Origin of the sequence: Chryseobacterium lathyri (genome assembly GCF_003290185.1) — a bacterium.
Lineage (GTDB): Bacteria > Bacteroidota > Bacteroidia > Flavobacteriales > Weeksellaceae > Chryseobacterium > Chryseobacterium lathyri.
The window spans coordinates 57,672-152,511 of the sequence record NZ_QNFY01000014.1 but is presented as its reverse complement, the minus strand read 5'-3'; the positions used below and the strand labels follow the sequence as shown (position 1 = coordinate 152,511).

Annotated in this window: 81 protein-coding genes (1 of these 81 running past the window's edge); 13 read left to right on the top strand and 68 right to left on the bottom strand. The window is 35.6% G+C overall.

The annotated features are described in order from the left end of the window. Window positions 1-80: 80 nt before the first annotated feature. Complete coding sequence (locus DRF61_RS18835) at window positions 81-1,199, top strand: pectate lyase family protein (RefSeq protein WP_111959924.1); 1,119 nt, start codon at window positions 81-83, stop codon at window positions 1,197-1,199. Between the two features lie 199 nt (window positions 1,200-1,398). Here the strand turns inward: DRF61_RS18835 and pelA are convergent, their stop codons facing one another. The 14 genes from pelA to DRF61_RS18765 all read right to left on the bottom strand — a co-directional run bounded on the left by pelA (window position 1,399) and on the right by DRF61_RS18765 (window position 22,723). Next, the gene (gene pelA, locus DRF61_RS18830) at window positions 1,399-2,421 is read right to left on the bottom strand and encodes a pectate lyase (RefSeq protein WP_228452553.1); all 1,023 of its coding nucleotides are present in this window, start codon (window positions 2,419-2,421) and stop codon (window positions 1,399-1,401) included. Next, window positions 2,421-3,602 carry a DUF4861 domain-containing protein gene (locus tag DRF61_RS18825; RefSeq protein WP_111959922.1) on the bottom strand — a complete coding sequence of 394 codons (1,182 nt, stop codon included), beginning with the start codon at window positions 3,600-3,602 and terminating at the stop codon, window positions 2,421-2,423. Before DRF61_RS18825 ends, pelA begins: the two co-directional genes overlap by 1 nt. A gap of 221 nt (window positions 3,603-3,823) precedes the next feature. Beyond that, window positions 3,824-6,829, bottom strand: a complete 3,006-nt coding sequence (locus DRF61_RS18820) for a LamG-like jellyroll fold domain-containing protein (protein ID WP_111959920.1) — start codon at window positions 6,827-6,829, stop codon at window positions 3,824-3,826. 683 nt (window positions 6,830-7,512) lie between these two features. Beyond that, the gene (locus tag DRF61_RS18815) at window positions 7,513-8,079 is read right to left on the bottom strand and encodes a glycoside hydrolase family 15 (protein ID WP_111959918.1); all 567 of its coding nucleotides are present in this window, start codon (window positions 8,077-8,079) and stop codon (window positions 7,513-7,515) included. A gap of 2 nt (window positions 8,080-8,081) precedes the next feature. Further along, entirely contained in the window at window positions 8,082-10,220 is a 2,139-nt protein-coding gene (locus DRF61_RS18810) for an AAA family ATPase (protein WP_111959916.1), read from the bottom strand. Beyond that, window positions 10,217-10,432: a hypothetical protein gene (locus tag DRF61_RS18805; RefSeq protein WP_146896922.1), complete on the bottom strand. Its 216-nt coding sequence runs from the start codon at window positions 10,430-10,432 to the stop codon at window positions 10,217-10,219. Before DRF61_RS18805 ends, DRF61_RS18810 begins: the two co-directional genes overlap by 4 nt. A 10-nt stretch (window positions 10,433-10,442) precedes the next feature. After that, on the bottom strand, window positions 10,443-12,677 hold the full coding sequence (locus DRF61_RS18800; protein ID WP_111959908.1) for a DEAD/DEAH box helicase family protein: 2,235 nt from the start codon (window positions 12,675-12,677) through the stop codon (window positions 10,443-10,445). Then, window positions 12,670-13,818, bottom strand: a complete 1,149-nt coding sequence (locus tag DRF61_RS18795) for a cysteine desulfurase family protein (RefSeq protein ID WP_111959906.1) — start codon at window positions 13,816-13,818, stop codon at window positions 12,670-12,672. Before DRF61_RS18795 ends, DRF61_RS18800 begins: the two co-directional genes overlap by 8 nt. A 30-nt stretch (window positions 13,819-13,848) precedes the next feature. Further along, complete coding sequence (locus DRF61_RS18790) at window positions 13,849-14,760, bottom strand: hypothetical protein (RefSeq protein WP_111959904.1); 912 nt, start codon at window positions 14,758-14,760, stop codon at window positions 13,849-13,851. A 6-nt stretch (window positions 14,761-14,766) separates the two neighbouring features. Then, complete coding sequence (locus DRF61_RS18785) at window positions 14,767-15,867, bottom strand: hypothetical protein (protein WP_111959902.1); 1,101 nt, start codon at window positions 15,865-15,867, stop codon at window positions 14,767-14,769. Window position 15,868: 1 nt separating this feature from the next. Next, window positions 15,869-17,500, bottom strand: a complete 1,632-nt coding sequence (locus tag DRF61_RS18780) for a hypothetical protein (protein ID WP_111959900.1) — start codon at window positions 17,498-17,500, stop codon at window positions 15,869-15,871. Beyond that, window positions 17,501-18,607: a phosphoadenosine phosphosulfate reductase domain-containing protein gene (locus DRF61_RS18775; RefSeq protein ID WP_111959898.1), complete on the bottom strand. Its 1,107-nt coding sequence runs from the start codon at window positions 18,605-18,607 to the stop codon at window positions 17,501-17,503. Next, window positions 18,604-21,822 carry a hypothetical protein gene (locus DRF61_RS18770; protein ID WP_111959896.1) on the bottom strand — a complete coding sequence of 1,073 codons (3,219 nt, stop codon included), beginning with the start codon at window positions 21,820-21,822 and terminating at the stop codon, window positions 18,604-18,606. Before DRF61_RS18770 ends, DRF61_RS18775 begins: the two co-directional genes overlap by 4 nt. After that, window positions 21,812-22,723, bottom strand: a complete 912-nt coding sequence (locus DRF61_RS18765) for a DUF4007 family protein (protein WP_111959894.1) — start codon at window positions 22,721-22,723, stop codon at window positions 21,812-21,814. The genes DRF61_RS18770 and DRF61_RS18765 overlap by 11 nt, the downstream gene beginning before the upstream one ends. 128 nt (window positions 22,724-22,851) lie before the next feature. On the opposite strand from DRF61_RS18765, the gene DRF61_RS18760 reads away from it, so the two are divergent. Continuing rightward, window positions 22,852-23,136: an AAA domain-containing protein gene (locus DRF61_RS18760; RefSeq protein WP_111959892.1), complete on the top strand. Its 285-nt coding sequence runs from the start codon at window positions 22,852-22,854 to the stop codon at window positions 23,134-23,136. An 80-nt stretch (window positions 23,137-23,216) separates the two neighbouring features. On the opposite strand, the gene DRF61_RS18755 is transcribed toward DRF61_RS18760, so the two are convergent. The 26 genes from DRF61_RS18755 to DRF61_RS18625 form a co-directional block, all read right to left on the bottom strand. Beyond that, a complete protein-coding gene (locus DRF61_RS18755; RefSeq protein WP_111959890.1) occupies window positions 23,217-23,714 on the bottom strand; it encodes a hypothetical protein in 498 nt (165 codons plus the stop codon). A 4-nt stretch (window positions 23,715-23,718) separates the two neighbouring features. Continuing rightward, window positions 23,719-25,932 (bottom strand): cysteine peptidase family C39 domain-containing protein, encoded by a 2,214-nt coding sequence (locus DRF61_RS18750; RefSeq protein ID WP_111959888.1) that lies wholly within the window; start codon window positions 25,930-25,932, stop codon window positions 23,719-23,721. A gap of 216 nt (window positions 25,933-26,148) precedes the next feature. Beyond that, window positions 26,149-31,314, bottom strand: coding sequence for an Eco57I restriction-modification methylase domain-containing protein (locus DRF61_RS18745; protein ID WP_111959886.1), 5,166 nt, complete (start codon window positions 31,312-31,314; stop codon window positions 26,149-26,151). After that, a complete protein-coding gene (locus DRF61_RS18740) occupies window positions 31,307-31,987 on the bottom strand; it encodes a hypothetical protein (protein ID WP_111959884.1) in 681 nt (226 codons plus the stop codon). Before DRF61_RS18740 ends, DRF61_RS18745 begins: the two co-directional genes overlap by 8 nt. A 72-nt stretch (window positions 31,988-32,059) precedes the next feature. After that, window positions 32,060-34,039, bottom strand: coding sequence for a hypothetical protein (locus DRF61_RS22830; protein WP_174772304.1), 1,980 nt, complete (start codon window positions 34,037-34,039; stop codon window positions 32,060-32,062). 64 nt (window positions 34,040-34,103) lie between these two features. Beyond that, window positions 34,104-34,808 (bottom strand): hypothetical protein, encoded by a 705-nt coding sequence (locus DRF61_RS18730; protein WP_111959882.1) that lies wholly within the window; start codon window positions 34,806-34,808, stop codon window positions 34,104-34,106. A gap of 11 nt (window positions 34,809-34,819) precedes the next feature. Beyond that, window positions 34,820-35,701: a M23 family metallopeptidase gene (locus tag DRF61_RS18725; protein ID WP_111959880.1), complete on the bottom strand. Its 882-nt coding sequence runs from the start codon at window positions 35,699-35,701 to the stop codon at window positions 34,820-34,822. Between the two features lie 4 nt (window positions 35,702-35,705). Next, window positions 35,706-37,694 (bottom strand): type IV secretory system conjugative DNA transfer family protein, encoded by a 1,989-nt coding sequence (locus DRF61_RS18720; protein ID WP_111959878.1) that lies wholly within the window; start codon window positions 37,692-37,694, stop codon window positions 35,706-35,708. Then, on the bottom strand, window positions 37,694-38,050 hold the full coding sequence (locus tag DRF61_RS18715; RefSeq protein WP_146896925.1) for a hypothetical protein: 357 nt from the start codon (window positions 38,048-38,050) through the stop codon (window positions 37,694-37,696). The genes DRF61_RS18720 and DRF61_RS18715 overlap by 1 nt, the downstream gene beginning before the upstream one ends. Before the next feature lie 12 nt (window positions 38,051-38,062). Beyond that, the gene (locus tag DRF61_RS18710; protein WP_111959874.1) at window positions 38,063-38,935 is read right to left on the bottom strand and encodes a DUF4138 domain-containing protein; all 873 of its coding nucleotides are present in this window, start codon (window positions 38,933-38,935) and stop codon (window positions 38,063-38,065) included. Between the two features lie 4 nt (window positions 38,936-38,939). After that, the gene (gene traM, locus DRF61_RS18705) at window positions 38,940-40,154 is read right to left on the bottom strand and encodes a conjugative transposon protein TraM (protein WP_111959872.1); all 1,215 of its coding nucleotides are present in this window, start codon (window positions 40,152-40,154) and stop codon (window positions 38,940-38,942) included. After that, the gene (locus DRF61_RS18700) at window positions 40,151-40,501 is read right to left on the bottom strand and encodes a hypothetical protein (protein WP_111959870.1); all 351 of its coding nucleotides are present in this window, start codon (window positions 40,499-40,501) and stop codon (window positions 40,151-40,153) included. The genes traM and DRF61_RS18700 overlap by 4 nt, the downstream gene beginning before the upstream one ends. 2 nt (window positions 40,502-40,503) lie before the next feature. Further along, window positions 40,504-41,118, bottom strand: a complete 615-nt coding sequence (gene traK, locus DRF61_RS18695) for a conjugative transposon protein TraK (RefSeq protein ID WP_111959940.1) — start codon at window positions 41,116-41,118, stop codon at window positions 40,504-40,506. Between the two features lie 10 nt (window positions 41,119-41,128). Further along, a complete protein-coding gene (locus tag DRF61_RS18690) occupies window positions 41,129-42,463 on the bottom strand; it encodes a TraJ family protein (protein ID WP_228452555.1) in 1,335 nt (444 codons plus the stop codon). Window position 42,464: 1 nt separating this feature from the next. Beyond that, complete coding sequence (locus DRF61_RS18685) at window positions 42,465-43,295, bottom strand: hypothetical protein (protein WP_111959868.1); 831 nt, start codon at window positions 43,293-43,295, stop codon at window positions 42,465-42,467. Between the two features lie 4 nt (window positions 43,296-43,299). Further along, a complete protein-coding gene (locus DRF61_RS18680; protein WP_111959938.1) occupies window positions 43,300-43,968 on the bottom strand; it encodes a hypothetical protein in 669 nt (222 codons plus the stop codon). A 47-nt stretch (window positions 43,969-44,015) separates the two neighbouring features. Next, window positions 44,016-44,702, bottom strand: a complete 687-nt coding sequence (locus DRF61_RS22710; protein ID WP_157963409.1) for a hypothetical protein — start codon at window positions 44,700-44,702, stop codon at window positions 44,016-44,018. A gap of 10 nt (window positions 44,703-44,712) precedes the next feature. Then, window positions 44,713-45,366, bottom strand: a complete 654-nt coding sequence (locus tag DRF61_RS18665; protein ID WP_111959936.1) for a hypothetical protein — start codon at window positions 45,364-45,366, stop codon at window positions 44,713-44,715. Beyond that, window positions 45,353-48,442, bottom strand: a complete 3,090-nt coding sequence (locus tag DRF61_RS18660) for a TraG family conjugative transposon ATPase (protein WP_111959862.1) — start codon at window positions 48,440-48,442, stop codon at window positions 45,353-45,355. Before DRF61_RS18660 ends, DRF61_RS18665 begins: the two co-directional genes overlap by 14 nt. Further along, a complete protein-coding gene (locus DRF61_RS18655; protein WP_111959860.1) occupies window positions 48,414-48,728 on the bottom strand; it encodes a DUF4133 domain-containing protein in 315 nt (104 codons plus the stop codon). Before DRF61_RS18655 ends, DRF61_RS18660 begins: the two co-directional genes overlap by 29 nt. 3 nt (window positions 48,729-48,731) lie before the next feature. Then, complete coding sequence (locus tag DRF61_RS18650) at window positions 48,732-49,052, bottom strand: DUF4134 domain-containing protein (protein ID WP_111959858.1); 321 nt, start codon at window positions 49,050-49,052, stop codon at window positions 48,732-48,734. A gap of 117 nt (window positions 49,053-49,169) precedes the next feature. Beyond that, window positions 49,170-49,706 carry a hypothetical protein gene (locus DRF61_RS18645; RefSeq protein ID WP_111959856.1) on the bottom strand — a complete coding sequence of 179 codons (537 nt, stop codon included), beginning with the start codon at window positions 49,704-49,706 and terminating at the stop codon, window positions 49,170-49,172. A gap of 36 nt (window positions 49,707-49,742) precedes the next feature. After that, window positions 49,743-50,396 (bottom strand): ParA family protein, encoded by a 654-nt coding sequence (locus DRF61_RS18640; RefSeq protein WP_111959854.1) that lies wholly within the window; start codon window positions 50,394-50,396, stop codon window positions 49,743-49,745. 89 nt (window positions 50,397-50,485) lie between these two features. Next, complete coding sequence (locus tag DRF61_RS18635; RefSeq protein ID WP_307724875.1) at window positions 50,486-51,958, bottom strand: relaxase/mobilization nuclease domain-containing protein; 1,473 nt, start codon at window positions 51,956-51,958, stop codon at window positions 50,486-50,488. Window positions 51,959-52,034: 76 nt separating this feature from the next. After that, entirely contained in the window at window positions 52,035-53,288 is a 1,254-nt protein-coding gene (locus DRF61_RS18630; protein ID WP_146896928.1) for a hypothetical protein, read from the bottom strand. Between the two features lie 22 nt (window positions 53,289-53,310). Then, window positions 53,311-53,667: a hypothetical protein gene (locus DRF61_RS18625; RefSeq protein WP_111959848.1), complete on the bottom strand. Its 357-nt coding sequence runs from the start codon at window positions 53,665-53,667 to the stop codon at window positions 53,311-53,313. Window positions 53,668-54,693: 1,026 nt separating this feature from the next. Between DRF61_RS18625 and DRF61_RS18620 the strand changes: the two genes are divergently transcribed. Next, entirely contained in the window at window positions 54,694-55,056 is a 363-nt protein-coding gene (locus DRF61_RS18620) for a hypothetical protein (RefSeq protein WP_111959846.1), read from the top strand. A 187-nt stretch (window positions 55,057-55,243) separates the two neighbouring features. Further along, window positions 55,244-55,465 (top strand): hypothetical protein, encoded by a 222-nt coding sequence (locus DRF61_RS18615; protein WP_146896931.1) that lies wholly within the window; start codon window positions 55,244-55,246, stop codon window positions 55,463-55,465. A 388-nt stretch (window positions 55,466-55,853) separates the two neighbouring features. Here the strand turns inward: DRF61_RS18615 and DRF61_RS18610 are convergent, their stop codons facing one another. The 3 genes from DRF61_RS18610 to DRF61_RS18600 form a co-directional block, all read right to left on the bottom strand. Next, complete coding sequence (locus DRF61_RS18610; RefSeq protein WP_111959842.1) at window positions 55,854-56,894, bottom strand: PDDEXK nuclease domain-containing protein; 1,041 nt, start codon at window positions 56,892-56,894, stop codon at window positions 55,854-55,856. Between the two features lie 189 nt (window positions 56,895-57,083). Then, window positions 57,084-57,560 (bottom strand): thermonuclease family protein, encoded by a 477-nt coding sequence (locus tag DRF61_RS18605; RefSeq protein ID WP_228452557.1) that lies wholly within the window; start codon window positions 57,558-57,560, stop codon window positions 57,084-57,086. After that, complete coding sequence (locus tag DRF61_RS18600) at window positions 57,557-58,327, bottom strand: XRE family transcriptional regulator (protein WP_111959840.1); 771 nt, start codon at window positions 58,325-58,327, stop codon at window positions 57,557-57,559. The genes DRF61_RS18605 and DRF61_RS18600 overlap by 4 nt, the downstream gene beginning before the upstream one ends. A gap of 61 nt (window positions 58,328-58,388) precedes the next feature. Here DRF61_RS18600 and dinB point away from each other — a divergent pair, with 61 nt between their 5' ends. The 4 genes from dinB (at window position 58,389) to DRF61_RS18580 (ending at window position 64,251) form a co-directional block, all read left to right on the top strand. Then, window positions 58,389-59,534 carry a DNA polymerase IV gene (dinB, locus tag DRF61_RS18595; RefSeq protein WP_111959838.1) on the top strand — a complete coding sequence of 382 codons (1,146 nt, stop codon included), beginning with the start codon at window positions 58,389-58,391 and terminating at the stop codon, window positions 59,532-59,534. Between the two features lie 10 nt (window positions 59,535-59,544). After that, window positions 59,545-62,610, top strand: coding sequence for a DNA polymerase III subunit alpha (locus DRF61_RS18590; protein WP_111959836.1), 3,066 nt, complete (start codon window positions 59,545-59,547; stop codon window positions 62,608-62,610). Between the two features lie 42 nt (window positions 62,611-62,652). Continuing rightward, a complete protein-coding gene (locus DRF61_RS18585) occupies window positions 62,653-63,552 on the top strand; it encodes a hypothetical protein (RefSeq protein WP_111959834.1) in 900 nt (299 codons plus the stop codon). A gap of 225 nt (window positions 63,553-63,777) precedes the next feature. Further along, the gene (locus DRF61_RS18580; protein WP_111959832.1) at window positions 63,778-64,251 is read left to right on the top strand and encodes a PH domain-containing protein; all 474 of its coding nucleotides are present in this window, start codon (window positions 63,778-63,780) and stop codon (window positions 64,249-64,251) included. 187 nt (window positions 64,252-64,438) lie between these two features. Here the strand turns inward: DRF61_RS18580 and DRF61_RS18575 are convergent, their stop codons facing one another. From DRF61_RS18575 to DRF61_RS18490, 17 genes are all read right to left on the bottom strand, one after another. Further along, window positions 64,439-65,245, bottom strand: a complete 807-nt coding sequence (locus DRF61_RS18575) for a PRTRC system ThiF family protein (protein ID WP_111959830.1) — start codon at window positions 65,243-65,245, stop codon at window positions 64,439-64,441. Further along, complete coding sequence (locus tag DRF61_RS18570; RefSeq protein WP_111959828.1) at window positions 65,242-65,955, bottom strand: PRTRC system protein B; 714 nt, start codon at window positions 65,953-65,955, stop codon at window positions 65,242-65,244. Before DRF61_RS18570 ends, DRF61_RS18575 begins: the two co-directional genes overlap by 4 nt. Before the next feature lie 10 nt (window positions 65,956-65,965). Then, complete coding sequence (locus DRF61_RS18565; protein ID WP_111959826.1) at window positions 65,966-67,135, bottom strand: hypothetical protein; 1,170 nt, start codon at window positions 67,133-67,135, stop codon at window positions 65,966-65,968. A 76-nt stretch (window positions 67,136-67,211) separates the two neighbouring features. Further along, window positions 67,212-67,430, bottom strand: a complete 219-nt coding sequence (locus DRF61_RS18560; RefSeq protein WP_111959824.1) for a PRTRC system protein C — start codon at window positions 67,428-67,430, stop codon at window positions 67,212-67,214. Window positions 67,431-67,442: 12 nt separating this feature from the next. Continuing rightward, a complete protein-coding gene (locus DRF61_RS18555) occupies window positions 67,443-68,042 on the bottom strand; it encodes a PRTRC system protein E (RefSeq protein ID WP_111959822.1) in 600 nt (199 codons plus the stop codon). A gap of 184 nt (window positions 68,043-68,226) precedes the next feature. Continuing rightward, entirely contained in the window at window positions 68,227-68,517 is a 291-nt protein-coding gene (locus DRF61_RS18545) for a hypothetical protein (RefSeq protein ID WP_111959818.1), read from the bottom strand. 24 nt (window positions 68,518-68,541) lie between these two features. Further along, complete coding sequence (locus tag DRF61_RS18540; protein ID WP_111959816.1) at window positions 68,542-68,742, bottom strand: DNA-binding protein; 201 nt, start codon at window positions 68,740-68,742, stop codon at window positions 68,542-68,544. A 2-nt stretch (window positions 68,743-68,744) separates the two neighbouring features. Next, on the bottom strand, window positions 68,745-68,954 hold the full coding sequence (locus tag DRF61_RS18535; protein WP_111959814.1) for a hypothetical protein: 210 nt from the start codon (window positions 68,952-68,954) through the stop codon (window positions 68,745-68,747). A gap of 32 nt (window positions 68,955-68,986) precedes the next feature. Then, window positions 68,987-69,385: a single-stranded DNA-binding protein gene (locus tag DRF61_RS18530; protein WP_111959812.1), complete on the bottom strand. Its 399-nt coding sequence runs from the start codon at window positions 69,383-69,385 to the stop codon at window positions 68,987-68,989. Window positions 69,386-70,222: 837 nt separating this feature from the next. Beyond that, on the bottom strand, window positions 70,223-71,062 hold the full coding sequence (locus DRF61_RS18525) for a toprim domain-containing protein (protein ID WP_111959810.1): 840 nt from the start codon (window positions 71,060-71,062) through the stop codon (window positions 70,223-70,225). A gap of 421 nt (window positions 71,063-71,483) precedes the next feature. Then, window positions 71,484-72,581 (bottom strand): hypothetical protein, encoded by a 1,098-nt coding sequence (locus DRF61_RS18520; protein ID WP_111959808.1) that lies wholly within the window; start codon window positions 72,579-72,581, stop codon window positions 71,484-71,486. A gap of 12 nt (window positions 72,582-72,593) precedes the next feature. After that, window positions 72,594-73,301, bottom strand: a complete 708-nt coding sequence (locus tag DRF61_RS18515) for a hypothetical protein (RefSeq protein WP_111959806.1) — start codon at window positions 73,299-73,301, stop codon at window positions 72,594-72,596. A gap of 2 nt (window positions 73,302-73,303) precedes the next feature. After that, window positions 73,304-73,555, bottom strand: a complete 252-nt coding sequence (locus DRF61_RS18510) for a DUF3853 family protein (RefSeq protein ID WP_111959804.1) — start codon at window positions 73,553-73,555, stop codon at window positions 73,304-73,306. 17 nt (window positions 73,556-73,572) lie between these two features. After that, window positions 73,573-74,112: a hypothetical protein gene (locus DRF61_RS18505; protein WP_111959802.1), complete on the bottom strand. Its 540-nt coding sequence runs from the start codon at window positions 74,110-74,112 to the stop codon at window positions 73,573-73,575. A 19-nt stretch (window positions 74,113-74,131) separates the two neighbouring features. Beyond that, entirely contained in the window at window positions 74,132-74,392 is a 261-nt protein-coding gene (locus tag DRF61_RS18500; protein ID WP_111959800.1) for a helix-turn-helix domain-containing protein, read from the bottom strand. 164 nt (window positions 74,393-74,556) lie between these two features. Continuing rightward, window positions 74,557-75,288 (bottom strand): RteC domain-containing protein, encoded by a 732-nt coding sequence (locus tag DRF61_RS18495; RefSeq protein WP_228452559.1) that lies wholly within the window; start codon window positions 75,286-75,288, stop codon window positions 74,557-74,559. A gap of 187 nt (window positions 75,289-75,475) precedes the next feature. Continuing rightward, the gene (locus tag DRF61_RS18490; RefSeq protein ID WP_146896934.1) at window positions 75,476-77,119 is read right to left on the bottom strand and encodes a helix-turn-helix domain-containing protein; all 1,644 of its coding nucleotides are present in this window, start codon (window positions 77,117-77,119) and stop codon (window positions 75,476-75,478) included. Window positions 77,120-77,424: 305 nt separating this feature from the next. On the opposite strand from DRF61_RS18490, the gene DRF61_RS18485 reads away from it, so the two are divergent. The 4 genes from DRF61_RS18485 to DRF61_RS18475 are packed head-to-tail and all read left to right on the top strand — an operon-like array spanning window position 77,425 to window position 79,638. After that, window positions 77,425-77,652, top strand: coding sequence for a hypothetical protein (locus DRF61_RS18485; RefSeq protein ID WP_111959794.1), 228 nt, complete (start codon window positions 77,425-77,427; stop codon window positions 77,650-77,652). 17 nt (window positions 77,653-77,669) lie between these two features. Beyond that, entirely contained in the window at window positions 77,670-77,837 is a 168-nt protein-coding gene (locus tag DRF61_RS22705; protein WP_157963407.1) for a hypothetical protein, read from the top strand. Between the two features lie 9 nt (window positions 77,838-77,846). Further along, window positions 77,847-79,355 (top strand): MauE/DoxX family redox-associated membrane protein, encoded by a 1,509-nt coding sequence (locus DRF61_RS18480; RefSeq protein WP_111959792.1) that lies wholly within the window; start codon window positions 77,847-77,849, stop codon window positions 79,353-79,355. A 13-nt stretch (window positions 79,356-79,368) separates the two neighbouring features. Next, window positions 79,369-79,638 carry a DUF6520 family protein gene (locus DRF61_RS18475; protein ID WP_111959790.1) on the top strand — a complete coding sequence of 90 codons (270 nt, stop codon included), beginning with the start codon at window positions 79,369-79,371 and terminating at the stop codon, window positions 79,636-79,638. 31 nt (window positions 79,639-79,669) lie between these two features. Here the strand turns inward: DRF61_RS18475 and DRF61_RS18470 are convergent, their stop codons facing one another. From DRF61_RS18470 to DRF61_RS18460, 3 genes are all read right to left on the bottom strand, one after another. Then, window positions 79,670-82,162 carry an alpha/beta hydrolase family protein gene (locus tag DRF61_RS18470; protein ID WP_157963406.1) on the bottom strand — a complete coding sequence of 831 codons (2,493 nt, stop codon included), beginning with the start codon at window positions 82,160-82,162 and terminating at the stop codon, window positions 79,670-79,672. Window positions 82,163-82,196: 34 nt separating this feature from the next. Continuing rightward, on the bottom strand, window positions 82,197-83,582 hold the full coding sequence (locus tag DRF61_RS18465; RefSeq protein WP_238601923.1) for a RagB/SusD family nutrient uptake outer membrane protein: 1,386 nt from the start codon (window positions 83,580-83,582) through the stop codon (window positions 82,197-82,199). A gap of 81 nt (window positions 83,583-83,663) precedes the next feature. Beyond that, window positions 83,664-86,531, bottom strand: a complete 2,868-nt coding sequence (locus DRF61_RS18460; protein ID WP_157963405.1) for a SusC/RagA family TonB-linked outer membrane protein — start codon at window positions 86,529-86,531, stop codon at window positions 83,664-83,666. Window positions 86,532-87,185: 654 nt separating this feature from the next. Between DRF61_RS18460 and DRF61_RS18455 the strand changes: the two genes are divergently transcribed. Beyond that, entirely contained in the window at window positions 87,186-87,524 is a 339-nt protein-coding gene (locus DRF61_RS18455) for a hypothetical protein (protein ID WP_111959784.1), read from the top strand. Between the two features lie 144 nt (window positions 87,525-87,668). Here the strand turns inward: DRF61_RS18455 and DRF61_RS18450 are convergent, their stop codons facing one another. The 5 genes in view from DRF61_RS18450 to DRF61_RS18430 are tightly spaced (each overlapping or abutting the next) and all read right to left on the bottom strand, a layout consistent with a single transcriptional unit that may run on beyond the window. Continuing rightward, entirely contained in the window at window positions 87,669-88,925 is a 1,257-nt protein-coding gene (locus tag DRF61_RS18450) for an NUDIX domain-containing protein (protein WP_111959782.1), read from the bottom strand. Next, window positions 88,918-89,997 (bottom strand): hypothetical protein, encoded by a 1,080-nt coding sequence (locus DRF61_RS18445; RefSeq protein ID WP_111959780.1) that lies wholly within the window; start codon window positions 89,995-89,997, stop codon window positions 88,918-88,920. Before DRF61_RS18445 ends, DRF61_RS18450 begins: the two co-directional genes overlap by 8 nt. Continuing rightward, window positions 89,978-91,510 (bottom strand): hypothetical protein, encoded by a 1,533-nt coding sequence (locus DRF61_RS18440; protein ID WP_146897225.1) that lies wholly within the window; start codon window positions 91,508-91,510, stop codon window positions 89,978-89,980. Before DRF61_RS18440 ends, DRF61_RS18445 begins: the two co-directional genes overlap by 20 nt. Beyond that, window positions 91,494-92,834 carry a putative HlyD family type I secretion protein gene (locus DRF61_RS18435; RefSeq protein ID WP_111959776.1) on the bottom strand — a complete coding sequence of 447 codons (1,341 nt, stop codon included), beginning with the start codon at window positions 92,832-92,834 and terminating at the stop codon, window positions 91,494-91,496. The genes DRF61_RS18440 and DRF61_RS18435 overlap by 17 nt, the downstream gene beginning before the upstream one ends. After that, window positions 92,834-94,840: the 3' portion of a peptidase domain-containing ABC transporter gene (locus tag DRF61_RS18430; protein ID WP_111959774.1), read on the bottom strand. Its footprint extends 195 nt past the window's final position; only the last 2,007 of its 2,202 coding nucleotides appear in the window; the start codon falls outside the window, past its right edge; its stop codon occupies window positions 92,834-92,836. The genes DRF61_RS18435 and DRF61_RS18430 overlap by 1 nt, the downstream gene beginning before the upstream one ends.

Here is a 94,840-nt window from a genome sequence, read left to right as displayed (position 1 = left end):
AATATTAATATATTAAAATATAAAACATATTAACACTAAATATATAATTTTATAATTCAATCAAATAACAACAAATTACTATGAAAACAACATTTAAGGTTATCTTCCTGACAGCAGCCCTAAGTTCGGCTTTTATCCTGACGGGCTGCGGACAGGAAGACATCAAAACAGATTTAACGGAAAATCCAAACGACCTTGCTATGAAAAGCATTCTTGCAGCAAACGCGATTGTCCCTTTGGCTGATTGTCTCGCTCCGGGATGGGCTTCCCAAAACGGCGGAACAACCGGTGGCGGGACCGCAGCCGAAACTACGGTTACAACCTACGCCCAATTAAAAGCAGCTATCGAAAACACTGCCGTAAAAGTTATCAAAGTAACCGGAACAATCACGGTTACTGCCCGTTTATCATTTCAGGATCAAACCGGAAAAACAATCTACGGAACGAGCGACGCTAAATTGGTTTCAACAGATCAGACAAAAGACGGTTCGGGAATTATCAATATTAAAAGATGTAACAATATCGTCATCCGAAATCTGATTTTCGAAGGTCCGGGAGCTTACGATACAGACGGTTGGGATAATGCTATTTTAGACGATTGCCGGAATGTATGGATCGATCACTGTGAGTTTAGAGACGGCGTTGACGGAAATTTTGACATTAAAAACAAGTCCGATTTTATCACGGTTTCCTACACAAAATTTCACTATTTAAAGCCGCCAAAAGCCGGCGGTTCGGGTGGAACCGATGATCACAGATTTTCAAATCTTATTGGTTCAAGTGACACTTCAACAGCAGACGCCGGAAAACTGAATGTAACATTCGTTCGCTGCTGGTGGGCTCCGGGCTGCAGAGAGCGCATGCCGAGAGTGAGATTTGGAAAAATCCATATCGTTAACAGCTATTTCAACAGCTCTGTGAGCAATAAATGTATTGCTGCAGGCGTTCAGGCGAATATTCGTGTAGACGGAAACGTGTTTGAAAATGTAAAAGAGCCTATTAATTTAATGAGCGGATATACGGCCGTTACCGTTACTTCAAACAACACATTTACGAATGTTACCGGAAATACGGCAGGAAGCGGAACAGCTTTTATTCCTCCTTATACAATTCCAACTTTATCTCTATCTTCAGTAAAATCTGATGTGACAGCAAATGCCGGAGCAACTTTAAGTGGAAATATCTGCAACTCTTTATAGGATTAAATACTAATTGCGAAAACAAAAAAGACTGAGAAATTCTCAGTCTTTTTTGCTATTGTGAGGAACGTAATGACGCAACAATCTCTCCTTCTCAATTCTGTAAATATCAAAAATCTATCTTCTAATTTTCTTTCTTGTATCAGAAGCTTTTTCCTACTCTCTGAACTCGCTAGTTTTCAGGTTTCCGGAGTGCTGCCTACAGTGCCACCTTATTCTTCTCAGCCCACTTCGGAAACTCTTTATTGATCAGTTTATCTGCAGAATCTCCAAACCAGCTGTAGCCGTTTCTTCTTTCTTCAGAAACTTCGTTGTAGTTGTATTTTACGCTTCCGTCACGGTCGCCAAAAAGAGGCTTGTTATTATTGATATCATAAAATCTTGCCCAGATCACCGAATTTTTATCTTCAGCCAACGTTCTGATTGCTTTTCCGTTTACCTTTGAAACGTTGTAGCTGTATCCTTCAATTTTATTTTGTTTAAACCAGTTTACAGCAGATTTTATTGACTTTTCAATTTCGGGGGTGACAGGCTGCAGCATCAAAAATCTCACAATTCCTACAGATTCACCGGTTGCCAGAGAAATAGGCTCAAAAGCCCGCGCTTTATCTGGTTGAAGAGTAATTTCGTTGTATTGATCTGCCCAGATTGTGGGAATTCCTTTTTGCAAAACCTGAGTTTTTAAGATACATCCGATTCCTTTTTGGATGGCTATTTTTGATTTTTCTTTTAGTTTAGAATCAACAACCTCAAAATCATTTTTCCCTTCCGCCACATTATATAAGACCGTTAAAGCATTGATCATCGCATCGTCATTGTAAGTGACTTGCTTTCTGTAAATCGCCGAATTCGGGTAATATTGAGGAAAACCACCGTTTTTGTACTGCATTAAAAGAAGATATTGAATTCCTTTTTCGGCAGATTTCAAATATTCAGGATTTTTTGTGGTTTTGTAGGCTTTTATTAAGGTGTTAATTTCCTTTGAAGTGGCATTATTATCAATGGTAGCGTGATCATCCCCGGTTGATTTTATTTTTTTTAATAAATTTTTGTCAATGGGTGCGCTATAGCTCACTACAGATTTATCGCTGAGCTGTTTGCCCCAACCTCCAATTGGAAGTTGGTATACTAACATTTTTTCGGCTAAAGTATCTTTGACCTGGGCAGAAAAAATGGCTGTTGTTAAGGAAAAGACAGCTATTGAAAGTTTTAATTTCATCATTATTTAACTTTAACAATTAATGGGTTGGCAATAATCTGAGACTGTTTTTGCAATAAAATTTCCCAGTCTTTTTGTGTCTGAATCTGTCCGCTTTTCTGCCACGCAAATCCGGCGTAATAAGTCAGATTATTTTGAGGTTTTGTCACAACTAACAGGTTACTCTGATCCGCAGTTTCGGATTTAAAAGCAACAGATCTTTCAACAATTTTAGGATCTACAACCACTCCTTCCCCTACAAAAGCATCGTCAATTTTTTCCCAGTGGAGATAATATCCGTTTTCGTCGTTCAGTTTTGTTTCGCCTTCGTTTTTATGCAGGGTAATTCCGATTGTGTAATTTGGAACCTGCTTTTCAGCCTGAAAATTGGATTCAAACTTTGAAAAATTTGAGCCCAGATCAAGAGAAATCCGTTTTGTTTCTTTTACTCCGAAGTCACTCCACGAATTGTAAGTTAATTCAAAAACCGTTCTTAAAGGGCCATCCGCAATGGTTTTGGAACTCACGAAATTTTGTGATACCTGAAGCTTTTCATTCAGCCAAATTCCGATTCCACCCGTTCCGCGGCTATCTCCAACATGGTAAGGATCATAGCCCTCGCCTCTTGTGTCTTTGTGATAATACAAAGGATCAGTCAGGTAGCCTTTATACCATTTGTTGATCACGGGTTTATCGGTTCTTTTTAACCAGATATCAACACCGCTGGAAAGTGTACTTCCTTTTATCCCTGCCAGGGCTTCTTTCTGACCTTTCGGGCCATAGACACGGAATGCTATTTTATCATTTTCCCAGGCATAATCGTCTACTCTTTCGGGAACCAATCTTGAATACGCTGAAATTTTGCTTTCAGGAATTGGAATTTTAGCATCTGCAATAAGGGTATAAATATTTGTTTTTTTTGCTTCAATATTTGCCTGAAAAAGGAGTTCGTCACTTTTTCCGTCCCCGTTATAATCTATCCATTGAATGGGTAAAATCTTTTTACTGCTATCCTTTATTCTGAGATCAGATTCGCTGTTCGTGCTTAAAAAAGAAGTTAATTGAGAAATGGGTACCGAAACCACTTCATTTCTTGAAAAATTCAATGTATTTTTTACATGAATAGAATTTTGTGCCTTCAGAAAAGGATTAATGCAAACGATTGCACAAATGCATCCGGAAATTAAAAATTTTGTTCTAAACATAATTATTCAATTGAATTGTAAAAATCAAAAATAATGATAACTTTCTTATGAATGTAAAAAAATCTAATTTTTAAATATAAAAGGTTGATTTAGAAAATATCCGAAATAATTTCTTTAACGATAATTGTATGGTTAAAAAAAATATTTACAATATAAAAGTCCTTTCAAATGGTTTGAAAGGACTTCTTTTTAAAATGTATGAAATTAAACTTTGGTAATTTTTATTTAATAATAATTTTAAAATTACTATTCAGATTTTCGCCTGAAACATTGAGTATATAATTCCCTGAGGTTGTTTTGTTTACAATATTTAATTTAAATATTCCGTTTCCATCAGCATTAATTTTTTCTTTGACAACAATCTTCCCTGTCAGATCAATAACTGTCATTGTTAAACTGTTTTTTTTATATTCGGGAAGCTTAATAGAAATCTGGTCTTTTGCAGGATTTGGATATACTGTTCCAACATTTTTGCTGATACTGAATTCATCATTCCCCAATACTGCCTGATTGTACAAAGCATATACCTCCGCTGAAGATAATGCATAGTTGAACATCTTAAGCTCATCAAATGCGCCTTTATAAGGAGCCGGAGCGTTGGCGGTTGATAAAAACTCAAGCTCACCAATATTCCCGATGATCAAATCACTTGCTTCACCGATACCTGTCACCGTACCTTCGTCTCCTTCAGTGCTTAAAGTACCATTGGTGTAAATTCTCATTTTATGTGCAGCAATATCTCTCTGAATCACAACATGCACCCAGTTATCAGTAAAATAATTGACAATAGGTGATGTGATTTCCTTTTTTGTAACGTCATCATCAATAGCATATCGCAGCAGACCTCCTTTGATTTCTACATTAAAACGTTTCCCTGTAGCTCCTGTTGCTGTATTTTTAGTGAAAGAACCTTTGCACAATACATAAAGGCTTGTAGACGAAGACGTTGGGACCATGCTTGTTGGAGCTTTCATCCAAAAAGAAACAGTAAAAGAATGATTATCAAATAAAATATGATTCTGATGAGGAATACTGGCTATGTAGATATTACCAGATGAAGTTGCCAGATCAAGGGCGTTGTTTTCTTTTCCTGGAACTCTTACATTGGCATTATCATAGGCTGTATCTAATATTCCATGATTGGCAAAAGATGTTACGTCTGCAATTTGAGCACCTGCGAAAGGAGCCTCAGCGAATGGCCAGTTTCCGACAAGACCGGGTGCCAATGCACGGAAAGTCCATACATCTCCTGCAGTAATACCAAGGGCATTAGCAGCATCAATTCTCCAATAGTAATTTGTTGCCGGATTTAAATTAGTAAGCTGATATGATGGTGTAGCAGAATAAGGTACAGTAGCAACATTACTTAAATTTAAAGGATCTGTTCCAAAATAAACTGAATATGTTGTTGTATTTGAACTACCATTCCATTTTAAAAGCAGATTTCCACTGTTCAACTCAACGTTATTATTACCAGTTGCGGGAATCGGGTTAATTGCTTTTGTGGGAGCCGATGGGACTGGCGGCGTGGTTACTGACGTATTTGATGTGTAAACTGAAGATTCTGACGCATTCGTTGCTTTAACTCTATAATAGTACTGAGTATCAGGCGTTAAACCGACTTCATTATAACTTGTTGCATTCGCTCCCAATGTTGCAATGACTGTAAAATTAGTACCATTGGTAGAACGTTCTACAACATAATTAGTTTCATTCGTAGCATTATCATTCCAATTAACTGTTAAAGAACTTGAAGGTGAAGCTCCTGTAGTTGTGACTGAATTGGTGAAATTCACATTTGTTGGCGGAATAATGAAATCCGGAGGAGTTGTATTGGGTAAACTGTTAATATAAACCTCAATATTCAGATACGGAGCATGTGTTGTGCTTACAGTCAAAGCATCGAATACATTTGGATTCAGCCCATTAGCTGTTTCCCATGCGTCCGGCATACCGTCATTATCCGTATCTAAAGGCGCCGGAGCACCATAAACGTGTCCTGCGCCGCCATTAGTGAAACCAAATTGAGTTGCTAAATCAGTTTGTACATAAACATAAGTAGCTGTTGTTCCTTTCGACATTAAATCTGAAATCATTAAGCCATCTACCTGATCACGTCTTGGATAGGATGCTCCTACACCTGTAACAATTTTATCGTATGCCTCCTGAGCGGTTAATGCAGGGGTTTTCATCGGATAATCATATGGGTTAGCCATTATTGCTGCCGGATCACCGACAGGATATCCCGTTAAGTTTTGAGGAACTCCAACCCCATCCAATACTCCGTTTTTATTGTTGTCGAAATAATTTCCGGAACCGTATAAATTGAAATTCGCATTTCCTACGCTGAAAGGTGTAGTAACCGTATTGCTTGTATTTGGGCCTCCGATAAAATAATTGTTGATGATATTGGCAAAAGAGCTTCCCGCCGAATCACCTCCCATGATGTATGCCTCCCCAGATTGGGTGTGCCCATAAATATTTCCATAATTACCCCAGTTGTAAACCACATTATTGACAAACTCGTTGATTCCTTTTATTTTATTATTACGGGTTTTATTACAGATATATAAATTTCCGATTAAACTGATCTTCCCTCCCGGCGGGGGTTGCATTAATCCTCCCGCCGAATGATTATGGCGGTGCATTCCTTGTCCTATAATAGAATTCTGAATCGTTATATTATCGGGGCTTGTGCCGTTATTATCCCAGTTAACTGAAAATACTTCGTCTGTACCCCAAGTAAAAGTCATATGATCTAAGATGATATTTGCTCCGTTGGCTATTCCTGATGCGTCCTGGTTTTGAGATGTTCCGCCATAACGAATACGAAGATATCGGGCAATCGTGTTATTGGCTCCCGTGAATGATACCCTGGGTCCCAAAAATAAGATCCCTTCTCCAGGAGCAGTTTGCCCGGCAATTGTGGTATTAGCTGCCACAGCAACAACCGATTGCAAATTAACAATACCTCCCACTTTAAATATAACAAACCGACCCGGCTGACTCACCGCATCACGGAATGAGCCCGGGCCGCTGTCATTTAAATTGGTAACCAGATAAATCTGAGGATTTGCGGCACCTCTTGCTCCCACAGTATATCTGCCAAAACCAGTAGCTTCCGGAAATGCCAATGTTTGGGCACTTAAATCTATAGCAGATAATGCTAATCCACAAAATAATAAAGATTTAAGAGTTCGTTTAAATAGTAAAGGTTTATTTTTCATAAATATCAATTTTGTGTTAACTAATCTATTCACAAAACTAATATCAAGTATCCTGCTCCGTCCTGTCGATCTCTATATCAAATAATTACAAAAAAATCCGGTTAAAAAAATAACTGATCTATACTATTGCAATAAGACAGACCTGCTAAAATTATTTGAAGGTGAAACCTTATAGCACAATAAAATGTTTTTTTCTGGAAACTGCAATAAAGGAACCTTGTTTTACTGCTTAGGATTTCACAGGAGAGCTTCAATACAACCATAAGTTCTGATATCATGAAGTGGAGCCTGAGAAACAATATATATTTCGAATTATGTGTAAAAATTACTCACTTTCGATTGGTGTTTCTTTGATATATTTTAATCACTCAAAACAACAAAAAAACCTTTAAATACTAAGATTTAAAGGTTTTTGATTTTATTTGGTTCCCCAACTTGCGGAGAGAGACGGACTTGTATCTTTTTAAGAAAAGCCCTCTCTATCGGCTTTATGCTGTTCTCTTATTTTATAGGTCACCGAATAGGTCACTTTTTCAAGATTAAGAGCGTTTGTTTTTAATTAGGGCAAAGATATAATTTTTTCTTTTCCTTTCAAAAAAAACGTAAACATCAGTATATCAAATCTTAAAATTCAGTAATCATACACGCTTTTCAATTTCAATATAAATTTATAAGATAGTCATTTACAGATCTTCAATAATTTGTGACTCATTTTTTTCATTAGTATTACGGATAAGATCTAAAACCATATCTAAAAATCCTGTATTTTTATAAAAATAATTAGGATTTTCATTTAACTTTTCTTCTATTTTGTAAAAACCATAATTAGCATATTGTTCCATCGTATCAATTAGATAATCAATAGCTTTCCGCTCTGTTATTTCTCCTTTTTCAAGAGCAATTAAATCTAAATCATTGGTTTTTGCAAGTAAAGCTGAAAAGATATATTCCCTTAATTTTGGATACGCTTTTCTAAGTTTCTTAGAATCTAAATTTCCCCAAAACTGAATAGGCTGCCCAAGACCTTTTGTTTCTCCAGATAATTCTTTTCGTTTATTTGCATACAACCCAATAAAAAAAGCATAAATATAAAGCTCATATCCGGCACCAAAAATTTTCCCTTTACTTGACATTGACTCAACAGATCCTCCTCCATATTCAGTAAATTGTCGTAAAAGTGTTTCTTCGAAATGGGTTTCAAATTGCGGATTCCGTCTTCCCCATACATCATATAAAGTATCTTTTGCCATAATTACTCTTTTATTAAAGTTAATTTAGTTTGAATTGTTGACAAATCTAAATTGCTGAAAGGACGTTGTTTTTCCATTCGATAAATTGTACAATTTTGAACATCAATTTTATTATTGTCTAACATCCCACTTTCTGTTAAAAAGCTTTTTGTAAATATTATGCATTGTTTATTAATATCAGAAATAACCTTGAAAAAATCACTTTCTTTTTGTGGAGAAAACGAGCTGGTAGGAGCGTCAAAAATAAGTGGATAGTCATTATCTCGTTTCAACGCCGTCAGGTCAGATACAGCAAATAATACAGACATATACATTGTTGTTTTAAGAGCTTGATTTGGACTTGATATAAATGTGTCATTTCTATCTTGCAAAGCAATTCTGGCAGCACCATCTGCTGATTTAATTATTTTAATTATTCCATAAAATCCATCTATATTAAGTCTTTCAAGATATTGATTAGCCTTATCTTCTAATTGAAAAAGAAAATCTTGTGTGTTTTTTTCTTTTGCATTTTTGAAAGCATTTTTGATTTTATCCAATGCACTGTGAATTTTTCGATAGGTATCAGCCACAGACCCCTTAGCCAAATTATTATATTCTTCTTGATATTTTTCTAATTCTTTTTGCTTTTCACTTTCTTCCTTTTCAAGGATTACAACTTGTTTCTCTGCTTGACCTTTATAATCCCACCAATTTTTGATATTTTCATAAGCGTTTTGTAGTTGTTCTTCTGTTAACCCATCATTTTGAGCTAATAATTTCTTTTTATTTTCTTCCTCTATATCAATACTTTCCTGAATTTTATTAGCATCAGTCTTTCTTGCTTCATTAAATTCAATAGTATCTCTAATTATGTTAATTAAATTGTTTATTTCTGCTTGATTATATTCTAAATTACTACTTTTTTGCTCTAATTCTCGTAAAAAACTATTTGGAAAAAGTTGTTTTTCAGTTTCCTTTTCAATTGGTTGTTGACTCTTAATTAAGTCATTAAGTTTATTAACCATAAAATCGTAAGCATCCGTTCCTTCTTTCGCTTCACGACCACACACCTTGCAAAACTCATCTTTAATCATCTCTTGCATAGAGATTTTATCAGGAATATTAGGCGATAAAGGAATAATACCCTCAGCTATTTCTTTGGCTAATTCTTGTTTACCTTTCAGTTTATCTTCCTCACGTTCAAGCTTCCTTTTCTCTCTACTGAATAGAGACACTTTTTGTTGAAATTCTTCAAAAATAGAAGAAAATCCTCCGAGAATCCACATATCATCAAGAAGTTTTATAGAATATTCTTCATTGATATGCTTTTCTGTTTGAGCCTTTTTATCTCGTAATGATTTTAGTCGTTCATTAATAGCTTTTAGTAACTCACTCGCTTCTTTACTATTTTCAATTTCATTGAGCTTCGTTGAGTAATTGGTTGCATTTTCTCTATTACTTTTTAACCTTTGGCGTATATCACTTAAGTCTTTTCTTAACAAATCTAGCTTTGAACTTAGATCCTTTTCTTGTTGAGAGTTTTGTTTATCTGATTTCATCGCTTTTTCAAACGCTTTTCGAGATTGATATTCAGCATAATCAGTAAAACCAGACGTGTCATCCTCTCCATTATAATAAGGCTCAAATTGTCTGATATTTGAAAAAGTTTCAATTAGATAATTTAAAGCATCAGGATTATTGAAGACATTAAGATTTTCTTCTCCTTTAAAAAGACAGTATTTGCGTATAGCTGCTTCAAAACAACGGTCCAATAATCTTCCTCCTTGAATTGGAATTCTTTCAGCGCCCTCATTTTCAAAACCTTTGAATTGAAAATCACCTGTCTTTATTTCGTTGTTAGCATCTTTAGAAAACGAAAATGATTTTTCTACAATTTTCTCTCCATCATGCTCGAAAGTCATTGATACACGCAGAACATCACTTTCAAATTCCGGTAACTCAGATATCTTTTTTTCAGAGATAAGACGTAAATCCAGATTTTGTTTTGAAGTATCAAACAACCATTCTAATGCCTCGAAAAAAGTAGTTTTACCATCCCCATTATCTCCAATGAAAATCATTAATCCATCATTAAATTTAATTGTATTAACTCCATAATAGCTCCGAAAGTTTTCTATTGTGATTTCTTTTATAATCATAGGATATTTTGATTAAGATAGTTAATTACCTCATTGTAAGTTTCCTTAAAAATACTTCTATCAGAGCTTCCTGCAACTCCTTCAATAATTTTTGCTACAGCTACAACGATCGGGTTCTCAGAATTTAAAGCATCGTCTACTGTAGGGTAATCCTCAGCATTAAATTCATAAAATGAACTTAGTTTATCATCAGAAAGTACTAATTGTAACATTTTATCTTTATTATTCATTATTGTAGAGATTTAAATTATAGTAATTCATAATATCTAAAAGTGTATTAATCGTATAAGAGCTATTTTCTGAAAGCAAAGCAAAATTGTTAACACGCTCTAACTCCTTTTTCAACATACTTCTTTCCATCTTGTAACTTTCACTATTAGGGTTGATTTCAGGAATTACAACTAAATCATGAATATATGCAAATTGTTTATCCGGATGTTTCCTAAGAATCCGACCACGACGTTGTACAAATTGTCGAGGATTTCCAGTACTCGCACAAAAAATAGCTAATTCAGAACGTGGTACATCAACTCCCTCATCCAAGCATTTCATTGAAGTAAGCACGTCAATTTCTCCATTTGCAAATTGTTCTAAAATATATTCTTTATCACTTGTCCCTGAAACAAATTGCTTAATTGTTGTTCGTTTATCAATATCCCTTACTGCTTCAGTAAAGACATCAATTAAGTGGGTTGCATCATAGTCGTTTTCAATTTCATCATTTTCTGAAAAATAATCTGTTTCAAAATATTCGTTCGGGTCATTACCTTCGGGAACATAAACCAATGTATATTTTAAGTTGCCTTTCTTTTCGTACTGTTCCTTTAGAATATCATTAAAAATAGATATTTTATTAAATGCTTTATGTATAATTCGCTTTCTCGCTAATAATAATGCTGTTAAAATAGAATTTTTGCTGAAACTATCAGATTCACTTTTATAGAATTTTGATATTTTATGTGATAACTCCATATAATCTTTCATTTCAGATTCTGTAAGGGTAACTATATGAGGATAATAATAGTAACGGCATAATACTCCTTTATTTATGGCCTCCTCCATGGAATACTCATACGTATATTCATTTTCACTATTAAAAAACAAAAATAGTCTTTTGTTCCCTTCATCATCAAATTGACGTTCAGGTGTTGCCGAAAGACCAATTCTCCGTTTGCAATTTACTTTGGGTAAAAGCTTCAAAATTGTACCCGAACCCATATTGTGGCATTCGTCTGCAATTAATAAAGTTTTTGCAGGTAATTGGTTTAATTCAGTAAAAATATTATCTCTTGCAAAAGAAGCATACGTTGAAATTACAATATATGAAACCTGTTCCGTTGGAGAAAGTCGTTCCCTCGTTAAAATAGCTGAAAAATCATTTCTCCAACGACTTTTTGAACAAACTTTTACAATATTTATAAAATTGAACTTTTTACATTCATTTTCCCATTGGTTAACCAATGTAATTGTAGGTACAAGAATTAAGGCTTTATAATAACCTGTTTTTTTATAAATCTCAAGTAAACAATTCAAAGAAGTGATTGTTTTTCCTGTACCTGTTGCCATTGCAAACAATCCTTGTTGATTATTATTTTTCCAATTATTAAAAGCAATTTTTTGATACTCTCTTGGACCTTCAGAATATGGAAATTTCGGATTTCTTGAGTTTTTATCAATATCATCATAAAGCTTAACAATAGTTTGTTTTAGCTTATGGTTTTTAATGAGACTTCTTTTCTTTTCAAATAGTTGTTCCTCCTGAACAATTAACTCATCAACACTTTTATTACCAAACTTATCTTTAATTGCAACTTCTATTTCATTTGCTGACAAATACTCAACATCTTCATCCTTTTCGGAAAAATAGTCATCAATAACTCTTAATTGTTTTTTTATTAGTTTATTTGACCTCTCATCTTCCCAACCTAAGAATGCTTCTAACTCCTCCAAATTTTCTGATAAACCAAATAAGGTAAAGTTACAAGAAGCCTTATATCCTACAGAGTTTTCTCCATCATTGAAAACACCTGATTTATAATGTGCAATTCCTCTATTGTGTTTGGGTTTGATTACCTTAATTTCAATTCGCTTTTCAGCAATCATATATGCCAAGCATTCGAAGAAATGTGTGTCATATTCATCAAGCACTTTGCCAAGAGAAACTACATCTGACAAATCAAACATTTTGTTCAGATTATCAGAACTTTGTCCATTTTCTAAAGCTTCTTTGTCTTTTTCGGAAAGCAAATGATTGATGACCATTCGCATTTTTCCTCCTTTACTAATAAATGTTGCAAAACCAACAGAAAGTAAATTGATAGCTGCTGAGCTGAAATAACCTAGCAATAAATGAAATTCGGAACTATTAGCTAAGCCTTCCAAATAAAATTGCAAAGGCTCATTTTCTGTTCCTGTCTTATAATCCCTATCTACAGACCAATCACAATCTTTAAGCATCTCCTAACGTCGTTTTAGTTAATTCAGAAATCGTTTTAACCACTGTTTTTATTTCTTCTTCTGTATTAAATTTTCCTAATGAAAACCTAAGTGAAGCAAAAGCATCATTATTGTCCAACCCCATTGCTGTAAGAACATGTGAAGGTTCAATCACCGCAGAAGTACAGGCTGAACCATTGGAAACAGCTACATTTTTCATCCTACCTATCATAACAGTGGCATCACGTCCCTTGAAACAAATATTACTTACATTATAAATTCTCCTTTCTGTACTTCCATTCACGAATGTACCAGGAATTTTGAGCAATTCATTTTCTAAATCTTTTCGTAACAATACAATTCTTTCAGCATCTTGCTCCATTTCTTCTTCTGCAACCTCACAAGCTTTGCCGAGAGCTACAATACTTGGAACGTTTAATGTTCCACTTCGTAAACCATTTTCATGTCCGCCTCCGTGTGTATACGCGGGAAGGTTAATTCCTTTTCTTATATACAGAGCCCCAATTCCTTTAGGTGCGTACATTTTATGCCCGCTTAAACATAGTATATCTATTCCTAAATTATCCACATCAATCTTAATTTTCCCAACTGCTTGTGTTGCATCTGTCATAAATAAGGCCCCACTATCATGAACAAGAGAAGCAATTTCTTTTATCGGTTGAATTATTCCAGTTTCATTATTTACATACATTACAGAAACCAAAATAGTATCTGAACGCAGAGATTTTTTCAGCTCGTCCAAATCAATTAATCCACTTTTTTGAACAGGCAAATAAGTAATTTCATAGCCTTTAGTTTCAAGGTATTTACAAGTATCAAGTACTGCTTTATGTTCTGTTGAAACAGTTACAATATGTTTTCCTCTATTGAAGTAGCTTTCTGAAACACCCTTTATTGCTATATTTATTGCTTCAGTGGAACCACTCGTGAAAATAATTTCTTTTTCATCTGCACTAATTAGATCGGCAATTTGTGTTCTTGCCAATTTTATTCTCTCATTTATAATTATTCCAAAATGATGGGTACTACTTGGATTGGCAAAGTTTTCTTTTAGAAATGGGAGCATCACATCCAATACTCTCGGATCTATTGGAGTGGTGGCATTGTAATCAAGGTATGATATGTTATTCGTATTTAACATTATTCTGATATTTCATTGTGAACGATATTCTTAATTGCTTAATAGGTCGTTCCATTTGTAAATTTTATTTTCCTTTATAGCCTTTCGTGTGTTTGAAATTTTATCAAGCAGCGTTTCTGTATTTGATTTTTTCTCCAATTCAAAGACAGAACTATAATTTTTCAGAATGTTATAAATATCTTTAGTAGCTTTATTCGTTTCAAAAAATGAATATAATATCCCTACTCCTTCAAATTCAAGTTTGTCAAGACATTCTATTAATGTATTTAGTCTTTCAACAATTTCCCTTCTAGTTTTTCTAAAAGTTGCATTAACTTTATTCGTGAAGAAAACTTGGAGTTCTTTTTTTAATGTGACAACTTCTGTTGCATATTGTGAATACAAACTACTTAAAGCTTCATCTAATTGCTTTTCATTAAAACTATCATCCAACCAATAGAGTAAAATGAGCAAATCAACAGAATCCTTTATTTGACCAATTTGTTGATAATCAAAAAAAGGGGAAAATTGTTCTTTAGCAGGATAATCATCTGTATAAAAGAAAATCTTTTCAGAATTTATTCTACTTAAATACAGAGCATAAGCTGAGGAATATAGCTCACCATTTAGTTTTTTAGTATGTTTAGTCGCATTTTTAATCCTTTCAAAATAATCTACACCTAAATCTTTTAGTAAACCTTCATTGTTATTTTTCTTACCCTGAAAGACAGTTAATACTTGATTAATAGATTTTCTCTTTTCTTCTATCGTGTTTTTATCAGAATATTTTTGTAGCCTCCCTTTTTCTAAAGGTAAAAATACATTCTTTTTCACTTCATCAAATACAACTGAATTCAATGTATAATTTACTTTTTCCAATTTTTTTAATAGAAAATCTTCCTCATCAATATGAATAAGGTTAATTATAGTACAAGCATCTAACAAACAACAAATATTACTCATTCTATGTCAGTCTTTATGCCAAATAATATCTTGTTTGTAGTCCTCAAACACATCTTTATTTATAGGACACTTGTTGTCCATATCTGAAAATTCAAGCAATAGAGATAAAGATTCGTTGAATTGTCGAAGTGAAACACTTCCTTGCTCTTGAATTAAACTATCTATAACATTTTCTTCAAATGGGAAATACGGATTATCATCAGTTCCTTCTCTAAAAGCACTTATTAACTCTCGTAAATATTCCTTAAATATATCAGCATTAGGGAAATCAAAACTAATTCTCTCTTTTATTCTTGACCTAACACTTTCATACACGTACTGACCTAAATCTTCTACGGATATTAATGCCGATTGTGTTAAATTCAAAAACAACAATAAATTGTTTGGTACATTATCTAAAATTTCCCTAATAAAATTATTTGTTTTATCAATATTTGAATTGTTCAATACTGCAATATCTTCAAATTCATCAATCCAAATTATTACACAGGAATACTTTAACTTGTTATATGTCAAACACGAAAACAATCCTGCTAAAATTGAGCTGTAATCTGTATCGTCTTTTAATGAACGTAAAATCCCATACGAGTTTAGTGATTTTAAATCTGTGGCATTCATATTTCCATACAGATACTTTTTTATATCTAAATGATTTATGTCTGAATTGAAAACAGCTTTTAAAACACTTTGAATGTGAAGATTTGAACCGATTGAATTAATATATATATCTACATCTCCTGTAATATCTGAAAAAGTAGTTCTTAATTCTTCAATGTTGAGTTTGTCAATTATAGAGATGTAAATACTATAAATTGGCTCTCTCCCTTTTGGTAATGATATAATAGTTGAATAAGGAATGGGTTTTCCTGCCTTATCTGCAAGTGCCTGTAAAACATTTTTCTTATTGAAAAATCTTGCAGCGTGTGTTTTACCACTTCCATATTCTCCCCAATTCAAAACTAAAGTAGAGTTAGGAATACGAATGCTTCGTTCAATTCGCTTTTCAAATTTTTCTTTTACGTCTTTAAAACCTGCCCACACCAATTCATCAGGATTAGTTGCAGGGGTTAAGCGAAATGGATTCGTCTTTAATTTAAATTTTTCCATTTTAGTTCTTATTTTGAATATAACCGTCTTGATATTGCTCTTGATATTTAAAGATGAACTTATCTTGTTCTTTTTCAGACAATTTACTTAAAATATACTGATACCCGACTTTTATACTGTCATTAAAGTATAATTGATATTTTGTATAATTTGATGCTTGAGATGCCGTTACTCTATTTGGAGCTAAAGTCTTAAACAAATCAAAGCTATTTTTAATGTGCTTATACATTTTTTCCAAAATTAAGTTCTCATTTTTGGGATTTATCACCTCACTTTTATTATAACAGTCATCATATAAATGAACCATAAATAGGTCAAGAAAAGCATCTGCTGAAATAATTTCATCAGTATTTATATCATTCCAAATACATAGATGTTGAAATAATTTCAATCCAATTTCTGTAATTTTAAATTCATTATTTGTCCCTGTAATAATCCCCAAATCCAACATCCAGTTTAATCGAGGCATTATTATATGTTCTAAGTACACCTCTGGTTTTTCCCATTTTCTTATTCTATTTAATACGGTTTCTATACCATTTAAAATCTTTCTATCTGCATGAGAGTTCTCTTTTTTATAGTTTTCTAAACGAGCTATCAGTTGATTTTTAAACACTTGAACCAAATGAGAATATATTGTATTTTCTTCGATATAGATTAATTCTAAAAGATTGCTAAAATAGAAGTAATCATTTCTTAAAATACATTCTAAAAAAAATATTCTGTCGAAGTTGCTTAACTCAAAAACATTACTGGAATCTGAAAATTCATTTTGTAGAGTTTGATAGACTTTAAATGACTTCCCAGAATAATAAATATTATGTATCTTATTTAAAAACTCTAAATCATTAGCTGTGTCAATATAAGGCTTTGCAGATATTCCTGTTTTTGTTTCGTTAATCAACCCCTTTTTAAATATATTTTCTTCTAATAGCTCTCTATATTTTAAACAATAATTCTCAAATTTTTTATTGATAGAAGTCGCAGGAGCCTTCTTATTCTCATTAAAGAATAGCGATAAGATTTTAAAATAACCCAAACGTCTAACTTTAGTATTAGTAGATATTATCGGAACTATTTTATCATCTTTTATTTGCTGATTCTTACGAAAGAAAATTGTATAAAAATTTGGAACAGAAACGGTCCTTACACTATTCTCAATAAGATGTTTTGCAAATTCAATATTCCACCAGAGTTCCTCAATAAATCTAATGTTAAATGAGTAACTTCCATATTTATCACACATTTCATCTCCAAAATCTATACTCGTATAATACTTATGTACAGCATCTTGCTGATACTTCCTTATTATTTTAATCAACGAAAACATTTCGTTGGTAATAGACCTGCCTTCTGTCAAATCTTCTCTCCAGCCTAAATATTCATACCCTTTTATAGTAAAAGATGTAAAATCGTCTATCTTCCCTAACAACTCGTCAATATCAGAAAAGTCATTTATGGTGTTGTAAGAATAATATTCATATTCATCATCAAAAGATTCATTATATATGTCGTCATTTATGTCAAAAGAATATGCAATGATATAGTCAGCACCAAATTCGAATGATAATTCGTTTTGGTGAATCATTGCTTGTTGGCAATTATTTAAGTAATATTCAAGTACTTCTCTCATTTATATAAAACAGCTCGCACAACCAATTCCTTCTTCCTCTCCTAAAATATCAATGAGATAAGGGGATTGATTTTTAGATGCTTTTCGCTCCATTCTTTTAATATATTCTGTTTTAATTCTTTCCATTCTTTCGGGTTGTATCAAGTCCTCTAAACTTTCGCCTTGAATCCACGTATAACCGTCTTTTTCATATTCCATGGCTTTTTTATAAAGCTCTGGGTGTTGCTCGTACAACCAAACCCATTCTATTTTTTGTTGGTAAAAACAGAAATAACATCCGGAACGGCTCCTGGCATATTGCCCTGTTTTTCCGTTTATTTCAAAATCAATTTTATTATAATAAGCAGGAACACCAACACCACTTTCTTTTAAAATTTTAAAAATATCATCTCGTACTAAAACATCTTCATTATCTAGCAATGGAAATGATTTTTCTCTCGCCAAAGGATAGTCAGTTGTTTTTAAAAATTCAAACACTAAATGATTGAAGCCCTTTATATCAGTTTCCAATAAAGCATTTAACTTTTGTGCCTGAGTAAAAGAAGTATCAATTTTTTTGGAAACAATTTGTAATGCTTTTTCCTGAAATCGGCCAAAATCAATATTCTTAGCATAACTCTCTATCATTTCGATATTTAGATTAGACAGTAATTTAGCTACTACATCTTCACTCCAAATATTCTTTCGGAATGGAAAAATAGACTGTATATTTTTCTTAGTAGATATATATCCTTCTCTCTCTTCATCTCCTCTAATCCCTACATAAGAAACAACAGGGTCTGTACCAACATATTTTTCAAAAGGGTCGAGCTTTAATTTTTTGGTGCACCAACGGGAATTTGAAGAAGGTAAGAAGCCTCCATACATTTTCAGAAAATGGTCAAAAGGATCTTCTGAACTGTTTTCCGCAGCTTTTAGAATATTTATTTTTATCCCTAGATAAACTTCAAGATTTTGGATTAGCTGATAGGTTTCATCAAGCTCTTTTCCTGTATCACTTGAGTAAAAATCTAACTCTAACTCTGGATATTTGGTTTTCACATAAATAGCCAAAGCCGCACTATCCTTGCCTCCTGAAATTCCTAAAACGTGTCTTGTTTTCCTCATTGCATTAATTCTTTTAATAAATTTAACACCGCAGCAATATTTGAAGTCTTGTCATTTCCAAGTTGAGTTTTTAATATATTTTTCAAATCTTCAATCTCTTTGCTCTTGCTTTTAGGGACTCTCACAACCTTAGGATCAATCTTACTAAAGAATGAGTCAATCTTAACTCCAATAACATCCTCATTAAGTTCATCAATATCTGCTTTTGAAATATTGGTTAGACTATCCAATTCCAAAATAATCGCTTTAAACTTTTCGTACAGCAAGATTTCGTCTTCATCAGTAAATACTTCAAGTGTTTTCCCCGTAACTGCTTGTGCTATAGAATTAAGCCATGCTTTTTTATCATCCAAAGATGAATCAATACGCTGCACAAATGTTTTTTGATTGGCTAATAACAAATGTTTCTTTAGCTTCTTGAAACGCTTTTGTAAATACTCTTTGTATTCTTCGAAATCAACAGTTTTTCCTACAAACTCCCCACAAATAAATTCTTCAAATCTCTTTACTAACTCATCATATGAGGTCCTTAATTCTCGTACTGCATTTTGTAAGTTTATAGTATAAATTTGTAATTTGGACTTATCCTTTTGCAATGTACTAAGAGATAATCCCAATGCATTTGGAAAATCTTCAAAGAATGTTTCCTCTGGGTCCTTGCTTGTAGCTATCGCTCTACGAATTTTTAATGCTGTCGATGATAATCTTTTTGTTTGTTTAGAATATTCCGGTAATTGTTTATAAAAAACTATAAAAGGTTTTATGGTTTCTATGAATGATTCATTCTTAAACTTTTCTTCAACAGATTGATTTAAAAAAGTTCTGTAACTATTAAAGATATCCAATTTTACGCCTTCAATATCAAAAGCCTTAATAGTATATTCTTGTGGATATTTGGCTATCAATTCAAGATTTTCTTCAGACAGGTAAGGAATGTAACTATCTTCATTGAAAATAGCAAAATCATCGCGTTTTAAAAACAAAAATGTAGGAATCCAAAAGTCTATCAATCCTTGTTTCAGTTTGAACGGCCGCTGGCTTAATATTTCAACAAAGTCTGAAATATTCTTAGTTTCTTCTTTAGCTTCTTCTATGAAGTTTTCGGAAGCTTTCCATAATTTATAAAATGACGAATCTTCATTAATCGAAATAACATCAATAGAGTTTTCACGAATAGGAGAAATTCCATTTTCTTTCAATAAAGATAAATAGATAGTCTTTTCAGGTGGGAATTTAGCATCTTCGAAACCTAAATTTTCTTTATCCCAATTATTTGCTAATGCTTTAAAATAGCTTCGTTTAGCAGTATGAATAGAAGGTGATATTTTATGTCTATTTACTAATTCATTTTTAAAAATTGGTGTTTCATCGTAGACGATACTACAAACCTGTGAAAGTAATTTGATAAAATCTTTTTTATTAGAGATTGTTTTTTCTTCTCCTCTGAAAAACCATTTTATATCTTTACCTCCTGTATAAATACTATCTGTAATATAATGATTTAATAATCTTTTTTGAGAATCAGAAATATTTTCTAATTCTCTTTTGGCTACTTTATCTTCTTTGTTCTCATCAATTACTTTTTGAATTTTCTCAATTTCAAAAAGTAAATCTTTAATTTCAGTCGAATTTTCAAAAAAACAATAAATTATAGCCTCTTTTTGTAGATTTGAGACCTCTTCAATATTTTTTGAAGTAAATTTGGTATTAAAAATAAGGTTAATATAACCATCTACTTCTCCTTCAGGAATTTCTTGTTTCATAGGGTATTCCGAAATCCTAAATTGAAAAAATCTTGGAGTACCTGTTTCATAGGAATAAAGCTTAGCAAATACTGGAGAAAAATTAAAATATTTATTAAGAAGTGTAGTAACATCACTTACCTCTGAAATTTTATTTCCCGCTTCAATTAATGCTGTTTGAATATCTAAATCTGTCCCTTCAAAAAGAATGTATCGTTTACTATGGGAACGAAAACGTATAATATTTTTGGAATCAAGATTCTTAATGATAGTTTCACTATTTGAAACCCCACAGGCTATTTCAAGGTAGCTACTTAAAAAATCCTCATCCAAAACAGCTCCATTGGCTGAAAAAATATTTAATAATCCTATCGTTTTAACGACTTTAATATAATCATTTATAAACACGTCAAACGTTCGTTCTATGTTTTCTATTGCAGAACGGATAGAACTCCAAGCCGAAAAATCGGGACTATATCTGGATGTAAGAAATGAGTAAAAATTGAAATTTAAATAATCATAAACACAACTCAAATTATAAAATGGATTTTCGCGCTTATTGAATTTTGCTAATCCTGTATGGTCTGTTGATTCAAGGAAAGTAAACAATGATCTTTCGTTCTGTCCATAACGTTGCAATGCAAGAGTCAGCGTATTTGCAGCAATTATATCAAGCGGATATAATTTTGAAGCTATCCCTCCTAAAAAATCATTATTGAAATTAAATGCTTTTGTTTCAACTGATAAATTCAAACATTTTTCTATTACTGACTTAGATTCTTTATTTTCAAAGTTTTCAGTAATATGTTCAGAAGCTAAATACAAAAGTTGTTCTACCGGCTCATTAAATGTAATTTCACGAAAACGACCTTTGACTTTTGTCCATTCTTGTTTATGAGTATTGCTTAATGAATAAGCATAGGACTCAAAACTTTGATGAACAGTAGTGATTAATATAATATTATATTTTGGATTGTTACAAAATTCTGCTAATTGTTGAATAAAATATAATTCACTCTCAGGATTATGCTTGCTCGCATATTCTAAAAACTTACCAAACTCATCTAACAACAAAAACAGTATACCATTATTTCCTAATGAATGATAGCGATTGAATATTTCTGATAGAATATTTTCGTGTCTATTCTTATTAATATTTACTCCAAATATATCCGAAAATTCTTCTATAATGGAATTGTAAGTTCCAATAATTTTTATAAAATCAGATTTAGGATTCTCTATGAAGTTGGGTTCAAAATATCTTTTTTCACCTTTAATACTTTGTTCAAATGCTAATAAGAACGATGACTTTCCTGTTCCATAGGTTCCCACAATGTTAAAAGAGCGAATACCTTTTTTAAAATCGTTTACAATTTGGCTCACGACTTGACCAGCATTAGGCGTTGGGATATAATTGAAATTTCTTTCCGTATCCCTAATTATATTTATTGATGTAGTGAAGTTATTTGCCATAATATTTATCTAAAACTGAATATGCATCAGGTTTATTTTTAAATTGAAGTTCTTTGATTCCCGCATGGTCAGTGAAAGTAATGTTTTTATTATCACTAACAATGTCAGAAATTTTATTTACTAATCCTGAACGGTTTAATGCAAAGATTGAACCCGGACTATTAGTATCAAATTCCAAAGAATTTAAACTAATTGAGTTCCCGAAAATAGGATTATCCAAAATTGAGAAAAGCACCACAGCATCAGGCAAACCATCCCTTTCATTATTTTCAATTTGGAATTGTTCTATTTTTATTTTTTTCCCTTTTTCATCTTCTATAGTAGAATAAATAGTTTTTAGTAATCCTATTTCTGAAAGAATTCCCGAAAAACTATCTTCTACATCATTGTTGTTCTCATCATTTTTATACATATTCAAAAAGACAGTAAAATCTTTTGCAACTGTGTTTTCATTGAAGCTTAATTCAGGATTTACCTCTTGAAATCGTTTTAAATAATTTAAAAAAGTTTCTTTTGTGAAAAAAAGTTTCTCTTTTCTGAATTCATTAAAAATAATTGTATATATAGAAGCAAGCCCTGTTTTCACAAGTTGATAATGCAATAACCATAAACTCGCCTCATCTTCTAAAAATGGATCGTATCCATTTTCTGTATCAAAAATTTTTATCCCGAATTTTGTTAATTTATCTTTATTGTCGATGATATTAAAAGCTTTCATCCAATAGCGGATTGCAGAAACCATATTTTTCCCAACACCAAGTTTTACAACCGCATCTTCATTGTTGAATGATTGTTCTTCCTGAACAAAATCATATCCCTTTTTTAACCAAAGTTGTCGGCATTGAAAAGAGTCATGTCCGGAAAATGTAAATTTTAATATCTCTGAATTTGTTAATGTCATTGTGGTCTTAAAAAAGTAATTTTTTTATATTGTAAAAGTAATCAAAATTAAAATCAGAGACAACGTAAATACGTAAACTATCATTGAGATCATTTCTCGTACGATTGTAGCATGTATTAAAAGAGAAATTGAAAAACTTAAAACAAAATACTGATTACTGCGCCCTAGAGTTTTATCGCAAACCAGAAATTTCCTGCGGAACCATTCATAAATTTCAGGGAAAAGAAGCTGACATTGTATTTTTAGTATTAGGAAGTGATCCCAAATCTTCCGGAGCAAGAAATTGGGCATCATCAAAACCTAAAATGCTTAATGTAGCTCTTACAAGAGCTAAAAAAAGAATCTATGTCATTGGAAATAAAAATTTATGGGGACAATGTTCTTATTTTGATGTAATGGCAGCTACAATATAATTTGTTTAGAAATAAAATCTAAAGAGGCTCACAAAACAGTCTCTTTAGATTTAAACTAGTATGGTTAATACTTACTATGTCTATTTTAGTATTTTATATGAAGTATAATCCTTGATAGTTTTTAGCTCATAAATTTCTTGTTTATCAGCATCTATAATCCTGATATCATCTAAAGGAACATTTTGGCAATGGATAAAATTGATAAATTGATGAGCATTGAACCACCCTTTTACAATAATATCAAATCCTTTTTCTGTCTCTAAAGAACTATACCACTCCCAGTCTTTTATCTCAAAAAAATTATCAATACTTGAATGTATTCTATATAAAAGTTCATCGTACTTAAAATCATCATCATTTAGCTGCTTGATTTTACTAACTATTCCTTGTGGTAATAACTGCTCCCATTTTGGGTCTTCATCACTTAAATCCTTGTTTTTTAAGATGGTTAGAACTGCATTCTTAAAGTTATCTAATACCTCTTTTGAGTGGGCTACATTTCTCACTCTAACTATCTGATAGCCTTTTGAAGGTTTTTCTCCTTTTGTATTATATTGTATGTTTCCTGCCTCTGTCATTGTTTTATTTTTTAATAATTACTGCTTTTTTCTTAAATATTTTTGTAAAATCTTCAATATTCATTTTGTATGAAGCACCTTGATTCATAGGTAAGGGATCACGTAAAAATACTTTACCATCTTCCACTTTCTCCAGTACTACTGCATGTCCTTTAAAATGTTCTGTGCCAATACTCACAACTGCTTTATCTCCGTCTTCTAATTTTTCTAATAACTTTGATAACTTAATATCTTTTTCAGCAACAGCTGTTACCTGATCTTCCAATCTTTTGAAATATAGAGCCTCAGGGATATCTAAAATTGAAGCCCCATTAGTATCAGTTTTTAATGCTCTTGCCAATTCATCTTCTAATAGTAAAATACCCTTGTCATGTAATATCATTCTCAAAGAAGTAGCAGCACAAGTATAGTCTGTAGATTGTCCAAAGACCTTAGCTTCACTTAAAAATCGCTCTATCTTAATTCCTGCATTTTCAGCAAAAGACTTGGTTGCATCACCACCTCCTTTTTGAAGTTTTCTTCCTTTGATTATTACTTCCTCTATATCATGGATTTCATCAGCTAGTTCCTCTGCTTTAGCACCATTTTTAGCCCCTTGCAATAATTCTTCAATGAATCTGGTAAAGCCAGCAAACCCTTTAGCACAAGCCTTTCCAAATCTAATAATAAATCTTGAAAGAAAAGCCAATAAATCTGTAATTCCTAATGTGGCTACAGAAACAGTTTCTCTTGCCAGAACCTTTAATAGACTTGCTGCTTTTTGTACATAAGTAGCTCCTTTTACCACATTTCCTGCTCCCTCTGTAAAAATAAGTAACAGAATATTAATTAGTAGTTCAAAGGCAAAAATGCCTACATAAAAAGCTACTGTATATCTTGAAACATCACCAAAATACTCCTTTATCTTATCCAGTATTCCTTCCATATCAGATTGAGAAATGCTTCCACTGGCTTTGAATAGGTCTTTAACTCCCTGTAAGAATTTAGGAACATTCTCTGTTACCCAATCCAATACATCTTCTGCTTTTTCCATCAAGTCTCTTCTTTCAAGATACTGCTGATAGGAGAAAGCAGTTGTAGGCTGTAAAAGAAACTCTAAAATATACAGCAAACATTGTATAAGACTAATTAGACCACTATTAACACCGCAATAGAAGGCATTAGCTAATTTAAGGACCTCTACCCCCTGTTTTACCAATTCACTAAGATCATCTGTTACATTGGTAAGAAAGGATCTAATATCATTAATAACTCCAGTAATTTTATTGATCAGCTTTTTAAAGGCATCAGGAAGATGTTCTATAGAAGCATCTTTAACCTTGCTTGCAGCCTGTTTTACCAATGACCAAACCTTTGAAAAAGCAACTTCCGCCCCCTGAACAAAAGGATTGTCACCTAAGTCCTCAAAGAACTGTGCAGCTTTATTTATATTAACAGGAACTGCGACACCTCCTATAATAGGGATTAATGGAGAATAATCTTTAGCCTGAGGATTGTAATTCTTCTCTGTAGGCTTAAAAACTTCCAACTTTCCAGCACACCATCCAATGGCATCAGCAGGAATAGATGAGATGTTTCCTATGATTTCTTCAAACCTTCTGTCTCCTGTGTAAAACTGATATTCTCTCATTAAAGCCTGATGAACAAGAGTAGGATCTATTTTATCCTTCTCAAAAGAATAAGCCAACTGTGCCAGATAGGCAGCTTCATCTTCCATAGAGGTGATATTTCTAAAAAACTGACCATTTACATTGGAGGGTAATGGTTCTGGAAACCTCTTGAAGAGCTGTACAAAGTAATCTCCCATTTTGGCAATATAGAAATCACCAGAAAAGTTTGATTTATTGGGATTAGGTTTCTCATAGAATAGAAATAAAGCTTGTTTCTTTCTGGCATTAACCTGATAGCTTCCATATACCTGTGAACCTGTTTCACAAGGCAGAACTTCTGCATAATACTCATATCCTTTTTCTCCTTTCTCATTGACTCCAGTTGAAGCAAATATAGATACAGGATTATCTGTCAGATAAGAATAACCTAAAGGAGTATTTCTGTAGTCATGGAATGGGCTTCTGTAATCAGGAGAGTTGTCTTTATTGATTATATGGTCACCCAAAGCATTTTTATCTCCTACAAATCCCTTGTTTAAATCTTCTATGGAAATGACTTTAAATTCAGAAAGATCATCACTCCACTCATCATCAAATAATTTCTTCATAAGCTGTGTTTTAGCAATTAATATTTCGTTTTAATGTTTCTAAAGCAAAGCTAATACTCACCAACGCCAGAACTTGACGTGTTATATTTTCCTTAAAAAAATTTATCCAAAATAAAATGAGAAAAAATATCCATGTCTTACTTTCTGCTAAACTCAATCCCGTCTGAAAAATTAATTTCTGGGAAAAGATGAGAAGGAATCTCTACATATTTTTCATTATCTTTTTCTGATAGCAGTAGTTACGTTAGCCAAATTCATATCCTCCACTTGATTTGATATTAGATCTAAAGAATTTTTACTGTCCATATTATTTATAGGACTCACGTTTAATAAAGTATTATATAGAATTTTATTCTCTTCTGCCCTGTCTTTTACATGATCTATATACTTATTAATTTTAAGCTGCTGCTCTTTTTCTATCTTATATTGAGCAATTAAATTATCTTTTATCTCCGGAAGCTCTTCCAGTTTTTTATCCAGTTCAGCTATTTTATCCTCTGTAGCCTTGGTTTGCTTCTCAATTTCTGTAACATTCACTCCTTTTTCAGCTAAATGCCGGATTGCTTTTTGAACTTCTTCTTTTGCCAGCTCTATCGTTTTTTGATAAGATGGAAGCTGATTTTTCCAATATTCTGAGTCCTCTCCTTCTTCTTTGGAGTACCCTAAAATCCTGTTATAACTATACTCTGCTTTGGTCACTCCCTCCTGAACTTTGATAAAATCCTCATATTTCCTTAATACAAAGGCACTATCCGCAAGGTGTTTATTTTTCTCACTTTCAATCCGTTTTTTCATCAGTTCAATCTCAATATTAGCCCTTGTTTCCGGATTGGTAATGATTGATATCTTGAGCTCCTGGGTACTGATATCCGAAACATCCAATACATCCGCCCCTTTTTTCATGGCTTCTAAATATCTTGCCTGCTTAGCCTGCAATTTTTGAAGCATAAAAACATCAATACTGTCATTGGTCAGCATAAAATTGACACGGACATTTTCATTCCTGTTCCCCTGTCTCCATATTCGTCCTTCCACCTGCCGTAAAGAAGTAAAATTATACGGTAAAGAAAGGAGGTACAGATCAGTTGTATTTTCCTGAAGGTTCATTCCTTCCTGAATGGCTTCGCTGCCTATGATTACTTTTATTTTTCCTGCATTAAAGTCATCCTGAATCTTTAACCTACCCGGTTTACTGGTTGCTCCAGTAATAATTCCAATTTCCTCCGGTCTATAACCAACTTCATTAATGAGATATTCTTTCAGCTTTGGAAATTCTGCAACGGCTAATTCTGAATAAATAATTTGTCCTGAATCCGGAATGTCTTTTTTATTCTGCCGGATCAGCTGCATCGTCTGCCTTAGCTTCGGAGAATTCTCTATAAATTCCTGTACAGAAGGTTCTTCTCCATCATAATAAATCGACAGATATGGAGAAATGGCAATCAACCGGGCATTAAGGATATGAGTAAGGATGGCTCCTTTCTCTGTTTCACTAAAGCTTTCATTGAGTAGATCATATTGCTCTTTCGTCAGATCATTTTGCTCAATTTTATATTCTTTGTTGATTTTATTGGGACGCTTCAGTTCTGGATTATCTTCTTCCCCTTTAATATCAATAAATTCGGAAAGCAATTGCTGAAACAGCGAATTATTCTTGAACCTACGCACGTTGGCTTTGAATTTCACATCACCTTTGGCATCAATTTCCATATCATTATCTGCCTCCATAAAGGTTTCAAAAAATGTATTGACATTGAAGTAACCGGACTCTTCCAGACGTTTATTGGCGATCAGGGATAAAATGGAATAATATTCTAAAGGCTTATTGGTAAAAGGGGTAGCGGAAAGCAGCGTTACATTTCTTCCATCATTTTTGTCCTGAATGTATTGCGCCGCCATCCAGGTATTGATTCCCAGTTTGGAAGTTTGCTGGTTTTGGCTTCTGAAATCCGAAGCAAATCTACGGTCTTCTATTCTAACTTTTCCGACAATATGATTGGCATTATGGACTTCATCATACGTCAGATGGTCAAAGCCAAAATCTTCCCAATCATAGATTTTGCCACGCTTCATTTTTCCCTCCAGTTCTTTTTCTTTCTCCAGTTCTTTCTGAAAATCCCTTTCACTAATGGAATTAACACTTTTCAGTTCACTTTCTGAAATATAAGAAAATCTGGAAGCCAGTTCTTGTGTAATATTTTCGGAAAAACCGATATTATTAAAGCCTTCATAGGTAACGATGGTAATCTCTCCGTCCTTGTTATTAAACTTTGAGAGATCATAGTCTTTACCCAGGTTTCCCAGTACATTTAGTTTGGCATGAGGAATGGTTTCAAAAATTGTTTCCACCCACTGTTTGAGAATACTCTCGTTAGGAACAACAATTAAAGGCCTTTTTGCATTTCCACGTTCCATCGCTTCGTGCATGGATAAGATTCCGGATAAAGTTTTCCCGAAACCAACCTCATGTGCTAATAATCCAACCCCTTTTGTGGTTTGTCTTCCGATTCCCGCTTTCTGAACTTCGGTTAGCTTCAGTTCTCTTCCTTTGAAATTGAGATGAATTTTAGAAAACAACGGAAATTTGGAATAATCAGGAACATGGATATTATTATAGTTTCTGTTAAAGTCTTTTACGAAACGTTCCCTTAATTCATCCGATAATTCTTCTCTCAAAAATTTATAAAACAAATCGTTAGCAGCAGCTTTTCTCCTCTCACGGACGAGAGCATTTCTTTCTTTATCACTTCCTGTAACCGTTTCATTATCCACAAAGCCTCTGACTTCCCATGACGACGATCCCGCAAAGGCATCACTAGGCAAACTACTTACAAAATCTTTAAACTTTTCAGCAAGATTGTAGGATACCATTACGGTTTCTATTTGTCTTGAATTAGAGTTCCACTGTTCTTTTTCTACATACCCTAACCCAAATTGGTGTATAAATTCGTGATTGGCACTGATGAAAATTTCATCAAGGGATTTAGGCTTGGGTAAAACGCTTTCTAATAGTGCTTTTTGTTTTAAATACTGAGTTTCGGAATATCCATCCGAAAAAGAATCTTTAAAATCAATTTCTAATTGCTCTAATTTTGCATAAATATTCCCTTCAGCATAATAAAAATCATGCACCCATTTTCCGTTAATAAAATTGGCGTATTGATGATGTTTACCATTTTTATTTAAAACTCCTTCGTAATTTGTATCTCTAAAAGCCTCAATCTGTGCCTTTGAAAGTTCAGAGCTGTTGTGAAGCGAAGCATTTACAATTTCATCGGATTTAAGGAATTGATACTTCAGAACTCCTTTTTTAAGCTCCGGCTTGGTCTGAATTCTATACTCTGTATTTTTTTCATTTTGAGACTGAATAATTTTCTCCGCTTTTTGGAGAATTTCATCAATTTGGCTTTGATCGAATTTCTTTGGCTTACTGACAATTTGGGATTGAATCTTAGCATACTTCTCAATCTCCTTTACAACGGCCGGAGATTTGAATTTTACAGAATTAAGTGATGAAAGTACCTGTTCAACCTTTTCCTGAACTTCAGTAAGATTTGTCTCACCAGGCTCAGAATCTGTAATTTTTTCCGGTTGAACCTCCGAAACCTTATTTTGTAAGGTGATTTTAGGTTCCTCTTCAGCTTCCAGGAATAAATCTTCAAAAAGATTCCCGATTCTTTCGGTTTCTTTTTTGCCTCTCAGCTGTTCAATTCTTATTAAAGCATCCTCTAAATTTCCGTAGATATAGTTTTCCTGACGTCCAAACCGATTGGTTTTCTGCCGGGTTTCACCCAGAATTTTTTCCGGATTAATTTCAAAATAGCTGGAAATATCCGTGGAAATTTTCTGAGGGTCTTTTCTTAGAATAATAATATCCGTACCAATGGCAGTTCCGGCAAAAGCACCACTGGGCAAGCGGTATCCCTCCATTAATTCGGCATTTTTCAATTGGTCTTGACGATTGAGCCAACCCGACGGAAGCACCATTGCCAGAATCCCACCGGGCTTTAAGGAATCTAAAGAGCGTTTTACAAAATAATCTTCATATTTTGAGATTTTCGGTTCTTCGCCCAAACCTTTGTACAATCCCCGATGATCACCATAGGGAGGATTACCGATAACCAGATCATATTTTTCGGAAAATTCTTTTCTGCCACCTTTCTCATCAATAAATTCAGTTTCAAAGGAACGAAGATGGATATCAGCTTCGGGATGAAGGATTTTTGCTATTCTGGCTGTGGTCTCATTGATTTCAAAAGCCGTAATACTGGTTTTTATACCCAAGTCTTTTGCAGCATAGAGAAAATTTCCCGTTCCTACACTCGGTTCCAATACTGAAATTTCCTGGCGGTTTTTAAACCGGTCTTTAATTAAATTGCGTACAGCATCTACAATCCTAGAATCGGTGTAGTATTCATCTAAAATCCCTCTGCCTTCCTTCGCTGTTCCACCGCTTTTGAACTGACTGCAAATATCTTTCAGCTCATCTGTAGGGCTAAGATTTTCATTTAAAATAATTTTATTGTCCTTTGAAACAAAGCAAGCTGCGGAAACCACTTCCGCAACTTGCTCGTTGGTCAGCTTCTGACCGCTATACTTTGAAATGAGAATATCTACATCCTCATTATTTTTATGTGATAAATCTAATCCTGATCTATTGGATAAAGCTCTCCCGGATACGATTCCGCCCACGGAATGTTTTCTTTCTTCATTTCCTTCATCATTCTGCGGTTGTGTTCCGTCAACGGATCTTCCTTCTCCTCTGCTTCCCAAATTGCTCCACCCTGTGCCTGCAAGTCCATTTCCAGCATGGTTGCTGCCCATAGCTTGTCCTCGCGGGTGATTTCCGTTTTGCTCGGATTGGCTTCTTTGGAGAGATTCTCCAGAATTTCGTTCAGAAAGTTGGGATCCCACGTGCTGAGTGTTGGGAATTCCGTTTCGTTTATTATTAAGGTCTGCATCTTCTGAATTTTTTGGTTCGACTAAAATAGTATTTTTATTTTGAAGACCTAGTTTGTTTTCTAAATACTCACTTAGGCTTTGATTACCGCTTTCTGAGATTCCGTATAAGGGACGAATGTCCTTTATATTTTTATCATTCAGCTCAGTAAGGATTTTCAGTGTTATCATATTTCCTGTTCTGTCTCCATCAAGGCAAAGGAATATTTTCCCCTCATAGTTCTGATACCTGTTAATCAGCTTTTTGGTATTTGCACCGGAATGAATGGCAACAAGGGTTCTGTTATTATTCTGATTATTTAATTTCAGCAGTTCCAGGAATGAATCCCTTTCCTTACTGCTGTTAAAAACAATCAGTTCATTTTTATTCCCTTCTATTATGGAAATATCATCGATGTTATATGTTAGCTGGTTTTCATTCACTTTCCCGTTTTTTTACAAAATGATTAAATTCAAATAGTTCTTTCGCAGTATCATCCCAGTTCTTTCTCGGCAATAATTGAAGCGTTACAAAAACATCATCTTTTTTATTGTACGAATCAATACGTTCCAACCGCCCGTGATAGTCTTTTTCAGCATGTCTGTACAGCGAATAAGGTAAAATAGTGTCTGTCGGATAGATGTAAAATCTTGTATAGGTCCAGGGAGAATTAATCTCAAATCGTTTGTATTTCTTATGGAATAAAATGGTATCGGATAGGTTTCTTCTGTTCCTGTAGTTGGGAATCCATTCTTTTGAAAACACAGCTCCCTCTTTCTTTTTCCAAACCAGAAAAGGCTGTCCCTTCCTGGAAAGATCAGAAAAGATAAGATTGCGTTCCATCGGGTTAATAGGATAACAAAGTGAGTCCCTGATATAATATACCTGTCTGTTAATTTCGGAAAATGAAAGATCCGGAACATATTCTATAAGCTGATCGTGAGAATAATTTATTTTCGATACATGAAAACTCTGCATATTGTCCAGTCCCTTGGATGCATCAAAATAGACATTGGAAATCATATCAATTCCACCTTTCTCGGATTTGATTTCTTTGTGACAGGAACTGGCGATAAAAAGAAAAAGCACATATGGTAGTATTAAATGTATTTTCATATGAATAAGATTTTAAAAAAGCGGCAAATCATCATCAGACTTACCGCTTTCAGATAATGGATAGGAAAATTTTTATCGTTTGATACTTTGCTCTCTTACATTGGCTTTATCTTGCTCTCTCTCATCTTCCAAACCCTGTAGAGGCTTGTTGGTATTGATCCTGTTCATCTCCATATCATATAGGTTCAGGTTTTTATATTGGGGGTTGAGAACGGCTTTTCCTTCCACTATCCCATCTTCCAATTCAAACTTCACCTTAACCACGTTTCCTTTTTCCAAAGATTTTATTGTATTCTCCTTATATTCAGGCTTATCAAATACCAGATTGGACTTTTCTACAATTTCTGCGGTATCAATACCATAGTTTTTATAAAAATTCTGGAAATTATAATTCCCCTTTTCTGTTTTAGGCTCTTTAAAATCGAGCTTAACAAAGGCTGGTTCTACCTGGTCTGTTTTCGGATTGTGAAATTCTATTTTCACGGAACGACCTTCCAGAAGATTAACGGCCTCTTTAGCAGTAAAGGTGTTTTCTTTGTTCACATAAAAATTGTGAGAAAAACTTTCATCTTTTTCATTTTTCAGCGTTGCCAGGTAAGAATTAAAGAAAACACCTCCATTTTCGCTTTTATTGAATTTCAAAACAAAGTCTACGGTATTTCCGGACAGTGCCTTATCTGAGACTGCCTTGATTTCAAACTGCTGTTTGGGAGACTCAATACCTTTTTCCAAATCTTCGTGAAGTGTTGAATCTTCGCCAAAGCCAAGGTATTTTAACTGGTCTTTTAGGTATTGAACCTGATCGAATTCTTTTGTTGTTTCCATAATGTTGGGATTTTGATTGTTATTAATTGATTTATGATGAATCAGGGCCAGAAGTCTTTTTATTTCACTACTGGTAAAAGACATAGCAATGATATCATCGTTCACTTGTTCTATTTTATACTGTTCTTTCTTTAGCTTTAATAGATTTTCTAATTCGCCATCGGACAGATTCATTAATTCACTGTTGCTATATCCCTCGATGCTAGTTTCCACATGGGGATTATTTTTCCCTATTTGAGGGGCTTCATAGGTTTTCCTTTCATTATTAGCCTGATCTGCATTAATGGCTTTAATGGTAGCTTTAGTTTCAGCAGAAAACTGATTAGACAGGTCATGCACTAAGACTTTGAATGCATCCGGTGCGCTTTCGACATTGGATTCATGGACCATATGAATATCAAAATTGTATCTGTCAAAAACTGAATAAGCATTTTCTAAAAAAAGGTTATATTTTTCTATCTTTATCTTATAGGATTCCTTTGCTTTCTCATAAAAAGATTCTCCCCTATCATAAGAATCATCCATGAAGTCGTAAAAATCAGGCTGTAGTGGCGGTTCTGTAAAAATGTATGTCAGAACTTCCTTCTTTAACGGTTCATCTGCATTTTGAAGAAATAATGCCAGTTCCAACGTCTTAATAGATTTCGGATGGGTAAAATCAAACATACTTTCCTGCTCTTTTTCATAATATTGAGTAAGCATATCCTTGAGTTCATCAAGCTTCAATTCCCTGTTCTCTGCAATACCTGAATTCTCGGTTACTGGTTCTCTACTTTCAGGATAAGAAGCATTAATTTCATTTTTAGAACTTTTATACTCAAGAATTTTTAAAAACTTGATTTCTTTTGCCGTAAAGACTCTTTCACCATCCTGAAAAAAATGTTCAGGTGATGTATTTTCTTTTTCTTTTACAAAATCTTTATAAGCCCGGGTTAGAGGAGTAATATTCTTATCATACCAGCTTAGATCATTTGTTGTTCGCATAATGCCCGGATCTTGATTGTTAGTAATATGGTCTTGTAATTGTTTCCCTAAATTGATGGGTCGTAAATCAAATGGTTCTGCATCCAGTCCATAATCAAACGTATAGCCGATAGCTTCGCATTCTTTCTGGAAAATCTCACAATCATTATAATCAAGTCCCCGGTACGCCGCTTTTTCCTGCCATTTATCACAGACCGTCTTCAATTCCTCCGGAAGTAGGCTGTAATCTTCAAATAAATCCATTTTAAAATTTTATTTTGAGATTTTTATATATTCTGAAACAGTTTATTAGAGGTATCAATAAGATTTATCTTCTAAACCTTCGCTTTTCTTCTTGCTCCTGCTCCTCTTCTTCTCTCATCTGATTCGCATCTTGATAAAGATCCGGGTCGTTTACATTCAAACTGATATCAGATTTTTCTTTTTGATTAAGATTTTGCTGGGCAAGAATTCCATCAACTGTACTAATCTCTTTGGAGATAATATTCAAATCATTAGTAATTTCTTTAGCGATCTCAGGCGGAAGTTCCGCTTCCAATTTATCGAGGATAAATGCCTTAAGCTTTAGTAATTCAAATTTATATCGCGCGGTTTCAGTTGCATCTCTTAGATCAGCAATAATAGCAGTCAATTCCGTTGTATGCCTGATGAAATCAAACTCTGCTACTATGCCGGTGTCCTTATCGAAAATAAAGGCTTTCTTTTCCAGTGCCGGAACCTCCGGTGGCAATTTATTAGAGAGTTCCTTTATGTCAGAATATTCGATTCTCTTTTCACTGTTTTTAAGGATTTCCGAGATGCTTTTATCTCTTTCCAAAAAAATTACTTTTAGTCTGGTATTATCATCCGTGAGCTGAAAAGTTGCCCTTTTTGTATCGTTGTCAGCGACAATAGTGTATCCTTGTAAGAATTTCTGAATATCTTCTGCGCTTAGTTTTTTGGAAAATGTATGATCTTCATTAATAATTCCATATTTTTTCAGTTCGTCTGTGGGTAAATTGCTGTTTTTCATTGTTAATGTATTTAGTAGGGGTTGTATGTTGCTGTCTTAGTATTATGATAGGTTTCCATGAGATGAGTGGCTTTTATTAAATCATTTAAAAAATGAGCGGGGTTAATGCTTTGTCCGAATTCTTTCACCGAAAAATGCAGGTGAGGCCCTGTAGAATTCCCGGTATTCCCGCTTCTTCCCAAGATAAATCCGGCTTTCACGAACTCTCCGGTCCGATAATAAATCTCTGAAAGATGGAGGTAGCTTGTCTCAAATCGGCCATAGTGGAGGATCTTGATATAATTGCCTCCGGTCGCTGACCGGCCCACTGCCGTTACTACTCCGTCCATGACTGCATATACATTTTCATAATATGCTTTTAGGTCAATACCGCTATGCATTTTCCGGGTTCCGGAAATGGGATGGAGTCGTGTCCCGTAAGGAGATGTGACCATCATTTTACCCGCCAGAGGCATTACAATTTTTGATAAAGATTCTTTAGGCACTTCTACAAAATCATATAAAGCCTGCGAACTTTGATTTTTTAAAAGATCCTTTTTCAGTTCGGCTCTAAGCTGAGTGGCCAATAGTAAAGAATCTTTCATTTTTTCGTATCGTGCTTTTCTGTCATTATTCTCTTGACGATATCCTTTCATAAGGGTTTTTAAGGAATCCAATTCATTTTTTAAATCCGTCTTTGTTGTCGTCTTGAAGATTCTCTCCCAGAAATTTTTCCCATTTTTTGGATCAATAGGTTTCTCTTCTTTTGTAGTTTCAATACGGGTTTGACTTTCGGGCTTTTGAGGCTGGGCAGGCATTAAGGTATTGAACTGGGCAAAAGTAAAACTGCTTACTAATAGGAACATGGGGACTACCATCCTATAAATCCGGATACTTATTATTTTACTCTTCATAAGATTATGCTTTTACTGATTCGCGGACGATTAATTCTACTTCCTTATTGATTTTCCTGAAGTTGGTCATTAAGACTTCTTCTTTGCGGTTAACTCCTGCCTTATCCACAAAAGAGTAATAAGATGGCATGGGCGGAAGTTCCGCCTCCTCTTTTTTAATACTTTTCATATCCAGGTTGATTTTGCCGTTCACAGCGGAGGTTTTGTACTCTTCAGTATCATTTTCTTCTCCCTGGGCAATCATTCCTACCATTTCCCCGGTTTTGAGTGCCGCAATTTTTCCGGCAGGAATCATATGATCCATTTTCTCATTGATGCTTGTCGTCGTACCCTGCTGGGAAATGGACTGCGAATATGACTTCTGCTTTATTTTTCCAAACAGTTTTTCGAGCCAGTCGAGCGTGTTTTTATCTCTTGCAGAGCCGGACAGGATATTTCCGACAATGGCAGAAATGGTATCAGCCACTTCCTTCTTATAAAACTGGCGTAGCTGTGGAAGCTCCTGAAGCCCAAGTATTACGGCAACCCTATTGCTCCTTGCAGTAGCCACGACATTATCAATTTTATGGATGTAAATCGTAGGAAATTCATCGGCAATGATTCCTCCGGGAAGATTGTTTTTAGAGTTAATTAAACGTAAAGTCCTGTTGAGCACCGAAGAATACAAAGCGGAGTTGATATCCTGAGTTCCCGGGTCTGATGCTAAAATAATAATGGAAGGATTGTTCCTGTCTGTTATTTTGAGTTCCACTTCATCCCCTGAAAACACCCAAAAGCTTTCTTTGGTAGCCAATCGGGAAAGGAAAATCTTCAATGTTCCTACCTGCCCCTCCAGTTGGTCAAAAGCCTTGTTATCATAGGCTGATTTAAAAGGTGATAATAAAGAATACAGTTCTTCATGTCCAAAAAGTGTATCAAAAATTTCCTTATAACTACGGTTCACAAAGGAAAGGATGTGGGGCAGATCCGAATACTTTCCGTTTTCGTGGGTCGCAAAAAAATAAATACAGGATGAAAGGAAATTAATCGCGGATTGGGTAAAGAACGCTTCTGATCCACCTCCGGAACTGGTACTACCTTTTTGTAGAGAAGACACCATAGCTTCAGCCATTTCCTGTGCTTCGGCCAATGTTTTTACATATTCTTTTTTAAACGGATTGACTCTTTTGGATTTCTCCACTTCATTGAGGTTAATAACATAAAAATTGTAATTATAACCTGATTCCTTACTTTTTTTGAATAAATAGTGGTAATAAGCGATCTGCGCCAAGTCGGGAAACTTAAAATCATAAATGATGAGACAAAATCCTTTAGCAATCATCTGCCTGATCGCGGGATTGATCACTCCAAAAGATTTACCGGAACCTGGCACACCAATCACCATCGTCCCCCGGAAAGGATTAATATTCATCCAGCCTTTATTACTTTTCCCTTTATACCGGAATAAATAAGGAATATTAATCATCATGTCGGATTCTACTAATTCCTGGTTCTGGTCAAAAGATTCTTCCTCGACATTCCATCGGTCTTTTCCCATTTTCTGCTGCATCAGCTTGGAGATGCTGTCAGCTCCCATTTGAAGAACAACCGCTCCTAAAAACGATAAAAAAGCATACACAACCTGGTAAAGACTCATTCCGGGAAATATTTTAGGAAGTAAGGGATTTCCGGCTTCACGCTCCCAAACCAGAGAAGATAACATCATCAGGAGTCCCAATACCATAGGAACTACTATTTCCATAGCGATATTAAGGTCTTTCTTTTTCTTAGCTTTTGTTCCAATCGCCACTAATCCTATCAGAATGAGTGTCGCCAGTTTAGCATTGACAGGAGGATAAATGAAGCTCATTCTGGAAAAATTCTTCAATAAGTTGGAAACCACCGGAATATTGGCATGCAGATAAAATAGTGAAGCACAATCCAGCGCTACCACCGCATATACCACCTTCTGAAGGAAGCCGTAAATCCTGATCTGATGTTGTTGTTCTTGCATTAGGAATAGTTTTCAAAAAAATCATCCAGTGATGGCTCCTTCACAGACTGGTTATGATGCAGCTTCTGCTGTTGCAATTTTTCATGATGTTCCAGTATTTTAACAAGATCAGCCTTCAACACATTCAATTGGTCAATAACTTCATATCCTCTTTTTTTAACCCTTTCGATCATACAGGAGTAACTTTCTTCTTCAGACATTTTCTCAAACTCATTTTTAAGGATTAATAATTGCTCATAATCCTTTGCATATTGGTTCCATTTTTTTCCAAAAATGATGAGACAAACACAGCAGTATACAGTTGCAATTAGCATTAGTCCATATACTATAATTGCGATAGTTATAAAATTGTCCATAGTATCAATTATTTAAAATGTATCGGCTTTAAGGATATCAGAGTAGTTGATCTTCATCTCGATGGCTCTTCCGGAGAGTTGCTCTTCAATCAGGCGGATCATCATCATTTTAGAGTTAGGATAGGTGAATTTTTTGAACACATAAATATTCCTGAAATTCTTCCTGAAATGCTTTTGAGGGTTTAGTTGAAATACCGGGGTCATCTCAATACTTTGGTTGTTGGTCGCCTTATGGATCTTTTTATCCTCTACAGAGAATTTCAAAGCTTCGATATCATAACTTAAGTTGGAATTGTTTTTAAAGGTCATATCCAGGAATATATAGTCACTGATGACATAGACATTATTGAGCTGAACACTGAGTCCGAGATTCTTCTCTTCCCGGATCGGATTTTTTTCTGATTTTTTCTGAATGATGTCTATCGCAAATTTTCTCAGCTCAAGGTTGGAGAAAACCATTTTATCAAATTCTATGGGCTGCATTTCTTCCGGCTGGATATGGATATTGGTAACGGTATTCAGGTTTTCAGAATTTCTGTAAACAGCTTTGTACTGCGCAATAAAAGACTGCCCCACCACCGTGATAATGCCGATTTGATCCCCGTTAGAATAATACAGAACAGGATTTTTGGTTTTTTCTTTTTCGGTACCTTCGGGCTTATCGGCAATTTTAACACGAGCAATCTGGGTCGAAGGTAAATCTCCAGTGAGCTGCTGAGTGGAGAGATCCACATATTGGATGGGTTCCGGAGAAATAATATGAAGGCTGATTTTTTCAGTAATTTCTAGTTCCGGTAAATCCGAAATGAGCTGTTCCTTGGTGGCTGTTTGTGCAGTAAAAAGTTGAGCCGTGAAAATCAGTAATGTGTACAATATGGCTTTCATTTTTTTATTTTTTTTGTTGGTATTGTGAATCTTTCAATTGTTTTTCGTCAATCAGAAATACATAAGAGTTGTATTTCAATTTGGCTTTGTTGGTTTTAATCAGGTTAGCAATGGACTTGGAAGTGGATGTAAACAGCTTAGAGCCAATACTGGTGAAAAATCCCTGTCCGCCCATATCCATCTGCGTTCCCTGTACGGAATTGCTCCCCATTTCCCGAATCATATCCCGGAAAACGCTCTCTGGCACATACAATCCTTTCATGCCATCGACGTCGTAAACCGATAAGTTGACCGGGTAAATTTCTCCTTTGGTAAATACAGATACGATACTGAGATTAACCCTTTGCATCGCAAATCCTGAAATCTGCCCATAGAGTATGGAACCCTTGCTGAGTTTTTTGTTACCCACAAATATGTCTTCCAATAATCTCAGCCGGATCCGGCTTCCCAAATACCCTTTGTTGTTTTCATCAATGACCGCCTTGATAAAGCTGTTTTCCTTTTCTTTGTAAAAAGCATTAAACTCACTATTGATACCGGATTTACTGACATTGAAGGTAGAATTCAGAAATTCTTCCATTTTTTCCTTACTCATTTTCAGCTTTTCCTCTGCTGCCAGCTTACTTTGGTACTCCGGGTCTCTTGCTTTTTCCAAAGAATCCATCACCAGCATCTGTTGTTTCAGGTATTTGACCGGATCGGGGTTTTGCTGATGGGTTTGAGGAGTTGCTTTTGAATGCTCTGAAGCATAGTCACTTTCCGGTTTTCCGTAGGATTGAACGTTCAGCATCCTGATAATCTCTGAAGACCTTTTGTAATCCCGGTCATCATTCTGTTCTTGTTTCGGATTATAGTACGAAGATAAATTTCCTTTCGATTGATATCCGGTTTGCCTTCCGGACACCGCTTTAAGCGAATCTATTTTTCTCTTTTGAGCTAATGACAGCTGGTCTTCGTAGCTGAGCAAGCTGTCCTTTTCTTTGCCCAACCCACCGAGCATCGTCCTGTTATCTTCTTTTTTGAAAAATGCATCATAGGCATCGTTTTTACTCATAATAGAATCTTGCGACTCACCAAGAGAAAGGGAGAGTTCTTTAGGCTTCTCTTTGGGCTGTTCTTCTTTGGCGAACTGGGTTCCTACATAGATAAAAAGCAGCAGGAACGGCAATGCCAGAAGGGGCAGGATGTATTTTTTCTGTTTGAAATCAAGTTTTTTCATTGATTTTTTAATTTTTGAAATTGGTTAAACAAATATTCAATCCTCAGGCTGTCTTCTTTCTGTAATTGCTTTCGGTCTCTTTTCACTTTTAAAATCTTAAGCTCTTCCACAATCTTTTCCATCTCTGTTTCGTTGTTTACAGTGGAATGCTGAGCCATTTGACTTTTAGAGTAAAGGACAGGCGACTTAATGGTAAATACAGTTTCCTTAGTAAAGAAAATTCCCTGGATCAGAGAACCTATGAATGACACTGACAAAAAAATCATCGAATAGGTAAAAAACTTTTTCGGATGATGGACGATCCATTGTAAGCATTTCTGTCGGGCATGTTTGAATATAGTGTTCATTGTTAGTACGAATTTTTGGTTTGATTGGAGATTTCTTCATTATCAAGGATCCGCCAGTTTTTGAGGATCACTCCATGCGGGTTATTGGGACTTCGGATGATGTCCTCAAAGAAGCCCTCAGTGATGAGCTTTCGGGTAATGACAGATGATTTTCTTGTAATCATCTGCTTCCCGAAAAAAGCAAATTTCTTTTGTTCCATATCGAGCTTAACCGAATCGGTATGAGTGCTTACCATAGAGCTGGACGCTATAATCTGGTTATAAAAGCCTTTTTCCCTGAGGTTGGTGTATTCTTTCTTTCCACTGTCATCAATCAGGTACAGTGATTTCTGGATATTATCCTTGATGTAGGTATCGTCAGGAGCCAATGTGAAAAATAACCGGTGAAAGAGTTCAATCTGGGCTTTGTATTCAACGGGCCTGTTAAGTAAAACATCGGTTTGCTTTGCCAAAACCGGGACACCGTTATCCAGGATATAAATGGATTTCCTGGAATCTTCAATCATTTTATAGGCGAAGAAAAATCCTGCAATGACAACGAAGACGGCAAAGGCAATGGCAGAAAGTGAAACCACCTTATTCACCTTGATTCTTTGTTCTATATTTTTGATAAGCATTTTTAATTTATTATTTATTATTGCTACTACTGTTATGACCATCGCTGCTATTACGGTTACTGTTCCCACTGCTATTGTTAATACTATTATTACCAGTACTTCTACTGTTATTCATTGCACTGCTCACCCTACCGGATGCAGAACCGGATTTCGCAGATTTTGCAGATGTTGCAGCCACAGAAGCTCCTCCGGTTTTAACAGCCAGAACCGCAGTTTTAGCACTGCCTGCCATTTTGCCTATGGCACTTTTCATCTTCGTCATGGCTCCGGCTCCTCCTGCTGATACAATGGTATCTGCAATGGTAGGGGTCATTAAAACCCCGATTCCGGTTACGATATAGGCTACGCACGTAAAAAGTTGGTTATAAATCATTCCCGAATTGGTTACATAGACCAGTAGGGCATCTAAATTGGTCACCGTTCCGTTTGTTAAAAGGGTATCATACCTTTCTATTTCCATCATATAGCCGGAAGCGATCAGCTGCTGGCCAATGTTGATGATGGTATACGCCACAAAAGTGTAGAGATTGATATTGATGAATTTGGAAACCCAGTTGTAGAGGGAACTTTCAAATCCCGGAACAAGGGCCATTCCCACGGCGATCGGACCTAATATAATAAGGATGTACGCCCAGATCTTCTGAATAAAGAAAATCAGGTAGACACAAATTCTCAGAATGGAAAGGCAGATAAACTCAATCACTTCAGCAACTAATTTTTGCATCTGGAACTGCATCCTGATCTGCCACTCCTTGATGGGCTGGATAAGTTTATCCAATCCCTCACTGATATCAAACCACGAATCATCAGCATCTTGTCCGGTATTCTCAATGACTTCCTGCTTGGCATCTTCATCTGCTTTCAGCTTGATGATGGCATCGAGCAATTGCTGTTGTTTTTTGAAGCGCTGCACCCGAAGATCATTAACCTCAGATTCTATATCGCTAAAAATACTGATTCCCGGCTCTGCAATGGCTTCAAAGGGAGCCTGTATCAGATTAACGAAACCCGTCCAGTAGATCAGCGTAAATCCAATCAGGATTGGTTTCAGCATCGGGGTAATCTCCCACTCCCGGTCTCCGGCTGCCATCTGCCATCCCATGTATCCGAGGTACATCAATGCCCCTAATCCGCCAATGGCTTTTCCCACCAATGCGGCATCACTGGCATTATCCTGAATACTGGTGTCCAGCTTGGTAAAGACCTCCATAAACCATTTTTCAAAAGCTCCGTCGCCTTTCAGGAACTGAAGTAAATTGCTGTAATCACCATCGGTCTGGGCAAAGCCCATTACCGGCAATAAAAGAGCCAGAAGACAACAGCGTAAGGTTACTATCTTATTCATCTTAATATCGGTGTTTGTATTGATTCATAATATTTTGAACGACCTGCCCGTCCGACGACGGACTCCAGGCTGTAGGCAAAGCATAAGGAGAATGATTTTTCAGGATATTTTTATAATCCAAAAGAAGGGTCGTTTTGTTATTATGTTTCCTTAATTCCTGAACAAATTTTCTCCAACGAAGTAGGGTTTCGTGGTACATTAGAAAGCGTTTTCCCCTTGGCATATCCATAGACCGGGACATCGAATATTTTTCTTTGATCATATCCAGTTCCTGCTGAAGCCTTTTTAGGGTTCCTATACTATAAAGTGTTTCGTAGGTCTCCTGGTCTTTCAGCCTCCATTCCATAAAATTCTGCGGGGTATCCGGAAATTCAGTAATGGGTTTTAACATGCGCTTGTAATACAATAGCCAAAGCGGATCGGCATCTACGGTAGCAGAAGTCCAATGGGCAAAGTCCTGGACACTCCTTTTATAAATGGTATCGGAAGCAGCTTTTATTTTTTTGGCTTCTTCTTCCTCATATTTCACTTCTGCAAATCGCTGATTCTGTACTCCCGTGGGTTTTAAGGGTCTTATGTCGTCTCCATCCTTATAATCCCTGTTGATTTTAGGAGCCCACATCCCCCATACCGTGGCATAGGCAAAATTGGTCTGAACTCCCAGGAAATATTTGGGGTACGGGCGCCAGTCTCCCCAGCTTTCAAAAACCATCCGCTTGTGCTGGGCGACAATGGCTGGGTCATTGAGCCTTTTTACACTCAATTGTGCGGATACGGTAGCAGCTACAAGCAGTAATTGCAGCCTGATTAATTTTATAAATAATTTTTCCATTGTTTTAGTTAAAAATGTATTTGTATTTCTGAATAATGTCCCCCACTATGGCTCTGTCGATATTGATGTAATTCCTAAGTACAGGTACCTGATAGAGATAAGGGATCTTCTTGGCGTTCTGTAGCCGTAAAATGATATAGAGAATATTGCCGTTGATATTCCTGACCCTTGTCAGTACCTTTTCAATGAGCATTTCCCGATCCATAGCATCCATCAGAAAATCTTTGTTTTCATTCAGGATATCCTGAGTGACCTCCTGTTGGAGCTTTATTGCCTGCTGTCCTATGGCCGCATAATATTTTGAAACCAGCGCGGCATATTCCGGATGTTGCACAGACAAATCCAGCATCGCTTGGGAGTTGCTGACGATTTTCCCTAAATACTGATAGAGATAGATAAGCTTTTTACTTTGGGTAAGGGCCGAATTGACATTTTTAAGCTGCTGGTAGATATATTCCTGAATAGCAATCACCTGGGCCGTTTTATTTTTGATCTCGTTATACAGCTCATTTTGCTTTTCATAAGAGTCTAAAAAAGCCTGCTCACTCCCTAATCGAACGCCATGATTGACCGTAATCTGGGACAACAATTTATCATTTATCACAATCTGCTGGCTTTTTACACAAATCGTAAAAAGCAGTACAATTCCGAGGGTTAGTATTTTTTTGCTCATATCCTTATTTTTTTCATTATGGTATTTGCTAATCTTCGATTTCATTCTTAAAAGGATTTAATGTTCTTCATAATATTCTCGACCACTTGCTTATCCCTGTTGACGTAGTACTGCAAAGCTCTTTTATTGCGCAGTACCTTGGCTTTAATATCGCGTATTTTGAGCAGCATATGGGTAGAATTTCTGCTCAGGGTTTTGACTTCGCCTAAAGCATAATCCAATAAAATCTTGCGTTCCGATTTTTCCATTTGATTAATGGCTCCGTAAGAGAGGATAATTCCGGTGATTAAGCGGAGTACCATTTGTAAATCATCCACATACTGTACTTCCGAAGGCAGGACAGCTGCAATGGAGTAAGGCGCGGTACTGATTTCGTCAATAATGGCAGCCTGATTTTGGGTGATCTTATTCACCTCCCGGCCTATCGCTACTCCTGTTGGAATCGCCTGCAAGGCAAATGAAACAATCCTCAGCCTGTCCTGTATTTTAACCACCTTATCCTTGAAGCTGTTCCACTCGTTTTTATTGATGGTTTCAATTCCGGCATTCAGTGTCTGGTTTTGCCGCATTTCTTTTTGCCTGTCATGCTCCTTCATCGTGGCGTTGATTTCCAAATCCATCATTGGAAAGGAAACATTTTCTTTTTGCCAGGCGGGTGTAGACCCTCCTCCGGAAGAAGTGATTACGATGTAAACCGTCGGAATGAATACGCTTAAAAAAAATTTCCTTTTCATCCTATGATCTTTAAAAATTACGTTTGTACCGGTTCATAATATCTTCAACAATGGCTTTATCGGTATTGATATAGCCCGCAAAGGGATTAATGGAATTCCAGAATCCCAGCCTGTTGGCTTTTTCCAATCGCAGCTTTATGGCCAAAAGCCACAGCTTTAAATTTTTTACATTTCCGGAGATATTATGGAGGATCTTATAGCGGTCGCCTGCTGTAGCGAGGTTCAGCTCTCCCGAAGCCAGGATGTCCGATACATCGGTTACGATTTTCAGGCTTTGCTCATAGGTTTTTTGCGAGGCTTTAACCCCGAAAATGGCGTATTGGGGATGCGTGGAAGCCAGTTGAACGACGTCTGAAGAATACCCGTAGCATTTATTAAGTTCCGTGTAAATCTCTTTTACCTGAATCCCGTTTTGCAGGGTGCCGGAAACTTCTTTCAAACCTTTGAGTATTTTATTCTGGATATCATTGGCGGTTACCATCTGGGTTCCGACCCAGGTCTGCGCATCTTTCAGCTTGGAAGTTTCATCGATGACTTCATTCTGCTTGGCTTTCAGGTTTTCTGAATACAGGATCATCGCTGCCGTTACGGTAGGGTCTATGTACGTGTTTTGGGCATACAGTACACTTCCAAATCCTAAAAAAATTAAACTAAACTTTTTCATATTCATGCAGTTGTTTATTGATTAATTCTGAAAGACTGATGTTATGATCTTCTAATTTCTGGGTAATGATTTTGAGGATATTCTTACCGGCATTCGCTTTCCGGTTCTTTAGTCCGTGGTAGAATGCAAGGACTTTTGAGTCCAAAGGCTTTTGGTAGAGGTTCACTAAGGAAACCATGCTTCCCATATCATCCCCGAAGCTTTTCACCTGTTCTACAAAGATTTCTAAGGCTTTATCATAATTTCCATACTGCTGTACGTAGTATTCAACAGCCGACTTTTCAGGCTTTTCCGTGGTGTAGGTCAAATATTGCTCGAGGGCCACTTCGTTGCCGTATACTTCTCCTTTGGAACCTCTTTTGAGATAAAATTCCTTGAAGCGGCTTCGCCCGAACTTATTATTTAAGTTATTGATCGTGAAGATCTTGTTTTGCTCTACTTTATTCAAGGAAAGCAGAGCGGCTATCCGGTCAAAGTTGTCCTTAAATTTGGTCTGATCCAGCAGAATAAACGTATCGGAGTTGTTGATAATGCTGTCTTTTACGACGGCATTGCCAATAATATCGTCCAGTTCCTGGGTAACCACCACTGCTTCACCCCAGAATTTTCTAACGGTTTTGTAGAGATAGAGGATGTATCCACCCATTAATTTTGAGGCAATAGCTTTCCATGCTTCTTCAATAATCAGGGCTTTGCGACGCTCTTTTCTGAGTCTCATCTTCTGGATGAAAGTGTCCATAATGATGAGCGTTACGATAGGAAAAAGTTTGGGATTATCTTTCACATTATCGATTTCGAATACAATGAAAGGCTCATTAAAGAGACTATTGTCTCCTTCATTATTTAGGGTTGTCCCGTAGCGTCCACCTTTGTAAAAATCCCTTAATACAAATAGAAATGTCCTAAGATTAAATTCCGTCTCTCTAATTTTATGCTTTTTATTATTCAGGTAAAGGGGCAGGAATTTTTCGCAGTACTCATAGAATCCGTTGAAGGAAAGTTCTTTTATAACAAGCTTCTCTTCCAGCTCCTTAATTTTTTTAATCAGGGCTTTCCTAAAGGATTCATTCCAGTCTTCAGTGTCTTTGGACTGCTGTATGATTTCATTAGCCTTAGTAAGAATCAGCTGGGTTTCATTATAGGCTTTGCGTTTTTCCTGATCGCTCAGCGTTTCATAAGCTTCATAAATCGTATAGAATTTCTCGCTGTCATAATCAGGATTATTCAGATTTTTATCCGGATGGTATTCAATCGCGAGTTTTCTAAAGGCTTCCTTCACTTCATCAAAGCCGGCATCGAAGGTAATTCCCAGAATGTCATAATAGGTATGCTGTCCCCTGGACTGCTCTTCATATGCTGCATAGACATCTTCTTCGTGAATATTGTATTTGCTTAAATAAAGGATAAGCTCCTCCGAGGTTGTATTTTCATACCACTTCGTTCCTGAATGGAAAAAACTGTGATAATACGACATCAGGACATTATCCAGTATAGATTTCTGTGCCGAGGACATCGTGGCATCAGGCCCCTGCCAGATCAAAAAGATAAGGTTAGTCAAAAATTCTATTTTTTCAATATTGAATTCTTTTTGGTCCATCAGGAAAGGATTCATTGTAATGGGTTTTTCCTCGGTATACTGGATATATCTTCCGCCTTTATATTTGCAGGTTCCTGAATAGGAATCTCCGGTATCCACGATCACGACATCATAATTGTAAGTGAGGTACTGTTCCACGATATTATTCATTAAAAAGCTCTTGCCTGAACCGCTGGGACCCAGCACAAACTTGTTACGGTTATTAATTCTTCCGGTTTTCATCGGTAAATCCGAGGGATCTACTTTTAGGGGAACGCCCTGCCGGTCGGTAAATCTGAGGTAGAAGCCACTTTCTTCGTTCACGGGGTAGCTTTCTTTAAAAAAAAAACATAACGCCGCTTCGCTCGTCGTCATAAACAGATCATACTCCCTTAGTTCTGTGGCGTTACCCGGTAGGGCTGCTCGAAATAGCTCCAATTGGTTATAGGCATTTCTTGAAACTATGATCCCCTTGGTAAACAGCTTATTTTCAATCATCGACTGTGTCCCTTCCATTTCTTCCAGCGTGTTTGTTGAAAATAGTAGGGAAAAATGGGCATTGACAATAAGTTGGCCGTCTATGGCTATATGATGGAGAAGGCTCTGGATTTCTTCGGCAATAATGGCATTGGATGGAGAGTTATTTGCCGCTCCTTCGTGCTTTTTCTTCTTTTTGTCGAGTTCCCTTTGCTGCTGTGCCTGATGTGGAATGGTAATGACCTGGTTGTAGATAATCGTTTCATAATCTTCCAGCTCATTAATGAAGGTAAAATTATCCACTGCCGTTTCTGCCGCAGCTCCGTTTCCTCCCAGGATAGAATAAGGTTCAATTTCAGAGGGCAGGTCAATGTTTTCTACATCGACATAAGAGATGTTTTTAACAAACCGGTTGCCTATTTGCAAATATTCATTAGTACTTCTGATATTGTCGAAAACCGGGGTACCCGAAAACTGCATGGATAAAGCTCCGGAAATATAATACTCAAAATCTTTCTCGAATAAAAACTCCGGTTCACAGTCATTTTGCTTCAACAGCATAAACACCTTCTGGCATTTGTCCCGGAGTTCTTTATAACTCTTTTCTGTTATATTGCCACCAGTCGCTGACCGGCCGGATTTCTTATTTTTATCATGAATAATATCCGTAAACAGCAGTACTGTTTCAATCGTTTTAAAAAGCCTGCCGTCAAAATGCTCGGAATATTTCTGTTGGAGGAACTCCTTGGAAGCCTCGGCTGAATATTTCTTTTTTGAGAAAATATCAAGCTTCTGAACAATCCTCCCTTCTCCGATGATGGATACCACCTGGTTCAACACCGTATGGAAGTTCAGATAATTGTCCGGATCTGCGGAATATTGTTCCACCATATTCCTGATTCTGATGCCAATGATGGGGTTTCCATACTGCCCGAAAAGAACATCAAAATCCCAATGGTGATCTTTTCCGTAATCATACCCGATGAAAGGAATATTAAATGTCTGCTTTTTTGTTGTTGCCATGCTGTAAAAATTTTTTATTGTCCAACCTTTTAGGAAATATGAAAATCTGATCGAAGTTTTTAGTTTTATCGTACAGGCCATGTTTATCCTGCCTTTTGAAAATGAGATAGACCCCGCCTCCGGTGGCTGTAAGCCCCAATAAAGAGCCCAGTAATCCAAACCTGGATAATATGAGTGCGGCTACGACTCCGGCTCCAATAACACCCACTGCATAGAAAATATATTTTCCTTTGAGTCCGAAGAATACAAGAGGCTTTTTGAGCCCCTTGTAGAGGTAGAATCCCATACCTTACGCAAAGAATGAGGTTACAAATTCCGGAACGACAATCAGAAAGATCATGGCTCCTCCATAGCCCAGGATTTCTTTGTTCACATCCTGATCACCGTTAGTCCATTTGTTATACACTCTAAGACCTCCGATAAAGCCGACCAATCCACCCACGGCTTTCAGGATCAGTTTGATGGGATCCCAGTAGTCTTTAATGTCATTGGCTGCATTAGAGATGGCTGTTGCTCCGCCCTGGGCAAATACAGGCGTGACAGCAAGGAGAATCATACAGGCAGTCAATATCTTTTTTACTGCCACATGGCGTTTTACATTGTTGTTCATAATGATTAATTATTGGTTTAGAATTAAATTTTTGTGTTTAGGAATTGGCATAAGGGGTATGCTATCCGTATCAAATGATAGGATGATATTTGGTCAATTTGAAGGGTTTCTTACTGCTTAGATGACGGAGTGGTAGACCTTTTGGCCATCGTAATTAGCCACCAGCTGCACGGTGGTCTCCGATAAATTCAGAAGCTCTTTCCAATGGGATTTTTTAGGTTCAGCCTTTTCCTTTTTAGGATATTGTTCTGCTTTGCTTGGCATATCCTGAGAATGATTTGTGTTATCTGATGGGCTCTCTTCTTCTGGTGCTGTTTTGGTATCGTTCACCGGTGCAGGCATATCGTCAATATCCTGCTCAGATTCAAATCGTTCTCTTAGTTCTTCCAGATCCGGACGCTGATTGGCAGAAGATGGTTTTGGGAAATCAAGCTCCTTTTTTAAAAAGGATTTGGGTGTACTGATGTTTTCAACATCTTCAATTCCAATCCGGCTTGGAGGTTCAGCATCAGCTTGTGCAAAACCGCCTATTGAAAATTCTTCAGTCAGATCGACATGAGTGATCTTTTCTTTTTTTAAGAAAAGGTCGTACAGGATATTTCCGGCATAATACAGGAAATAAGCTGCTAATAGGATGAGTGAATACTTTATCATATTTCATTTTTATTTTGTTTTTCTTTGGAATCAGTGTTACAAGGTAATTTGTAATGTTTCATTGATCTGTTCAATGATTTCGTTGAATGGCTTTTTTATGGCATATCGTTGTTCGTAAGTAAGCTTACTCGTATTAATGGTCTGCAAACAGTTCCTTTTGTATACAGGGCTTTCAATCAGGATTCCATATTTTGCGATCTCGATATCCATCTCCTTTTGGTTAAGATATTTATAGCCTTTGTCATATTTGGATCGGATAAAGATCCGCTCTGCCTCACTTTCGAGTAAACCAAGCAGGTTTTTGAATACAAGGGTCGATTTTACCGATACATCAGAGTATTCGAAAGGGATGATGATAAAATCGCTGTAAATGAGTAAGTCACTGTATTTCTGGTCCAGTGTGCCTGCCAGATCAAAAAGGTATATATCTTCGCTTTCCTTAAGGCCTATAATTTTTTCCAGATCTGCAAAAGGCCGCTCTTCTTCATTGTCTCCAATGAGTTCCACTTCATAAAGCCTGGGCAGCTCTGAATATTCGTCCTCTTTCCATTTGTTGAAAAAAGATTTCTGAAAGTCAAAATCATACGCCTTGATCTTCCTTTGGGAAACCTCACAAAGGTAATTGGCAAATGCAATGGCAAGAGTGGTTTTTCCCGCTCCGCCCTTTTGGGTGGCAAAGGTGATAATCATAGTTGGGTTGTTAGCTGTTGGTCAATGGTTATCGGTTTTAAAGGTGTTCGTTAATTTTTTTATGGGCGATCAACTGATAGCCATTGGCTCTATTTTCTCTTTTTTCTTCTTTTCTTACGCTCCTCTTCTACGGGGTCTTTTCCTGATCCTCCTGATGATCTGCTGAATTGAAAAATCAGATCATTGATGCTTCTGTTCAGTTCTTTTGCAAGTGTTTCATTTTGGGTCTCTGAAACCTGTTGCCCTTTTTCAGCCGGATTCAGGAATCTTTGATAATCTTTTTCGCCGATCAGCTGTTCCAGCTCTCCTACATAGTGTAGTTTTGAGTGTATCGCATAAAATTTACCGTCTTCGGACTTTATAATGTGAACATCTTTTGCGTTCTGTGTTCTGAGATATTGTTTTACCTCACTCCTCACTGAGCCAAATATTTCTTTATTTTTTCTTTTTTTAGTTTCAAAAAGCATAAAATCTTTTGGTATATGGTCTGGATTCTGGCGTTTCAAATGCTCTAATAGGACTTGTTTAGCAGCCTCATCTGCTATATTGTAATCCTTTAAGCTTTCAAAAAGCCTTTTGTCTATGGTGTCGGAAGTGAATTCAAACAGCTCGTTCATTTTCATGATTTCACTTCCTTTATATACTGATCCCGTCTTATGGTCAATTAACGTATATCCAAAAGGTTTGAGTTCTACAGCAGTTTTTACTTTGTCAGAAGTATGGAATACAACATCAATCCCGAAAACATCCCTCAATTTTTTCTGAAGCTCACTCTCAAATTCAATTTTCGGCTTCCAGTTCTCGTTGTGCTTTTCTTCTGGTAATACACCTTCCTGAGCCCTGTGGTCTTCAATCCTGAATACCTTGCAAGAGTTCAGTTCTTTGTATTTTAAGAGAATCGCTTTTAACTGCCATGCCCTGGAATCTTTTTTTTGACTGCTGAAATTGAGCTCGGCAGCGTTAATTCTTTTTTCCCAGGCTCCGTTTTTTAGTATATCCAGAATATTCTCATCATTCCTATTGGGAGAAAGCCGGAATCCGTTTCTTTCTAATAGCAGTTCCAGTTGCTTAAGAGAGCTGTATCGGTAACCCAGTAATTTTTCTATTTGCTCCTGTGTACTTAATCCATACAGCTTTTCCATGGTACGGCTTAATGCCTGCTGTGCTTTAAGCCTTTCGTAGCTGTCACCTATTTTCTTTCCGGTCTGTTTACTAACACGGGTAGAAACAATGTGTGTGTGGTTATTTTCCGTATCATTGTGGAACACCACAATAAAAGGCTGCTTTCCATACCCCAGTTCATCCATAAAGTTTTCTGCGATGCTGGTAAGCTCTTCTTTGGTATGCTCCCGGAACTTCGTGGAAACGACGGCGTGGAACTGAGGCTTTTTTACCCTTTCAATATTTGAGATGGATCTTAAATATTCCCGTACCTCCTGCTGACTGCTGTTTTCATTAACGATGGAAGGAAAATTTTTCATCAGCATCAGTTCTCCACTCCCCTTCTCTACCTTTTTATCATTATACTGTACTCCGGGAAAGTTGGAACCCGCTGGTTCCATAATTTTTATGATCAATTTTTATGGTAATATTAACCGCCTACTTACGGATTATACTTTAAGGTTTGTTCCTCTTATTTTATATGCCTAAAATTTGTTTGATCTGTATTTTTTGTGCCGGGGTTGCTGTCTCAAGAATGGATATGAAGACCGCCACATTATCGTTAATTAATCCCAGTTTTCCGTCCGGTCTTGCAACGACTTTCAGGGTATGAGAAGTATCAGGTTGCGGTACCATATGATAGGTAGGATTGAGATTCAGTGTCCCATTGATCTTGAGCCATCGCTCAGCAAAGTCACCGATGATCAAACCATTGGTCCAGGAAGCGCTCAGATCAACGACGTTCTCTGTTCCGATAGCTTCGGAAGGAACCAGGCTTGCATTGCTGTGTATGACCAGCCTGTTGTTTACAGTTTCTACAGTATTTACCGTATTGCTGTGCCCGGCTCCTGTTCCGATAAATACATTGTTTTCTCCCCGGATATAGCCTCCGGCCTGCGCCCCGAGCATCACATTTTTGCTTTCCGTTGTAATAAACTGCCCCGAAGACTGACCTAAAATGGTATTATAGCTTCCGGTATTCAAACTGTTCAGGGCCGACTGGCCTATTGCTATATTCTTATATCCGGAAGTCAGTTTTGCCAGAGTTGCATTTCCAAGTCCTACGTTCACATTTCCCGTAATAATTTTTCCGGCATTGGAAAGATCATATCCCGAAATATGGCCGATAAAGGTATTGTATGCTCCGGTTGTTACTCCATTCAAACTGTAGCTTCCAAAGGCGACATTCCCTGAAGCAGTGGAGAGCTTCTGCAGGGCTCCGTAGCCGTAAGAAAGATTATACGTTCCCGTGTGCATCTGGTTCATATTTCCAAAATACAACGAATAGGTCTGCGGATTCATTCCTAAGGCAGCATCTGTTGTACCTTGCTTTGTGATGGAGCTTCCCGTAAACGAAATATATCTCGGGGCAAAGTTTCCTCTTTCAACTACATCATATAAGCTCCCATAAAGCGGCTCCCATACCGAACCGTCGAAATAGTAATAGGCATTAGGACTTTTGATATGGACAACCTGACCGGAAAGTACCGGTGCTGCTTCGGTCACATAGACCAATGCCCCTTTTTGCAAAGTTGTGTACGTATAGGAAGCCAACTCGCTTCCTTTCACTCTCGGAGCAATAATGCCATCCAATGCTTTGCTTTTATCCGTATTACCGATAACATCAAGGGTTACTGCGGGGCTGGTGGTATTGACACCGACCTGACCCTGAATATTTCCAGCTGCAAGAAGGAAAAATAATCCTGCGAGACTGCATATTAATTTCTGCATATCATTAAATTTGCTGTTTGTTTTATTTTCCAATCATGGAATAGATCTTTTTAAAAATGCTATTCTGTTCTTTTTTTAACTCAATAATTTGACTTAACTGCCTGTTGAAATAGTCTACATCAGAAGAGGTTATGGCTTTCATTGTATTGACATACCGGGCTACCTGATTGATGTTCGTTTCTATCTTTACAAAAATGTTGTCCTGCTCTTCAATGAAATTCAAAACTTTCCGCCTCTCATCATCCAAAATCCTGTTTTCTACCGAATGTATAATTAAACTCGTCAGGGAGATTTGCTTTTCTGAGCAGATTTTCTTCCAGTTGTCTTTTCTGGATTTTTGAATTCTTATAATAATCAAGTCTTCTTTTCCTCTTTCCATTTTCAATTTATCCTATGGTAAAATAACTTTAGTGAAGCTTTATCCGATTTAAACAGCTCTGCGCTTCTTGGCAAGTAAGGGTTAATATTTCCTCTCTGATAAATAACAGAAAAATAAATCTGTGTTTTCATTTTGCTTTCTGATTAAAATTTCTTCTGCAAAATTGGGGCATAAAAATCGTGAAAACAATAGTATTCATAGGGCGTGGGCTAAATAAGAACGTGCTGGGCTTATCTGGAATATGTGAAGATTAAAAAAGAATATACTGGGCTAATCTGGAATATTGTTCCTAATATTCCCCAAAACAAAAAAACAAGTTCCGCTGTTTTTTCTCCTTTTTGCAAAAAAAGGCAAGATCGTCTTTGGAGATACAACTTGAAAAGTTTGTATATACAAAGACACATCTTGCCTCTGTAAAGTCGCCCACTTTTTCAAAACTCTGAAAAGGCACTTACATCAAATTATAAAACACTAATAACCAGCAATTTGATTTTATTTATATGGTTTTTGCTGTTGAAAGAAAAAATATGCAAAAATCGAAGTGCGGAGAATACACGAACCTGTATCCATTTTACTCAGGGTAAGTAGATGACCTGATACATTTTTACACAGGTTCTGTAATAGGGTGGGTAAAATTTACTCAGGTTAGAATAAAACATGGGTAATTATTACGCAGGTTCCAATTTTTGCCTGTAATTATTTAAGATCAGACATGTACCTGATACTATTTTGCGCAGGCGCTACAATAAGGTGGGTAAAATTTACGCAGGTTAAAAGAAAACATGGGTAAATTTTACACAGGTTCAGCTTTAATCGTAATTATTTAAGATCACAATGTACCTGATACTTTTTTATGCATGTCTTATAATAAGCTGGGTAAAAATTACTCAGGTGAAAAGAAAACATGGGCATTTTTTACGCATGTTAACTTCATCAATAAGTATATTTTACCCTAAGTAAGTAATTAATCCCTGCAAGAGAGATATTTTGGAAATTAGTTGTATTTTAGATTTAAATAAAAATATTATGGCTGAATTTACCAACAAATCATTTGAATACACAGATATCGTAGAGGGCATTGAATATAAGATCAAGGTATTGATTGTCTCTGCACCTGATGATATTCAGATCTCTAATGTGGATACCCAAGAGGCAAAGGGCTTTATCTTTAACATAGCTGTTAGCATTGAGCCACGCATTTCAAATGATTATTTTGATACAGCAAAACAGTACGTGTACGTATTTGGCAGGGAAGGTGAGCATAAATTTGGCTATCTTGAAAACGGTACTCTGGTTGAGACTGCTGAAAATCGCTTTATACAACTACTGACGGTTCATACGCAGGAAGTTCTTATAATTGCCGGGAATGAAGGACACTTCCATGTATAACTGTTATGTTGTTTGCATTTCTGATGATACTTCTAAACAGTAAATATATTTGATTTTACTGAAACGCATTCAAGCTATTAACTGGTGTAAAAACTTGAAACTTTGTAGTCCGAAACCAGTCTAAACTCAAAACCTTTTGGACGGTTATAATAGATACAAAAATCCCAAAACCGATAAAATTAAATCTATGATTGTACTTCTATGTATTGATTATTTTAGAAAACCCGTGAATTGGAATTACCCATTTCTTCCAAGAATCGGTGAAAAATTATTTACGGAAGATTTCTTTCCCCATGAAGAACTTAAAGAACTGAAAGATTATTTGGTCGTCACTGATGTGATTTGGCATAGAGAAAATACGGAATCGAAAGAATTGTGTATAAGTTTACTATTAGATTACCAAAAATAAGGTAATCTCAAAAAAGATGAAAAAAAATAAGCTTTATATTTTTGCAATAATAGTAGTAATTATCTTAATTCTGATTTTTATTTCTAAGTATATAAAAGTAGGAACTTGGGGAGTGAATAGATCCATTAATTGGTGATGGAACTCTGGTTTTGATAAAAAATTAGATAATCTCCAAAACGATTGCTAAGCATGCTGACAACTTGTGTGTGCATCCTACAATTTATCTACATTAATCTTTTTAAGAGGGCTAAAAGAAAATATGGATATGTTTACGCGGGTTAAAAGATAACCAATAGTTAATTTACACAGTTGTAGATGTATTTAATCAAAAAGAAAAAAAATCTTATCAATCCGCTTTTAAAAGTTTTCTATGAGAAGTCTTTAATCTTTATTGTTCTTCGTCACCGTTTTTGTCAAGCTGCTCAATATTATCTTTTACCAATTGCTCCAATTGGTAGGTGGCAACTCCTAGTGGTTTATCCATACCCCGCATGGCGTATTCTACTTTAACATTGCTTTTTGATGCACAGAGTAATAATCCGATCGTAGGTTCATCGGCTGGGGTTTTAAGCTTATCATCTATGGCACTGATGTAAAAATTCAGCTTTGAGATATATTCGGGTAAAAACTCTCCTGCCTTGAGCTCAATAACAACATAAGCGTGTAACACCGTATGGTAAAAAAGTAAATCTATTTTGTAGTCTGTATTATCAACTTCAACCGGATACTGCCTGCCTACAAAGGCAAAACCTTTTCCCAGTTCCAATAAAAAGTCAGTAATTTTATGAGTCAGAAGCTTTTCTATTTCAAGTTCTTTTACTTTTTCAGAAAGCATTAAGAAATCAAAATGATAGGGATCCTTAAAAATACTTTTGGCTAAATCGGACTGATATTCCGGTAAAGTTTGTTCAAAATTATGGATTGCCTTCCCTATTCTTCCATATAAATTACTCTGAATTTGTAGCAGCATCACATTTCGGCTCCATTCATTTTTGACGGTTTCTATGATATAAAAAGCTCTTTCTGCTGTATCCTTCACTTTGGTTAACAGACTGATATGATGATACCATGTAATTTGTGCAAGTGGCACTTGCACAAGTTCACCACCAGATTGTGCAAGTGGCACTTGCACTATTGGAAAGTCCGGATATGCTTCCGCAAAAGCCCGCATATATTTGAGATTCCTAACAGAAAACCCTTTGCTTTCAGGAAAATTCTTAGCCAAATCTGATGCTAAAAGGTCAATAATTTTACTCCCCCAACCATTTTGTTTTTGCTTTTCAATGATAGAATTTCCGATTTCCCAATACAGAGTTAATAACTCTGCATTGACCTTTAAAGCTGCCTGGGTTTGGGTAAACTTTATTTTATCTGCTATAAATGCTGTCCAATCCTGGTAATCTTTATGATAGATAATTTCATCGCTCATATAAAAGCATATTTCTTATACCTACAAAGATAGCAAAGCCTCTTAAATAAATTATAGTAAAACACTCCGCAATTACTTTTGTAATGCTTACTTTAGCTTTTAAGCATACAGACTGAATTGTCACCTTATCTGTTTAGTTAAATTTTAGTATTATATTCTCTAACCCCGATGTGGACATTTAGAATATCATTAGTTAACCTTTTCTCTCTGCATTTTCCTATATTCCCAAGGTGAAACGGTATATTTATCTTGCCACAAACCTAATTTTTCCAACTTTGCCTCTTCCTGTAAATCACCTAATGATCTATCTTTAGAAAAATAATGATACCACCACCCAAGCCCTGCTTTGATAATTTCTGCTGAAAGGTACTTTTCCTTATCATAATAAACCTTAGCTATGGTTCTTCCATAACGATCGGTATCGGTTTCGACAAATGAGATCTGCTTTCCGAAAACCTGGTCAGATGTGAATTGCTTTGCATTTTTCCCAAATGGCTGCCCACTTTCGGGGCAATCCACTTCTGCCAGCCGGAGCTTTTTTTGGATATTTCCTTCCAAAAGTACGGTAATGGTGTCTCCGTCGGTTATTCCGATGACTTTTGCAATAGTTTGAGAAAATACCATAGTCGGTAATAGCAGAATTAAAAAAATAAATTGTTTCATCATTTATTGTTAAGTTGTTGTTTTAAATTTTGTATATCGCTTTTTAAAGACAGAAACATGGCCTGTACATCCGGTTGTCCATAATTCCATAGTCCCAATTCATCCCGATTGATGCTGCATTCATATTCCCATATTTCCAGGACTTCCGACCACTCGATTTCATAAGGGCTATAAAAGCTATTGTCGGATTTCACAAATGTTCCAAATTCATTCTGCTCAACATATCGTTTATAAACCATCCCTTCTTTGGTAATAAAAAGATAAGTTTTCCCTTTTTTAAGATCATCCTTACTTTCAATATACTTTCCTACGATATGAGTCTTATCGTTATAGGGGGGCATTGAGTCCCCTCCAACTGGAAAAGCCCGGTATATTCCATTCCGTAAAAAGGGTAAGGACATATATTGAAGGCTATCAATATATTCAGAGTCGCTGTACCCATTCAAATATCCCATTGATGCTTTATGTGGAACAATTTCTATCTTATTCTCTCCTGCCTGATCCACTTTAACAGGCAGGACAATCCTGTTATCCGGTAGCTTTATCATATCATCAAGAGGGTATTTTCTGATATCAACCGAAACTAGCAGATCAATGCTAATCTTATAATACCTTGATATTTTTACCAAGATATCTATGGGCGGTTCAGTAGCTCCATCTTCATATTTTCCATACCGTCCACGGGTTATGGATAAACTGTCAGCTACTTTTTGCTGAGAGTACTTAAGCTGACCTCTCAAATACCGCATGTTATCTGAAAAAATTGACATTGCTATAATTTATAGCAACAAATTTACAAAAAATTGCTACAAATCATAATAATTTTGTCACATGGAAAAAGCAATCGTTCATATGGACCTGGATACATTTTTCGTCTCTTGTGAGAGACTAAAGAATTCCAGCTTGGTAGGAGCTCCCCTCATTATAGGTGGTGGGGACAGGGGCGTGGTTGCTTCCTGCTCGTATGAAACGAGATATTTTGGAGTAAGGAGTGCCATGCCTATAAAGATGGCATTGAAACTTTGCCCCGATGCGAAGGTTATAAAGGGAGACATGGAATATTATTCACAAATGTCCCATACTGTAACAGAGATTATTCAGGAAAAAGCCCCCTTAATGGAGAAAGCCAGCATCGACGAATTTTATATGGACTTATCCGGAATGGATCAGTTTTTCGGATGTTATAAATGGACTACTGAAATTGCTGAATCTGTTACCAAAAACACGGGACTCCCCATCAGCTTTGCATTGTCAACAAATAAGACCGTTTCCAAGATAGGAACTGGTGAGTCTAAGCCCATCGGAAGGTTGGAAATTCCAAAACAGCAAATAAAACCTTTCTTAAATCCTCTTTCCGTTAAAAAAATTCCTATGGTCGGGAATGTGACCTTCCAGCTGCTTTCCAGAATTGGGGTACGGACTATTCGGACACTTTCCGAAATGCCGGTAGAAGTATTGCAACAGCTGATCGGAAAGAACGGTATGGAGCTTTGGAAAAAAGCCAATGGAATTGACGAAGCTCCTGTTGTCCCATATTCCGAAAGAAAATCCATATCAACAGAAAACACCTTTTCACAGGATACGATTGACATTACAGGAATTAAAAGCATTTTATCAGGCATGGTTGAACAATTATGCTTCCAGCTTAGAAAAGAGAAATGGCTGACTTCCGTTGTTGTCGTAAAAATCAGGTATTCCAATTTTGATACTGAAACCAAACAGTGCAGGGTTCCTTATACATCATCCGACCATACCCTACTCAGATATGTCCTTGACCTCTTTAATAAGGTCTATTCAAGAAGAATGAGAATAAGGCTGGTGGGCGTAAAGTTTACAGGATTAGTCCACGGCTGCCATCAAATGAACCTGTTTGAAGACACCGAAGAGCTTATGAACCTTTACCAGGCAATGGATAAGATTAAATTGAGGTTTGGCAATATGAGTGTTGCGAGGGCTTCAGGATTTTTAACACCATAATATTTTCATTATGTATTTAAATTGTCATTCCTTTCACAGCTTACGGTACGGAACCATTTCTGTAAAAGAACTGGTTCAACAGTGTGTTGAGCTAAATATTCAGCTTGCAGCATTGACGGATATTAATACAATCACGGGTGTTTATGACTTTCACAGGTTGTGCAGGAAGCACGGCATTAAACCTGTGGTCGGAATGGAAATCCGGAATGATAACAGCTTATATTATATCTGCCTGGCAAAAAGTAAACACGGTCTTGGTGAAATCAATAAACTTTTGACCGGGCATAATTGTGAAGGAAAAGAACTACCAAGGTACCATCCCTTTTTTTCCGATGTATTTACCATTTATCCATTAAATAATTTTCCTGTTAAGCTTAAGAGTAATGAGTACATAGGTGTTAGGCCGGAAGAACTTAATCTTCTGATCAACCCAAAACTGAAAAGATACCTTTCCAGAATGGTTATATTACAGCCTGTCACCTATAAGACAAAAAAAGAATACAATCTGCACCGGATTTTAAGGGCTATTGACCGTAACACCCTCATTACAAAACTTGAGGAAAATGACTACTGCAAGGAAAATGAAAGGCTTATTCCTGTCACCGACTTATTGAATATTTACCAACAATATCCTCAAATTATCCGGAATACAGCATGGATGCTGGATCAATGCCATTTTGAGTTTGATTACTCTACACCCAAGAACAAAAAGCACTTTACCGGCAGTAAGGAAAGTGATTTCCAATTGCTGAAAGAATTGGCTTATAAAGGATTGAAAGAGCGCTATCCTCACGATGACGGAAAGGCCGGAGCAAGGGTGGAAAAAGAGCTTACAGTAATTGACCTGCTCAATTTCAGTGCCTATTTTCTCATCACCTGGGATATTATACAGTATAGCAATACAATGGGGTTTATGCACGTGGGGAGAGGAAGTGGAGCCAACAGCATCATTGCCTACTGCCTGGGCATCACTGATATTTGTCCATTAGAGCTTGACCTGTATTTTGAAAGGTTTCTGAATCTTAACCGTAAAACCCCGCCGGACTTTGATATTGACTGGAGCTGGCAGGAACGTGATACTATTCTACAATATATTTTTAATAAATATGGTAAAGACCATGTCGCATTTTGCGGAACCAATGTTGAATTTAAATACAAGTCTATTTTCCGGGAGGTAGGAAAAGCATTTGGATTACCTAAAGAAGAGCTTGATACGTTAGCAACCCAGCCTGTTGAGCAGCACGATGATAATTCCGTATCGAGGCTGGTACATAAATATGGTAAGCTTTTAGAAAAGTTTCCGAACGAAAGAAGCATGCATTCCTGCGGTATTTTAATTTCCGAAGAACCGATTACCAACTTTACGGCATTAGAGCTACCCCCTAAAGGATTTTCTATTGTTCAGTTCGATATGCATATTGCCGAAGAAATAGGTTTTGAGAAATTTGACATTCTTTCCCAAAGAGGGCTCGGAACCATTAATGATGCAGTAAAGCTGATTGAAGAGAAAAGAGGAATTACTGTTGATATCAGGAATACGAAGATATCCAAAGACGAAAATAAATGCAATGAATTTCTGAGCCAGGGCCGAACTATTGGGTGCTTTTATATTGAATCTCCCGCCATGCGTGGACTTCTCCGAAGATTAAAATGTGATAATTATAAAACACTGGTAGCAGCTTCCTCCATTATCAGACCCGGGGTTGCCCAAAGCGGGATGATGAAGGAATACATTTTCCGGCATAATAACCCCGACCAGTTTGAATACTTCCACGATGTCTTTAAAGAGCAACTCGGTGAGACATATGGCATCATGGTGTATCAGGAGGACGTCATCAGGATTGCCCTTCATTATGGGGGACTGAGTGCTGCGGACGGAGATATATTACGAAGAGCAATGAGTGGAAAAGGAAGATCTTTGTCTGCCTTGCAAAAGGTAAAAGACCATTTTTTTGAATCATGCAGAAAATTAGGGCATCCTGAACAGTTATCCAAAGAAGTCTATCGCCAGATTGAATCGTTCGCAGGATATTCTTTCTGTAAGGCACATTCTGCTTCTTATGCGGTAGAGAGCTATCAAAGCTTGTATTTGAAAGTATATTACCCTATTGAATTTATGGTTTCAGCGATTAACAACGGTGGAGGATTTTACCGTACAGAGGTGTATATTCATGAGGCCAGAATGTCAGGAGCCAATATCCTAAATCCCTGTGTTAACAGCAGTGAACTTAGGACAACATTATATGGGAAAGATGTGTATCTGGGGTTGATGCATATCGAAAAGCTTGAAAGCAAAATAGCAGCTTTAATTCCTGAAGAGAGAAAAAATAATGGTGAATATCAGTCATTGGAGAACTTTGTAAAAAGAATCCCCATTGGCCTTGAAACACTCCAAACATTAATATTTATCGGGGCTTTCCGGTTTACAGGAAAGCAGAAACATGAACTATTGATTGAAGCAAGGTTTCTTTTAGCAGGAAATAAGCCTAAAGTCCAATATTTGACATTATTAGAAGAGCCACAGAAAAAATATACACTTCCTGAAGTGAGCAGGCATCCTATGGAAGATGCATTTGATGAAATTGAGATTTTGGGCTTTCCGGTTTCCGTAAGCCCTTTTGATCTCCTGCAAACAAAATACAGAGGTCATGTTATGGCGAAAGACCTTACAAAGTATCACAAAAAACAGGTAAAGATGTTGGCCTACCTGATTGCACGAAAACATGTTCCAACAAAACGGGGGGCAATGTATTTTGGGACATGGATTGACGCAGAGGGCGAATATTTCGACACGGCCCATTTTGCTGACTCCCTTGCCCAATATCCGTTTCAGGGCGGGGGTTGCTATCTGTTGTTGGGTACTGTTGAAGTTGATTTCCACTTTCCGACTATTACTATCAACAAAATGTCAAAAATGCCTTTTATTCCTGATCCAAGATACTCTTTAGATAAAGAGAAGGCATTTGAAGCCTACAACAACATTCGTGAAGATATAAGTATGACCTGGCGGAAACCTTATCCCCAGCAGCATGAGATAGGGCTTCCCAGAATGAAAATGAACAGTAATAGTAAATAGTTTCATATTATCTTTACGCTCAACTTTATTATATTTAAACTAATGAACGAAGATCTATCCGCAATTTTAGAATTTTACCAGCTGTATGAAAGCAAAAACATTGATGATATAAAAAAAAGGTTATTTAAAATGTCCGATATTTTAATATACCTGCACGAAATTTTAGCAGAGCAAAACATAAAGCTTGATGAAAAAGATATTTATTCTGAACAACTGGTTATCAAATTTCACTTGCAGAATTTAAGTCTCCTTGATTTAGCCAAAGGGCATTCTATTCATTCAAGCTTTTACGAGAATAAAGCTCCTCACATAAAATTTCTGGATATTTCATCTATTATAACAATTGTCCGATCTCAATATGAGTCTTTATTAATGTACCAGCATTTATATATTAATCCGGAATCAGATGAAGAACAAAAATTAAGATTTGAGTCGTGGATTATGTCGTCCATGATGCAACGGTCAACCGTTTTTTCCACTTCAGAACCGCTTGATAAAGAAAAAATCGAAAATGAACAAAAGTCCATTAATGAATTTAAGAAAAGTATCAAGGATAACAAATATTTCAAAAATCTAACCGAAAAGGAACAAAGAGGTTTGTTAAATAAGGGTACCGGAAAGTTGTTTAAAAGTTGGGATACCATGTTTTCAGAATCTAAATTTAGTAAAGAAGGAGTTTTTTCAAATTTTTATTTTATAGCTTCTGTTTATGCTCATTCCGAAGGAATCTTAGCCCTTCAGCTAAAGGAGACAAAACATCTTATGGATCATGAGCATATGAAAGAAACGCTTTATTTAATGCTATTTTATTCCTACTTTATGACGTGCATCATGATTAAAAATATTATCATTAAATTCCCATTGATAAAAGAAAGATATGATAGTTTGGATGAAAAAACAAAACTTGAAATTGACTTCAATTATCAGCTTTCATTTAAATAAAATTAATGGGCTCGCAAACTTTTTCAAAACGACCGATGGAAAAGAACATGATGTTTTTTGAATGGGTTTGCTCCGCTTTTCGCAAAAATGCGTTTCCGACTAAAAGGAGGAAGTGCTTTTTTTGTCATGTGATTTTCCTTAATTAAATTTTAGGGATATTTTTAGTTAGTTTTTTATTATTTTTCACTAAATTGGGATAATCTTCTTTTTAATTAAAGCTTGACCATGAAAAACTTTCTTACTGATTTCAAAACTTCATCCGAATCTGTGAATTATGAAGCCCGAATCCATTGGATCTCCAATGTTATTCCTGTTTTCTTTATAGTAATCGGTTCTGTGGGAGTTCTCTATTTTCTATTGCTCGGATACAAATTTATGTTGGGATTTATCGGCATTATTTCCCTGTTTCTTATTTTTCTTTTTATCAAAGGGATCATCGCTGTAATTCGGAATAAGAATACCAAAATCTATGTTACGGATAATCATCTTTCGTTTACCACGGGGATATTAGGAAAAACACTCTCCGATCTTTCGTTAAATAAGCTTGAAGGAATGCAATTACACCAAAGCTTTTTAGGTAAAACATTAAATTTCGGAACATTGGTTGTTACTACTGGGGGAATGACTCACTCCTATTTCATTGCAAATCCGATGGAGCTAAGGAATGTTTTGCTTCATTCTCAAAAACGGTCCGATTAAAAAATAATTTATTAATTTGAAATTAATTGCTATAAATCAATCTCGCAACCCTTTTTCAAAAACATACTCAGCTAAAATGAGGCAATGTTTTTAGAAATGGGGTTGCACCTCTTTCCGCAAAAATGCGTTTCCGACCAAAGGGAGGAAAATGCATTTTTGCCGCCCGAATTTTCTCAGGCGGCAGAAATTATGCAAGTCTTATCGGTTGAGAATGAAAATTTTTCAAATTCAGAAAAAATCCCCTGTATTCTGTCAATCCGTTACGGAATAAGCTCCATAACAGAGAGCTTCCCATTTGTGCCAGTGCTGAATTGATAAACAAATCCTGCTTTTCCAATGCTTCTGTCAGTGAACAGCTAGGCGTATCGTCGGACTCTTCGGATTGTTTTAACAAATCTCCAAACTCATCGGTGAAAAAAGGTAAATGATCCACTGTCTCATATTTCTCAGAATTGGGCTGTTTAATTGTTCCAATGGTTGTCAATATTGTTTGACCTGTATTTTTACTATTTCCAAAATCTAAGGAATATAACGGGCGGTTAGCATAATATCTGCCATTATTCAGACTTTTTAATATATCCGCTATTTCAAATCTTGCACTCACACTGTCGACACAGGATATATAAATATTTGCATGAATATTTTCGGAAAACTTTTCCGATTCACTCTTTTTAAATTTTTGTGTTTCTGCTTTCCAGTTTGTTCCCATCCAGCGGTTAGCACGGTTGATTAAGGCAACGGACTTGTATAATCCTGCTTCCGATTCTGCAAAACGCTGTCTCCCTAAATTAGCTTCGGTAATAATATCATCATCCCATAGTCGCACGGACAATCCTGCATGTCCCAATTGAATCAGGCTGTAATTCATTTCCATTAATGCCGTTAATACTTTTGAACCTGTTCCTCCTGCACCGATCAGGTTGATGGTTACAGGGTTTGTAGGATTAATAAGGTAATTATCTGTAAAATGCACTTTTATTTTGTCGCTTGTCATGGCAGTAAATTTTTAAGGGTTTTGTTGGTCTTTTTCAATATTTCTTTCGGAAAGGGCTTATCTGTATCTATGAGTTCTTTCCAAATATTCACACAGTTGCCGTTGATAGGATTATGATTGTTTAAATGACTGAACCTGCTGTAAAAAAAATAGTTTTCCCAAGCGCGAATAAATTCCTCAACCGATGCTGAATTTTTAATATCTACATTGACTGTTCCCATACAGACACTTCCGTTTTCATAAACATTAAAAAAGGGAGAATGATATAAAACTGTTTTTTCTGTTGGTCTTTTGTCGGAAGTGAGGGCAAATACGGTAAGATGCTGTTTGGAAGCCATCCACAGCATAGCGGGAACGTATGCTGTACCATTCGGAATTTCAAGGGATTCAGTGAAAAAGAGCTTTGCTTTTTTGGCTTTGGTGTACCATATTACTGACCCTTTTTCAGTCGGGTTGATGTATAGAACATTTGTGGGCAGAATACTTTCAGGTTTCAGAAATGCATTGCTTTTTTCTCTTTCTGTATTAAGAGACTTTGCCAATATTTTAGCTTCCTTTTCGCTCAAAGGATGAGCATTAATGGGATTTCCGTCTTTATCCATATCGAAATACTCCACATAAACATCTTTATCATCGTCTCTGGTCTTATAAATGACCAGTGCTGAAATGGGATGATAGAGTGTTCCGAAATGATGGGTTATATCTTTCATGATGGTATTTTTAAATGCTGTTTAAAATGTCAATTAATCTTTCAATCAGGGGGAAAATGCAGTTTTCAAAATCAAGGTTGTCATTGCTGACACTTGTTCCGTCAAATCTTTTTTGGGTGGATGGTTCTTCTATTTCCGTACATTCCTGAAATTCAGCATTAACAGAATCAAATAAAGTCTGAAACAATATGCCTTTATCATCTGCGCAGAACGAAACATATTTATCCATTGTGATGGTTCTTTCATGATAGTCCTCGTCGTAGTCGTCGTTATCTGTATTTCTTTTGTCCTGTTGAATATTTCTGTAAATGGTAGCATCAGGAAACATTTCATAGAGGGCAAGGGTATCACAGGCTAATAAGAGACAATCGGTTTCAAAAGAATCTCTATTTTCAAAATGGTTGATTCGTTCTTTAAATCGGGCTAAATTCTCATGATTGAATATTTTTTGTTCCATATAGTCCCCAATCCACTCACTTTGTTTTATTTCACGTAAGTATTCAGGAGTATCATCTGTTTCATCATAAATAAGCCACTCCGAGATCATTTCGTACATCCAACACAGATAACTTTCCTGTTGTCTGTAATAGGGGACATCTGCGATGTGATACAAATATGAGCAGACGGACTGTAAAAGTTGTGTCGCTTGTTTATAATTGGGATTTTTAGATAATCGGTACAGCGGAATTATTGGAATATAATATAAAGTAGCCCCTGTATTATATCTTTCTTCACTCAACAAATACGTTTTCTTTTTATCCTGCACCAAACGGATTTGCTCCCAATTCTTTATTTTAATTTTTAACTGCTTTTTGATTTCCTCTAAAGCAAAAGCAATATTGTAAGGAAAGCCTAAGTGTTTTGAATGTGCAGGTGTGATTCCGTAATGTTCAGCCAATTGGGAAAGGGACTGGTAAAAATCCCTTTCCATTTTGTCTGTGTTCTTCTCATCCTGCATGGATGGTGTATCTTTCAGCTTAGGTAGAAACGAGCATTTTAGAAAAGCATGGGTAGCATGGCTATTGGCACTGCTTTCATTTTGTCTTTCTGTATTTCTCCTGCATCCTTTGGTCTTTGCATCCAATGGGCGAACTCGCCCAACTGTTTGTGCAGTTGCTTTTGTTTTTGCTGTTCGGGAAGCTGTATTTTTCCCGATATGATTTTTTGTTGCATTCATCATAATTTAGTGATTGATATTTAGTAAATAGTGGTTGGGTTTACAACTGATTTACTGAAAACCCAACCATAATAATGTATCAGCCTTTCGTTCCCATTACACTTTCAAAACGGTATTCTATCGCATCATTCCTGATTTGTGGTGCAGATATTTTTGCAGTCGTTAAAATCGGATACGTATTGGCGTAAAAATTCATGACGGCTTCAACGCTCCACTTAGGTTGGGGATCGGTTAATCGGACTTCCTGTCCTTTATCTTTCAGGATAAAAACTCTTTCTAATTGGGTGGCGAGTAACATATTTGTTGATTTTTAAAGTTGAAAATTTTGTTCCTGTTCTTCTTGTTCCTCTTCATGCTCTTGTTCGTGTTCCTGTCCAATATTTTCTACACTTTCGGTATTGAAAAGGCTTGGGGCAAAATGTCTTTCATATTCATTCTGCTTTTTGCGGATAATGTCTGTATAATCAGGATATTCCGAAGCCTTTGGAAGTGCTGACCATGCACCTTTGTAGTTGCCTTCTTTTTCGAGTTCTTCGGCTTTTTGAAAAGCATCTTTGCACTTTTTCTCTTTGGCTTCTTTTTCCTTCTTTTCCTTATCTGCTTTTTCTTTTTCCATCGCAGACTGCTTTTGAGCTTCTTCCAACTGCTTCATAAAGCTTTCCATATTAACCATTAATCCCGAAGCTCTCTGCAATGGCACTGAAACATTTTCAAAAAATCCGTTGTCTAATTCTTCTGCTGTTCCACTTAGATTCAATGGCAGAATTAGGTTTTTCGCTTTATCCCCACACTGTTCGTTGTTAAGCAGTACGGAAAGGACAAAGCTGTTTTCATCTGCCTGTCGGAGTATCAATTGTAAGTCTCCGACAAGGTTTAACTTTGTAAGTTGTCTGAAAAAATTGGTTTGCATAATTTGTTGGGTTATGGATTAATTACTAAATGAGTATTGAAGCCTATTAGTTCCCATAATGAAAACTCCACTGTCCTAAATTCTTCTTCCGTATGCTTTCCATACGCTTTATAAATGGCATTTCCATCTTTAGATATCTGTATCTGGTAATGACACAGGCAATTTTTAGGTTGTTTCAGCTGTTTTAAATCTTCTTTCTCCAATTAACAAAAACTCTGTTTCTCTCAGAGAGCCACTCTTCAACCAAAGGATAATATATTTTCGAAAATCTAAAGAATTCCACATGGGTATCGAAATAGTTTAGCGACTTTATATCTTCATCATTTTCAATGACTTTTATAACTTCAAGGTGCTTCTTTTGGGTTTGTTTCCACTCCCCTGTAATATTGATAATAGCAAAGTCGCAAGCATCCCATTCACTGTTCGTACTCGATTTTATGAGTAAATAGGATGTTGGTATATCAGATAGTTTCATTTTTTTGATTTTTTATGTTATGAATTATTCTTTTTCAGAGGTATAAACCCCATCCACATAGTAGCCGATAAGCTTTTCCCAGAGACGTATTAAGCCATTGGTATCTACATAATATTTTTCTGTTCGGCTACAATAAATAACATATACAGGTACATCTGTGTAATCTTTATTATAGCTGTAAGCTTTTGCCAGTTTTTTGGCTTCGGATTTTGATTTTGTTTTCATATTCAGGGATTTTCATAAATATATGTTCCACTTGTTTTCATGGGGTCGGCACCCTGTGTCAACCGGATTTCCTTGCCAAATTTCAATGACAAGCTTCTTGCATAGTGTATCGCTGTTGTCCTGTCACAATGGATTTTCAGGTATATTGCTACCTGCTCCCATTCTGTTCGGTCATTTCGGGACTTCATCTGAAAATTATATGTTGATTCCATACGTTTTTTTTTAGATCATCTTGGGTTAATTATTAAAATGGCAGATCATCATCCGTATCATCTGCAAAAGGATTGTTTGATTCTTGCGTTGCATTTTGCTTCGGTTCACTTTCAACATTTCTTACACCTCCATAAACCTGAATGTATGAAGTATGAAAATTCAATCCTGAACGGATTTCTCCATCCTTGCCTATCCATGCGCTTGAGCTTGCCCTGCCTGTTAATTCTACCACCGTCCCTTTGGTAAGGATTTTGGCAACATTCGGGCTTATCCAGTATGAGCAGTTATAATACGTGGTCAGTTCCCTGCGTTCTCCCTGCTTGGTCTTGTAGCTGTCATTGATAGCTACTGAAAAGTTCACGACCTGTCTGTCGTTTTTTAGTACGCTGATTTCAGCGTTTCTGGTAATTCTACCGACAATGGTGTTCATAATATTTTGTTTTAATTGTTAATGATTACTTTTTTGAGTTGTAAAATTTCGAGTGATTTGATTCGGTATCGAGGACACTCGGCTTCTTTCTTTTCACCTTTTCCAATGGGAAAAGCATTATTTATTTTTTTTGTTTGATTATTCTTATGTTAAAGAGCGACTGTTTGATTCGTATAAATGAGGTTCCGACTTTTTCTTTGCTAAATGACCATAGTACAGGATCAGGCACTTAAAACCTGAATGGAAAAATGAAATGAAGGCTCCGAAATCTTTTTGTCCGAAGGATTCAGGAGTGTCTGGAAAAATTGTTGAAGCGAAGTGGAGAGAATTTTTGTAGAAACCCAAAAAGATTTTTTTGAGTGAATGACCTGTACTACATTTGCTACAGTAAAAAGTGAAAAACCACAGTTATATATATGAATTGAAAAGGTGATATTTAACCCGAGAATGATCTAAAACAATAATGAATAATTGGATTTTTCCTTGTGTTGATGTGATTTTGAAGTTTATTTTCTTAAGACCGTCATCAACATTTAAGACCGGAATTCTAAAAATTAACAGGTTTTATTGAAGGTTTTATATTTTTGTTAGTTGAAGAAGTTGAAGAAGCTGAAAAATCAGGTATATAAATCTTAATAATAAAGCACTTGTGGTAGCCAATAAAATGAGGTTACATATATTATTTGACACTAAAAAACATCTTTATAACCATCACAATCAGCAAAAAAGCCTCCTCGTAAAGGAGACTCAAAAAATGATGATTGTTGGAAAAGTTTTCATTCAAATATAGTGATTCTAAACAAAGTCACTGACAAAAATGACCATTCAGAGAACCAGTTACTCAATATATCCTTGGCAAAACCACTCATTAAGATCCTTAAAATCTCGATAAATTAGAGAACAATCCTCTACATGCTTATAATTCATTAATATTTTGTTTTTAGTGATATTTCCATTAGAATCATTATCAAGAAAAAGGTAAATTTTATCGTATTCACCAAGTGTTTTTATTGCTTTGAAAAGCATTACCGTAGAATTGAGAATCAAATAATCAGAATTTTTAGCCTTATCTATATTTTTGAAAGTCAGGTAATCTAAAAACCCCTCAAATACCGTGATTTCTTTATTATTTTGATCGCCCTGAATCAAAGTCAGATCTTTCTTACCTAAACAGATTTTAGAATACGGATTGCGGATTTCAAAACCACCTGAATTATTTTCAAAGGCAATTCCGAAATAATTTTTCCCGTTTAATTCATAATGCAGCTCTTTAACAAGATCTCTCTGTTCATAAACTTTCCTGAATTTCAGATATTGAATTAAAACAGGATGCCCAATTCTTTTTACTTCCAATATCCTGTAATGAGGTCGTGTTGTTATCTCTTCCTTTTGTTTTTGATCCTGTATTGAAAAATCAAATTTTCCAAGGTATTTCAAAGCTTCCGGAACAGAACATTTCTTCACCTGCTGAACAATAGAAATGATATCATAACTCTTTCCTGTTCCAAAATCAAATGCTTTATTTTTAATAAAATCGACAGAAAGACTGGGAATCTTTTCGTCCCTGTCGAGCGCAAAATAAAAGGCAGTTTTCCCATTTTCTTTCACCGGAAAAAGATTGAAGGATTCTAAAACCGTCCGGATTCCGACTTTTTGTTTGATTTTTTCGCAATTCATTTTTTTTCTTTTTAAAGCAATTTTTTACCCTGGATTTTCCTTTTAATAAAAAAAAGACTTTTATTATCTTTTAAATAAACTTTTAATAGTTCGTGGTATCTGCCTGTCGCAAAGCATTTGCAATGATTTTCAAATGAGCGCAATTCCGAATTCTGAATGAGTGCAAATCCGAAATACAGATGAGCGCAATTCCGAAAAGATGCCCTTTACCGCATGAGTGCAATTCCGAATAGAACTTTGTTTTCATCTGTTCTTTTTTACGTATTTGTCATTTTCAATGGCTTTACAATATCGGAATGAGCGTAATTCCGAAATCACCTTCATAAGAATTTAAATTTTAACATTTTCTTAACTTCAGCGAGTGCAATTCCGAATTCCGAATGAGTACAAATCCGAAATACGGATGAGCGCAATTCCGAAATCAGAGAATCACGGGATAACCGTTGGGCAGTATTTCCCCCATTTTTGTTTCCCTGTATAGCTGTAAAATAAGTTCCTGTATTTTTTTTAAAAAAGCCGTTCCCTGATAATTCGTGGATTTTGTCCCTTTCAGCCTGTTCATCCTTATAAATTCGCCAAAAGCCTTTTCTATAAGTTGACGGGTTTGCGGAATAGTTTTGTATTGGTAGGAAAACTGGAGCATTTCCCGTTGTCCCAGGCCATACCTTTTCTGAAAATAGTAGAGTCTCTTTGCAATTTTTGATTTCTCTGCTGTATGCTCCGACATATCGGTACCGCTTACCATTTTATTGTAAAAAGGATGAATGAAAATAGAATCACCTTTGTAATGATAATTGAATGAAAGGGTATTGTACCTGTTGAAATTTATTTTTGCAGTTTTGAGGAACTTGAAACAAAAATCATTCGCGGTTTTATAGTTCAGCCCAAACTTTTTGTTCAGTGACGAAAGTTTCATGGTGGTTCCACCTTCTGGAAGTTTTGAAAGCCAGATGGCAAAAATAATATGCTTGTTGTTTCTGATATTATACACCAGATTGTACAGGATGTAGTTATATTCGGGTATAATCATCAGCTTTTTCAGCCAGTAGCTGCTGATAAGAAAGCTGGTATATCCACGCTCATCATAACTTGGTGTTGAAATAAGCCCTCCAAATGTTTTAATCTCTTTTCCTTTAAAATTTACCGATTTATACCAGCCCATTTTGAACCGGGCAAGAAACTCATACGCTTCTACAACCTGTTTGGTTGAGCCACTCGGAGAGATTTTATTGTTCCTGATTTTAATTGATGCAAAAATGTTATTTTCGGTTTCAAACTCTTCATCAAACAAAGAGAGCTGCTTTGGACGGTCTTCTGGACGGAACTGCTCACTGCTGATAATCGAAATAATGTTAAAAATAACACGTAGCGCATTAATCGGAATATCTGCGGCCTCTTGGTCTTCAAAAATAAAATCGTCCACAAAATGATTGCCCAGGCGTATTCTTTCTGGAATTCTCTCATCTTTACCTTCAAATACCTTTCTGACAAGCTTTAAATCTTTTTCCGGAATAGCCATAATCTCAATGCTTTATTTTGGAGGTTTGATAGTAGGGATTGATTCTAAAGACAGTTGTTCATTATTAGTCCTGTTTTTTATATAGGGCAAAAGATTTTTCAATGAGGACTTCCAATTGGTTATCGGTTTTCCTAAATTATTGCACCAACCATTGTTGTTCCACAAAGCGTATTTTTCGCTAATGTCAGAGTCCATGGATACTTCATAACCACTTAGCGTATAGGCAAACTCCATAAATTCCTCCAAAGAAGGCTTGTTGACCATTTTAAAAGGCTCAGCGTTATCATTATAAAAGGATGCTTTCTCTTCCTGTTCTGTAATTTCGGGAGTACTTATGACGGGTAAACCAACCGATGCTAAATTTTCATTTTTTCCTTCAATTGCTGTCGGGTCGTTATGTTTGATTATTACCTTCGGACCTTTTTCTTGGCTGCGGATTGATAAAGGATAATCCAGAACTATTCGATAAGAACAGGAATACCCGTTTTTGCATTCATACTGAACCAGCCCTGAGTTCAGCAGCACTTCTCTTGCAGATTTTACCGTTTTTCTTGTTAGTCCTAGTGTATTACCAATCGCTACGTCGGAAACAGTAACATCATATCTGTTATTATCGTTCGCTAATTTCAGCAGATACAGATACATAGCTACAGCAGTGGTACTGAGCGGTGCCTTTTGGTTGAATTTCCAAAACTTTTGTATAAGCTCCTGATAATACATCGCTACTTCCTGCCAAAAAGCTCTAGTACTTTTTGCTTATCAATGATGATAATTTTCCCCTTTTGTATGATGGCTTCATCCAAAATTCCGGAAGATTTTATTTCAGATGCCTTTGAAACGGAACATCCCAGCACTTTCGCTAATCCCTTGAGTCCGTATTCATGCCTGTTTTCCGAATTGAGACTTTTGACAATTTCCAAAAATTCCTCAACTGTCAGTTTCCAAAGGGGTGTTTGCGGATCTATCTTTTTCATTCCTTTCTTTATTGATTTTAGCTACCTTTTTTTTCCTTATAAATCCAATTCCTGGCAGCAGCCTGCCAGCTGTTCATTAATTTCCCGTAACTTAATTTCCAATTCTGAGAATCATAAAAGGAATAAAACTCATGTGCCTGAGCAGAAGGTAGATCACGTTCATTAAAATATAATTCTACTTCATAAAGCTTAGGTGCAGAAAACACGCTTACCTTTTGTATGGTTAATTCTTGCTCCCAGAATGTTTTGTTTATTAATGATTCAGGCTGATCAAAATCTACAATCTCAATTAAGCTTCCTTTATAAGGGTCGTAACTGGGGAAATACATAATAAATCCGGCCAAATGTAGCTCTCTGATGCACTTGTGATAGGTTCCTAAAGATTTTACCCTGCCCAATTGCATAACTTCTGCACGACAAATGCGAAAAGGGCTCTGAAACCTGTTCATGCTCCAACACTGGAAAAGTGCTACATAGAGACTGATATGGGAAGGATACATCCGGCTATCTTTAATGACATACCCGAAAAAACTGATGATATCTTTAGTCTGATTCATGATTTTCTGTTTTCTGTGACTATTTAGAATCCGTAAGCAATTTCTCAATATCCTTGTAATTATAATACAGGATCCCCCCTATCTTCGTATAAGAAAGGGTTCCGTTAATCCTCAAATTCTGTAAGGTTCCTGAAGAAATATTCAGTAGTTTTTTGACCTCGGAGGTACGAAGCCATAATTTTTGTTCTATTGTTCTTACCTGAAGTAATTCTTTAATCCCTTCCAGCAGCTCTATTTTGAATTGCTGAAGGTCTTCTTTGGTGATAATGGATATTGCCATAATTTCAAAAATTGTTTTATTTGACAAATTTTCGGAATCAGGCGGGATTTCTTTCGGTAGGTCTTCGGTACTACCGAAAGATTTTTATATAACCCTTATCAATAAAGGAAATATAAAAAAGTAACTGATAATTTGGTTTTTAATGTAGAAACAGGGGAAAATGCCTATTGATCATCTTCTTGGAAAGATTGATTTAAATTATCACTTAGGTGCTGAAGGAATTTAGTTGGGTTAATTTTCCTGCTTTTTATCTCATGAAGTGTCTTATAAAAGTTTCCCAGGTTAATATTGAGTGACTTTTCAGTAAATTTAATAACCTCGCTAAATTCAATATTACCCCCATTAAATGAGCGGGTATTGTGGAGCGCATATAAAAGTTCCACCAAGGCCGATTTTGAAGCCGACCATTGGAGCGGAGATTTATCGGTTATCTTTTCGTATACATACACGTTAATTTCAGCAATGGATTTCAAAAGGTATTTTTCCAAGCGGTCATTGGCAATGATCTGTGAAATAAGGTGGTCGTGCGAAGTAGCAAATTTTTCATCATAATCATAAAGGCCGGATGCTATTTTGGTTTTCAGGTCAAACTGATTACGAACAAAATATTTTTGATCAAGATAGGTGGCTTTACGCCTATAATACTCGTAAAAATCGATATGGTCTTCGTAAAAACTTTTCAAAACTTCCAATTCGCATTCAAAATATTCTTTCAGGCTTAACTCTCCTGCATTAGGTTTAGCGGCTTCAACCGACAAAAGCTTTGAAAAATAAATAAACTGCGAAATAAAAGCCGGCTTGATTTCCTTGAAAAAATATACTTCGTCCGCAACAGTCGAAAACTCATGTAAGCTTACCTCCTGCTTAATGATTCTTATAACAGAGTCTATTTCCATTAATGACCTCTCATATAAATCAATAGGGTTATTCTTCTGTTCAAAGCCGATCTGTTCAAGCCTTTTCTCTAAACTCAGTTGTAATCGCTTACACTTTTTAAAAAACAAGTTAGCATGCATATTTTAAATAAAAAGTAGAAATTTTTAATTATTAAGAATGATAAAGCTGTTAAGAAATATAATAAAGCTAAGGATCACCGTTCTCATCCTTAATCTTTTGAATAAACTCAGGGGGAGTGAAAGTAGTTAATTCAGTAAAGAGTTTGGAGAAATTGGACCTGTTGGAAAATCTACATTCATGAGCTATGATTTCAATGGAGTACTTCCGCCATTGTGCACTGGTTGTTATCATTTCCTTAGCATACTCGATCCGCAAGCGATTGAGGTATGTACTAAAGTTCGCTCCTTTATATTCATTGATTACTTCCGATAAGTACGCGGTATTCGTTTTCAGCTTTTTGGCAAGCTGATTTTGGGTAATCCCTTTTTCTAAATAAAATCTGTTTTGCTCCATAATTTCGAGCTTATCCAATATTTCTTCTACCAGCTTTTCAGGCAGCTTAGATAATTTGGTTGGAACCGTATCTTTATCCTCTTCTCCTAAAGTCTGATCACCATGAATCTGGTACTTTTTAACACTTTTTCTTACCTTATAATACCTTGCAGAAACCACGAGCAGAGCACCGAAAGAAATCCCGGCCACAATATATCCGTAAAAAGCAGAAGATTCTAACTCTTTTTTGGATATAAGCAGGTCATTAGTATCATATTCTTTAATGATCTTTCCTGAAAGGTATTTAAAATCATGATGCATCACCCGGTCAAATTGCAATAACTGCTTGGTATAATACAGTTCTTTCTTATTATCATTTTTATGCTTGTAATGTGTGATAAGCAGCTCAAAAGCTTCTCTTACCGAAGGATGGGCAAAATTTCGGTTCAGGAAAATACTATCTACTTTTTCTAAATAATTAATACCCTCATTTTTTTTATGATTTCTTAAGAGAATTTTACCTTTTAAATAATAGATCAGCGATGTATTGGTAAAATCACTTTTCTTTTCAATCCCTGCCAAAGCGATATTAAAGTCATATAAGGCTTCTTTGTCTTTCTCCCTTAGATAGGCTAAAATCCCGCTGAGCTTATAAAAATAACTTCTTTCTATATAAAAATTTTTATCATCGGCTGAAGCCTGTAATCCTTCATTAATGAGTGGGGAAACTTCTTTTCTTTTTTTCATATAAAACAGGCAGATACCCATCTGATGAAGGCTGTTTAGATAACCCTTCTTCATATTATATCGAAGATTCGGAAAATTTGAGGGCACATAGGTGTCTCTATAATAGGAACGGCATTTTGAAAAAAGTGTAAACGCTTCCTCATAATATCCAAGATAACTTTTGACAACCCCTATATGGTACATATTCTTGTGACGTAGATAGGGATCTTTACTTTCATTAAGGTATTTCCAAGCCCTCAGATACTCATCAAGAGCCTTCTGATATTTTCTGTAGGTAAAATAGTAAACACTTCCTTTGGTGAGATAGGAATTACCAATAAGATCGGGGTCACATGCCTGGTTAGCAGCCCATACAGCACTATCTGCGTATTCTATTTTTTTATTTCTCGAAAAGCTGACAGCGTCCCGATACGCCTGGGTCAGCTCCTTATAATTTTTAAATGTTTTCGCTTCTTTAATATATGCATTGACAAACTCAAGGGCACGTTCATCGTTTTCTTCAAAATTATCATAGCGTACCCTGTAATCAGAATATTTCTGACCATTGACCAAAAAGCAAAAGAAAACACAAAAACAAAATATATTATTCAATATAAAAATAATTTAACAAAATAATGTTAATGATATTATAAATATGATTCAAAATTAAGCAAAATAGACAAGGCAAAAAATTATTTCAGCACTTTAGGAATTACACCTAATAAATCCACTAAAACAATTTGATTTACAGATAATTACACAAAAGAATTCATTGGTACGATTTATAAATCGTACCCTGAAAATTTATAAATCGTACCAACCAACCTTTTTTTTCAAAAAATTCATGCTCTAAATTCGCTTTCAGAATTCTAAAAAAACTACCGGCCGGGGATTGTTAATTTTTTAATCCCTAAATCATGAAAACCAAAATATTGACACTGCATATTATTGCAGGAATTTTACTTTCTATTGTTATTATATCCTGTCGCGAAGAAAGCCTTCCACATGTTCCATATGAGGATGTGCCTATCATTACGACTGAAAGAATTGTCTTAAAATCAGACAGTACTGAACTTGGAAAAGAACCGGAAATAAATGAAACCGATCCTCCAAAGGATCGGGACAACTGGAAAGCCGGTAAGTAACCAAATTTTGAACCAGTATGGAAACTCAACAGCCACTCATCATTGAATCAGGAAAGAACTGTCCCGTTAGTGGAATATGGAAAACCATAGGACCTCTCACTACTACCATTACGGTCAATGAAAAATCTGCTATGCCTACCTATTGTGGCGCGAAAGTACGCTGGATATTATTATACCATTGTTAAAATCTTACTATGAAAAAGAAACTGACACAGCTACCAGTATGGATTGCTTACTTTTTTATCCTCCTGTTTTGCTACGCAGCAATCAGTAAAATTTTGGACTTCGAAAACTTTCAGGTACAGATCGCTCAATCACCACTATTAAGTGCTTATGCTGTAGTGATTACATATGGAATTTTGGCTTTAGAACTATTGGTCTGTTTTCTTTTGATCTTCAGGAAGACAAGGATAGCAGGATTATTCGGAGCTTACATTCTAATGGTTCTTTTCACTGTTTATATTTATCTGATTCTGAATTTTAGTGAATTTATTCCATGTTCGTGCGGAGGCATCCTTGAAAAAATGGATTGGAACACACATCTTATTTTTAACATCGTATGCATCGCGTTTGCCGTTAGTGCGATTCTGCTGGCTGAAGAGATAAAAATCGGTAGATCTAAAACTATTATAACACTTATTTTTTCTGCTGGTCTATGTTCAGTAGGGATGTTTTTCCTTTATCAGAAATCAGAATATTTAATCAAACGAGACAATGGGTTTCAAAGAAGGTTTTTACAACATCCTATTTTGAAAGATAAAACGTATGACTTAAAACTAAATTCCTATTATTTTGCCGGCTTTAATGCAGATACCATCTATCTAGGTAACTATACAGCTCCGGCTTTACTGACTAAAGTTTTCGGAATGAAAGCAGTAGCACAGTCAAATCTTTCTTTAGATCATAAAGACCTACGAATCAGGAGACCAATGATTGAGGTTATAGATAGTGTCACCTATTTCTACGACGGAACTGTTCCCATTATTTTTGAAGGCACAAATATCATCAATTTAAAAGAACAAAACATTGGGAAAACCTATTTCCGAAAAATCAGAAATCTGGACAAAGACCATTTTGTAATTGCTGCGTACCATCGTAAAAGGCAGATTCAGACGCTGGGAATCTTAAGCAGGGGAGGTAAAGATTCAGTGATGTTGAAACCAGAATTACTTGACAAAATGCAAGAAGGATTTTTTGAACCTGACGGAGACCTAAATTATGATCGGTCTACAGGAAAAATTGTCTATGTATATCATTATAAAAACAAGTTTATGGTTACTGATAAATCACTGACTTCCAAACAGCTTTATAAAACAATCGATACTGTCACCATTCCAAAGCTGGGTCTTTCCCACTTATCGAATGGAAACAAAAAATTGAATAATCCACTTATTATCAACAAAAGATCTTTTGCTTATAAAAATGTATTATTCATTGAATCAGACCGTCGAGGAAAGTTAGAAAAAGATAGAGGAAGAAGGTCAATTATCTTGGATCTGTATTCCACCAGCGAACAGAAGTACTTGGGAAGCATATCCGTTCCCAACAGAAATGAGGGACAGCACGTACAGTTTACTGTACATGACAACTGCCTCTATTTAATTATCGAAAATGAACTGATCAGATATCGTTTTGCGCAAAACATCATGCAACATTTCATTTCAGGGGAAGCCGAAAACCTGAATCAGAGTAGGCACCAATAATAAATTTATAACAATGAAAAAAATCAGACAAATCGCATTGCCATTAGCAATCCTGTTTATCGGGGCAGGCAGTGCGTATGCTACAAGTTTAGCATCAGAAACAAAGAAAGCAGAAATTCCAGGATGGAAAATCGATCTGGAAAATCCAGAAAATCCCTGTGTAATGACTAGTGTACAATGTTCTACGGTTAACACAGGCAACCCGTGCGAGATTACTGAATCAACAGGGGTTCATCAGCTTTATGAATCAAGCTGTGAGACTGAATTATTCAGAATTCCCTAACGACAATTAATCAACCATTAAAAGAAGGGTGCTATTCAGCACCCTTTATATATTTTTGTATCCAGGGAATATTTCTTTGACCCTTCAAATGATAATTAAACCAATCTAAAATCTTAACCGTTAAATCTTTCTGAGTTTCGTATTTCCCCATAACATGCTTTTCTTTATCATAAAACAACGCAATAACAGGTTTTCTATATTTTCTCAAAGCAATAAACATTGATTTAGTTCCTTCCGGGCTTACATTTCCATCATCGGTCCCTGTCCACAACAGCATCGGAGCGCTCACATTCTGAACAAACATTATCGGATTATTTTTGATGTACTTTTCAGGATTCTGAGCAACCGTATCTCTGAACCAGTATTGACGGCCTTCGTACCGATAATAATCCGGAGCTTTAAAATGATGATTGTATGCATAATAAGTACGAATAACATCCGACACCGCAGCACCTGAAACATAGGCAGCAAAACGGTTGGAGTGGGTTGCAATAAAATTAGTCTGATATCCTCCAAAGGACTGTCCAATCAATCCTACTTTACTCATATCTATATTTTTAAAGTTCTGTATCTCATCCAAAGCATTATTAATACTTTCCAATGCGGAGATTCCTGCCCCTTTATCAGATTGGGAAATATCGGCAAGCAGCACCGCAAAGCCCTCTTCCATCAGCAAAGGAATATTGTAGCCTGTCTGATTAGCGAAGGAAGGTCTTAAGAACCTTTTTGTTAAATAATCCTGCTTTTCATAAATATGCACCACCACCGGATATTTCTTAGCCCGGTCATAACCCAGCGGCATAAATAAATTACCTTTAATTTTTTCACCATCTGAACCTTTATAGGAAAACCTGATCAGTTCCGTCTGTTCATATTTTTCGTTGGCAGGATCTGATCTATAAATAACTTTCGGTGTGGATCTTCCCCTCTTGACAACCAATCCGGGACGCTTATTGTAATTTTCTTCCACCCAATAATAATCTTCCTTATTTCCCAGTCTTTTAAACCCAGAGACCCCATCTCCTGTAGAGGGGCAAATCACATGTAGCTTCCTGTTCCTGAAATAAGCATAGGACATATGATCATTGGATTTATCAGTTATTTGAAGAACCAAACTTTTGGTCAAATCCACTTTCCTGAAGTCACGTCTGAAACCAAGTTCTGTAGTCGTTTTATCAAAATCAATCAACTCAATAGTAACATTTGTCCCACGATATAAATCTGTATTTTTTTTAGAATTTAAATCCTGCATGGCTATCCTATTTCCGCCGACCCATAGAATATCTGTATCAGAAGTAAAATAAGGAATCATCTTTTCACTGGCATCTAAGTCCTCCATCTTTAAGGTAACTGTGTTATAAAGCTGCCATTTATGTGCATTCTGAATAACTAAATATTTTCCGGTAGGCGATATAACCAGCTGCTTATCCACATCGTCAATTTTGGTATAGCTATTACCGGAAGAATTCCACAGATATAATTCATCGCTACCTTTATCACCAGCCTTATCCATTTTGTCCACCTGCTGCTTATCGACAGCATAAAGAAGGTATAAGTTATTTCCAATAGTCGTTTCTCCAAAATAGCCCGGACGGGTCATGACTGTCTTCTCGCCTCTTACTATATCCCAATCCAGCTGAACTGACTTTATAATAGCACCGTCATGCTCAGCGAGATCAAAATCAGTTCCGTACCAGATGCTGACCATCTCTGTTTTGGACTTTACTTTCTTTTGCAGCTTAATAACGATGCGATGATCTGTGAATGACGGACCCACCGCCACTAAACTATAATCCCTGTACCCGCTCACATCGAGCATCAATTGTTTTTTATCCTTAGTAATATAATGAATCAACTTCTGATCTGCACTTTCTGATTCAATGACAATCCCTCTTTCCATTGTCGGGGGCGTCATGATATTTTTCACTTCATTTGTTGTGGAGAAGATATTTGTAAAATTACCTTTATTCAATACATACACTTCATTGACATTGCCTGTTTTCATTCTCAAAATTGTTTCGCCATTATGGGAAAACAAATACTGAACATTTCCTAAGGTCTGCCTTAAATTAAGATCGGTATCAAAAACTTCAAGCTTTTTTCCTCCTTCTTCATTGTAAAGCACTGCAAACCTATCATGCTTCCTATCATACAAAAACTTGCTGACCCCATTCAAAAATTGTGATTTTCCTGTTTCAGGATTCAGAAATTCAAGGTTGCCTCCTGCCTGAACAGCAAGATTGTTCTTGACAAACTGAAAATAAACGATATTTTTTCTTTCAAATGTTTTTTTAGAATCGTTGACGTTTTGAACCATCATCTTTTTTGCCCCGCCTGCCGATACAATATACCATGCCAGCCATCTTCCATTCTCAGAAGCTTCAGGAAACTGCATTTCTTCAGTGGCATTCACAAGCTTCTCGAGATGTTCATACTTTTGTGCAAACAGATTTTCCGTGCACAACAGTACCAGCAGCAGCATAAAAGCTAAAACTCCCCATTTCTTTTGAAATATCTTTTTCATATTTATCCTCATTTTCAACTCCATGACTGTACAATTAATACCCATCATTCTGTGGTGTGAGGTTACTGTTCAACAGCATTTCCTTCTGTGGAAGGGGAAGAAACTGATTCGTAGTTTTCCAGTTCGGCTTTACTGACTGTAACTGATCCAATTCGCCCCATCTTTTAAGATCCATAAAACGGGTTCCATGTTCAGCAAAAAATTCCTTCCTTCTTTCTGCTTTCAATTCCAAAAACGCCTGAGCCTGTGAAATAGAACTGCTCAGGGCAGAAAGGCCGGCTCTCTGTCTTGTAAAATTGATGAAAGGAACTGCCAGAGATGTTTTATTCTGTCTTAATAAAGATTCTGCAAGCATCAGATAAACATCTTCTAACCTGTAGACGATAGAATACTCTGTTGTATTAGTGGCGGTAGTTATCTTGTATTTAGTTTGTTTATAATTCGTCTGGGAACCAAACACCACAGCGGTAAAATAATTCTGCCTGCGCAAATCATCAGCAGCAAAAGAACTGATCAAATCAGGGTTAAGAACAAAAGAAGTCGGAGCACCTGTGAAATTATACATAACCGCTTCCAGAGTGGCATCAGTATTATTTTTTGGTTTTAGCTGCCAGATAATATGCTTTCCTGACTTTTGAAAAATTTTGGTGATGTCATTCTGAAAAACAAAATCTGAACTTTGAATAATCGTCTGGCTAATCACTTCCGCTTCCTGCCATTTTCCGAGCATCATTTTCATCCTGGCAAGCAGGACATAGCCCACTGCTTTATTGACATAGATTCGTTCTGCATGTCTATAGGATGACGGCAGAAGATTAACGGCTTCCGACATATCGGTTTCCAACCGAACCAGGAACTGATCTTTTGGCATTCTCTTCAACGTACTGTTGTATAAATAATCTGTAGTATCCGTGTAGGGAATTTCCCCAAACATCTGATACAGATAATAGTAAATCAATGAGCGGATAAATATAGCCTCACCTCTTATCCGCGCTTTTGAAGACGGAGAAAGGCTTTTGGATTTTTCTACGCCACTGATAATGCTGTTGGCCATGTAGATCTGCTGATAAGCATTGGTCCAAACCAGGCTGATAGTAGCATTCGTAGGCAGGGGGTTATTATTATAAATATCAAGAACAGAATTTCCGGCAGAGGTGAACACACACGTAATATCATCGGTATAGGTTCCCAGTAAAGCACCGGAACCATCGGAAGTTCCACTGACTACCGAGCTTGTCCATAGAGCGGAATACAGACCCGCCAGGGCAGCATCCGCTGTTTTTTCATCTTCAAAAATCATTTCTGTTGCCAGCTGGTTATTCGGAAAATCTGTTTCTACAAATTTTTCACATGATATTGTACTTAAAGCCGTCAGCAGCATCAGTAGAAAGCATATGATATGGTTGAATATATTTTTCATTACAATAATTATTAGGATTGGTATAGTGACTAAATTATAAGTAGGTGGACCTAAAAACTCTCTGATTCCAGACCACGAATGTTAAAACGTAATCTGAAACCCAAGAGAGTAAGTTTTTAATGGCGGAAGGAATCCAACAAGGTAGAACTCAGGATCCATACCGAAGTATTTCGTAATGGTCAGCAGGTTTTGCCCCTGAAAATAGACCATTGCTTCTTTAATCCCCATTTCTTTCACAGGAATCTTATAGCTGATCTGGACATTCTTAAGCCTGATAAAAGAAGCATCACTTATCGCAGCAGTGGAATTCTGAAAGAACCCGTGCAGTGAAAGTTTCTGCGAATTGTATCCTGCTGAGTACGGCATATACTGTCCATCAGGATTTGAAGCAGACCATACATTCAGTGCTTCTACAGGCTGATTGTTAAGAATTCCCGGCATTGGCATCAAACGGTTGTAGCTCCAGTTTCTCTGCTTAACAAACTGCCAGAGAAAAGAAGCAGACCAATTCCCGAACCTCAGGTTATTCGACCATCCCCCAAAGAACCGTACTCCTAATTTTTCAACAGCTTTATTATCATCAGGGGAATTAATCTTCCCGTCACCATTAAAATCCTTAAACCTGAATAATCCCGTTGCTGGATCAATCCCTTCATACTGATATACCCGGGCAATCGTCACAGGATGGCCGACTACATACTGATTGGAATAGGTAGAGCCTTCAAGGTTAGGAAACTCCACCAACGTATTTTTAGGAATACTCAGGTTAACTGAAGTATCGTATCTGAACTTTCCTTTTCTAAACACCTGCAGAGAAGCATCAAATTCCCATCCCGTATTCCTGATTTTAGCCGGAAGGTTCGATTGAATGGATGAAAACCCGGTGGTAGCAGGAAGCGGTATACCAACCAGCTGATTCGATGAGGTATTTTCATAATATGCACCTGAGAAATTAAATCTCCCGTTCCAGAGTCCAAGCTCAACAGCCAGTTCTTTTTTCAACGTCTTTTCCCAGCTAAAATTAGGGTTATACAGGCGTGCCGGGTTTAAAGCGGTCTGACCGTTGTAAATACCCGATGATATGATATAGGTATCGAGGTACTGATAGTCTCCTATCTTGTCATTTCCTGTTGTTCCCATACTCCCGCGTATCTTTCCATGACTCAGCCATTTTAATTCTGACAGAAAACCTTCTTCTGAAAACAGCCACGCTCCCCCTATCGCTCCGAAATTCCCGAAACGGTTACTCGGACCAAAACGGCTGGAACCATCCCGCCTTCCGGTAAGATTCAGGATATACCTTTTCTTTAGCTGATAATTGAACCTTGCAAACACCGCAGTATAATTATATTCACTGCGTACCTGATCTGATATAGTCTTCACATTGGACGCCCCAATATTATCAATCAGTGCATTGCTCTCAAATCCCCTGCCTGAAATCGCCCCCTGATCAGCCTGTGTTTTCTGAAGTGTTGCTCCCACCAACGCTTCAAACCGGTGATTTCCCATCGTATAACTGCCGACAATCTGCGGTTCCAGAATATAAGAGAAATTCACCTGATTATTCTTCGATGATGTCGAGTTCAAACTCGTCTGCCCGAAAGATGGGTTATTAATAGTATGAGGTTTTAACGAACGTTCTTCAAAATTCTGATAGCTGATCCCCGCATTCATCTTTACCGAAAGAAATGGAAACAGCTTATAAGACACATTGAGTCCGTTATTAAAAAATGCAGTCTTATTCCGATACTCGCTCAACAGGGAGGCTACAGGATTGGTGAAAGTTCCGTCTTCCCAATTGATACCTCCATCAGAGGTATATAATTCAGGAGCATTGGGACTCAGCCCAATAGCTTTAGAAGTCATATCATCATTCTGAACGTTATTGTTCTGAAAAGAGAATGTATTGACGAAATTGAATTCCAACCTGCGGTCAGGCGTATAATAGCTGAAATTGGCATTAATGGTATTGGTCTTGTACCTGAAATCCGCAGGTAAAACAGTACCCTGCTCATTATGGCCATAGCTGATCTGATACGTCATATTCTCAGAACCACCACTCATCGAAAGCTGTACCGCATAGGATTCAGCCGTACCTCCAATCAACTCCTTTTGCCAGTCCGTATAGCGGGACTGATCCCAAGTACCGTTGATATCATACATGGTGGCGGGATAAGGCACATTATCATTCTGAAATGCCTGACGGCGCATACTGATGTACTGCTCCGTATTCATCATTTCCATAGGTCGTATAATCCTGCTTAAGGAATATGAAGTGTTGAGCTTAAGTTCAGACCTTCCTTTCTTTCCCCTCTTTGTCGTTACAATGATTACTCCGTTCGCTCCTCTTGAACCGTAAATGGCTGTTGCATCCGCATCTTTTAAAATCTCAAAGCTCTCAATATCATTCGGGTTGATGGCATTCAGGGGATTGATGGAGGACCACGGAAGGATTTTATTGGAATACAGCGAAGGAGTCTCAGAAGCCTGGGGAACCCCATCTATAATGTATAGAGGCTCATTTCCCTCACGGCGGATACTGTTCTTTCCCCTGATCTGGATGTCAAACCCGCCTCCGGGTGTTCCGGTATTCTGGGTAATGCTTACCCCTGACATTCTTCCCTGGACTGTAGAAAGTACATTGGCTACAGGCTGATTCTCGATATCCTTAGCTGATACTTTGGCAATGCTTCCGGTACGTTCTTTGTCTTTTACCTTATAATATCCGGCATTAAGGACTACTTCTTCAATGTGGCTTACTTTTTCTGATCTTACCCTATCTGAGGGGGACAAAGTATCGGCTCTTTTCCTGAGTACAACAGCTTCTGTGGTATTCTTTCGGGAAATAGTATCTGTACTTCCCCACACCTGCGCCTGAAAAGAGCTCCCTGCAACCGTCAGCATAAAGGCAATAGAAATGCTCCCTATACTGGTATAGGATTTTTTCATAAATTTGTTGGGTTTAATAAACTTATTATAACTAACTGCTCTTTCCTGCCAAGCGGTCAACTTCAAAGGAAAGGGCTTTTTATTTCTTATTGTTCTGTAACAAAAAGATAACTAAGTATCATTATAATAGGTGCTGCTTATTTTCATTTGATGGTCTTTTATGGTTACATTGTGTTTTTAAATATTGTCTAGGAGGAAGTTTTAGGAGATTACAAAACCTCCAACCTAAACACATCATAAAGAATTAATATGAATGAAATTAACCTCGAGTGTGAACTGTAAAGCTCCAATGGTTGCGCTGCCATTGTATCCTATCTAATCTTTATAGTAAAAGCAGCTTAGAGAAATGTAGAGAAGGCGGGCATCATTGGAAAAAAACAGCGTGGAACTCTACCTACCGTATCAGAGGTACTGGCATACCCTTTACCACGAATAAGAGAGCCCACGCCTAGAACGTGAGCAATCTGCTTATTGTCTTGTGGTAAAATGAAAAGTGCCAGTTTTCTGATACAAGATTCTAAGCGAATAGCTTCTAATATTTTTTGAAGTTTCGCAAAATTACAATTAAGTAACTTCTTTTACAAAGATAAGAAAAAATATTTTGGTATACAAAACTATACCAAAATATTTTTCATTATGTGCTTAATTGCATTTATGATTAAAGAAAGTGAAAAAATTATAATTATAAAAACCGCGATTACTTTACGTAAAATGCTTAGTAACAATAAGAGTTCCTCAGCGAAATCGGATGGTAGTGTAGACATAGTCAATAGTTATGATAAAATAGCTGCAAACTCTAATTCAGAACTGACCAAAGCCACAGTAAATGGTGCTTTTAGTGGAAAGAAAAGGTCAACGATGGCAACTATTGTTCTTATTGTTGAGTCAATGGGTTATACAATGATAGACTTTGGTCAGCAATATTGTAAGATAACAGATGAGCACATTTCAGAATTTAAAAAAAATATTCTAGATAAGAAATCTAGCTTTTAGTTTTATACTGTTAAGATTTTTAACAGGCAATTTCTAAATAATAATACCCTTAAAATATTAGGGTGTTTTTATGATCACCAATATGGTGAAAAGCAAAACAGCCTTCTTGAAATGTAGCTTGGTTTAATGAATTGAATAAATTAGCTATAACCAAAATATTAGCTTCTCACTATACATTTCATTTTCCGAAAGAAAAAATTGGGTCAAATTAGTTAGTAAATTGTTAAAACTATGATCCATAATCTTTTTTCGATCTAGTAAACTTCCAGTAATTTTATCAGAATTGCGAACAAAACTAATCTCTTTAAGCTTCTTCAGTTTTTTATATTCGTTCATAAAATCAGGAAGTTTATTTTTAATCATAGTTCCATCCTCATAAATATCAACAAATCCTTCTTTGATTGTGCTTTCTACACAAACCTTTTCTAATTCTTCCAATCTAGTAAAATCATTTTTTGCTGATTTGTTATTGATAACGGCAATAGGAAAAATTGTATCTGCAACTGTATAGTTAATAGTAAACGGATTTTTAAGAGTTATTATCTCGAAAAGAATCGTATAATCTTTCAGATCTTTAATATTGAGATGACGAAGCTGGTTATAAAAAGCGTCAGTTGCTATAGTTCCGATGTAATGATTGAAATTATTTTTTGAACAGATATAATAATTATTTTTGTACTTGTACATTACACCTAAAGCCCCATCCCATTTATCTGCACTGTATATTGGTTTATAAAGCAGATTTAGTACTTCAGGATAAATTTCATGTCTCTCGAAAAATTTTTTAAATGGGCGAGCAATAATTCTCCCTGAATCATCCAGTATCAACCCTCTACAAGACAATGTCGTATAATTCCAATTTTTATGTAACTTACACTTTCTCGTGATATTATACAGCCATATTGGGAACACCGGATGTTTCACTTTATAAATATAACCTAATTTTATAAGTAGTTCTAACTCATTAATACAGAAAGAGTCTGCCTTAAGAAAATTTAATACTGATTGCTGCTTCCAATAAACTTTTTTTCTAGCTTCTCTTGCCGAGAAAAAGGCAATTGCCTCAATTTCTGATGAGTCGAAATCGTTTGAGATTTTATATTGATTATATTCTTTATCTGAAATCTCAACTACAAAATAAAAAATAATCTTTGATAAAATACCTTTTGAATCTACATAACTTATTAATGATCTTTTAGAAGGATCAATTTTGTCTTTGGGAATCAGAATGCCAGTTTCCTCGAACGTCTCTCTTATAGCAGTTTCAATAATGTTTCTATCACTAGGTTTATCAATAAGTCCTTTTGGTATAGACCAATTATTATCAGAAGCCATATGTCTTGGCTTTACTAACAGAACCTTACTATTTTTAATAATAAGCAGCCCAGCACTCTTAGTCATAATATTTATCTAAATATCTATTTTTCCATTTCCATATTCTATCATCAGGAGTGTTGCCATATTCAAAACTTTGATTGAAAAATTCGCTTATGGATGTATTTGTTTCCTCATACTGATTCCAGTGTCGATAAACCCATTTTATTGCTCCTCTATCGATTTGGTCTATATTTAATTCATTGACAAAACTTTCCTGCGTCCTTCCATTTTTTATGGCTTCCGTTATCAAAGTTGTCGAAAGTGGATTTTCTTTGTAACCATAATATTTCTTAAGCTTATTTATACTTTCAATCATTTGATATTCGGCATTTATAACACTCTGTAGCTCCTTATGAATTTCCTTGTACCATGGAAATTTAATTTTAATTCGTAATGAATTGTTATATTCCAAAACGACACCCTCCAAATTATTTATGTTTGCTTCTTCTATTTCATTGAGATTTTTGAAGTTTTTGAACTCAGCAGTTAAATCTTTCTTAGTTCTAAAACCTAATTCGGAAATGTTTTGTATACTCTTACCAGTCTCTTTATCAATTACCCCAATCAAGACTAAATCCTCTTCCTGTCCATAATTTACCACAAGGCTGGCTTCAGGGTAAATTACCTCAAAAATGTAAGAAAACTTACGGTTCAGTTTCAATGCTTCCTGAAGGTATTTCTTTTGTATTATCTCACTGGCTTTTATTGCTTTTAGGCTAGAAAATGATCTCTGAGTAGCTATATACGGAGTATTTTTAACCCAATATAGTACTCCCATCGTACCATCTAATTTTTCATAAATTTTAGGCGTAGAATCTGGTAATTTTACAATTCTATTTTCGCTTAATGAAATTAAATTATCTGTGATATGATTTCTGAATGTCCAAAATTTGTCAAATGCCCTTTCTATAATTTCTCCTTCACTATTTAAAATTAGTCCTCTGCACATAATAGAATACTCATTCCAGATACTTTTTGTTTTGGAGAGAGGATGTTTAAAATAACCATATATAAACAGATCTTCTGTAGGATGTTTTTCAATGGTAATATTTGAATCCTTAATAGATTCCCTTAGTTTAATTAAATTCAGTTTCATTACTTAATCTATTAATTATATAGGTTATGTAGATTTTGGACTCTGTGTCCAGCCCCATAAGTCCAAAAAACTTAAATAAAAAGCCTTCTAAAAATGCATATTTAGTGTTATCACTAAAACCAGAAAGTATTGCACTAGAAATAAAAATATTTTCTTTTTTATGTAAAAAATTATCCATACTTTCTGAAATAGCATCAATTTCTTCTAAAAAGGAATCTGAAGATATCCAATTATCCACTTTACTACTGAAGTTTTCGTTTAGTGAGTTTTCATTAACTAAATAAAGCCTCTCAAACTTTTGATACATTTCTGAAATAGTTGCATATGCATTCGAAATCAATTCCTGGTCTGACAATAGAAATAATTGCCATTTCTGCGATAAATATTTGTTGAAATCTAAAAAGTCTTTCTTGCTAAAATTTAATCTTATAAAACAGTTTAAGTATAGTTCAATACAATACGAAATTGCTATATTTTGATTCCAGGTTAAACTCTCATTGCTTTTTAATTCTAACACATATTCACACATTCTATTTAAGCCCAAATAGTAATCGTCCTGAAATAGATCATAAACCATAGAAATATCACTTATTTCTTTTACATGTGCATTAGAATTTAATTTGACTTCTATTTCGGGAAATATTTCTCGTTCAATTAATTCTCTATTTGCGTTTAAATAAAGAGTAAAAAAACCCTCAATATCTTTTTCCCAATAAAAGCTATTTAATCTGTGATTAACATTCCTAGTAATTGTAAAAAATTTAAAGAATATATTTTCAAGAAATGAATCAAGATCTAGGTCAGAATATTTAAATACTATAACTACCTCATCCGAATAGAATGAGCTTTTTGTATCTATACTATTTACCACCCCACCATATTTATTTAACTCGTCATTCATCCTTTGTTCAAAATCTACGGATGATAAATCATTATTAACAATCTGCTTTATGTAAGGATGTGAATATGGATATGAAAACAGAATAGGTAAAGTAGATAATGATATAAAGTCATTTGGTGTAAAGTAATTGTAAAGGTTAATTAATCCCTCATAAATTTTATATCTCAAATAGTCAGAGTCTTGACTTTTAATACCAGCAATATAATTAGAAGTAATCCACCGTAATTCATCTATTTCTCTTTTGTTGATAATGCTTTTGTGTTTTTCTGTGAAGAAAATAATAGAAGATTTTAAATTAACCAAAAACCGATTTTCGTCTCTAATAATGATCGAATGTGGAAACTGATTAAAAAGATATCCTTCTTTTGTATTTAAATTTTTTAAAATACCAATTTTGGGAATATAATTAATAATTATTTTAGTTCCTTCTATATCTTTACTTTCTCTTAAAATACGGAAGGAGTAATTTTCGCAAACGACCGTTAGTTTAAGAAAATATTTGCCCGGCATTAGCTCAAAACATTCATCAACTAATATATGTTTATATTCATTGAACTCTATTTTTAAAAATTCTTTTAGAATTTGAGCAACTTCATTATTTATTTTTCTCATTCTCTTTTTTTTCTTTATCTGTCTTCTGTTCTTTTTCAGGCGCCTGTCTATCAAATGCTTTTATAATCTTATCAAATATTTTGTGAATTAGTCTTTTCTTTTCAACAATAATCTCAGCCTGGCCCTCCATATTTTTTCCAAATGAAAGGTTTTTATCAGAATCGCTTTGAAGGCCTTTTGGTATTTCCACAATGACAAGATATTGCGATTCGTTGGGTATTAATGAGATATTCTTAACGGTTCCTGTCAACTTCCCAAATTCTTGGTAAGGAAATGCATTTAACTTTATAAAAACAGTTTGGCCAACTTTAACTTTACCTGCCCCTTCACTTGGCATTAATACTTGTCCAATAATTTTATTATTATTAGGTAAAACACTAAAAAGCATTGAACCCTGAGTAATAAACTGGTTAGATGATATAAAGTTAACATAATCAACTTGTCCGTCAACAGGTACTTTTATTAAATATTTTTTCTCCCAGTTATTGACACTAAGTGCCAATTGCTGAAAACTTTCTAACAGTTTTAACTCCACATTTGAAAGCTTAAGCTTCTTTTGAAGTAAAAACAAATTTAGATTTCCTTTAGCATCCGCAATGTTAAGTTGATTTCTAAGATTTTCAATATCTATATTTTTAAGATTCTCCTTTTCTTTCAAAAAATTAAGAGCTGAGTTTTCAAAATCTGTTACGATAGCCATTTTCTTTGATAATAAGATAGAATCATCTCTATATTTTTGAGATAAGATACTGATTTCCTTGGATTTGAATTTTTTTAAGTTACTTCTTTGGGCAATTAGTGAGTGGTATTGTTCAATTTGTTGTTTCAACATTTCTACCTGTAAATCATATTCATTACTGTTTCGATTATTATTCACTTCATGTAAAGCAGTAATAAATTTAAAATATGGTTCCTGAACTTCCCCTAAATTGTCTGCTTGAGCGAAATCAAAAGATTTAAGATTTAATTTGTATAATGAAGATTGGTATTTAACAAGAGAATCTTTAAGTCTTAAGATTTTGTCTTCTTCACCTAAGTTTTCTATAACACCAATAACACTACCTTTTTTAAATTGTTTCTGAGGGGTAAATTCTAAAATTTTTATCTTCCCATTACTTTCAGAAACAATGGTTATAGGTGGTTTTTCCGCTGTAACCTTTACATTTGCAAGAATCATTTCAGGCGATTGGATAAACCATCCGAGTAAGCCGCAAATTATCAATATTATAAGTAATGAAAGTGCCAAAATAGAATTGAACTTTCTAGGAAATTTGCTAATCACATCCCTGAATTCTTCTGAATGGTGAACTTCAACTTTTTTCATTAAATATTATTAAGAGTTAATTGGTTTGTAAAAATCCGGAAATAGTAAGCTTTATTTTTGATAAGTTCTTCATGCTTGCCCACCTCTACAATTTTTCCATCATGCATTACAATAATTTGATCTGCATTTTTAATTGTAGATAAACGATGAGCAACAATAATTGCTGTTTTTCCTTCATATTCTTCTACTAAGTTTTTTACCACTTTTGACTCATTTATAGAATCTAAAGCATTGGTTGCCTCGTCAAAAAATAAATACTCTGGATTTTTATAAAGGGCTCTAGCGATCATGACTCTTTGTTTTTGGCCTTGGCTCAATCCACGTCCATTTTCGCCCATCACAGTATTGAAACCTTTCGGTAGTTTTTCAATATCAAGCAAAATATTTGAATTGACTACAGCTTTATGAAATAAATTTTGATCAAACTCTTTTCCTAAAATAATATTATTTTTAATACTATCCTTAAATACATCTCCTTCTTGATTAACTACACCAATTTTATCTCTCCACAATTTTAAACTGATATTACTTACATTAGTTTCACCAACGAAAAATTCCCCAGAAGACTGAGTGTACAATCTCATTAACACCTTAAGAAGAGTCGATTTCCCACTTCCGCTTTCACCAACAATTGCTGTAACTTTACCTTCAGGAATAATAATTGATATATTGTTTAATACATGTGGTGAGCTATTGGAATATCTATATGATACATTTTTCAAAATTAATGATCTATTACTCGGAAATACAATATTATTTATGACGTCAATATCTTGTTCTTCCGGAACCTGGTTGACTTCGTTCATTCTCATAAAGCTGATGTATGCTATTTGATAAGATTTTATGAAATTTATTACTTCTGATAATGGTCCTCTAAGTTGTCCTAAAATATATTGGATAGCAATTAACATCCCTAGTGTTATTTCGCCCTGAATAACAAGATAAGCGGAAAAAAAGGTCAATGAAACATCTTTCAAGGTATTTATGAGGTTACTTCCTAAAAGTTCTGCTTGGTTGACGTTTAGTAATTTAATTGATACCTCATATAATTTTACCTGAAGTCTTTCCCATTTCCATCTTTTCCCTTTTTCATAATTATTATTTTTTATTTCATTTATATTAGTCAGGATCTCTATCCAATGACTATTGTTTTTTGCTTGAAGACTGAAATATTGAATATCCATTTTCTTCCTAACATTCCAAAACAAAAATGTCCACAACACATATAAAATTGAACCTATTAAAAAAATAAAAAAAATTGACGGGTTATAAACACATAGAATTATTCCGAAAACTATGATATTCAATGTTGCTAAAATTATTGAGAATGCAGAATTCATTATGAAATTTTGTAACCTTTCATAATCTAAAGATCTTTGTAGAATATCTCCTACTAATTTATTTTCGAAAAAATTAACCGGAAGTTTTAACAGCTTCGATATATAATTTGATAATAGTGAAACCTTGACTCTTGACGCAATATGTGCATTGATAGATTGTCGTATCCAATTCCCAATACTTGTACTTATTATCAATATCACATTAGCAACTAAAAGAATAAGAATAAAATTCATATCTTTTGATGAAATACCTATATCAACAATAGACTGAGTTATTATTGGAAATGCTATCTGTAAAAGCGTAATAACAACCATTGTTAAAATAAGCTGAATAGATTGCGCTCTATATGGACTGAGATGTGAAAGTAAATAACTGAGAATATAAACAAATGAAATAGATTGGCCCGAAGGCTTAATTTCATTAAAAACATCAGTAGGTTCTAGCGCTATAACAATGCCTCTGCGAAATTTTTTTTCCGAAGTTTTTTCTAACCACCCGTTTAAGAATTCCTTTCTTGTATAAGTTACTAATCCTATCGCTGGATCGGAGACATATACTTTATTTTCTTTAACTTTATAAACTACAATAAAATGTGAATCTCTCCAATGCGCAATACAAGGTAGAGGAATATCATTCTTTAATTTTAAAAAATCTGTTTTAACAGG

Coding starts and splice junctions, on each gene's coding strand:
- DRF61_RS18650 (WP_111959858.1), bottom strand. CDS start 49,052: ATGAACAACAATGTAAAACGCCATGTGGCAGTAAAAAAGATATTGACT.
- DRF61_RS18635 (WP_307724875.1), bottom strand. CDS start 51,958: ATGGAACCAGCGGGTTCCAACTTTCCCGGAGTACAGTATAATGATAAA.
- DRF61_RS18645 (WP_111959856.1), bottom strand. CDS start 49,706: ATGATAAAGTATTCACTCATCCTATTAGCAGCTTATTTCCTGTATTAT.
- DRF61_RS18655 (WP_111959860.1), bottom strand. CDS start 48,728: ATGGGATTCTACCTCTACAAGGGGCTCAAAAAGCCTCTTGTATTCTTC.
- DRF61_RS18540 (WP_111959816.1), bottom strand. CDS start 68,742: ATGAAAACAAAATCAAAATCCGAAGCCAAAAAACTGGCAAAAGCTTAC.
- DRF61_RS18755 (WP_111959890.1), bottom strand. CDS start 23,714: ATGACAGAGGCAGGAAACATACAATATAATACAAAAGGAGAAAAACCT.
- DRF61_RS18495 (WP_228452559.1), bottom strand. CDS start 75,288: ATGGAAATAGACTCTGTTATAAGAATCATTAAGCAGGAGGTAAGCTTA.
- DRF61_RS18770 (WP_111959896.1), bottom strand. CDS start 21,822: ATGGCAAATAACTTCACTACATCAATAAATATAATTAGGGATACGGAA.
- DRF61_RS18685 (WP_111959868.1), bottom strand. CDS start 43,295: ATGGAAAAATTATTTATAAAATTAATCAGGCTGCAATTACTGCTTGTA.
- DRF61_RS18790 (WP_111959904.1), bottom strand. CDS start 14,760: ATGAGTAATATTTGTTGTTTGTTAGATGCTTGTACTATAATTAACCTT.
- DRF61_RS18640 (WP_111959854.1), bottom strand. CDS start 50,396: ATGATTATCACCTTTGCCACCCAAAAGGGCGGAGCGGGAAAAACCACT.
- DRF61_RS22830 (WP_174772304.1), bottom strand. CDS start 34,039: ATGGATTTATTTGAAGATTACAGCCTACTTCCGGAGGAATTGAAGACG.
- DRF61_RS18585 (WP_111959834.1), top strand. CDS start 62,653: ATGAACGAAGATCTATCCGCAATTTTAGAATTTTACCAGCTGTATGAA.
- traK (WP_111959940.1), bottom strand. CDS start 41,118: ATGCTTATCAAAAATATAGAACAAAGAATCAAGGTGAATAAGGTGGTT.
- DRF61_RS18470 (WP_157963406.1), bottom strand. CDS start 82,162: ATGAAAAAGATATTTCAAAAGAAATGGGGAGTTTTAGCTTTTATGCTG.
- DRF61_RS18700 (WP_111959870.1), bottom strand. CDS start 40,501: ATGAACACTATATTCAAACATGCCCGACAGAAATGCTTACAATGGATC.
- DRF61_RS18500 (WP_111959800.1), bottom strand. CDS start 74,392: ATGGCAATATCCATTATCACCAAAGAAGACCTTCAGCAATTCAAAATA.
- DRF61_RS18795 (WP_111959906.1), bottom strand. CDS start 13,818: ATGTTAAATACGAATAACATATCATACCTTGATTACAATGCCACCACT.
- DRF61_RS18810 (WP_111959916.1), bottom strand. CDS start 10,220: ATGATTATAAAAGAAATCACAATAGAAAACTTTCGGAGCTATTATGGA.
- DRF61_RS18565 (WP_111959826.1), bottom strand. CDS start 67,135: ATGATGAATGCAACAAAAAATCATATCGGGAAAAATACAGCTTCCCGA.
- traM (WP_111959872.1), bottom strand. CDS start 40,154: ATGAAAAAACTTGATTTCAAACAGAAAAAATACATCCTGCCCCTTCTG.
- DRF61_RS18545 (WP_111959818.1), bottom strand. CDS start 68,517: ATGAAACTATCTGATATACCAACATCCTATTTACTCATAAAATCGAGT.
- DRF61_RS18630 (WP_146896928.1), bottom strand. CDS start 53,288: ATGCAGAAATTAATATGCAGTCTCGCAGGATTATTTTTCCTTCTTGCA.
- DRF61_RS18825 (WP_111959922.1), bottom strand. CDS start 3,602: ATGTTTAGAACAAAATTTTTAATTTCCGGATGCATTTGTGCAATCGTT.
- DRF61_RS18740 (WP_111959884.1), bottom strand. CDS start 31,987: ATGAAAATACATTTAATACTACCATATGTGCTTTTTCTTTTTATCGCC.
- DRF61_RS18820 (WP_111959920.1), bottom strand. CDS start 6,829: ATGAAAAATAAACCTTTACTATTTAAACGAACTCTTAAATCTTTATTA.
- DRF61_RS18765 (WP_111959894.1), bottom strand. CDS start 22,723: ATGACATTAACAAATTCAGAGATATTAAAATTTACATTTTCCGGACAT.
- DRF61_RS18780 (WP_111959900.1), bottom strand. CDS start 17,500: ATGAGAGAAGTACTTGAATATTACTTAAATAATTGCCAACAAGCAATG.
- DRF61_RS18460 (WP_157963405.1), bottom strand. CDS start 86,531: ATGAAAAAATCCTATACCAGTATAGGGAGCATTTCTATTGCCTTTATG.
- DRF61_RS18450 (WP_111959782.1), bottom strand. CDS start 88,925: ATGACTAAGAGTGCTGGGCTGCTTATTATTAAAAATAGTAAGGTTCTG.
- DRF61_RS18715 (WP_146896925.1), bottom strand. CDS start 38,050: ATGGACAATTTTATAACTATCGCAATTATAGTATATGGACTAATGCTA.
- DRF61_RS18485 (WP_111959794.1), top strand. CDS start 77,425: ATGAAAACCAAAATATTGACACTGCATATTATTGCAGGAATTTTACTT.
- DRF61_RS18510 (WP_111959804.1), bottom strand. CDS start 73,555: ATGAAAAAGATAGATCCGCAAACACCCCTTTGGAAACTGACAGTTGAG.
- DRF61_RS18775 (WP_111959898.1), bottom strand. CDS start 18,607: ATGAGGAAAACAAGACACGTTTTAGGAATTTCAGGAGGCAAGGATAGT.
- DRF61_RS18680 (WP_111959938.1), bottom strand. CDS start 43,968: ATGAGCAAAAAAATACTAACCCTCGGAATTGTACTGCTTTTTACGATT.
- DRF61_RS18815 (WP_111959918.1), bottom strand. CDS start 8,079: ATGGCAAAAGATACTTTATATGATGTATGGGGAAGACGGAATCCGCAA.
- DRF61_RS18665 (WP_111959936.1), bottom strand. CDS start 45,366: ATGAAAAAGTTTAGTTTAATTTTTTTAGGATTTGGAAGTGTACTGTAT.
- DRF61_RS18580 (WP_111959832.1), top strand. CDS start 63,778: ATGAAAAACTTTCTTACTGATTTCAAAACTTCATCCGAATCTGTGAAT.
- DRF61_RS18515 (WP_111959806.1), bottom strand. CDS start 73,301: ATGTATTATCAGGAGCTTATACAAAAGTTTTGGAAATTCAACCAAAAG.
- DRF61_RS22705 (WP_157963407.1), top strand. CDS start 77,670: ATGGAAACTCAACAGCCACTCATCATTGAATCAGGAAAGAACTGTCCC.
- DRF61_RS18535 (WP_111959814.1), bottom strand. CDS start 68,954: ATGGAATCAACATATAATTTTCAGATGAAGTCCCGAAATGACCGAACA.
- DRF61_RS18465 (WP_238601923.1), bottom strand. CDS start 83,582: ATGAAAAATATATTCAACCATATCATATGCTTTCTACTGATGCTGCTG.
- DRF61_RS18660 (WP_111959862.1), bottom strand. CDS start 48,442: ATGGCAACAACAAAAAAGCAGACATTTAATATTCCTTTCATCGGGTAT.
- pelA (WP_228452553.1), bottom strand. CDS start 2,421: ATGATGAAATTAAAACTTTCAATAGCTGTCTTTTCCTTAACAACAGCC.
- DRF61_RS18475 (WP_111959790.1), top strand. CDS start 79,369: ATGAAAAAAATCAGACAAATCGCATTGCCATTAGCAATCCTGTTTATC.
- DRF61_RS18445 (WP_111959780.1), bottom strand. CDS start 89,997: ATGAAACTGAATTTAATTAAACTAAGGGAATCTATTAAGGATTCAAAT.
- DRF61_RS18690 (WP_228452555.1), bottom strand. CDS start 42,463: ATGAATAAGATAGTAACCTTACGCTGTTGTCTTCTGGCTCTTTTATTG.
- DRF61_RS18725 (WP_111959880.1), bottom strand. CDS start 35,701: ATGAAGAGTAAAATAATAAGTATCCGGATTTATAGGATGGTAGTCCCC.
- DRF61_RS18720 (WP_111959878.1), bottom strand. CDS start 37,694: ATGCAAGAACAACAACATCAGATCAGGATTTACGGCTTCCTTCAGAAG.
- DRF61_RS18560 (WP_111959824.1), bottom strand. CDS start 67,430: ATGTTACTCGCCACCCAATTAGAAAGAGTTTTTATCCTGAAAGATAAA.
- DRF61_RS18570 (WP_111959828.1), bottom strand. CDS start 65,955: ATGAAAGATATAACCCATCATTTCGGAACACTCTATCATCCCATTTCA.
- DRF61_RS18730 (WP_111959882.1), bottom strand. CDS start 34,808: ATGAAAAACAGCAATTTACCCACAGACGAACTGAAAAAATATGGAATT.
- DRF61_RS18520 (WP_111959808.1), bottom strand. CDS start 72,581: ATGGCTATTCCGGAAAAAGATTTAAAGCTTGTCAGAAAGGTATTTGAA.
- DRF61_RS18440 (WP_146897225.1), bottom strand. CDS start 91,510: ATGAGAAAAATAAATAATGAAGTTGCTCAAATTCTAAAAGAATTTTTA.
- dinB (WP_111959838.1), top strand. CDS start 58,389: ATGGAAAAAGCAATCGTTCATATGGACCTGGATACATTTTTCGTCTCT.
- DRF61_RS18620 (WP_111959846.1), top strand. CDS start 54,694: ATGGCTGAATTTACCAACAAATCATTTGAATACACAGATATCGTAGAG.
- DRF61_RS18610 (WP_111959842.1), bottom strand. CDS start 56,894: ATGAGCGATGAAATTATCTATCATAAAGATTACCAGGATTGGACAGCA.
- DRF61_RS18480 (WP_111959792.1), top strand. CDS start 77,847: ATGAAAAAGAAACTGACACAGCTACCAGTATGGATTGCTTACTTTTTT.
- DRF61_RS18575 (WP_111959830.1), bottom strand. CDS start 65,245: ATGACAAGCGACAAAATAAAAGTGCATTTTACAGATAATTACCTTATT.
- DRF61_RS18805 (WP_146896922.1), bottom strand. CDS start 10,432: ATGTTACAATTAGTACTTTCTGATGATAAACTAAGTTCATTTTATGAA.
- DRF61_RS18785 (WP_111959902.1), bottom strand. CDS start 15,867: ATGGAAAAATTTAAATTAAAGACGAATCCATTTCGCTTAACCCCTGCA.
- DRF61_RS18590 (WP_111959836.1), top strand. CDS start 59,545: ATGTATTTAAATTGTCATTCCTTTCACAGCTTACGGTACGGAACCATT.
- DRF61_RS18530 (WP_111959812.1), bottom strand. CDS start 69,385: ATGAACACCATTGTCGGTAGAATTACCAGAAACGCTGAAATCAGCGTA.
- DRF61_RS18505 (WP_111959802.1), bottom strand. CDS start 74,112: ATGAATCAGACTAAAGATATCATCAGTTTTTTCGGGTATGTCATTAAA.
- DRF61_RS18800 (WP_111959908.1), bottom strand. CDS start 12,677: ATGCTTAAAGATTGTGATTGGTCTGTAGATAGGGATTATAAGACAGGA.
- DRF61_RS18615 (WP_146896931.1), top strand. CDS start 55,244: ATGATTGTACTTCTATGTATTGATTATTTTAGAAAACCCGTGAATTGG.
- DRF61_RS18710 (WP_111959874.1), bottom strand. CDS start 38,935: ATGAAAGCCATATTGTACACATTACTGATTTTCACGGCTCAACTTTTT.
- DRF61_RS18525 (WP_111959810.1), bottom strand. CDS start 71,062: ATGAATTGCGAAAAAATCAAACAAAAAGTCGGAATCCGGACGGTTTTA.
- DRF61_RS18600 (WP_111959840.1), bottom strand. CDS start 58,327: ATGTCAATTTTTTCAGATAACATGCGGTATTTGAGAGGTCAGCTTAAG.
- DRF61_RS18435 (WP_111959776.1), bottom strand. CDS start 92,834: ATGAAAAAAGTTGAAGTTCACCATTCAGAAGAATTCAGGGATGTGATT.
- DRF61_RS18605 (WP_228452557.1), bottom strand. CDS start 57,560: ATGATGAAACAATTTATTTTTTTAATTCTGCTATTACCGACTATGGTA.
- DRF61_RS18835 (WP_111959924.1), top strand. CDS start 81: ATGAAAACAACATTTAAGGTTATCTTCCTGACAGCAGCCCTAAGTTCG.
- DRF61_RS18750 (WP_111959888.1), bottom strand. CDS start 25,932: ATGAAGAAATTATTTGATGATGAGTGGAGTGATGATCTTTCTGAATTT.
- DRF61_RS18455 (WP_111959784.1), top strand. CDS start 87,186: ATGATTAAAGAAAGTGAAAAAATTATAATTATAAAAACCGCGATTACT.
- DRF61_RS18555 (WP_111959822.1), bottom strand. CDS start 68,042: ATGCAAACCAATTTTTTCAGACAACTTACAAAGTTAAACCTTGTCGGA.
- DRF61_RS22710 (WP_157963409.1), bottom strand. CDS start 44,702: ATGAAAAGGAAATTTTTTTTAAGCGTATTCATTCCGACGGTTTACATC.
- DRF61_RS18625 (WP_111959848.1), bottom strand. CDS start 53,667: ATGGAAAGAGGAAAAGAAGACTTGATTATTATAAGAATTCAAAAATCC.